Genomic DNA, 106,006 nt, shown 5'->3' with positions numbered 1-106,006 from the left:
AACTTCTGATACGCCATATTCGCCGCTTAATTCTTTGACCGAATTACCCGAGTGATAAAGATCTACAATAGTCTTCTTGAATTCATTATTATATTTTTTACCTGTATTTTTACGTTCCAAGACGGACACATCCTCTCAAAAATCATTGTAAGGACTTAACTAAAATGTGTCCATGAAACTATACTAACTCCAATACAAATATAGTCAATAATCAAGGTTCGAATAAGTTAGCTTCTTAAACTATCCTGCCCCGTTAGTTAATTAAGGATATTTTTTTATATTCAAAACGCCATCAAATGATGGCCTTTTTCAGGAGCTAACATAGTTATTAGTGTTATAAGAATGATAACTTTTTTAAGACTTTTGTGACATTATTTCTAATGTGCTATGGAAATGAGGTTGACCGTGCGAAATGTCCATAGCATAAGACTGAGATAAGCTTATCGTTTTATAATCAGTAAAAAAGCCTTCTAATTCACTTCTTGTAAAATAATGAAGAAACATATTTGAACTTTCATTATAAAATGTATGCTCTGCTAACTGCTTATACTTCTCTGGAGCTTTCTTTCTACCTGGTTCTTTATCATCAAAGGCGTTAATATATACCAACCCATTTTTAATCAGCCCATTTTTCACCTTTTCGATAATAATTTTAATATCCTTATCAGGAAAAAAATTAAGTACATTAGAAAGTATAATTAACGAATATTTATTTGGTTCAATCTCAAAAGAAGTAATATCTTGAACTTTAGCGTTAATATTCAAATTGTGCTCTTTCGAAAGTTCCAAACATCGTTTTACTGCTGTTTCCGAAATATCGATACCCTCAACAGCATATCCCTGTTTAGCAAAAAAAAGGGCATTTCTTCCTTCTCCAATACCAATGTCTAAAACCTCTCCGTTTTCAGGAAGCATTTCAACATATTGAGATAAGGTACTATTAGGATTGAATCCCCATAAACTATGAACATTTTTATATTCTTTCTCCCATATATTTTGTTTCATTTTTGTCACCCCCGATTGTTAAAGTATTGTTTTCTACAAATTTTTCAAATATCCTTCCAACTAATAATTCAGGGCTATTTCAAAATACACTATCCAGATGTTTAGTTATGAGTGTTTTTTTACTTTCAAAAGGCCCCCAATTGGCGGCCTTCTTGTGGAACTAACGCACCCGTTAGTTTAAGTACAAACCTTCACAATCTTGCTATCCTGGCCCGTTTGTGCCATAAGAAAAAGGCTGCCTCAGCAACCTTCCTTATTAAAGTAAAGCACCTGTTAGAAGCTAAATTATTATTTTTGATTTTTTAATTTCCAAACCTCTTCTTCGAGATTACCTATTCTTTGTTGAAGTGCTTTCTTCGGTTCTGAAATCCTTCGAGCTAATATAACGAAGAAACCTATAATAGCAATAATTCCTCCAGCAAAAGCAATAATAAATAACAATGCAACATCAAACATATAAACAACTCCTAAATTATCTAGGGATTTCAGGTTGAAATAAATTGTCCTCGGTATGTCACCAGAATCAGCAAAAATAAACAGTTAAAAGACTTTAAAAAGAACGGAGTTTGCCCAGTATGCCACTAGAATAATAATAATTGTAGTAATAATAACAAGCATTTTTTTACTGTGATTCCCAACTTCTTTCTTTTCCCCTATTTCCTCTCTGTATTTCATTTGTACCTTTTTCTTTTTATCATCTAATTTCATTGCAAGTAGACCCCTTAATGAAAATAATTTAAGTTTATTTTACCATAAAAAACCATATTAGTTCTTCAATTAACCTGCCCCTTTAGCTCCATAAGAAAAAGCTGCCTTAAAGACAGCTCTGATCTTCAGCTAACGCACCCGTTAGTTCTTTTAACTATTTCATTGATCTTGCAACTTCCAACATTTTATTCCTTGATACCCGTGAGCTCTCCATTTCTACATAAGTTCCTTCTTGAATCCAACGAAGTAAACCACCAGTAACAATTTCCCCCTTTTTATCTAACTCACCACTATTACCCCATTCTACAAAAAAGCCCTTATGACCGTTTATATCTACCTGCTCTGCATTTATGTTCATTTCTTTATTAGAAGATCCCTTACTTTGCTCAATACCAATTAGCAAATATTTATCGTCGCTATCCATATAGTGCAATCTAAAATTAGTTATTTTGTCTTTCTCATCCCAGGGGTATGTTTTTATTTCTAACGTCCAATCATTAGGAATATTTTGAGGAACAACTACATTAAAATCAACTTTCCTCTTGATTTCAGAAAGAGTTATACTTTCGTGATTATATTTGATTTCTTTAGCTTGAACTATTAGTGGAATGTTTTGAATTAGAATAAATACAACTAATAAACGTATAAAAAGTAATTTCAATTTACTACCTCTTCCTGTTTGGTTTTTACATAGGTAGTTTTACCAATTTGATATTTCTTATTAAACTAACCTGCCCCTTTAGTTGCATAAAGAAAAAACTGCCTTAAAGACAGCTCCGATCTTCAGCTACGCACCTGTTAGTTGATTAAGGATGGTCTTTACACCATTAGATTATCGAATAAAATTCCTGAAAAAATTAACACCATCCCAATAATGATATGGACTTTTTTTTCATTCACTTTTGAATTTTCTAAAATAGTAAAGATGATTCCAATTAGGCCAATATATACAACACTTCTTATAAAATAAGATGTATTTACAAGAAAAAGGTTAGGAAACTTTTGATAAAGACCAGATGTAACACCCATAACAAACAAAAAAAGAGGAATTCTTAATTTCCAATACATTTCTTCACCCCATTTAATCAAGGAAATTATTCCATTATTTTATCATTAATCAATTCATAAATGAGTTATTAATGAACTAAACTGCCCCTTTAGTTGCATAAAGGAAAAGCTACCTAAAAGACAGCTCCGATAGTTTGGGATTTCGTCAACCAATATAAGAACCTATCAAACAAATATGCTATAATTCCCCAATAGAAAGATTGGAGAGAGAAACAATGGACTGGGTAGACATTATGGCACTTACTGGTATACTTTTTTATTTGATTCCAATAGCATTTATTGTTTGGTTTTTAATCAGCTTTATCAAAACTCAAAAGGAAAGAAACATTATACTTAGAGACATTTCATTAAGACTAGATAAGTATAAAATAGACAGAAAGGAAGAGTAATATGATACTCTTTCTTTTTCACTTTTATTTCACAGTTTGTGTCTTATACGACACAAAAGACATTCTTACTTAATGAACTATCCTGCCCCGATAGTTCCATAAGAAAAAAAGAGCTGCCAAAGCAACTCTCTTATTGACGTAAAGCACCCGTTAGTTGAAGAACTAGCTCTTAGTAAAATAAGAACTGTAAATATATTATCCCATTACATCTTTAAGACGTTTATTTTGTCTCATTAAGAATATCCAAAATATCAAAAGAACACTAAATAAAGTAAATAATAATATCGGTGCCTGAAAAATACTCCACGTGCTTGGTCCGTAATAGGTTAATTGGTGATGTCTCTCAATAGTCTGTTCATACGAACTTTTATATTCATATTGAATGACCCACCGATTTTTCGCCATCACAACAGTTCCTAAGTCGTAACCACTAGGGGTAATAGGCTCATCCTTCCTAACCATCCCTTTATTTCCAATGATGATGGCAGCTTCATTGTACTCAATAGGATAGATCGTTGTAGGTTTCTGTTTTACAGAAGCATTTTCCTGTAACCAATCTTCTATATCTGCTGCTGGAAAAACAGCTAACAAATTAAGTTTTTTATTATACTTATTAAATATGGTAAGAAGTTGTTTTTCTTCTTTTTCAGTCACTTCTGTTGAGGCTCCAAGAATATGAAATACATCATCCATAATGGCTTCTTTTTCGTGTTCTACTACTTCTAGCTTAGTTACTTCTTCTCTATGTTCACTAAACTTTATAATCGAATGGATTAGAAAAATGAATCCAAACAGCAAGGAGAAAAGTGTTGCTAGAAGTAAATAATTCGTCAGTTTCTTTTGACCGTTGAAGAATCTGGATACTTTTTGGAATGGTCTCTTTACTTCCACTTTATAAACTTCATCTATCTCATCGTTAAAATCAACATCATTTTTCATACTTTCTAATACTTCTCTACATTTTTTACACGATTTCATATGTTCCTCAATAAAATGAATACTATCTTGGCTGCACAAATGATCGATATAAGATGGAAGTAAATCTCTCACTATATTGCATTTATTGTCCATTGTTACCCTTACCCCTTTCCCTTAATTTCATCTTAGCCCTATAAAAAGTAACTCTCGCCCAGTTTTCATTTTTCAGCTGAATTTCTCCTATTTCTTTGAAACTAAGACCACCTAAGATTCTCAAAAGTAAAACCTCTTTATATGGTTCTTCAAGTAAGTGTATTATTCGGTATAGGGCAATTTTGTCTTCCGAATGAATAAATTCAGCTTCAGGAGAAGTATGTAAAGTGTCATCTTGAAACATATGCCTTTGTTGTTTCTTATTACGTTCAAGATGCTTATAATAGGAGTGCTTCGCTATTTGACAAAGCCAAACTGACATCTTACATTCACCATTATATCTATCAATGGATTTTACAGCTTGATAGAAGGTTTCTTGTGTTAGTTCTTCTGATAAATCTGCGTTGTGACAAAGACACATTAGATATTTGAATACTTCTTCAGCATAATTGCAATAAATTTCATCTAGTTCTCCCAAGCCTTTTCCTCCTTTCTCTATATATCCGATTCAAGGTAATTTCGTTACAAAGTATATTATATTTTTTATTAATTTTTTATTGGCAATAGAAAACCGCCAAACAAAATGGCGGCTAAAGTAGTTAAATTCAACATAATAATTAATATAACCTCTATTGAACTAACCTGCCCCGTTCGTATTATAAGGTCAGCCAGAAAATATTTCTGGTTGACCATTTTTTATATGGTTTTATTATAACGGTAGCCGGGGCAAAACGTACCTGCTCGTGGGGATAGACCCCGTCAACTAAACAGTTTGCCCCCTACTTGTAGAAACATGATTAGGCTGGTTGGGACGTAGATCTCGTATAACAAGCGAAGCTGTGACACTGCAAGGGGAAATAGGGGTACCGGTAATCCACTAGAACAGGAGGAGATTTAGAATGAATCCAGTCGTTGGTCTGGATATATCAAAAGGGGAAAGTCAGGTTCAAGCATTTTTGGATAAGGGTAAACCTTATCAAAAGAGTTTTAAAATAACTCATACTGTTGAGGGGCTTAATTTACTTGTAGCGTTTCTTGAGGATGTAAAGGAAGAGTCTGGTCAGAAGCCTTCAGTCGTTTTAGAAGCCACTGGACATTATCAAACTCCAGTCGTTCATTACTTGGAAGAACGAGGATATTTATTGATTATCATTAATCCATTGATTTCATATAAGGCAAGAGGATCAAGCTTAAGAAAGGTAAAAACAGATGCCATTGATGCCTATCTTCTCTGTGAGTTGTTTTATAAAGAAGAATTAGAGCCATATAAAAAGCGTGGAGTCCAGTTATTGAACCTTCGTAATCTCACAAGACAACACGAGAACATAACTGGCGTTATGATTCAAACAAAGCTTCAATTTCAGGCAGTGCTTGAACAAGTGTTTCCTGAATATAAAGGAGTTTTTGGAGATTTATATTCTGTGGTGTCACTCTTAACTCTTTCAGAGTTCCCCTCTTCAGAGGACATTTTGAAGGCAAGTGAAGAAGCAATGACAGCAAGGATATTTGAGTTATGCAAGAGTAGGTCAATTAAATGGGCAAATGAAAAAGCGATACAGCTTAAAGCTGCGGCAGCTCGTAACCCTTTTGAAAAGACAGTCTATCAGAGTCATATTTTAAGCCTTGGTATGTATATAAATATTCTTCTTCAGTACAAAGAGCATCTATCAAAGTTAGAGGCAGAGATAGACGCCCTCGCTAAAGAAATTGAAGAATATAAGATCCTCAAATCTATCCCAGGTATCGGAGAAAAGATCGCGGCAACGATTATTTCTGAAATTGGTGAGATAGATCGATTTAATAATCCTAAAAAACTTGTAGCTTTCTCTGGAGTTGATCCTAGTGTATTCGAATCCGGTAAGTTTACAGCTACCAAAAATAGAATCACTAAAAGAGGTTCTAGCAGACTTCGACATGCCTTATATATGGCGGTTCGTTGTGCTATTCGTGATTGCCGGAAGTCTAAGACAACTGATGAAATTATCCCTCGAAATAAGAAGCTACGCGTTTTTTATGACAAGAAACGCGAAGAAGGAAAGCCATATAAGGTAGCTGTCATAGCCTGTGTAAATAAGCTCTTACACTGGATTTTTGCTCTATTAAAGAACAAAATGACTTTCCAAGATATTGTTTAAAATTTATATTTAACTAAATAGAACAAAACCTTCCAAATAAGAGTCTGAAGGAAGGTTATTTGGTATGCCTATTTTTAGTATATCACGTATGTTTTTATCTTTTTATTGAAAAATGTTGACAAACTATTAGCTGGTTTAGTTGCATAAAGAAAGAGCTGCCTTAAAGACAGCTCTGATCCTCAGCTAACGCACCTGTTAGTTCATTAAGAAATCCTGTATGGAAGCAAAGAAAACAAATAAAGAGATAGCAATATTCATATACCCCCAAACTTTTCTGTCTTTTTGAAGTTCGGCTAATCCTATCACCAATATTAGTGCCCCAAGGAAAAACATATAATACGGCATTAACTCCAAGGTTTGAGTTATTAGACTATAACCCGATAGAACAATAACCACTATTGCTAAGATAATTCTAACTATTTTCAAGAATATATTTCCCCCTAAAAATCAAGCTCGGTACAATTTTTTATTTAATCATACCATTTAACACCTTTTCATTTGTGTGTAAAATGGAAATTCCTTCTAGAACTAACCTGCCCCGTTAGTTCCATAACAAAAAGGTTGCGTCAGCAACCTCCCTTATTGAAGTAAGTAAAGTACCTGTTAGTTCAAGAATTATAAGCTCTTTTTATCGTGCCTTTGATGGCTTTTTTGCCATAATGAACGATAAAATTGCAAAACAAATTAAAAAGACAGAGAGAATCCCATAAGCCGCCCCTTCAAACCCTCTTATGTTTACGGAACCAATGTAAAATAGAATAATAGCAGCTATAACTGTTAGGACTCCTGGTACAATTCGCACAAATAGGGGAAGGTTTATTTTTTTAAACCACCACGTAACTAACAATATAATTACTCCAATCACAATAGCTACAAGAAATGGTACAAAAATCATCATTTGCCTCACCACCTTTTCATTATTGAATTAATGATTATGTCTATTTAACTTTAGCATAACCACTGACAAATTGGGTGATGTTTCCATTTTGTTATTGAATAATCCTGCCCCGATAGTTCCATAAAAAAATGCTGCCTTAAAGACATCTCTGATCTTCAGCTAACGCACCTGTTAGTTTATTAAGATAAAAAAATAGCTATTATACCGAAAATGGAACCAATAATAAGTAAAATAGCTTCTTTTGAGTATTTTCTATCCCATTTATGTACAAATCTCTTTGATATACTCCTATCATCATTGATGGCCTTTTTAAATTCCTTACTAAACCTTGATGTTTGAAAAATTAAATACAAATATATACTAATTCCAATTAAAGCACATATTATTCTTAACCAATTCATAATCGATTCACCCTCAAAATCAAAGTGTTCCTTTTATACATTTAATATTACTTCTCCATAAAGACATCTTACCAAAAACCCTACATTATACCTCAGGAAAGGTATTCCATCTCTTGTTGAACTAACCTGCCCCTTTAGTTGCACAAGTAAAATTCCACAATAGATTCATTCAGTGGTTAACACAATGTTACAATAACACAAATTTAAAATGTAAATTTTGAGTACACTCATAGTAGACAATTAAAAATGCTATTTTAAGTGGATTTTGTTTATAAAATTTAAGTTGTATAATTCCAACCCTTTTTTAAATTTCAGATGTACATTATCTTTTGGACATAAAAACACCCCTTTAGAGGATATTATCCAAAGGGGAAGACGGTGCAACTTTATTATAAACATCGTGACTTTATTTTAAAGCCACATCATTTCCCCTTTAATTCAGCTAAATAGTGCCTTACGGCACTTTCAACTAGTTCATAAACCGTCCTATCATGAATGATTGCTTGTATTTTTAGTTCCTTCATAAGTTCAACATCCATATCGAATGAAGAACGTTTTCTTATAACGTTGGTTCGTTCTATGGTTGATGCTGATGGTTCGTTCGCTTGTTTGACCTGTTCTTTACCACGTTTTATGCCAACGTTAGAACGTTGGTTGGTATCGTTAGTAGGTTCTTTATTTGTATTGGTTGAAACGTTCGCCTTTGCTTTTCCTGCTGTTGCAAAGTCATAAATAAGCTGCTCTTGTACCGTTTCCTCGTCACCTTCACCAACGAAATACCAGCCTTTTACGCCTGAATTTCTATACTCATAACCAGCTTTATTCAATGCTTTTCTTAGTAATTTTTCTGAAAGATGAACATCAGCCCTTTTGGCAATATTCGCTGGTGTATCAGTTTTAATTAACTCCAAGATTTTACCGATTTTCATTTAGTACGCTCACGGGAAAACCAATACTTTGTTTTGATATTTCGATAAGTCCCAATGTCTTTGATCAGCTCAGCAATAAGATCATAACCGCAATATGTGTGCCTCAGTGTGCTAAATTCATCCAATGTGACATAATCATCACTCTTTAATTCAACGTGACACTCTCCACAACAAATCCCCATATCCAACACCTCCAAAAAGTATATTGATATATTCGTCGAAACTTGGTGGCCATCCTTCTTTCGTACAAAAAACAGGTCTATTGACGGTCCTTTAATGTTTGTTAGTTTTTCAAAATTATCTAGACCTAATTTATAAGACTTATCGCAAAGTTGAAACAAACTGTCCAGCACAACAACCCGAATAAAACCCAACTACTTTATTAAGAGATTATCTGGGTTTTTACATTTTTACTGTTTTTCTAAATACCGATAAATTGTTGTTCGAGATACACCCCATTTGTCTGCGACGTCTTTAATCGGTGTACCATTTTCAATTAGTGACTTCATCATTTCTATATCTTTCGATCCAAACTTTTCAGGCCGTCCTCCAAGACGACCACGTGCTCTAGCTGCAGCTCGTCCGGCAGCCGAACGTTCCTCAATTAAATTACGTTCAAATTCCGCAAATGCCGCAAATAGATGAAACATCAATTGGCCTGTGGCATTGCTTTTGTCCATTGTTAAATTTTCTTGTAGACTGTGGAAGCCCACACCACGTTCATTTAAGTTATTCACAATTTGAATTAAATCCTGCATATTGCGTCCTAATCGATCCAATCGCCAAACAACAATCGTATCGCCTTCACGTGCATACTGAAGTGCTTCCTCTAAACCAGGGCGCTGTCTTTTTGCCCCACTCATTTTATCGTGAAAAATTTTGGGTAAGAGCGTCCATCTGTAAATCTAAATTTTGTAATCCCGTCGACACACGTGCATATCCAATTAACACTCAAATCACTCTTTCTTATTTTTCTATTATATTTATTGTAACATAAGATAAAAATAGATAAGTTATTGAACATAGAATAATGAACAGAGTTTTGTTGCAATAAATGCAATAAAAAACGTCCTTTTCTAATCGAACAGTGATGTGTTCAGAAAAGGACGAGTTTTGGAACAAATAATAAAATGTGTTTTTTAACTTTGTTCAGCAATAGGGCTAGTTTGTGGGATTTTTTTCCGGTTTTAAGTAAAAAAATGGGCTACAAATACAGTAGCCCATGGTATATTTCCTAAAAAAGAAAACGGATATTTATGAAAAGGTGTACTTAAGCTAACGGTGGAGTTTAAGTACATGTTTTCACAAAGTAATACAAAAAGGCTAGTAGATGAATATCTAGCATTTTAAGATACCTATTGTTTACACTGATTAGGTATTTAATCCAAAGTGATTTTATCAGATTTTCACCATTTACGGTTATGACTTCTTCATGTGGTCGTATCCAATGATTCTCTAAACGGTCAAATAACGAGTTAACTTTTCACAACGGAACACCCATACTTTGTTTTTTCTTAGGCTAAGATTGTCTCGGCTCCTCTTTGTTGAGAGGACACTTTAAACTCGTTTGATCCAGATTATCTAATTGTAATGCGTCTTTTCTAGGCCACCAATGAAACTCAAAAGGTTCATTTAAATTTTTGGGTATGATAATTAAATAAAATGGCAAATGCTCAAAATTAAAAGGAACGGTGAGAAACTTCATACCTTTATGTGCGTTCAAAGATGCTATTTTTAACCAATTTTTTAGATGATTGAGAGTTAAGTGGATAATAACACGGTTGAGTATCCATTTTATTGCAGCAAGATTATCAATTTGACAGTGCGTTCGTATTCTAAAAAGGAGATTATTTAAATAGTTATGGTCCTGCTTTGTAGCAAAATGGCACTCTAGTGAATTGAAAAAGGGAATCTCCTTCCTTCTCCATAAGACCAGCCACTTCCTAAAGGGTATTCAGAATCGTGATCATATCCTGATAAACAAGGTCTTAGATCGTCGATATACTGAATACCAGTAAACTCATATTCATGAACCATAAATCTTCCAATAATTTGCGCTTTTTTTGCCTGTATGAAAGCCGAGCGTTGATAAAGTAATTCATTTTGACCAACAAGAATTATGGTGAGTTGAATACCAACTCGGTCTAATTCATTATACACATCAATCAACCAACCATTCCAAATTCACCAGAATACCACTTCTTAACACCAATAACATCCTTAAGCCCATTGATACTTGCAATCGTTTCTACTCTGGCGGCGAAAAATAGGATATTTAATTTTAAAAACTCGGATTCAAATATTTAATTCTTCTTTCCGAACTCTTTTGCTGCTGATTTTTGATCCTTTATTTTAAAAGAAATGAGGAAGCTAATTAACGCAAGTACAGCGATGACAATAAATGAGATTTGCGCACCATACATATCAGGATGTACGATCTCGGGACGCTGCTGAGCATTTTCGGTAGCTGTTGTCATCACAGTAACAAGTATTGCTGTACCTACAGATGCGGCAATCATTTTCATCGTATTATCCATTGCTGCACCATGGGCGATTAAACGTTTAGGCAGCTGGTTTAAGGCGGCCGTTGAAACAGGCATCATAACCATGGCTAATCCGAACATCCGAATACTGTACATGACCATTATAAATGTAAAACTTGTCGAAGGACCAACATTCATAAAAGTAAAGGAGGAAGCGGTTATGAGGAGTAATCCGCCAATAACCAGCCACCTGGCCCCAATCCGGTCAAAAATACGTCCAATGAACGGTGACATTATTCCGGTTATAAGTGCTCCAGGAAGTATGGCTAATCCAGCTTCAAACGCAGTAAATCCTCGCATGTTTTGCATAAATAGCGGGATGAGCGTTTCGGCACCTATCAGACCCATAAAGGTAATGGCTCCAATAATGATAGCAATCGGGAATAATGAATACGTGAACACACGGAACTCCAGCATTGGATGCTTCAATCGCAATTGCCTGTTGATGAACCAAACAAGTGAAATTGTCCCAATGGCTAGGGATATGATGGTACTCTCGTCTGTCCAGCCATAATTACCAGCAGCTGTAAAACCATACAATAATCCACCAAAACCTACGGAAGATAAAACAATCGAAAGCACATCCACTTTTGGCCGTGTAACTTCTGTTACATTTTTTAAAGCGAAGAACGCAACTATGATATCAATAATAGCAATTGGAAGAATGATAAAGAATAACACCCTCCATGAGTAGGTCTCCGTAACCCAGCCCGACAAAGCGGGCCCAATAGCCGGCGCGAAGGAAATGACCAGCCCGACCAATCCCATTGCTGCACCCCGTTTATGAACAGGGAAAATCATTAGGAAGACTGTTTGCATTAACGGGAGCATGATTCCGGCTCCGCTCGACTGAATCATCCTTCCTAGCAGCAGCATTCCAAAATTAGGAGCTAGCCCCGCAACCAATGTACCAATAGCAAAAATCCCCATCGCGGAAAGAAAGAGCTGTCTGGTGGTAAAGCGCTCCAGTAAAAACGCGCTAACAGGGATCATGATCCCATTAACAAGCATAAAAACGGTAGTTAGCCACTGTGCACTATTTGCCGTAACATTCATCTCCTCCATTACTGGAGGAATGGCGGTAATCATTAATGTTTGATTCAAGATCGCAATAAATGTACCCGCAAGCAAAAGAGCAACAATTGTTGTCTGTTTACGATTTGTTGAACTCAATTATGGTCCCCCTTTACGATTTGGATATGGTCCCCCTTTACGATTTGGAAAAAAACATACTTTTGTAGATTACACGAATTTACATCAGATTTCCAGTAATTTGCTGTTAAAAATAAAAGCAATAAAGTCGGCATCAAATCATTACTTCCCCTATAACTAAAAGGGGTTTTCGTTTGAAGAACAGGTTGCAATTGATGCGTATTAGCCTAGTCAAAGGGGTGCTGTTGAGCCAAACACGGAAGCACCTTCAAAAGTCACTCCCCTATAAGAGGGGATCAAATAGCCGCAGCAGAAATAAAAACATTCTTATAAAGTGATCGACTTTTTATTGTATAAAAACTTAACTGGCTTATAACTACTATCACCATTGCAATTATGTTTTCGAATTTTGACTTTAAACCATTTATGGGTCTATTAAGAGAGCGCCATTAATAGAGTCCAAAATTCAGCAAAAACCCCTCTGAAACTGACGACTTTCTGCTATAGCTATTTATAAAAAACGATGAATATGGCGGAAAAACATACTGTAGATAATGGCCCTTTTACTGAACAAAATTAAAAAATTACCATTAGTTTTTAGTTCATAAAGGGATTAGATTAAAGATATGAAAAATCGTCCAGATATATTTCCAAACATACATCTAATGCATGTTGTTTACCTAACATCTTCTTTTTATATAGAAAAAGTTCAAAATAGGGAGAACTAGTCACCTGGATGATTTGGTTTCCCCAAAACCTATACTAGTGAATATAATTGAGAAATCCCCCCCCCTTGTGGATGGCGATAACCCTAGAAATTTCCGGTTAATTTAACTCTTCTATTTACTTCTTTAAAAAGCTCAATATTTTCTTTATCCCTCCTGCAAATAAAAAGCACCCAATTTAATGGATGCTTAGATTTCCTTTCTTTCGTAATCTTATTTCAAATTTATCACTGAAAAATTCATTTGCATTAAAAATAGTACTAATGTCTGAAATATCACCTATGTTCACAATTAAGGCTTCATCAACTTCTTGATCTGTGAGAACTATGCGATATTCATATTGATTTTCAAAGTATTTATCTTTCCAAAAATAAATATCAGTCTCTTGATTTTTATAAGAGCTCATCCTAGCTGAGGAATTGATGTTATAATCATCATATTTTACCAAGCCCCCTCTGTAAGCAAAACCTTTTTCATTGAGTGTTCTAGTAATTCTGTCAATAAATTGCGATGGGGTAACAAAAATTAAGCTATCTCCGAACTCCCTGATCATTTTATCGATTTGTTCATTAGGTAAATCAAATTTGGTATAGTAATATTTTTCATCCTCCTTAACCACTTTTAACATATCGCCAACAATTGCAAACATACAATATAAGGGTCTTTTTTTATTTATATTTTTTCTGAAATTCATTTTTTTAGTTCGCCCCGACATTATTAATTCATTGGTATCTTGAGTAAAGAAATTCATGGTTAATTCCGTAAAAACATGAGCTGCTTTAAATTTGTCTCCTACACCTTTTTCTCCTGAAGCACTTTCTATATCAATATACTTTTTGAAATTATTCATATATAAATCTCCAGACAAAAAACTTTCCACAAAAGGTGTGAACTTTATAAATCCAAAAACTTGACCTTTAAATCCAACGTCTGATATTTTCATACGCTACATTCCCTCCTATTTGACTACTAAATTCGACAAAAGGGACTATTCACCGATATTTATTCCAAGACTATTAAGGAACGTTTACTGTTAGTGAACATGTAAGAATGTATGCCTAGTTTACAAAGAATATACTTCATTAAAAACCGCTTATCCAAAGGATAGACAGTCTTTCTTCTTTATAGTCTTCTTTTTAACCTCTCCTGATTTCATAATCTCTCCCCAATAAAAAAAGCACCCAATTTAACGGATGTCCCCAATTTATCTAATTCATTTTATCAATAAAATCCTTATATAAACGACTCAAAATGTAATGTTCATTATACCCGGGTTTTTATTTCATTATTATTTCTAGTTGGGCTAAAAACATTTCTCCTGCTTCCAAATTAAAATCACGGTTAACCGTTTAAAAAAGTTATGTTAAAAAACGTTCACAAGTGAGGATTCACTAGCATCTAAATAATTTATAGATGAATTTTTTGAATTTAATCCCACTTAATTAGTATACTTTCCCTGGCTGTTAATGCCGCCTCTGAAGTAGGATCTTCCTTTTACATCAATTAAAAAACCTTCGAATATAGATCGCCAAAAACCTTCCAGTATTCTGGAAACAATTGACCTTTATCATTACCCGTCAAGCCTTTCGGTGAAGTGAAATTTAATGGGAGTGCCAACGGATTTTAAGTCTTCTCGCTAGGTCAAATCTTTTAAAATCTATGATTACTCCCTTCACTGCGATTTGGAACATTTTATCGGCCGTTATCATTCTGCATATATGCCGCGAAAAAATACGAAATAAACACTATCCGCTTTTATTGTAGGGTCCAATATCCTTTTTCAAATTTAATTAAAGCAGAAATCGTGAATTACCGAATATCACTAGGACAGCGGTACTGTATAATGGAAGTATAAGTTTACCTCTTTTTAATTAATTGGCGTTTAGCTTATTCAAACTAAAACTTAACTAATCTATCGGCAGAAAGGTTGGTAACTATTTTGAGTATAAATCCAAATATGGTGGAGATAGCCTCCCTCCTTGGGGAAACGTCACGTGCAACAATACTTGCAAGTCTGCTGGATGGGCGTTTTCATACGGCAGGTGAATTAGCATTGATGGCTGCAATAACACCTCAAACCGCCAGCTTTCACCTTTCTAAATTAGTGGAAGGAAACCTTGTTATAGTTGAAAAACACGGACGACATCGCTATTATCAGCTAGCAAATGGAGAAATTGCGCGCATTTTAGAATCGTTTCTTGCCATTTCCCCACCTCCTGAAGTTCGGTCGTTAAAACAATCAAGTCAAGTCAAAATGCTTCAGGAAGCCAGAACTTGCTATGATCATTTGGCAGGAAAACTAGGCGTCCAATTAACTGAATCGATGTTGAAAGCCGGATATTTGAAAAAAGAAGAGAGAGAGTTTACAGTTACACCCAAAGGAGATCATTTTTTTTCAGAATTCGGCATCGATTTACTTGATTTAAGAAGAAAACGCCGTTCATTTTCCCACTCATGTTTAGACTGGAGTGAACGTCACCATCATCTTGGCGGAGCTTTAGGAAATGGGCTTCTTACACATTTTTTTGATTTAGGCTGGATAGTCCGTGTTCAATCTATTCGCGCAGTAAAAGTCACACCTAAAGGGAAAGAAGGATTTAAAGAAGTTTTTTGTATAGAGGTATAATTAATAATCCCTCATGGTAAGACTCTTTTCTTTTTCACCATGAGGGGCTTTCTGTCTTTAACGGCTTAAAACAATCCATGCGATTACTATAAAGCTCTTTTAACGAATTTATTTTCCTTTTGGAAATTGCTATTTACAAGATAGATGCCAATGATGATAAACAGTCCGCCAATTAAGAGTGAAGTGTATATCTGTTCACCTAATAGTGCCCACCCTGATAATACACCGAAGAAAGGTGCCAAAAATAAAAAGGCACTTGTTTTTCCGGGATCACTCTTTTGTAAAAGGTAATACCAAACAGCAAATTGCACGATTGATGACATGATACTTAACCATAATAAAATAAACAACGAATTACCATTAAGTATGAAAAATGGTTTTTCTAGAATAAAGCTGCCAAGTAAAAGCAGTAAACCGCCAAAAAGCATCTGATAGGCAGATAATACCCATGTATCGGAAATCGCACCCCATTTTTTCGCCAATAAAGTGGAAATCGCCCAGAAAACAGCAGAAAGAATGCCGAAAAGAATACCAACCTTAAATTCAAGTTGCGCTCCCATCGTTATAATTACACCAACTAATCCTAATAAAACTCCAATCCATTGATATAGTTTATAGCGTGTTTGTGAAAAGATCGTACCGAATACAACAACAAGCAACGGGTTCGTGAATGTAAGAATGGAGGATTCACTTGCTGTAATCGTGCGTAAACTCAGGAAAATGCACCCCATTACTCCGGCAGTTTGAAAAGTGCCGATAATGAGCATTCTAATCCAATCCCCACTAGAGTTTGGATGCGGTCTTTTTAAAAAGATTACGATCATCGCCATTATGAATCCTGCAAGTGTGAAGCGTAATGCTGCTAATAATAATGGGGATGAATAAGGTAGACCAATTTTTACTACTGCAAAAGAAGAACCCATCAAAAATGTCGTTAAAAGTATCAACACTGTAAATTTGTAAACATTCATTTTTTATCTCCTGACATATTTAAATGACCGATCTACAGATATTATAGCCGGTGATTATTTCAGCTCTCATCGAAATATGGAATACAAGTGGATCAAACTTAATGGTATCGACATATCATAGGGAATCTTCATAGTTTAATTGATATAAGTAACCTCTTTAATCATCGTATTCATCTTTGAAATCAACTTTAAAAATAGAGGTAACCTCAAGTTTTACCTCTCCTCTAAAACTTCATGCTTTAAAGCCCTCTAAGCTTGTAATTCCTATTTTTCATATATTTCAAGAGGCAAATCATCCGGATCACAAAAAAAAGTAAACCTTTTTCCTGTTAACTCATCAACACGGATTGGTTCGACTGGAATGTTTTCTTTTTCTAAATCTTCAATCGCTTGATTAATATCTTCCACTTCAAAAGCAAGATGTCTAAGCCCCCTAGCTTCAGGATAACTAGGACGATGCGGGGGATCAGGAAATGAGAACAATTCCAGCTGATATTCTCCTCCGACGATTAAGTCCAATTTATACGATTTCCTTTCTGACCGATATGTTTCCTTCTCGATATCGCACCCTAAAATATTCACATAGAAGTTTTTTGATTTTTCATAATCGGAACAAATTATTGCTACATGATGTATTTTATTAATCTTCATTTGCTTCCTCCCTAAAAGATGTTGGTTAGTTTTAAAATCTAATTTTACCAAAGTTATACATTAATAAAAACTTAGATTTCAGTGCTTCCTTCGGACTCCACTGCACGAAACTGCTGCATCCATTTTCCCTTTCATCTGAATATAAAATGCTTTATTTTTTAAATAAATGCTAATTAACCTAAAGACCGGAATCCAGTCTTTTAATGTTAAGCTTATTGATTAGAACTTCCACAAAATTGGATATCTCTATTTTTTTATTTCACCTATATATATATTTAGTTGGAAAAGGCTCTTTTCATCTTAAACATGATGATTCCAGATATCATGATTATGATCCCGATCAATTTATTTATCGTAAATGGTGTTTTTTCAAATCCGAACCACCCAAAGGTGTCAATCAGAACTGCCATGGTTAGTTGTGCGACAAGGACGATTGATATGGCATAGGCTGGTCCTAGGAGGCGGATTGCCTGCATGATGCAATAGACGAGCAGGACTCCCAAGAAACCACTTAATAGATACAGCTTATTTATATGCCCAATCGCTAACAGGTTCTTATCATCCATAATAATGAAGATCGATAGTGATGAAATAAAACCAAGCCCGAGAACAATTGTTGTGGTCGCCCAAGCTCCCACTTTCTCACTAACTCTAGTGTTAAGGACCGTTTGCAGACTGATGAAGACACCAGCCACCACGGCAAACAGAATTCCTTTCATAATTTACAGCCCCCTGAATCATTCATAAATATTTCCCTCTGCCCTTTCCCGAAGCCGAGATAAATCTTTAATATTAATAACTCCTTTTTTTCTTTGAATGATACCTTCTCCACAGAGTTTATGAATGACTCGATTTAAATGCCGATAACTTGTTCCTATGAGATCTGCTATTTCCATCAGATTCAATTTGTCCATTTCTTTGTGAAACATGGAGCCGCTTCCTTCTGATGAAAGAGACAACAGGTAGCTTGCAAGACGTACCTCGACTGGATAGAGCCTGTTCAAACTTGCAGCATGGGATTCTGTGAAAAATTTTTGTGTAACAATCTCCAATAAAAAATGCAGAAACTCGAATCGGTTCGTTTCCATCGTTCGTAAGTCATTAAAATGAATACCGATAACAATTCCTTCACTGACTGCCTCAACTGTATTGAGTGCTTGCATCCCTTTTATATACTCCACATCTCCAATAAGGGCCAATGGCGTTTTAAACCGAACAATTAACGATTTTCCTTCAGGTGAAGTTGTAAAAATCTTTAACTTTCCCTTTACTAGAAAATACATATAATGAATATCCTCACCCTTTGAACATAAAATTTCTCCATTATGGAATTGGTAGAGGGAGATTTTCCCCTTCAATTCCTTGGAAAAAATCATATTCAGCTCAAATTTTTCGAGATATTCATCGAGACCTGAACTATTTTTTAATTTTTTCAATGTTCTATCACCTTTTTACAATTTAAATATGACTACACCCGTTAACATCATAGCCATTCCGATAACTTGTTGAAACGACACCTTCGTCTTAAACATTCCGAAAAGTCCCCTTGAATCTATTATGAAGGCACATATGAGCTGTGCAATTAAAATGGTTGCTATTGCAAAAGACATGCCTAGCAGATTGATCGCCGTCATTTCCCCAAACACAATCACGATGCCTAGCACTCCTCCAAGCAGATATAAAATGGGAACCTCCCGAAACCCCTCCGCTCTTCCATCACGGACAAATATATAAATGATGATGGAAAAAATAAATCCGACTAGATGGACAATCGCGGTAGTATGCCACGCACTTAGCTCCTCACTCATTCTTGAATTAAACACACCTTGCAACGATATAAACACGCCTGCAATAATGGAAAATATGATCCCTTTCACTCTGATTCCTCCTCCATGGATTTCTTCTATTATTAAATACGGAAAAGGAGTATAGAGAAAGGACATATGTCCCATTTTTCATTTTTAATTTTACGAAAAATTGATTTCAACTTAAAATTCATGAAATAAAACCGCTGATATCGTTTGAAATTTTATTAGTATTTACGGGAATTTTTCGTTATATGTAAAAAAGAGCCCTTCAGTATGATTTGGGTGTACGAACACCACTCATCTTACAGAAGAAGCTCTATTAATTGGCACCTCAAACCTAATTTGACTGATTGAGAGACCGAGCGAATAATCCTTAAAACTTATACTGCCGTATAACCGCCGTCTACAATAAGGCTTGTGCCTGTAACAAATGATGCATCGTCACTTGCAAGGAAGAGAACGGCTTTCGCCACTTCTTCCGCTCTGCCTAAACGGCCGATTGGATGTAAATCGATCAAGCCTTGTCTTATTTCACCTTGTGCTTCGGCAATAAGGGGCGTATCGATATATCCAGGGCAAACTGCATTGACACGAATGCCATCTTTCGCATAGGTGGAACCTAACGTTTGTGTTAACAATTTGACCCCGCCTTTCGCAGCAGAATAGGCTGTTACCCCCGGTTTCCCTGCATGGCTATGGATGGAGCCTGTGTTGACAATGGCGCCGCCAGTAGACTGTTTTTGCATTTGCTCTATCGCATATTTATCGGATAGGAAGACACCGGATAAATTAATATCAATTGTTTTTTGCCATTGCTCATAGCTTAACTCATGGATGTTTCCGTCTCTTGCAATCCCTGCGTTTGCGAACATGATATCCAGTTTTCCAAATTTGTTAACCGTCTCTTCGATCATATTCTTTATGTCATTTTCATTCGTCACGTCGGTTTTAACAAAAAGAGTATCATACCCTTTTCCATTTAACTCTTCAGACACAGCTTGTCCATGATCAGCAAAATCGGCAATGACCACCTTTGCTCCTTCTTCTGCAAATAATTGAGCCGTACTTGCTCCAATCCCGCTTGCTCCCCCTGTTACGATTGCCACTTTGTTTTCCAATCTCATATTAAAACACTCCTTAGTTTTGGTTTCTAAAATCCGTAAGAAAGGTCGGCATTTTAGCGAGCAGTCGCTCCGCCATCTATCACAAATTCGGTACCCGCTCCGCCGTATAGGAAGATTCGTACGAGGCAATGAAAAGCACTGTATTCGCCACATTGTTGACCTGCCTAGATTTCTGTAATGATTGCCACTTTGTTTTCAAGTCTCATCATATAACCAGATCTCCTTTTCTTAATTTCTATGCAACATACCCCTTTAGCACCATAAATCCCCATCCCTAGAGGTTCTCCCTAGACGGCCATTCCTATACAAGCAAAAAGCTGACTGCAAATAAAAGACTGCAGCTACTGGACCAATTAGATGAACTTTTAATTAACTCAGCGGGATTTTAGGAATTTGCTTTTATCCTAAAAAAATGTGAAGAGTTCTTTAACTATAAAAGATGTGTTTTTTATGCTTGTATTCCTTGGTCCAATCAATTCTACGGCACAATTGGATTGGAGCTGCCAAAAGTTCAAAGCATGAGGGACAGCTCACTTCCAGGCAATCCATGGTGTTCAATTCAAAAAAACCGGTATTTTTAAAGAATCCCCATAATTACATTAAAGAGGAACATATTAAGTTATTTAATCTTTCATCTGTCATTTTTGTAGCTATTGTTCATGACGAGCAAGCGTTCGGCTGGCTGACTTTTGATCAATTAGGGGAGGAATTCGATTATTCAATGGATGAACTGACTTTACTTGAACAGGTCGGAAAGCGGCTCGGTTTATATTTATCAAGAAAGGATGATGAGGTATCCATACGTACCGGACATACAATTGACGGAAAGGGAATCGATGATTTTAAATTTGCTGGCGGAGGGCTATAACAATAAAAAAATGGCCGAATTGCTGCAATTAAGCGAGCATACCGTTAGAGATTATGTAAGCAGTTTAATCACAAAGTTTAAAGCTAAAAATCGCACACAGGTAGTCGTTTATGGTTTTAAGCTAGGTTTATTAAAGTAAAATTGAATCAATCAACAGCTTTACCGATTTTTTATGACGAGTTGTGATACTTTCAACATTATCGAATCTATATAGAAGGTCATTGTATATTAACCAAAAAAGACCGAAAAAATTTTTTCGGCCTTTGATCTTCTTTAAATTTTCATTTATTACAAAAGAATATACTTTATTTACCTTCACCTTTTTTTTCTGTTTTTCCCGATAAAAACCATCCGCCTATAGCAATAAGAAGCATGACTGACCAAAAGATTATATTCCAAATCGGTCCTTCAACAAAATCGTGAGAGATAATGTGCACGGCTGGATGCGCAAGAGTATGCATTAATAACTTAACCCCTACCCAACCAACGATTAACATGGCTGCCGTTTCGAGGCTAGGTCGCTCCGTCAGTATTTTAACGAAGTATCCTGCCGCAAACCGGATGACGATTAACCCTGCAATTGCTCCTAACAAAATAACAATGAATTTAGCCCCATCCATGCCTCCAATATCACCCATTGGTGTATCTGGCAAGGCAATGACAAGAGCGACTGCAGCTAAAATGGAATCAATAGCAAAAGCAATATCAGCTAATGCAATTTGCGCAACGGTCATACGGTAGCTTTTCCCTTTTTCCTCTTTTTCCCCGTGGTCCTTTTTTAATAAATGCTTTAATGCGATGAAAATCAAATATGCAGCCCCAATTGCTTGAACTTGCCAAACATGGAAAAGGTACGAAATAATGAAGATTGCACCAATCCTAAATATAAAAGCCAAAAGCAACCCAATATTGATCGCTTTTTTTTGCTGTTCTTTTGGTAAATGCTTTGACATGATGGCTAAAACCAATGCATTATCAGCAGATAATAAACCTTCTAAAAAAATTAGAATAATTAACACCCAGCCATATTCCAATAATAACGATAGTTCCATGATATCCCCCTAAAAGCATGTATAAGAATGTGTATAAACTTCAACACTTCCTCATCCAATATTGTCCCATTGTATCGACTTCCTTATTCAACCCTTTCGTCCCATTAGCTCCATTTGATTAGGAGTACCAAACAACTCCCCTATTATAAGTAATGATTCCATTAGTTCTATAATATATTCTTTTTTGTTTAGACTTAGTATCGATTGAGACTGTATAAAAATTTTCCATAAAATCCACTTGTTCAATAGGAGAAATTTTGAGTGAGCTGCTTAGCCAAAACTGATCAATCCCTCCACTAATATCTTGGTTGCCATATGAAATCTTATGAATCCATTCCTCCATTCGACTCTCTCCATATCACGGGCCATTGGCTGCCAGAAGCCTGCGTTTTTTCAAATTCATCACCTCAAAAAAATCATTTACAATCCTATCCATTCTAGCAGATAAACTCAATATTTTTAAGATTAAGAATTCTCATCTTTACATAAGTTTAATAAAAAATATTCACGACGGATAACATGGAAGGATAAACATCATTGCGCCTTATATGATTTAGTTGCAATATTAATCAAATGAATAATATTTAGGCTTTTCCCAAATAATAGGTAGACTAATTAGCAGGGAGGGATTTATATGGATGCTAAGCGTGTAAAACAGATTCTTTCTTCTTCATCTGACATTGAAGTGAGATATAACGGCACTTCAGTATGGATTGATAATTTAAATGAAGATGGAACAACGGCTACAGTACATCTAAGAGGCCCATTAGAGGAAAGATCAGAAGTAGCAATTGACGAACTTAAAGAAATCTAAGGAATATCCATTAAAAACTGAGCTCCTCTCGTAATGAGAAGAGCCTTTACTTATTTCACCCTTAATTTTTGACCGATATAAATTTTGTCGGGGTCTTTAATTCCATTAAGACTAACAAGAGTTTTTACCGTTGTTTTGTGTTTTTTTGCAATGAAGCTAAGTGTGTCGCCCTTTTTTACAGTATAAGTCGTGGTTGTTTCAGTTTTCAATGCACGGGAGTTATGGGCCCTATTAGTAAAATCCCTATAAGCTATATTCAAATCCACCTTTGTGCTGATCCCACTTACCTTCCCTGAATCAGAATGCTGCCAAATATCTGTGCTGCGTCCCAACGTGCTGTTGTATCTGGCAATCCACAAAGCGTATTTCGTCAACCTTGATTCATCTAAAGTATTTTCGAGAAAGTATTTACCACTATACAGCATTGCCGTGTATCCAGCTTCTTCAATAGCATCCAAAAAAGCTATTGCTGCATCTGTCAGCATTTTTTTCTTTGCCTTTTTTTTATTTTCTTCAAGATCAAGAACTACAGGATAATTTAAAGCAATAGAGCTGATAGAATTTAAAAAATAAGCAGCCTCAGCCTTCGCTTCTGCAACTGTTGCAAACTTTGCATAGTGATAGGCCCCGACTTTCAATCCCGCTGCCAATGCCTGTGGTGCATTTTCTTTGAAATAGGAAAGCTTCGTATAACTCGTTCCCTCTGTTGCCTTAATGAACACGAACTTCACGCCTGCCTTTGCAACTTCCTCCCAATTAATAGCACCTTGCCAATGTGAAACATCGATTCCCTTTATATATTCCATATTAATGACCTCCTCAAGGAAACAACCCTATGGTGTAAATGTTTTATGATTTTATCATAGCAGTTATAAACACATGATAAAGGAATCATACAGACTTATTACCCACCTAATAATAAGGTATATGATTGAGTAAAAATATTAAAAAATCGTTAAAATTTAATTGAAAGCTGCTTCCTTTTGTTTTCAAATATTATTTTATGCTATACTGACCTTATTAATATCAGAAGGGATGATGGGTGGCCGATGATTAACTAATCTTATTTTTAAAATTTGAAATCACATATTTCAAATCATACAAAATAGGATTAGTCTGCCCATTTTCTATAAATTGTAGAGCTATACTCAAAATAGCTCTTATTTGATAATGCACAGGTCGACTAATCCTTCCATATGAACTGGGAGGATTTTTTTTATTCTCCCTTTAAAGAGAGGGATGGAATATATGAAAGAACTATTGAAATTAACTAATATTAGCTATGAGGTATTGGACCATAATATTTTTGAAAATGTTAATGCTAGTGTTCAACAAGGGGAGATCATCGGTATCATTGGCAAAAATGGTGCCGGTAAATCTACGTTGTTGCAATTAATTAACAATGATTTAGAGCCTGTACATGGACAAATCCAATGGCTGCAGCAAGACTTGAAAGTTTTTATGGTTGAACAAGAAGTCGAGTCGCATTCTTCAGAAGTCAAGACGCCTTCCGAAGTTAAATTACTAGATAAAATGCATGTACCAAGCCATGACTTCCTACAATTAAGCGGGGGAGAAAAACTGAAAGCCCGCTTAGCAAAAGGACTTTCTAAAGATGCAGACCTTTTACTATTAGATGAACCGACGAACCATCTTGATGAGGACAGTTTAGGGTTCCTCAATGAACAAATTAAAAATTATCGAGGTACCATCGTTTTTGTTTCGCACGATCGTTATTTTTTGGATGCTGTTGCAACGAAAATTTGGTCGATTGAAGATAAAAAGCTAATTGAGCACAGAGGGAATTATTCTAGTTATATGGAGGTTCGTAAACAGAAAAGACTTACACAACAACGTGAATATGAAAAACAGCAAAAAATGGTTGAACGTATCGAGGGACAAATGAATGAAATCACTTCTTGGTCAAAAAAAGCCCATTCCCAATCGACGAAAAAGGAAGGATTCAAGGAATACTATCGCGTGAAAGCAAAGCGAATGGATGCACAGGTAAAATCTAAACAAAAGCGTCTTGAAAAAGAGCTTGAAAAAGCAAAAGCCGAACCTGTTGAATCAGAATATACTGTACGCTTTTCAATTAAAACAAAAAACAAGATGGGAAAACGGTTTTTGGAAGTCAAGAATTTAACTAAGACTTTTAACGGACGAACACTGTTTAAAAGCGTCAATTTCACGATTCAGCATGGTGAGAAGGTTTCCATTAAAGGTCCCAACGGCAGCGGAAAAACGACATTATTAAAAATAATTCTTGGACATGAAACTTTTGCGGGCGATGTATGGATTTCACCATCTGCAAAAATAGGCTATTTGACGCAAGAAGTGTTTGATTTACCACTTGAACTAACACCCGCCCAGCTATTTCATAAAGAAACATTCGAGTCGAGAGGGAACGTTCAAACTTTAATGAAGCATTTAGGCTTCACGGCGTCTCATTGGACAGAACCCATTAAGAATATGAGTATGGGTGAACGGGTTAAATGTAAGTTAATGGAATATATATTAGAAGAAAAAGATGTTCTCATTTTGGATGAGCCGACAAATCACCTTGACTTAGCTTCACGGGAACAACTTGAAGAAACCTTAGCACAGTATACTGGAACGCTAATCGTCGTTTCGCATGATCGATATTTTCTCGAAAAAACGACAAGCAGCAAACTTGTCATTTCGAATAATCGCATACAAAAGCAATTGCATGAATCCTCCCCAAAAAGAGATAATCTCGAAGAACTACGATTAACACTTGAAACAGAAAGACAAGAAGTTTTGGGTAAGCTTAGCTTTATGACTCCAAACGATAAAGCGTACACAGAACTCGACAAGAAGTTTAATGAGCTTACGAAAAAAATAAACGAACTTCGTGACAAATGACTATCAACAGTAACTTAATGTGCTGGATGACAACCCTTAGAATGAATTAGTTCTAAGGGTTTTTTTAGATACTTACCTGGAGTCCTGCCAAAGTATTATAGAATATCTAAGAAAGTACAGTCTCCGATCGTTCAGGATTTTTGCCTCCCTTGGTTTCCTTTACTTATACCGTCTTGCTTCTCTCCAAGAATGTTGGATGAATCATGGTATTTCCCCCTTCAAGAGATTACAATAAAAACTCCAATTGGTTTGAAGTGCTAAAAGAATATTAGTAATTGATTAGATCAATATGCAAATTGAGCAGAATACTAATGTCCCCTTGTTAATAAAATTTTAATGATGGTTGTTTTAAAGGAGGGGGGATTTAGTCATGAGTGAGAACACACAGGAAGCTAACATGAGGAATAACTCTGGTATGTTTGTTGCACGCTCTTTAGATGAGATTCGTTTTTGGTCAAGAATAATGAAGGAACACTCGTTATTTCTAAGACTAGGTTTTAGATGTGAAGATACACAGCTAATTGAGGAAGCTAATCAGTTTTATCATTTATTTGAACGGATAGAACAGCAATCACATTTATTAACAAATCAAGCTGATCCCGAACAGATCAGGAGATTTAATGCGGAAGTGCAACAAGCAGCTACAGGCATATTTTTATTTAAAAGAAAAGTATTGGGATTAATACTCACCTGTAAATTGCCTGGTGCGAACAATTTCCCGTTATTAGTCGACCATACAAGCAGGGAAGCCAATTATTTTAGAAAACGATTAATAGAACTAAATGAGGGTAAATTGAAACCACTTGCAGATGCCATAATCAAAGAAAATGTTTTCTTTTTAAGGATCATGGCGGATCATGCAAAATTCATCGGACATCTCCTTGATCCATCGGAAAGAAAGCTGGTGGATATGGCGCGAAATTTCAGCAATGATTTTGATCAATTAGTCTTTCAAGCTGTGGACTTAGAGTCCATGAAACCACAATCTCAAACCGCTCCTCTTTTGGATCAATTTCTAGATCAGAACCGAGTTTCCGTCGTATCACTTCGGGACTTTAAGAAAACTGCCAGAGATTTAATCGAAGAATGCAAAATCAAGAGCATTATCCATCCTCTATTGGCAGACCACGTTTTCCGTGAAGCTGAACGTTTCCTTGAAATCATCGATATGTTCGAATCCCACCTTACAGGTGAAACATACAATTAATTGAGTATGAATGATATAGAAAAATAATGGTTTTTATAAAATTGCTAATATGGATTAATAAATTCAAATAAAAATGGGCCCCTCTCGATTAAGAGAAGGGCTTTTATATGTAAAAAGTGGAGACTGGGAGTTCACCGATTGTATCTTTTCTTCTTGAATACCACCGATTTTACATACTCAGGAAGATTTAAGAGATTCCTTACTTAAGCTTGATCAAAGTGCAGCGTACGTTACTTGATTACCATACCCTTGAACTGAAAGTATTAGAAATCCAGACTCAATTCAAGAAATAATGTCGAGAAATTAGACACTTCTCTTACCTGTTTATCAGCACTAAATCTGGAATGTACAGTCACCGCAAAATATTTGTAACATCAACGGAGGAGCAGATGTCACTTGTTTTATACTCGACTGACTCAAAATTAAATTTATAAAGAACTCTAATTTTCCCTTAGTGAAAAACATCCTTGGTAAAAATATAATCCACATATGCTTTTGCACTTTCTTTAATCTCTTCGTCATTTGCTGTATATGTTCCATTGAAGATAAATGCCGGTAAAAATTTTGCACCTATTAAATTACTGGTTGCCTGGAATGGCTTTAAAAGTTCACTCATAGAGTAATTATTACGCCCACCCGCTTGATACCTTTCTTTTGCACTTCCAGTCGATAATGCTAAAATGAGGTCTTTATTATGTAATTTATTCCCGTTTGAACCATAAGCCCATCCATGTGTGAGTACCTCATCCTGCCATTTTTTAAGAAGTGGCGGAGAGCTATACCAATAAAACGGGAACTGCCAAACAATCCGATCATGTTCTTCACATAGCCTTTGCTCTCTTTCAATATCAATTTTTTCATCTGGATATTCCTTATATAGTTCATGAACAGTTACAGCGGGATGCTGCTTCAATTCTCCTATCCACGTTCTGTTCACAATCGACTCTTCAATATTTGGATGAGCTACAATGACTAAAACCTTCATTTATTTATCCTCCGTGCATAGATTTTGACAAACCTTAACCTAACGAAACCGAATCAGGAATACAATTTTCTGATAAGTCAACTAAATACGCCCGCATTAGACCTTTTTCTAATACGGGAGGTTGAATTCTCTTAGCATAGTCACAAGATATTCTTGTATTCAGTAAAACGACTAACAGTCCCTAATATCCGTTATCAGACCAAGATTCTTTTCCCACGCTCTTCATAAAATTTATGATGAAGTTCCGTACGTGCTTCTTCAATTCCTGGCTGGAATTGAATTAGCGCTTTGCGTCGTGTTTCAATGACCTCTGCAATAGCTGCTTTAATTTTTGCCTCAGCACGTCCCGCTAAAGCATTAAGTTCACCTGCAATCGTAAGTCCAGCCACTGTTCCTTGAGCCCTGGCCACCTTGGCACTTTCAACTCCTGTAATATTGCCGGCTACATATAAACCATTCAGATTGGTCTGCATAAATTCATTGTGCAACGGAACATGTCCTCCCAATTCAGGAACATAGCTGAAAGAGCACCCAGCAACAGCCGCAAGTTCGGACATTGGTGTAAGACCGCCCGCAATACAGACAAAATCAGCTGATACTGTTTTTTCCGTTCCAGGCACAACTTCTCCGTTAACAGAAACTTCCGCAATTCGGACACCCTCGACTTGATTTTCCCCATATATTTCAAGAGCACTTTTTCGTAGCTGAATAGGAATACCCCACATTTTAAATCCATTTTTCGGAAAAAAACGCGCACCCATTTTTGGACTTACCCATTTTCCTCCAAACCGTATTAAAGGTGAAGGAGCTAAATGTGACAGTCTTAGAAGCGATTCCATCATTTTTTCTGGCTGAGCAGCATTTCCAGCTAAAATACCCGGTTGTGGAAGTAAAATACTTTCAACATGAACTCCACATAATTGCAATTCTCTTGCAATTGCTACAGAGAGTACATTAATACCAATTATAATCCCTTTTTCTCCCGGCTTCACGCGATGCACGTTTCCCATCACCTGAGCGGCTCCGATCGACATTACACCTGGAAGAGTCCAACCCGGGATAGGAACAGGAGTTTCTGATGCTCCTGTAGCAAGTAAAAGACATCTTGACTCCATTATTTTATCAGTGGTATATGCACACCAGCCATTTTCTAGTTTTTTTAAATCATACACGGATATTCCGCAAAGGATATCCACACCCAGCTGAACGGCTTGGTTATAAAGTTTATGGGCTTCCTCGATACCATTCACCCATTTACCATCAGGCTCTTCATGCAATTGGCCTAATAAACGGCCTCCAGGCTTTAGAAACTCATCCACCACGCATACTTGTAGCCCATGTTCTGCAGCTGCAATAGCTGCGCTTAGTCCAGCGGGTCCTGCGCCTACAACAACTACGTCAATCATAATGTACCTCCTTTTAATGAAGAGGCAGGAGTGCCTGATTCAATATGCATCTCGTTTTCTACTGGCGTTAAACAAGCACGAACTGTATTTTTCCCATTCACCCTTACTCGACATTCAAAACAGTGGCCAATATTGCAGTAAATCCCGCGCGGCGTTGCTTTGTCTTCATGAAGGCGAAGCGTTCGAATTCCAGATGCGAGCAAGGCAGAAGCAATTGTATCACCTTCGCGTGCCATATATTGGTGCCCATCAAAGTAAATCTTAATTTCCTTTTGATTGTTAAGATCCCCTAGAATAGGATGATGTTCCACTCTCATAGAATTCATTCTTTTTCTCCTCCTAAAACCCCAAATGAAACAGGCCGAACAGGTGGACGGTAGCTAAGCGGCACTTCATTAGAAATAGCCGTTCCTCCCAGCTGTTCCACTAATCGATCAATTACGGTGCGGCAAGTACGCCCTCCACAAGAGCCCATTCCTGCACGTGTTCGCAATTTCACTTCACGCGAAGAACAATGAAACTGTTCAATGGTTTCTTTTATTTCATTCATAGTGATTTCTTCGCATCTACATACTATCGTTTGTTTTTCATTCATTGAACACACCTCCACTACTTTCAAAATAGCTGGTTTATTTTTTTAGGTTTTTTTGAATTGTGTGCTAAAAACTGCAATTTTCATCAAAGGATTCTAGCAATGTCCAATTATTTAGAAGAAAAGACATCAACATTCTTCTTGTGTAAAAATAGATGCGCAACCAACTATTTTTACACAGAAGAGAACGTTAGATGTCTCATACGCACAGTATAGGGCAGCACATCAGAAGATATGTTGAAAAGCCTGGATGTTTTTATGTTTACATGCTACGTTTTTCTAGCTTATTTTTTCAGATAAAACCATTATATGGTTTTTGGCTGGTAGCAAAATGAGCCCATTTGATCATCGTAATGAAATCAAATACCGGAAGCTTGACGGCTCTTTGAATATCAGCTGCATATGGCGGTAAATCACTGCATTCAAGCAGAATGGCCCCAATATCCGGGTTTTCATTTACCATCTTAACAGCAGCTTCCACTACTTCTCTTCTTACTTTTTCGTTATCAAAAGATCCTCTGCTTTCAATAATGGCTGAAAATTCCGGCAATCTCCCTAAATCTTTCACTACACAAATGTTAGGATCATCTATTCCACAGCTTTTAAATAAATTGGGCGTAATTCCATGCGCATCCGCTGTCAACATACCTATTTTTTGACTTGGTTTTAATCCTGTTTTTATCCAAGGTACTTGAACAACACTTGAAAGATAAACTGGGATATCAACAGCTGCTGCTACTTTGTCTTGAAAGTTTCCGAAAAACCCACATGCTGCACATATGGCACGAGCGCCTTCTGCTTCAAATTCTTTTGCTGCTTTTATAATGTCATCCAGCAGTGTAGGATCACCTGCATGGATTCTTTCTTGGTTACAATCGGGCACTACTTTTAGCCGTACAGGAAAGTCGTAGGTAGAGAGGTTTGCAACATTTCCAGGTAAAACTGGATACCAGCATTCATCTAAATAAAGTATGCCAACAGAATATCCCGCTACATATTGCCCTTTTTTCATGGTGATAATCTGGCTTTCCTTTTCCAAGTAGCCATACTCCCGTTCATTGTTCAATGATTTGGTAGTCAATTACGGTCCCTCCTTATAGTTTCAGAGAATACAAATGTATTCTCTGAAGCTCTTAATCTTATTCTATTCACATTACGCTTCTGTCAGTGCTTTAACTTCATATCCTAACTTGACCAGTTCCTCTTTAAGCATTATTTTCATCTCTTCAGTTGGTTGTGTTAAAGGCTTTCTCACATTTCCACCTTTAATTCCGATCAAGTCCATGCCTGCTTTTACCGGACCTGGATAAGGATTACCATCCGCCTCCATTAACCCATAAATACCTGATAATTTCCGATTCAAATCACGTGCAGCATTTATATCGCTCTTCTCAACGACCAGTTCGTATAACTCTACAAGTTCCTTAGGAAGCAAGTTGACGAGGATTCCAAAAGCACCCTGTCCTCCTACAGAGAAGGTAGGAAGTATAAAGTGTTCCTCACCGGTAAATACGGTAAAGTTTTCGACATCCTTCGTCAAAGCCACAACATTACACAAGTGACCAAAATCTGCAGATTCTTTGACACTTACAATGTTTTCTTCCTGACTCAATTCATAAATCATTTCAGGCGAAATGGTAACGCTGGTAGCTCCTGGATAATTGTAAATGACGATTCCGACATTTGATTTTGCAGCCACTTCCTTGAAAAATTCACGAATTCCTTCTTCACTTGTTTTATGGTAATAAGGAGGCAAAGCCAATCCCCATGTAGCGCCGCATTCTGCAGCATAATTGGCAAGCTCGATTGTTTCCTTGGCAGTTGAGCATCCAACACCTGCCATCACAGGTACTCTTCCTGCGGCATATTCACAGCCAGCCTTGATTAAACTTTTGCGTTCCTCTAATGACATAACATGGTATTCTCCTGTTGTGCCTCCAACCAGAAGACCATGGACTCCGCTTTCGACTTGAAAGTCAATTACTTTCTTATAAGACTGAAAATCAATCGTTTCATCTTCATTGAACGGGGTAATTAATGGTACAAAAATTCCTTTTGGCGCAATACTCATAATTTATTCCTCCTGTTTTCTTATATGCAGAACTTTTATTTACCTTTTGTCATTAAAATGCGTTGGCTTTCTTATATCTAGAAAAATTCAGTTTATCAATGTTAAAGTCTGTTTGCTCACCTGCAATCAACTGCGTTACCATTCTTCCTGTAATAGGAGCCATGCTGATACCGTCTCCTTCATGTCCGCTGGCAATAAAGAACCCTGGTACTTCTTCTACTTCAGATACAATAGGAAGGTGATCTTCAACCCAAGGTCTGACTCCTGCATAAGCCCTTATACAGTTAATTTCCTTTAGTTTCGGCAAAAATCGGATAGCCCTTTCTGCTATTGCGTGCATAACTTCGATTTCGGAACTGATGTTATAACCTTTAAAGGCCCTGTGGCCCCCAACCAAGAAGTTATTGGCGTCAGTCGGTTCAATGGTAAAAGCCACATTATGTTTTTCAACTAATTCACTTACGTTTCTTTTAAACTGGATATCTTCGAATTTAGATAACATATATCCGAATTCATGCACTTTCTGGCTGGCTACTTTGAAGGGCGTTTTCTCAGAGATCAACACCATTCCTTTTCTTGGCCTAATCGGTATGTGAACCCCTACCATTTCTGCTATCTTAGGGGACCATACACCGGCACAGTTTACAATCCTGTTTGTTTTAAATGTGCCCCGGTCTGTCACTACGCTTTCAACTCGTCCTTTGACATCTAGTGTAATGTTCTGAACAGAGTGATAGTCATAAACTTCCAATCCTAGCTTTCTTCCTTCTTCTACAAACGCATAACATAGTTTGTACGGATTCATAGAGGAATCAACTTCTGTCCATATCCCTCCTGCCAAGTCGTCGGCTAAATAGGGCTCAATTTGCTGCAATTCATTTCTATCGACCATGCGCATATCATAACCATCTTTTGCTTGTTGAGAAACATATCCTTTAGCAATTTCGAGCTCTTGCTCTGTTTCACAAACATATAGACTTCCTCGTGAAGCAAATTCAAAATCCACTGAAAACTCTTTCGCCAATTGTTTGAAAAGCTGGATACTTGCATACCCTATTTCGGTATCAATACCTGGTTTTTTATCACAAATTAGCGCCACTGCGTCACATCTACTGGAAGTACCTGAGGCAACGCCGCCTTTTTCAATTAATGCAACCTCAAGACCCTTTTTTGCCAAATGATATGCTACGCTAGATCCGATTACTCCTGCTCCAATGACAATGGCGTCATAACTTTTCATATATGTGCCTCCTTTCCAAGTAGAATTACTCTCCCTCCTTTTATTGCCCCTCAAAGAATCCCGATGGTTCCACTTTAAAATTTATGTTGATTTGCTTTGTTTCAAGGTATTCTTCAAAACCATATGTGCCCAAGTCTCTTCCAATTCCGCTTTGTTTATACCCGCCCCAAGGCGCTTCGTTAAAAGTTGGGTGATACGTATTGATCCATGTAATTCCTGCACGTAATTGGCGAATGACCCGCTGCGCTTTGGCACCGTCATTTGTGAATGCAGCACCTGCTAATCCAAAAACTGTACCATTTGCTAATTCAATCGCTTCTTTTTCGGTTTTAAACGTTTGAATGGCTAACACAGGGCCAAAAATCTCTTCCTGAACAATACGCATATCAGGGGTCGTATCTCCAAAGATAGTCGGTTCAACAAAATAACCTTTTCCAAAGTCACCTTCGATAATTCGATTGCCCCCACAAAGCAGAGTCGCTCCTTCATTTTTTCCAATTTCAATGTAATTAAGTACGGTGTTCATATGGGCTTCTGATACTAAAGGTCCCATTTCAATACCGTCTTTCCAACCTGGACCTATTTTAATCATCTTGGCACGTCTAACTAGTTCAGGTACAAATTTTTCATATAGACTCTCTTCTAATAGTAACCGTGATCCCGCCGAACACACCTGGCCCTGATTTGCAAAAATAGCGTATAATGCATAATCAACAGCTGTATCAAAATCTGCATCAGCAAAGACGATATTAGGAGATTTTCCTCCTAATTCCAAACTAATCTTTTTCACTGTATCTGCTGCCGATTTCATCAGTTTAATTCCTGTATCAGTACCGCCAGTAAAAGAGATTTTATCTACATTTGGATTAGAAACTAATTCTGCGCCTACTTTGCTTCCAGAACCTAAAACTAGATTAACAACACCAGGAGGAAAGCCAATCTCATCAATAATTTCAAACAAGCGGATGAGAGAAAGTGGTGTTATCTCTGCTGGTTTCACCACTATTGAGCAGCCTGCAGCGATTGCTGCGGCAATTTTTTGGTTTGCCATTACTAATGGATAGTTCCAGGGAACAATTATTCCCACCACGCCGATTGGTTCACGAACAACCATTGCCTGAATGTCATCCGGCACATCATAAGTTTGTCCATGTGGTTTTGTCGCTAATCCCGCATAGTAACGTAATTGGTTTACTGCGTCTTCAACATCGCCCAGTGACTCCCTTAATGTTTTTCCATTATTCAGTGTTTCTAAATAAGCAAATTCTTCTTTTCTTTCTTCCAGCTTATTTGAAATTTGGAGAAGAAGTTCTGCACGATCTCTAGCTCTGCTATTCATCCATCCATTTTCATAAAATGCATTTCGTGCAGCCTCAATTGCTTTTTTAGCATCTTCTTCTGATCCAACAGTAACTGTTCCAATTAACTCTCCATTTGCAGGGTTAACGATTTTACTTGTTTGATTTGATTCACTTAGAACCCATTCACCGTTAATATACATTTTCTGAGTAGTGTTGCTGCTAGTTAAAACGGATTCAATGTCTGCTGTTTCCAAAATCATCAAGATTCACCTCTTCTATGAAATTAAATGTTTTATTACTTTTGTATAAGTTAAAGATAAATTAGATTGTCATATTCTTCATTGGACAGTGTGTAAAATATCTTTCTCAAATTCTTGGACGCATCTGGAATTAACTCAGCTTTCTTTGATCAGATCTGCTAACCGGGTCCTGAGTTTCTTTATATTTTTCCTCCCAAAATTCGGCACCTTTGATTCCCAGCTTTGCCGGGTTAAAAACGGGGTCTTTCCCTGCTTTTTTCTGCACCTCATAATCTCTTAACACCCGTAATGCCGGCTTGGTCAGAAGAAAGATCGCAACAAGGTTTACCCAGGCCATGGCACCCATCCCCAAATCACCCATTGCCCACACAACAGCTGCTGTTTTCACACTTCCGTAAAATGAAGTGATCAATAGGACAACTTTTAAGACATGGTTTGGCCAACTAGACTTTGTGCTTTGTGTCAGAAAAGCAAGGTTTGTTTCTGCTTTGTAATAATAAGACAGCAGCGTTGTAAAACAGAAAAAGAATAAGGAAACCGCCAGGAAGCCCGCACCAAATTGCGGCAGGACAGAATCAACAGCGAGCTGTGTATACACTGATGGCTCCACGTTTCCAATCTTATTCACAATAGGGGCCGCCCCTTCCGGTTCCACATTGTACATCCCTGTGATCAGAATCATGAATGCGGTTGCAGAACAGATAAATAACGTATTAATATAAACAGAGAATACTTGAACCAGACCTTGTTTAGCTGGGTGGGATACTTCCGCTGCTCCTGATTCAAACGTTTCACTGCCTATTCCAGCTCCACTCGAATAAACACCTCTTTGTACGCCCCATGCTATCGCAGAACCCATCAATCCGCCGAAAGTGGAGTTTAAATTAAAAGCACTTGTGAAAATCAACGAAAGCACATTGGGAATGTGAGAAAAGTTCAGACTTAACACGATTATACAAACTAGAATATAGCCAAGCGCCATAAACGGAACCATGATTTCTGCGGTTTTCGCAATCCGCTTAACTCCGCCAAAAATGATAAACCCCAGCAGCACAATGATACTGATGCCAGTAAACATAGGAGGCATTCCAAAAGCGCTGTTCATTGATAACGCCACTGTATTAGCCTGGACACCCGGCCATAAACAGCTCATCACAATTAAAGTGAGAATGGCCGATAAAATGGCAAGCTTCCTGAGCTTCAGTCCCTTTTCTATGTAATAAGGTGTTCCGCCCCGGTACTGCCCATCGATCTTCCTTTTGTAAATCTGAGTTAGCGTAATCTCGATGAACGAAGTGGCGCTGCCCAAAAAGGCGGTAACCCACATCCAAAAAACCGCTCCGGGCCCTCCCAAGGCGATGGCAGTAGCCACCCCTGCTATATTCCCGGTGCCAACCCGGCTGCCCAATGACATAGCCAGTGCCTGAAAAGACGTAACGCCGGCTTTTGAATCTCCTCCTTCGAAGGACAGCTTAATCATGTCTTTCACAAACCTTAACTGAACAAATCGTGTAAAAATAGAAAAAAGCAGCCCCAGCCCTAAAAACCCATACACAAGCAATGGACTCCACACATATCCATTGAGCCAATTTACTAAATTCTCCACAAACAAGCACCTCTTCACTTATTTTTTTGCTCCATCATCCTCCACATAAATTTAAAATTAATGAAACATTTATTTAAAAATAAAATATTCACAAAACTTTAACATTAGACACTGTGTCAAGATTTTTAGTTTATTCATCTAACACTCACCATTTCATTCTAAATGACCTTACTTTTTATAATAAAAAGAGAGAAAAACGAACCGTTCATATTCTTCAATTGGAATAAACATCTTTTAGAAGTTATTTTTCGCTTCTTTCCTTAATTCTCAGCTTATATAGATAAAACGATGGGCCTAGTCCCATCGTTTTATCTGGTATCAGCTTACCCTTAATTAAAGTTGAAAGATGCTTTCTCTTAACGTATTAACTATAAATGTAAAATCGTCTTCCGTAATGCTCAATGGAGGAGAAAGCTGCAAAACATTGTTATACCCTGCAACAGTGTCGCCATTTTTCCCTACCAGCAAGCCTTTTTCCTTACAAAGATTTACCACTTTATTCAATTTTTCGACTCCAGCCGGCTCTTTTGTTTCCTTATTTTCAACCAGTTCAACTCCTAGTAGAAGACCTTTCCCGCGTACATCACCCACATTCGGATGCTTTTTTAATACTTCCAGCTCCTTTAACAGCCTTTCGCCTAACTCTCTGGAACGTTCAATGAGTTTTTCATTCTCCATGATTTCCAGGTTTTTTAAAGCTAAGGCACAGGCAGCTGGATTTCCTCCAAACGTGTTTACATGGCGGAAGCGGTCATAATCATCTGTGCCTGTATAAGCTTCATAAATCTCTCTTTTTACAGCTGTTGCCGATAAAGGAAGATACGCACTGGTTATGCCTTTTGCCATTGTGATAATATCTGGTTTGACGTCATAGTTCATAAACCCAAATGCTTTCCCTGTCCGTCCAAATCCGCAAATGACTTCATCACAAATAAGCAGCGCACCATGCTTCTCACAGATTTCTTTTACTTTTTTCATGTATCCATCTGGAGGCATTAAAATTCCACCTCCAGTGATGATCGGTTCCATAATCACACCAGCAACTGTTTCGCTTAGCTCCCATGTCATAACACGGTCGATGTCATCAGCACTTGCCAGTGTATGAGCATCTTCTGGATTACGATATGTATCAGGCGGTGCCACATGCAAGAAACCTTGCCCTAATGGCTCATATTTATACTTTCGCTGCGCCTGACCTGTTGCCGCGAGAGCACCCATAGAATTTCCATGATAAGCGCGATAGCGTGAGATAAACTTATAACGCCCCTGCTCCCCTTTTTGCTGGTGATATTGACGGGCAATTTTAAACGCCGTTTCGTTCGCTTCCGATCCGCTATTGGAAAAGAAAATAACGTAATCATCACCAAGCCATTCATTCAATTTCTCTGCTAATTTAATAGCCGGAACATGACTTTGCGTTAAAGGAAAATAGGGCATTTCCTGAAGTTGTTCAAAAGCCGCTTCGGCAAGTTCTTTCCGGCCGTATCCGACATTTACACACCACAGGCCGGACATACCGTCTAAATAACGGTTGCCGTCAATATCCGTCACCCAAGCTCCTTCTGCACTGGTGGCAATTATATTTGCCGGATTAGAAGCCGCTCCCTTCATCGCATGCCAAAGGTATTTTTCATCTGTTTTTTGCAGGTTTTGTGTTTGTTCTGTCACTTGCATCATTATCAGCTCTCCGTTCCATTCTTTTATGATTTTAAATCAGTTTTTAGTAACGGGCAGTAAGCATTTTCTTGCGAGTGTAGAATTCTACTCCGTCTTTTCCATTTGCATGAAGATCGCCGTAGAAGGATTTTTTATATCCTGAGAACGGGAAGAACGCCATAGGAGCCGGAACCCCAAGATTAACGCCCAGCATGCCTGCATCAATTTCTTCACGGAATTCACGAATGGCTTTTGCACTGTCTGTATATAAACATGCGCCATTTGCGAACTCAGACTTGTTTGTCAGTTCAATGGCTTCTTCTAAACTGTCCACTCGGACAATCGAAAGTACCGGAGCAAAAATTTCGTCCTGCCAGATTTTCATTCCTGTTCGCACATTGTCAAAAATCGTAGGTCCAACAAAGTATCCCTGCTCATTCCCTTCATCGTTTCTCCCATCACGAATTAAGGAAGCACCTTCCGCCTTGCCACTTTCTATGTAACTGAGCGTACGTTCTTTATGGGATTCACGAATAACAGGGCCAAGAAACACACCTTCATCCATCCCGTTTCCTATTTTAATTTCATCAGCTGCTTTTTTAAGCCGATCGATTAATTCGTCCGCAACATCTCCAACTGCAACTACGACTGAAGCCGCCATACAACGCTCGCCTGCAGATCCAAAAGCAGCACCGGTAATATTCGTTACAGCGTTGTCCAGATTTGCATCAGGCATGACGATTGAGTGGTTTTTTGCTCCTGCCAGAGCTTGTACACGTTTACCGTTAGCTGCTGCAGTTTTGTATATATACTCAGCCACAGGCTGGGAACCTACAAAAGATACTGCTTTTATATCCTCATTATCCAAAATGCCATTAACCACTTCATGTGCCCCATGGACAATATTTAATACCCCATCTGGGAGTCCTGCTTCTTTAAATAATTCAGCTAAACGATTAGCCAACAATGGTGTTCTTTCAGATGGCTTCAATACAAAAGTGTTTCCACATGCAATGGCAAGTGGGAACATCCAGCACGGAACCATCATCGGAAAATTAAAAGGTGTGATTCCACCAATAACACCAATTGGATAGCGATACATGCCTGACTCAACACCAGTAGCAATATCGGGAAGTTGATCTCCCATCATTAAAGTAGGGGCACCTGCGGCAAATTCCACGCATTCAATCCCCCGTTGTACTTCTCCGTAAGCTTCGGCATAACTTTTTCCGTTTTCCAGGGTAATAATTTTTGCTAACTCTTCCCAATTCTCTACTAATAATTGTTGATAACGGAACAAAATTCGAGCACGTCGAGGCACAGCAACTTTTCTCCATTTTTTAAAAGCTTCCTTAGCAGCTAAAACCGCTTGGTTTAATTCTTCACGAGTAGAAATTGGAATGCGGGCAATGATTTCTCCAGTTGCTGGATTTGGTACTTCCTCAACTTGCTCACTTGCCGATTCCACCCATTGTCCACCAATATAGTTCTTTAGCATTTGAACTTCAATCGTTAATTCCACTATAAAAACCTCCTATTTTATGAAAACTTAGCAATACCTTGAGTTCATTATATTGGTTATATAAATACAGACCATTAGACAAGGTGTAACATATTCTGTCATTTTTTTCTGCATCATGAATACGAGTAGATAAAATTATTTACAAGTTGTCATAAAAAAAGAAACCCTTTTAAGGATTTCAGTAAGCGTTTTGGCCATTTAGAAGGCATAAAATATTTATCTACTGGTCTAATTCAGAGATGTATTCGTATATAAAATTACAGCTATGAAATGCCAGCCCTATCAACCTCTTACCTAAATCAAAGATTTTGATAGAGCATCCCTTATCTTGATACGGTACAACATCAGCTAGTTAAGCTTGCTTCGCAAGCTCGAATGCATGATGGAGACTAATAGATTCGAGATATCCTTATTGCCAGCTCAGGAGCTTTTGCCTGAAGAGAAAACCATTTCGTTTTCGAAGCGAATTTTTGAAAAGCCCGAATGAAATACCGGGCTACGATTCATTGGAAGCGGATAAATCGGCTTGATAGACTTTAATTAAATCAGCTTCTACTGTAGGTTTACACCACAATAATATCTTTTGTTTTAACCCTATCAATATTAAAATGATGCCTCTCCAACCAAGTTTCTTCTATATACTGTTTTTAACCGCACTAATTGTTAAAAGCATAATAATTAACAAATACTCCTAATACCAGACAAACGAATGGCGTAGACCTGTTGGTTTTCATCTTTTAAAGAAACGGTTTGTTCGTATGGATCAAGATTGTAAACACGACCCTTACGTGTTTGTAACACACCGTCCTCATAATAGTTAATGGTGATTAAATGACTTTTTGTGAATTCTTTTAAAAACATACACTTATCCCTTTCCGATTAGTATTCTATAAAATGAAGATACTTCATTTGCTTATAAAGAGAGGTCCTTTTTATCTTTTAACCGTTAAACACAAAACAATCCTCTCCCTAAAAATTTCACTTTTGGAGAGGATTGAAGATAAATGCAATAGGTCTGTCTGTATAGCGCTTAAATTAAACTGTTAAACCATAATCTCTTCATTAAAAGCTTTTACTGCCGTTCACTTTTCAGATAGATAGAGTTTCCCTTTCCACTGGCTTATTTCCTTGCGTTTCTTTATACTTTTCTTCCCAAAATTCGGCGTCTTTGATTCCTAACTCTGCCGGGTTAAAAACAGGATCTTTTCCTGCTTTTTTCTGCATTTCATAATCTTTTAACACCCGTAATGCCGGCTTGATTAGAAGAAAAATAACACTAAGGTTTACCCAGGCCATGGCCCCCATCCCTAGATCACCCATTGCCCACACAACAGCTGCTGTTTTCACACTTCCGTAAAATGAAGTGATCAATAGGACAACTTTTAAGACATGGTTTGGCCAACTAGACTTTAGTTTTTGGCTTCGTGTCAGAAAAGCAAGGTTTGTTTCTGCTTTGTAATAATAAGACAGCAGCGTGGTAAAACAGAAAAAGAATAAGGAAACTGCCAGGAAACCCGCGCCGAATTGCGGCAAAACAGAATCAACAGCGAGCTGTGTATAAACAGATGGCTCCACGTCTCCAACCTTATTCACAATAGGGGCCATCCCTTCCGGTGCCACATTGTACATTCCTGTGATTATAATCATGAATGCTGTCGCAGAACAGATAAGTAAGGTATCAATGTAAACAGAGAAGGCTTGAACCAAACCTTGTTTTGCTGGATGGGATACTTCTGCTGCACCTGATTCAAACGTTTCACTACCTAGACCAGCTCCACTCGAATAAACGCCCCTTTGTACCCCCCATGCAATTGCAGAACCCATCAATCCGCCAAAAGTGGAATTTAAATTAAAAGCACTGGTGAAAATCAGCGAAATCACATTAGGAATTTGCGAATAGTTTAAGCTTAAAACGATGATACAAACGATGATATAGCCAAGAGCCATAATCGGAACCATGAATTGTGCGGTTTTGGCAATCCGCTTAACGCCGCCAAAAATGATAAACCCTAGCATCAAAATGATACCGATCCCAGTTACCACAGGGGGTATTCCAAAAGCACTGTTCATCGTGAGCGCTACTGTATTAGCCTGAACACCTGGCCATAAACAGCTCATCACAATTAAGGTGAGAACGGCAGAGAAAATGGCAAACTTCCTGAGCTTCAGCCCTTTTTCAATGTAATAAGGTGTCCCGCCCCGGTACTGTCCATCGATCTTCCTTTTGTAGATCTGAGTAAGCGTGATTTCGATAAACGAAGTAGCACTGCCCAAGAATGCAGTAACCCACATCCAAAAAACCGCCCCGGGTCCTCCCAAGGCAATGGCGGTAGCCACACCTGCTATATTCCCGGTGCCAACCCGGCTGCCCAATGACATCGCCAGTGCTTGAAAAGACGAAACGCCGGCTTTTGAATCTCCTCCTTCAAAGGACAGCTTTATCATGTCTTTTATAAACCTTATTTGGACAAAACGGGTGGAGATAGAAAAAAGCAGCCCCATTCCTAAAAACCCATATACAAGTAATGGACTCCATACATATCCATTCAGCCAATTTACTAAATTCTCCAAAAACGCACACCCCTTTTACCTAGATTCTTAATTTACAGATTGGTAAACTGTATATGTTCTCGCAATCCTTCTTTTTTAAAAAGATACAAAAACTAAACAGTCTGTCTTTGCTGCTATTAGAACTCATTCTTTTAGAGGTATCATTCACTTAGTTGTTTAAACATCTATAATTTGTATCTAAATGATGAAATAGATTCTTAGCGTTTTATATCCTCTTCAGCATTGCTCAAAAAAATATAAGGGTAAAGAGTGCTACCATGTTATAGGTTTTCTTGCTTCCAAATAATACAAAAGACCTTAGTTTAATACAATCGGTTAACCACCCGCGGAAACGTAGTATTTTCATATTCAGACTTAGACTGAGAAGCAGAAATATATTCATAAGCTGAAATGGCAACTTCTATGGCTTGACGTTTATATGGATCCATGAAATTTCTTCCAATTAAATCATATAGTTTTTCGAGTCGATGATACAGGGTTTGACGAACAATGTGAAGCTGTTCGGCGGTTTCTTTTTTTGCACCTTTACATTGTAAGTATGTTTTTAATGTTTTTAGTAATTCTCCACTATTCTGCTGATCTTGTGATAAAACTGGACCTATATAATCTGCGATGAATTCGTTAAGGATTCCTTGATCATGAGCAGCTAATACCATCCGAAAAATATATAAATCCTCATAAAAAATACTGTTTAATTCATTGGGTATTTTTTCTCGAATATTCATAGTCTCTTTTGCTGAAGTATAACTGTTTCTTACTTCGTTTAGATTAGTAACAAATTTACCGACGCTAAAACCGAAATCGGAAAATTTATATTTTTTTAAAAAATCCGAATCCTTTAAACCTTCTATTCCTTCTTGTATTCTGCGCTTGAAATCTTCATTCTTCCATTTGTTTATAAGGATAAAAATAATTTGATTTTTCCCTATATCAGTCAATAAAAATATACCTTTTTGCTGAAACATTGAACGACAGTAGATTTTTATATAGTTAAATTCTGAACTTACTTTTTCTATGTTATCTGCTTTACAAAGTAAAACCGTGTAAGTATTGGATTTGAGATTAGGTTCAAGCTCTGAAAGATATTTTTGAATCTGTTCAGCGCTATTTTCCCCTTCAAGCCAACGCCGTACCCATTCCGCTTCTTTAGTTTTTCTCTGTTCTTCAATATATAATTCACGCAAAAGGCTTTGTGCTAATGCTATAGCACTGCGATCTAGAATGAGGGATTCAAATTCTGTTATGGAACCCGATTCCGAAAAAACAAAGAGATCAGCAAAAGTTTGGTTTAAAGCCTGTACAGATTGATGTGCAACACTCATATGTTTTGATATGTTGTTACTTTTAAACAATTGTATTATTTTCTCTTCCTCTGCTCTTTCCTTCTTAGAAATAATTTCAATTTTACCTTGAGTGGTAATGTATAAAACTGTTAATTTTAAATGTTCATGTATTAACTGGAGAATTCTTTGTTGTGGGTTTGACGAAAGAAGAAGCTGGTTTAACCTATTGGAGTAATCTTCTAAATCAGTCAAAATTCTATAATGCTTTTTAATCAAGAGGCTATGTAATTCCTGTGTAATGTCAATAAAGCGAACTTTTTTCTGAAAAACGATTAAGGGAAAGTCATATGTATTGGCTAGTTGTAAAGCGGCTTCTGGTATCTCGGAGATGTACGTTCCTAACTCAATACAAAGACCAGCTGCGTTAGCATCAATGGATTGTTGAATTAATGAAGTAAAAGTATATTCACCTCCTTTCCATCCAACCCCTGTAGAAAGAATCAATTCATTCCCATTCAAGAGGCTTTCAATTGAATCGACCTCCATAACATGGACCCATCGAACAAGCCGATCAAGTCCTCCTTTTCCAGCCAAAACCTTAGCACTTGCAAAGTGTTTATTTTGTAAAATTTCCTTTACTGATAATTTAACTTCAAAGTTCATTGACAACTTCCCCCTTTAGTTTTAAACCAGCAATAACCATTCTTTTCCCCTCACTGAAGTTGTCTAAAAAAACCTTTCAGTATTCCTCCGACACTTTGAATAATTAGCATAAAAAGTTGGATGAAACGTAACACAATATTATCTCTTCTTAACCTTAAAAACATTATATTCTGAAAATTAAACTTCCATCAATATTCTTGTCAGATTTTCTGACACTATTTTTTCAAAAATCTAATTGAGCAATCATAGAAGAGGCATAAACCCTTATTAATCAATATTTATATATTTTCGAAAGGAGAGCATCCATCAAATCAGTATAAAAAACAAAATATTATTCTCTGATATAGACCTAAATTTAAAGCGCTTACAATTATTTTAAAATTATTTTAACGAAATAGGTCTTTTATATTTTACCTTACATAGTAGAATTTTCATCCAAGTAAAATTGATTACCTTTAGTATAAGAAATCCATATGAATTAGTAAAATGAATGTTTATAATAGTAAACATGAATTAATTCGATAGATGAAGGAGAATTAAATGACACTTAATCGGTTTGAAGCCTTTAATGCTGTTGTGGAATCGGGAAGTCTGACAGGAGCTGCAAAACTTTTAAATTTAACACAATCGAGTATCAGCCATGCGATTTCTAGTTTGGAAAACGAATTAGGTTTTTCTTTACTTACCCGAGGGAAAGCGGGGATTTTTTTAACAAGCAATGGTGAACGGATGCTTGAATATATTCGGGATATTCTAATCCTAAACGATAAAATGAAACAAGAAGCTGCAGAAATAAATGGTATAGAAACAGGGGTAGTCAGGATAGGTACATTTACAAGTGTTGCTACACAATGGCTGCCTTTTATTATTAAAAAGTTTCAAGATGCCCATCCTGGAATCATCGTAAAGTTATTTGAGGGTGATTACCTTACCATAGAAAATGAGGTTTCAACCGGAGGAATAGATTGTGGGTTTCTCACCTCACCTATCACAAAATCGTTGGAATTTCTTCCTTTAAAAAAGGATAAAATGCTTTGTATCCTGTCAGATCAGCATCCTCTTCATACATCAAATACTATTTCTTTTGAACAAATTGAAACTGAGCCTTTGATTATGCCAAAAAAAAGCTGGGGAAATGAGATAGAGCAAATTTTTAAAAAGAATAATATAAAGCCTAACGTAATATTTGAGGTATCAGATGATCAGGCGATCTTTGCAATGGTACAAAATAATTTAGGCATTAGTATTAGACCTGAAATGACTTTGTCGGGCATTCCTGCCAATATTGGTATTCTTAATTTAGAAATTGAATCTTTTCGCTTTATAGGCCTTGCTGTAAAACCAAACATGTCACCTGCCACTAAAAAGTTTGTGGATTGTGTCCAATCATGGTTAAGTGACCGCAATTTACTGGATTTTTAACATTAAGCGTTCTTTCGCGGTATAAATTGCTGACAAAATTAGAGTGACTCAAAAAGGGTTTTTCCTTTTCGAGTCACTTACTTTTTTTAGAATCTAAAATCCTTTACAATTGTTCCTATTCCAGGTGCTCGGAACTGAATGGGCGTTCAAGAAAAACCATTTATATTCTTACAGGAACGCTGCCCTTTAGTTGAAGAGGACAATCAATAGCATTGTTTATTTCACGAATGATAAAGTCAAAATTTTCAAAGGAAATACTTACTTTTCATTTTAGATATGTTTTAAGTTTCTCTTTATCAGCAACATGAATCCATGGTAAATCCAGATTATCATCATTAATACCAGGTTGGATAACGCGGCTATATAAAAGGTCACAAATACAATCATTTAATAACTGTATATCCTGGTCTGATATTTTCCGGTTAAATGTTAAAGAAGCGGCTCCTGTTTGTTTGGTCATCCCCCCTATCAAGCCTCTTTGATTTAATGAACTTCTGATCACTTCTCTGATTGCCTCTAGACTAGTCAATGGAAATACATCAAGGTGCTTAACAATCATTCTAAAAATATCCTCTTTAGTTAAATCCTGTTCAATATCTTGTCGCAATTAATCCACCCCCATTCGTCAAAACATTCTTCAAATGAAACGTAAAGTCCTCCTTTATCCTTAAAAAGGACGACGCATACTGCTTATTTGAGCGGGCATGCCCTTTCAACTCTTAAAAAACCAGATTCACTGACAACTATCCGCCACGAATACAGCGCCTGAATCCATCTTTCCAAAGGATTGAGGCGCTGCATAATAACACATATTGTATTCCAAATTATCCATGGTAAATATTTGAATTGTGATAAAATAAAGATAAATATTAATGAATATTTAACGAGGGGAAAGTTGCTTATCTTTAAAATCATTCTGTTCATTCATATTTTCGCTGGAGCAATATGTCTTATTAGTGGAATAGGTGCTATGTCTTCAAAGAAAAAAAGAGGTAAGCATACAATTTGCGGTGAAATTTATCACAGTTCATATGTTGTAGTCTTTGTCACATCCCTGACAATGGCAATATTGAATTGGGAAAGCAGCGCATATTTATTTTTCATTGGGATATTTTCATATTCTTTCGCATTCATAGGCTATCTTGCTGGTAAGAAGAAATGGAAAAACTGGATTGTATCTCATATTAGCGGGATGCTCGGTTCCTATATCGCTATTTGTACTGCAATTCTTGTAGTAAATGTATCCAATATAACTATCTTGAATGAATGGCACCCATTAATTTTTTGGTTTCTTCCAAGCATTATAGGTTCCCCGCTGATATTTTTGGTTGGACAGAAATATAAAAAATTCAAATCCATCTAAATGCAGTCCATATACCTCCTGTAAATAAGTCATTTAACAAATCCCCCCAACACAAAAAAAGCCCCTCGATTAAAAGAGGGGCTTTTAACAATGGAGGAGTACCACTTAGGGGGTAGTACAATAATATAATTATCGCCAAACGAATACATTTATATTCACCCTCTTTGGCAAGTTAGTGAAAGCTGCTTTACCTGACTTCTAGACATTGAAGGTCGACATCTTAGTCGTTCTCCATCTGCCTTCCATTACTAATTTTTTATTGAATGGTTTTTTTTCATTTTTTTAAGCTTTTGGTCTCTGACCATTACATTAAATCCTTTTACAAAAAGACCTGCTATTGTAACGGCTCTTTAACCTTTTATGAATGGAAACTGGAGTTCTTTCCCCTTTAATCGGACTGCCGTAATTGCGACATACTTAAGGATTCAAAAGATTTAGCGGATGGTTGGTCCTCTCTTTGGAAATAATAGATGCCTCTTGCTCTATTCAATTTTCACCATGTTTCTGATATGCTTTTATCAATAAAAAAGAAAGGTGTAGTTATGATGATAAAGGAATTCAGGGAGTTTATAACTAAAGGAAACGTTCTCGATCTTGCAATAGCCGTAGTGATGGGTGCTGCTTTTGGGAAGATCGTTTCATCACTAGTCAATAATATTATCACACCGCTAGTAGGAATTTTATTAGGGGGGATCAATCTTTCTTCGTTAAAGATTACAGTTGGAAACGCAGTAGTTCAATACGGTGAATTTGTCCAAGCTGTGATCGATTTCTTGATCATTTCGTTTGCGATTTTCATGTTTATGAAGGTAGCGAATTCGCTTATTAGAAAAAAACAAAGTAACGAGGAATTGGAAGTGGAAGTGGAAGTGGTACCGGCATCCGAGCAATATTTAAAGGAAATCCGTGATCTTTTACAAAAAAATTCACGGCAGGACGAAACATCATAAATTCAATTCTTATATTCAGCACACGGTCTTTAATAACTAACGCTTTAACCAGCCACTCTCGATTAAGAGAGGGGCTTTATCTTATTCCACAGGTGATTTTTGTCCAATTCTAATTGTGTATCAGTGCATCATATTTATTCCAGTACTTGCTTAATAAATAGTCCCTATTAACAGCCAATGGAATTTTCTTGTTTATTAAAATAACGTTGTAAGTTCAAATATTCCAGATTCATCTCTCCTACCCCAAATAAAAAGCATCCCCGAAAGGATGCACTTACATTGTTTCATAGTTTTTTATTTCAAATTCATTTACAGGCCGATTAATCGACTTACTCAATTTTTTAATAAGCTCTTGGTAATCCTTAGTATCATTTGGATCTATACCTTCTCTGACGTTTAGTATCTCGTATCGGTCATACTGTTCTGGAATTAGTTTTCCGTCTACATGGATATAAAGCCTATATTTGATCCTTAGATTCATATTACCATCTCCTTTACTATCATTTCGATATAAGGAGCTATTTTCCTGCAAGAAAAAATGCCATTATGTGGTACTCCACTAACAATTCATTTTTTTAATCAGAATGTTAAGTAGTTCGTATTATCTCAAAACCTCTAATTTTATATATTGTACATTCGCGATTACACACATACCGAAGAATCATTAGGAGGAATTGTTATATAAATAAGAGAACAACATATTAATAAATATACTTTTTTGACAACACCTGAATTTTTTTGTTCTTACTGCATAAATTGTTCAATACGGAAAAACTAGTATACATGGAGGTTTTTTAAATGAATCATCCCGAGCCAGTATTAGAAATGTATAACTATCACGCGTGGGCAAATGGAGTCATCATCGATCGGCTAAATGAACTTCCACAGCACATTTACCATAAGGAAATTCAGACTGGTTTTTCGTCGGTATCAAAAGTGCTGTCTCATATTTATCTTACAGATTATGCGTGGTTTGACATTATCTCAGGTAAAAGTATGAATGAAGCAATGGAATCTTCTAATCAATTAAGAGAAGTGGTGGAAAAGAAAAGTATTGAGGACATGAAAAAAAAATTTATAGACCTATACGAACGAAACAAAGCACTTCTGAGTACAGAGGATATGGAAAAGGTAATTGTCGTGGATAACCCATATGCCGGGTTGCTTGAAACTTCCATTTCCGAATCGGTATTACACGTTGTCACTCACGGATCATATCACCGTGGCAATATAGCTACCATGCTGCGGCAAATGGGGTACACATCCGTTATGCAAGATTTCGGCCTTTACCTTTATTCAAAATAGAACACCAAACTGTATCCGATTCCTGAATAAGGAGATTGATCGATGGAAGAACTAGTTGGCCCTTGTGTTCGTTGTGCACGTGATGTATATTGTACGGCTGGTTTCCTGAACGGTATTCTGTTAGATAACAAGCAAATCTTATGTTTTAATTGTAAGGATATTTTATATGCAATGACCGAAGAAGAAAGATTGGAGGAGGAAAGTTGAAGGAGCATTACACAAAAATCAAAACTAGATGTTTAAATAGGTCATGCCAAAATATTGGCATGACCTATTTTGCCCGATGAACAGTCAGATTGACCTTGTTGGTTTCACACATGAACGTTGAGAGATGCACAGGTTGGTCGTTTGCATCGAAAGCAATCTTTAATATTCTAAATAAATTGGCGCCAATATCACATTCTAAAAATTTAGCATAGTTTTTTGTAGCACCAATCACGTCAATAATTTTATCGTTACTGACTATTTCTGTATGGTAATCTTCCAAAAGGATTTTATAAGTTGATTCATCCCTTGCAATCTTCTTTTCTAAATCCGGAAAACGAATCAACGAATAATGAGCGGTATCATAGAAAAGCGGACGATCATTTACATACATGAGTCGCTCAAGTTCGAGAACGGGGCTTCCTTCTTTGATGAGGAGATGACCTGCTACATCTTTTGGTGCGGGTATGACCTCACTTCTTAAAATCCGGGAATTAGGTATCATCCCAAGCTGATGACTAAACTCTGAGAATCCACTTATGGATAACAACTCATTATGGAACTTATTAGATGCAACAAAGGTACCCCTACGCGGAATACGTGTCAGTGTTCCTTCCTTCACCAATTCCTCTATTGCTTTTCGTATGGTAATGCGACTAACGTTATAAGTTTCACAAAGCTCTGCTTCGGTTGGGATCTGTTCATCTGGTTTGTATTTACCGTTCTGAATATCATTCTTCAACATTTGCCTTATTTGCATATATAATGGCTGGGGGGTTGAAGGATTTAAATTCATATTAGATTCATCCTTATCCGTCAAAATTTATTATTTACTATCTATTATACATTATTTCCAGTCCCAGTCACCACGCACCGAAATATCTAATTGTTTTCGCAGCAGTCTCTGTGCCCAATTCTAAACAACTGCCGATAGATTGGCCTTTCAATATCCCATAAATAAAACCGGAAATGAAGGAATCCCCCGCACCCATCGTATCCACCACATTCGCTTCAACGACACCGCATTGATAAAATTGAATGCCATCATAGGCAAGTGAACCATTTTCACCTAAAGTGGCGACCGCAATTTTAGATCCTTGATTTTTTACATCCTTTAAAAATTGGCGGATAAAAGCATCATCCTTCGTATAAGAGAATAAAGGATAATCAACAAACTGCGGTAAAGTCTTCACAAGATCATGATCTAGCTGATCTGAGAAATCAAAGGACGTGAGCATTCCTTTTTCTTTAAAAAAGGAATAGTACTTATCCGCATGTCCCCAAATCCCTGAATGAATAAGTTGATATGTTTGAATGTAATCGAGTTCTTCCGTCGTCAAACAGAAATGTTCCATGACACCTTCATCGTATTCTCCAAACCTGCGGTCATTTCCTACCATTTCAACAAAAGTAACCGCTGTTTTTCCTTCTTTCCGCGAAAGATGAGAAATATCAACATCTTTTTCCTGAATCGCTTTAACCATTTTTTCACTGTATTGATCTGAACCCACCCAGCCAATATAAGCAGATTCAACACCTAACCCTTTTAAATAGACAGCGACATTTAAAGAATTACCGCCAGGATAGACCTCCCCATTCTTATGATATACATCCATACAGTTATCTCCGACTGAAACCGTTCTCATCACTTTCCCCCGCTTTCTTTGAACTTAAGAAATGAGCACTACTAAGTAGTGCTCCATATAACTTAATATTCCATTTGTCGATAGTATCTTCTAAGCGTTAGAGGATGATTTCTTTCACGCTCAAGGTAAACGCTGATTCGACTTAATACAGACCAGTTGATACTAACAGAAAAGTGCTTTCTGAATTCTTCGCTGATGCCTTCCATTTCAAAGCTTTTGGTATCAATAACCGTTAAATTTTTCGAGATTTTTTCTACAAATCTCTCTACACGGTCCATCAGCGGTCTTGTTTCATCTTCACCTTTTAGTAAAATAACACTTGTATCTTCAACAACAAGTTCAAGCGTACCATGGAAAAATTCTGCCGCGTGGATGGATTTCGCTTGGATCCATTGCATTTCCTCTAAAATGCACATGGCATATGAATAAGTGTTTCCCCAGAGGTTACCAGAACCGACCATCATGTGGTAATCCGTGTCTTTATGTGTAATGGCAAATTCCTCTGCTTTTTTGTCAAAAGATTTAACGGCATCTAGAATTGCACGCGGAAGCAGGGAAACCTCCTTCGTGAATTGTTCATATTGCGGGAATTCATTGTTGTTATACATGAAACGGAAGACGACCATGTACAAAAGCATAAAGAAAGTATCAAAAGAGTGCGTTTCGGAACCTGTCGTTATACAGTAATCCGCAATTTGTGTTAACGGAGTATTTGGTTCTGCAACTAAAGCAATTGTAGTGGCCCCTTTTTCTTTACAATATTCAGCCGCTGCAACTGTTTCTTGAGTAGTCCCGGATACAGATGTAAAAATACAGACTGAATCTTTGCTGAAATGCTTGTGATTCATCACCATGAACTCAGCAGCAATTTCTGCATGGACATCAATGGTAGAATTTGACTTTAAAATGTATTCATATGGATACATCATGGCTATGGTGCCACCAGCACCTACCAGGAAAATATTGCTGTAGCCCCTTTTTGTGATTCCATCTACGATTTCTTCAATCTGGCCTCTAAAAGCAAGGCCCTCTTTTTCTACAAGATTAAGAAATAACTCTTCATCAAACTTTAGCATCAACATCTTCCTCCCTGTGTCTCTGTTTATTTGTTATGTCTTGTATTATATCTAAACATTACAATTTGTACAATTGTTTTATTTTAAGTTAAGAATGTCATTCTGCTAAGCCACGATATCGCTGTCATTATTACTCTTTGATCCATATTTTCTTTCCCAATAATAGTAAACCGGCAGGCCTGTTGCGATGACGATCAATGCCGCAATCACTCCTTGGATAGGCGCCCAAGTAAATGTTCCCCAAGCCAGCCATGATGCTCCAAGAATAGCTAAAACCGTCGTTAATCTCCACATTGGCATACGATAGATTGGGTTATAATCATCCCTTTTACGACATTTATAAACAGCGGCAAAGTCCATAATGTTAATAACCAATTGAATCAGTGTGAAATAGCCAAGTAACACTGTTAAATTACTAAAGCACACAAGGATACATGCATACGTAACCTGAACGATGATGGAGAAACTTGGAGTTTCATATTTAGGATGGACTTTCGCAAAGCGTTTAAAGAATAGTCCGTCCTTAGCCATTGCATACTCAAGGCGAGGCTGAAACATTATGCAAGAACTCAGCGAACCCAAGATAACAATAATAGCCGTAATGGCCACAAATGATGATGCAATATCAGATAATCCCGGAATATATTTTACAGCTTCGGAAACTGCCGCATTGGAGTTCATTAATTCCTCAAATGGCATCAAGCCGATGACACAAACGGCCAGCAGTGTATATAAAGCCAACACGATGAATACCGAACTAATAAGAGCCCGGGGAAGTATTTTCCCTGGATTTTTGAACTCCCCAGCCATGAAACAAATCGCTGCCATCCCCGTATATGCCCATGTGGTTGCAGATACACCACCTATTAAACTTGACTTTTGGGCACCAGGTCCAGGGGTATAAGCAAAGTTATCAGGGTTCATATACATTATTCCCAGGACAATGACAATCAGGAAAGGAATGATTTTGATAGCCGTGATGATGACTTGGAAAAGACCTCCTTCTTTCACACTTCGATAATGAATCGCTGTGATGAGCAGGATGATCGCAATACCCAATAATTTCCCGGCCACTCCTGAGAAAAATGGGAAAAAGGTTGCTAAATAAGAAACAATCGCTAAAGCCATAATCGATATGGACGGAGGATCCAACGCCCAGAAAGTGGCCCATCCATATAAAAATGCTAAAGGCCTCCACCCAGCTTTATTCAAATAAACGTAACCGCTTCCATTTTGGGGGTATGCTGTCGATAACTCCGCCAGCACCATTACTTGCGGTATGGCAATCACACCGCCTATTATCCAGGCTAGAATGGAAATAGAAGGAGTACCCGCAGCCCTTGCAACATCACCAGATGAGACAAAAATACCCGATCCTATAGTAGTTCCAACAGCAATAGCTAGAGCAGACCAAAAACCCAGTTTTCGTGTAAGTGTGCCATTACTCATAAAGAGTTCCTCCAAATTAGATGATTAAATTCCCAATTCCCTTACTTTTTCAATAGATTTCATGATTGCATCACATGGATTTTGATAATAATTTGATCCCATAATCTCTAGGGTACAACTTCCTTTGTAACGATGGCTTTTAAGGCTTGTTAAGTATTCTCTCCAATTTAAAACACCATCATCTAGTGCCAAATGCGCATCTGATTGACCATCTCCATCCATTAGGTGAAAATGGCTTAATTCGGGAAGGAAGGAAAAGTACTCATCAGGTGTTTCACCTGCCAGCTGCATTGAAACTGTATCTATCATTCCTTTTAGCGAAGGAGATTGGATTTCCTCTAACATTTTCTTTAGCCCCTTAGAGTCAATTACCAGATTGGATTCATATTTTGTTAATGGCTCTAAAGCAAGAATCAAACCTTCCATCTCAGCTACTTTGGTTAATTGAAAGATTGAGTCACTTGCATACTTCCATGATTCCTCTTGTGAGGCAGAAAAGTCCCCTATTCCAGAAGTGATAAGCATCATGTTTGTGTCTAACTCCAGCGCGGCGTAGAGATTCTCCATAAAATATTCAATGCTTTTTTTTCGCCAATGAGCATCCGAGGATGCAATGTTATAAGGATAGATGCATTGTTCTGGAGTATAGCAGATGATTTTCATATTTCTAGACTTAATTTCCCTTCTCACACTCCTTATATTTCCTAGTATGTTGCGATAAACATACAGATGTGGTTCCCCACCCCATAATTCAATACTTTTAATCTCAAGGTTGTCCATGCAATCCAAAAAATAATGTAAAGGGAAATGCCTAAAAGTGATATTCATCCCTGCAATATTCAATTATTTCACCCCCTGATAATACTTTTTATTTGTTATGCTTTGTATTATAATTAACTAATACATTGATTGCAATAATATTTTTGAATATTTAAATAATAATAATTTCAAAATACGGAAAAGGCGTGATTTTATTGTCCATCACACCTTATTATCAATTAACTATTTTTTAGTGAATACGAATGATAGAATGTTAAAGAATTTATACTTAAGTGAAACTATTCTTCTGATAAGTGATACTCAACTTCAACGTGCCTCCGGCGGCAGATCCGATTTTTTCATTTCCTGAACATAAAGTGAGTATTATATTGGTGATTATTGTTTGAAATATGATATACCTGTAGAATGGATGTAAACCTGGGGGATTTCATAAACAAAAGATATATCCTGAAATATTGTCAAGTGAGTGGTTAATAAAGAATAAACACCTCAAAAAAGCCGTAAATTGAGGTTAATCTCCTTAAGATGGTGCATGTTATTGGGAAAATAGGTTGTTTTACACGAAACTTAGTGAAGACGCATTAGTTTCTATAACTTGAAAAAATAGCAGGCAGTACAATTTGTACTGCCCTAGCGGAAAGGACGTGCCATAAAAATGAATCACGACAAAACAGCAATCACTAAAATTCGTACAGGCCCCATGTTTGCGGTGATGCTGGCTGGTGCTCTAGTCGCTTTCTTAAATCAGACTTTGATTAATATCGCATTGCCTCAATTAATGACTCATTTTGACATATCAGCTGCAACAGCTAATTGGCTTACTACTATCTTCTTATTGGTCAATGGGATTGTCATCCCGATTACCGCTTTCTTAATGGAACGATTTAATACAAGGCAATTATATCTTGCTTCGATGGGACTCTTTGCTTTAGGAACTTTTTTATGTGGAATTGCACCCAGCTTCTCCGTCTTGTTGATCGGACGTGTGGTTCAAGCTGCAGGTGCGGGGATTTTATTCCCGTTGATCACAAATGTGATTTTCACTTTATTTCCGCCTAACAGACGCGGTTTCGCAATGGGCATATTTGGTATCGCGATGAATTTTGCCCCAGCTGTAGGACCGACGTTATCAGGATGGATTATCCAAAACTATTCTTGGCGGGTTCTGTTTTTTATCATTTTCCCATTTGCCCTGCTTGACTTCATCTTTGCCATTTTCATCATTAAAAAAGTAGGGAAAACGAGTCGGCCTAAACTCGATAAACTGGGTGTAATTCTATCCACTATCGGATTCGGCGGGGTTCTATATGGATTTGCCACGGGCGGTACCAAGGGATGGAGCAGTCCCGAAGTACTGACGATGTTCCTTGTTGGAGGAATCAGTTTAGTTTTATTTGTCTGGAGGCAATTTACTGTATCTCATCCTATTTTGGAATTTAGAATTTTTCGGTATCGGATGTTCACTTTAACGACAATCATCAACATCATCGCCACTATGGGTATGTTCTCCGGAATGATCATCATGCCGATCTATATGCAGAATATCCGTGGGTTTACTCCAATGGAATCCGGTCTCATGCTATTGCCAGGCGGTATTTTAATGGGGATCATGTCTCCTATAACAGGTAAGCTGTTTGATCGATTTGGTGCGAGATGGCTTGCGGTGAGCGGACTTGCCATCACTATCATTACAACCTATCTTTTAACGCGGCTTCAAACAGATACGTCCTATTCTTATGTGGTGTGGGTATATACCATTAGAATGTTCGGAATGTCGATACTGATGATGCCTATCTTCACAGCCGGATTAAATGAATTGGCACTTAGCCTAAATAAATATGGCACAGCAATGGTCAATACATTGAGAATGGTGGCAGGCGCTGTTGGCATGGCATTCTTTGTGTCCATCATGACAAACCAAGGAACGAAACATGTTCAGGAAATCTTATCTCAAAGGAACATATCACCGGATAATACATCACAAATGGCGATGGCCATTAAACAAGGCAGCGTAATGGGAGTGGATGATGCATTCATGATAGCAACAGGTTTGACCATAGTTGCATTCATACTGGCCTTTTATATACGGCAAACTTCACCACAAGAAGATACCATTACAAATCGCCTATCAAAAAAAACATCTTGAATTAACTAGGCTAAATCCAACCTATTTTCCAAGGCTTGCCCTATGAAAACATGCAAAAAAAGAGACACTTTTTATGAGTGTCTCTTTTTTTGCCCTAATTAACTTAATGGCCTCAGGTCTATATTTTGACCCTGCTGCTTACTCGAATGCGGCTAAATTTCAGAACATCATTTGAAGAACAAAGCAATAATTCACAAATATTAATAGTAACTTTCAATCAGCTGAGTATAAATTTGCATTCCTCTCATATATTTTAAGATAATGTTTTGGACAAGGGGAATGTTTTTATGAAAAAGTTTGTTACTCTAATTTTTTCAAGTTTTTGCATTGGAATTGGTCTTAACTTGTTTATAATCCCCCTTCATCTAATAAATGGAGGGATATTTGGAATAAGTTTGTTAATCAAATATGTTTGGGGAATCCAGGTTGGACATACCATGATCATGATCAATATTCCCATATACCTTCTATCTCTTCTAGCCGATAAATCTTATTTCTTTAATGCCATCCTTGGGTTAGCTTTTACTTCAACCATTATTGATTGGCTAACACCACTAAACGGTTTGGTTCATCTACCGATCATAATGAGTGCAATTATTGGTGGAATGACGATTGGGATTGGTGTTGGTTTTATGCTGAAACAACATATTAGCCCCGGTGGAGTGGATTTACTAGCACTGTTAATCTCAAAATCCACGGCAATTAATCCTGGAATTGTTATTTTTATGATTGATTCACTCATAGTAATTGCCGGAATTATTATACTGAAAGACTTAAAGTTACTGTATTCCCTCATCACGATTTCCTGTGTCGGGATATGCGTCATTTTAATCAATTCTTTTAAGTCAATAAACTTTTTAAGATAAAGTTGTACCTACAAGTGCTGAACAAGGAAGGCTCTCCCTTACGATATACATTTTGCTCGTACTGTACTCGGGATTTCGTACGTTTCCCCATGATTTCACACCGTTTACTCGTGAATTTTGGATGTTTACTCGTAAGTTATGGCCATTTACTCGTGAATTCGGCTTATTTACTCGTGAATTCAGCACGTTTACTCGTGAATTCGTGCTGTACCCATGATTTCGCACCGTTTACTATAGCACTTGCCAGTTCTCTTGCATCTCTGGTTTTAAGTTGATAACCTTTTTTAGATATAAAATAACCTTTATAGGAAATTCCATATATGTCCGTAACCAAACCGAAAAGCTTAAACAAGTTCGTCTTATTGATCGATTTATATCCTTTTCACACCCTACTCTTAACCCTGGATGTAGATATTGCACATCACTTGTGGTCATATAATCACCTTTAATTTATTCGCTATCTTACCGAAATTTCCTTCTATCAAACCTGCCCCGTTAGTACCATAAGAAAAAAAGGCTGCCTCAGCAACCTTCCTTTTTAGAGTAAGAGACCCATTAGTTGAAGAGCAAAGTATTATTATACAAAGCATTTTAATCCAGAAATACCCAAATGGAATTACAGCTATGAGACCTGAGATTAATGCTATTTTCGTCCTAAAGATTCGACTTTTTGTTTTTTCTGAATGAAAATTTGCTCTTTGTTGTTGTCCACCTGTCCATGCTCCGATAAAAACCCTGAAATAACAATACTTACTATCCCAACAATAAGAATCCTTTTATATAATATTTTGTGTCCAGTTTAAGTGAATTTTACTATTTAAATAATTTGACTATCTTCTGAACTATTAACATTTCTTCTCCATATATTCTCCATCTGTTCAAGAGTCTTACCTTTGGTTTCAGGAACCATTTTCCAAACAAATAAGGCAGAAAGCACGCTCATTGAACCATAGAAACCGTATGTTAGTCCCCCACTATATTCCATCATCATAGGATATGTAGAAGAAATAAAATAGTTAGCCGCCCATTGGGCAGCTACAGCAATAGCTACAGCCCGACCTCGAATTTTATTAGGGAAAATCTCTGAAATTAGCACCCAGCAGATTGGACCCCACGACATCATAAATGAAGCTGTATAAATAATGATAAATACAAGCGTCCCTATTCCAATTATATTAGAAAAGGCCATGCTTGCTACACCAAACATACCAATTGCCATTCCAATAGAACCTACTATTAATAATGGTTTTCTTCCCCATCGATCAACTGTTAAAATTGCGATAACTGTAAAGATAACATTTACTAATCCCATAATTATGGTTTGCAGCATAGAAGAATCTTTAGCTGCTCCCATGCTTTCAAAGATACGCGGTGCGTAGTATAAGGCTACATTTATACCTACAAATTGTTGAAATACAGAAAGCAGTACACCTACAATAATAACTAATTTTCCATAAGCGAATAATTTTTCGGATGAAATATTGATAGTGGTCGTTTGTTTAATATCACTTAGAATCGCTTTCGCTTCTGAAGATCCATTGATTTTTGTAAGTATAGCTAAAGCTTTTTGATCTTGATTCTGTATTGCCAAATAGCGAGGTGTTTCTGGAACTAATAACAAAAGTACAGCAAAGATTAAAGCTGGTATCGCTCCTGAAGCAAACATGTATCTCCATCCTACATCATTTATCCATTCTAACGTTTCACCATTTGCAATCCCCCAGTTTACAAAGTAAACAACTAACATACCAAAAATAATCATAAACTGATTAAATGATACCAATCTGCCGCGAATATCAGCCGGAGCAATTTCTCCTATATAGATTGGACAAATGGCAGACGCTAATCCAACACCAATCCCCCCTATAATTCGATAAAAGTTAAAAGCTAGTAATAAAGAAAGTGTTGGTTCACCTTTTGTAAAAAATAAAAATTCAGGATAAGAAGCACCTAATGCTGATACTATAAAAAGAATCGCTGCAAGTATAAGTGATTTTTTACGTCCTAGTCTTGATCCAAAATAGCCGGAAATTAATCCTCCGATAATACATCCTATTAAAGCACTTGATACGGTGACGCCATGTGCCAAAGGGCCTAAGCCTAAGCTATCGATTAAATAAACCTTTAAAGATTCTTCAGCTCCAGAAATTACAGCTGTATCATATCCAAACAGTAATCCTCCAATTGCGGCGACTAATGTAATCGAAAAGATATATAATGAGTTTCGTTTTTGCTTCATGTTTTACTAAAAACAGTTATGAATGAAGTCTATTTAATATTAAAGCGCATACTTTTGGTTGCGCTTTCAAAATTAATGAACAAGAAGGACCTCTCTTCCCTCACCCATTCTACTAACTGCTTTTATCCTCCCTTCCATTGTAGATTTTCATTTCACTAAAACAACATTAGACCATTGAATACCAAAGGTTTTTACTCGACGGTAAACGTAAAACGAGTTTTAGAATGATACTCTTTATTTTTTTCTAATAAAATAGGAGGTAATTGCTGATTATGAATGGCATTTGGCGGATGTTGAGTTTCGAGACATAAGCCAAGGTGTTTTTGACAAGGAATTCCTCTAATTAGAAAAGTATCTTCTAACATATTTCCCGTATATAAAACAACATATGGCTCATCTGTTTCCACTATCATTTTCCGTCCGTTAGAAGGATTAACCAAACAAATTTCTTTTTGATGATTTTCACTTAATAAGAATGGATGGTCATACCCATTTCCAACTATTTCATTTTGTTGATGTTTGGATTTTACTCCTTCAATAATTCGCTTTCCCGCTCTAAAATCAAAAGGTGTATGTTCAACGTCTATTAAATTGCCTGTAGGCAGTAAGGACTGATCAAGCTCTAAAAACTTATCACTTTTCATAGTTATTTCATGCTGTAAGATATCTTCTTTTAAATTGCCACTCAGATTAAAGTAAGTATGATTGGTTAAATTTAATAACGTATTTTTATCTGAAATACCATGATAGGTTATTATAAGATCATTATTATCAGTGAGAGTGTAAACGACGCTTACCTCAAGATTTCCAGGATAACCAGCTTCTCCATCAGGACTCATATAAGTAAATGTCACACTAGCCTCATCTACACTCTCACTAGTAGAGGATTTCCAGATTACGTTATGGAATCCCTCGGGTCCACCGTGTAAATGAGTTCTCCCTTCATTCTCAGCGAGGAGGTATGTAAACCCTTCCATATCAACGCTTGGTGGATTAACTCTCCCTGCCACTCGACCGATTACTGCACCAAAATAAGGGGAAAAATGTAAATAATCTTCTGCAGAATCAAATCCTAACACGATATTTTCTATATTCCCTTCTTTGTCTGGTACATCAATTCTAGTAATCGTACATCCATAATCAATACAGGTTACTTTTATGTTTTGATTGTTCATGATTGTATAAGACTTTACCAATTCTCTATTTATTTCACCGAAAATTCCCTCTTCTATTTTCATATTAATCTCCTGTTCGAAGAAAGGGATGCATGATTCAAATGCAACCAGTTACTTTCTGCTAAATTGATTCAGCTTTTTGCTTAAGTCTTTTGTTTGGTAATATACCTCTTTATATAAAGCATAAAGTTGTTTATACACTGGAACATTTTCTAATTTAGGTTGATATGTTTTTGAAGAAGATATGAATAAATCTGCGCATTCTTCTAACGAGTTGTACCACCCACAACCATAAGCGGCTAACATGGCTGCCCCTAGCGCCGGTCCTTGCTCAGTAGATAGTTTTATAATTTTTGTGTTAAAAACGTCTGCTTGAATCTGAAGCCAACTATCGTTTTTTGCTCCCCCGCCAATTGATACAATAGACGTAATTTCTTTTCCATTTTCTCGAATAATTTCTATTGATTCATTTAATGAGAAGGTAATTCCTTCAATGACTGCCCTTGTAAAATCCCTCTTTTTATGAGAAGCATCCATTCCTATAAAGCTTCCACGTATAGCAGCATCTGCATGTGGTGTTCGTTCCCCAACTAAGTATGGAGTAAATAGAAGCCCATTTGAACCAATTGGAACATTGTTTATATCAGCCAGTAGTTCTTCAAATGACTCATTTTCAGCAAAATTATCTCTAAACCAACTTAAACTGTGGCCAGCAGATAATGTAACTCCCATCGTATAAAAAGCATTTTCTTTTCCATGATTGAAATAATGCACTTTCCCAGCAAAGTCCCTATCATTTCGCTCCTCATAAGAAAGTACGACACCAGATGTCCCGATGCTGCATAACGTTTCTCCTGATGATAGAATACCAGCTCCAATTGCTCCACAAGCATTATCAGCTCCACCCGCAAATACCTTAGTCGATAATGTTAGCCCTGTTTTTTGAGAGAATTCTTCATTAATTGTTCCGACACATTCACTGGATTCCACTAGCGATGGGCAAATGCTGATATCAATGCCCACTAATTGACAAAGCTCTTCGCTCCATTTTTTCTCACTCACGTTCAACAATAATGTACCGGCAGCATCTGAATATTCACTATGAATTAAGCCAGTCATTTTGAAGCGTAAATAGTCTTTAGGCAGCATAAATACAGCTGCTTGATCATATATCTCCGGTTCATACTCTTTAACCCATAGCAGCTTAGGTAGTGTAAACCCTTCCAAAGCTTGATTTTTTGTTATTTCTAAAAGACGTTTCTCTCCAATCATTTCATATAGCTGATGACACTGTGCTGTCGTCCTTGTATCGTTCCATAAAATAGCATAACGTAAGAGATTATGATTCTTATCCAACAGTACTAGACCGTGCATTTGTCCAGAATAACTTATTCCTTCTATATCTTCTGGTCTTACATCGGATTTGGAGATTAGCTCATTTAAAGCACTAGCAGTCTGCTGAATCCACTCCTCTGGATTTTGTTCACTATATCCTGTTTTTTCATGCAGAAGAGGGTAATTTTTAGAAGCTTCTGCACAGATCTCACCTTTTGTATTAACTAAAACAGTTTTGACAGCGCTCGTTCCTAGATCAATTCCTATAATATATTTCATCTTGATTCCTCCACTTTTATAAAAGAGAGCAGAATTTGTTTCTACTCTCTTTTATCCGTTAAACTTCTAAAATATATTGATTTAAGGTGGCTTTTAATCGTTCCTGTCTTCCTGAATTATTCGTAATGTTTGGATTTTGTAATGCATACTGCTCTAGTGTTTGGAAGTTGGCTCTTCCTTCAACAATCTCAAGACCAATTCCTTTTTTGAAACTGCTGTAGCGTTCATCAATGATGTTTTCAAAAACACGATCTTCCAATAATTTATGAGCCACTTTTAAACCTCTAGCGAACGCATCCATCCCAGCCACATGGGCATATACTAAATCTTCTTGTTCAAAGGAACCTCTGCGCACTTTAGCATCAAAATTTAACCCTCCACTACCTAATCCTCCATTTTGTAGGATCTCATACATTGCTAAAGTTGTAGAATATAGATCTGTTGGGAACTCATCGGTATCCCATCCTAAAAGAGGATCACCTTGGTTTGCATCCACTGATCCCAAGAAGCCTTGAACTCTGGCTACGCGTAATTCATGTTCAAACGTATGCCCAGCTAAAGTAGCATGGTTAGCTTCAAGATTTAATTTAAAATGGTTATCTAATCCGTATTGTCTTAGGAACGAAATGGTCGTAGCTGCATCGGTGTCATACTGATGCGTTGTTGGTTCCTTTGGTTTTGGCTCAATTAAGAATTGACCTTTAAATCCAATCTCCTTAGCATAATCTACAGCCATATGCATAAATCTAGCCAAGTTATCTAACTCTAACTTTAAATTTGTATTGAGCAGTGTTTCATAGCCTTCACGGCCGCCCCAGAACACATAGTTTTCTGCTCCTAACTCTTTTGCCGTTTCGAGTCCTTTCTTTACTTGGGCTGCTGCATAAGCAAATACATCTGCATTACAAGAAGTTGCTGCACCGTGAACGAAGCGAGGATTTGTAAACATATTAGCTGTGTTCCACAATAACTTTACGTTACTTGTTTTCATATATTCTTTAATCATGCTAACGATTACATCAAGATTTTCATTTGTTTCTTTCAATGTGTTTCCTTCAGGTGCGATGTCTCGGTCATGAAACGCAAAGAAAGGAACCCCTAATTTTTCGAAAAGTTGAAAAGCTGCCTCTACTCTAGCTTTTGCTAAGTCCATTCCATCATATTTGTTCCATGATCTTTGCATCGTAGCTGCACCAAAAGGATCTGTCCCATCTGCTGTAAATGTATGCCAGTAAGCAACTGAGAAACGTAGTTGTTCCTTCATTGTTTTACCGCCTACTACTTCTTCTGGGTTATAGTATTTAAAAGCTAAAGGATTTTTAGAATCTTTTCCCTCATATAAGACTTTGTTTACGCTTTCAAAATAATTAATTTTATTAGTTTCAGTTTGAATCATGTGTTACTTCCCCCTTTAATTAAAGTGAAAAACTACCTTCAGAAATATCAATCGAGAAAGTTTGTTGCCTCAATAAACTAACTTTATTTCATGATATACAAAATAATTAGTTATTTCAATGTTTTTTTAAGAAAATTAACGTTATAATATGAAATATACTATGTCCATACTAAATTTTAATTAAAAAATAAAAAACACTTAGTTCAATGGTAAAACAAAGGAGCGATTATCATTCCGATAGCAGATCAAGCTTTAGTAAAGAAAATGAATCAAAAGTTGATATTAAATGAAATTTTAAAAAACTCTCCAATCTCAAGGGCTACCCTTTCTGAGATTACAGGCTTAAATAAATCCACTGTTTCTTCCCAAGTAAATGAATTAATTGAAAAAGATGTTATTTTTGAAATTGGAGCAGGACAATCTAGAGGTGGCAGAAGACCTGTGATGCTTGTTTTTAATAAAAATGCAGGCTATTCAATAGGTATCGATATAGGTGTTGATTACCTTAATGGAATTCTAACTGATTTAGAAGGCAACATTATCCTTGAGAAGGCTTCTGACTTGTCTAGCCCTTCAGCTGATGAAGTGAAAGAAATTCTGTTTGCGCTTATACATGATTTTATCATTCATATGCCCGACTCTCCTTACGGTTTGGTGGGAATAGGTATTTGTGTACCAGGTCTTGTGGATAGCAATCAAAAAGTTATTTTTATGCCCAACTTGGAATGGTATATTGAAGATTTGCAATTCTTAATTGAAAGCGAGTTTAATGTACCTGTTTTTGTTGAAAATGAGGCTAATGCAGGCGCATGCGGTGAAAAAGTGTTTGGGGTTACTAAAAACTATGAAAACATTATTTACATCAGTATTAACGTTGGAATTGGAGTCGGGATTATAATTAATAATGAATTATATAAAGGAGTAAATGGATTTTCTGGAGAAATGGGTCATATGACGATAGATTTTAACGGTCCCAAATGCAGCTGCGGGAACCGAGGATGCTGGGAATTATATGCATCAGAAAAAGCATTACTGGATTCTTTTTCCATTGTCGAAAAGAATATGTTACGAAAAGAAATTGTTGAACGTGCAAATAAAAATGATGTAGCCGTCTTAAATGCACTCCAGAACTTTGGCTTTTACGTCAGTATTGGCTTAACAAATATTCTCAATACATTTGACGCACAGGCTATTATTTTGAGAAATAACATTATCGAATCTCACCCGATTGTGTTAAATACCATTAAGAATGAGGTTTCTTCTAGGGTATATTCTCATTTGGAAAGTATGTGTGAACTATTGCCCTCATCATTAGGAAGAAATGCACCTGCATTAGGGGCTGTTTCAATTGTGATTGAACATTTTTTAAATGTTACTACAAGCTAATCTATTTCAGAGTATAGATGATAGATGTCTGAATATCTTTCCTAAATTAACAAGAGAGGTCTTTCTCTACCTAGAGTAAGACCTCTCTTGTTTGTTTTCGTCCCCACATCTATGCAAGGATAATTGTGTTAAAAATGAGTTAGGTTCTAGATAAAACAATTTTTTGTAGTCCATCATTTGGAAATAACTTTCTTTCATCATAATGAGAGATTTTTCTTTTGGTTTGGCTCCATACACAGTTCCTCCGTTCTCTATATCCGTCTTAAAACCTAAGGAGGAATATAATTTCTTTCATTCTTCAACGGAGAATAAGAAGTACCACCACTGTTATTGGCATTGGAAAGGGAGCGGATTTCTGAAATCAAATGAATATTTTTCAAGAAATAACTGCAGGCAAACTCGCTTTTCTTCAAGTTATCCTACAGTCAAGCGCGATTCCTAAAGGATTGCGCCACACCTGTTTAAGATTAAGATTTTTTTAGAGTGCATAAAAAAAGGAAAGTGGAATATGATTAAATGTCTATCTAAGGGAGGGAATGAGAATAAATGAAAAAAATAAAAATTATATATTGGATATTCACAGGGCTTTTGGTGGCATTAATGGTTTTGGGTTCTATTCCGGATATAATGTCTGTTCCCGATGCAGTCGCTTTATTTAATCATTTAGGTTATCCTACCTACCTCCTACCCTTTATTGGAGTTGCCAAATTATTAGGTGTCGTGGCAATACTTATTCCAGGCTTTCCGAGAATCAAGGAATGGGCTTATGCCGGTTTTGTATTTGATTTGACGGGGGCTATGTATTCAAGCATTTCAGTGGGCGACCCTGCCAGTGGATGGCTGATTTTCATTATCGGGTATATATTGATAGCCGGCTCTTATATTTACCATCATAAAATATTAAAATCCGCTTCATATGGCACTTCGAGCAATAAGAATAGTTTAACATTATAAATAGATTGGCAATGAAAAAACACCGTGATCGGTGTTTTTTCTAATTGTTTAAAAGTGGAGGGAGTTATACCACCTTCGCTTTCCTTTCTAAATAGAAATAAAATTAAAAGAGTCCCAATAGGGTTTCCTTATTGGGACTCTTGTTTTAGAACATTAAATTAACTTACTGTTTTTGAAGACAAATAAGCGACAAGTATATAGCGTTCAGGTGCTGACCCGATATAATCAAAGGGGTAACAGGTACTGACGGTTAGCGTTGCCCGTGGCTTCGGTACGATTACGGTTCGATCATCCTCATCAACAATTCGAACTTTGTTGACTTTGTATGTGAACTCTCCTGCCGATGTTCTTACTATCAACAAATCTCCTTCGCCAACTTGCCCGAGTTTACGGAATACCGTATCTCTATGACCGGAAAGAACGGAATTGTCATTTTCACCAGGCAGCACGCTTCCTGCAAAGTGACCAACGCCTTTTTCCAATTCATCCTCGTCTGTGCCATGGAAAATAGGGAGTTTTGTTTTTAGTTTGGGTATATACAGTTCCCCGATTTCTTCACCCGTTTTAGGGTGGACAGGATATAGCTCTTTCTTTGTTGTTTTATTACTTAGTGGTTTATCACTTGGTGGTTTCTGTTCAGTTTCATTTACTTGACTACTTGGAGCATGAGTCTTGTAAAGAAAGTAGCCTTTTGCAAACTTATACATATTGGATGTGGAAAACCAAACCCCAAACAAAATGATGGCAATTGTACAAGAAAGCAGTAGCAAACGCATTTTCTTTAATTGTTTCATATTAAGCTTTCCTAATTTTTCGATACATCAAGCTTCCGAATAAGACAATGAATAGTCCTAAAAGGGCACTAGGCAAATAATCGGAAGCCGTATTTGGCAGTTTCGCCCCTTTTACGGTTTGATGTTCTGAATTAGTATGAGTGATGATCTTTTGTTTTACTGGTTTAGCAACTGGTGCCTTTTCAATGGTCTTTTGCACTTCTTTTGCAGATTCCTTTATTTGCCCGCCTGCATTAGTAAGAGTATCCGAATCAACCATTTCACCCGTTATTAAAAGATCTGCCAAGAACTTCCCATCAGTAGTGTATATCAATATTTTCAGGTTAGCACCCTTCAGTTCTTCCAATTTCATTAGATCCAAAAGTGATACAGGTGATTCCGAGCCACTTTTTACAAGGGAATAGGATACATTAAGCTTAAAGATGGAAAGTAATTCTTCATAGATTGATGCCATTTCAGCTAACTGTTCAGCTGTAAGCTCTGTTGCTACATCAAATTCCTCGAAAGCCATCATGCGGTTGCCCAATTCTTCAAGTCGCTTGACTGTTTCCGGATTTGAAAGATGCTCTTCCAAAGACATTAAATGGTCTTCAAGCCGCTGTAGTTCCTCTTCCGTTAAACCGAGTTCTTCCTCGAAAATGGGAAGAAGATCATCGGCAACTTCACCATCCATCCCCCCACCAGTAAGGTTCCAAACAGTTTCTTCAAGATTATCTATGTATATATAATCGTTAATATCTTCACCATTTTCTTCCAACATTTGAAGCAAGGCTTGTTTATCCAATCCATAATTCTCATTAAAATAATCTAAGTTGCTTAGATCTGCCTTTATGACGTCACCTAAGAATTCGCTAAGCTCTTTTACAGATTCAAATTCTTCCGTGTTAAAATCATAGAGCTTCAATGACGCTTCGATATCTTCTTTTGTAACTTCGAAGCCTCTTTCCTTGCTAACCTTGGCTAAATAATTGACTAATTCTTTATCAAAGTTTGGGTCACGTTCAAAATCGCCCTCTTCTGCATAGAAATAAACAGCTTCATCCAGGTCCCAGATAAAGATATAATCGTCTAGTTCTTCGCCATTTTCGTGCAATAGTTGAATTAGGCTCTCATTAGTTAGATTATAATCTTCATAAATGGTATCTAAATTACTTGAATCTGCCTTAATAACTTCACCCAAGGCTTCTTTAAGATCATCAATAGATTCAAAGTTTTTAATACTTTCATCGTAAAAAGAAAGAGATGTTTCAATATCATCCTTCGTCACTTCAAAACCCCTGACAAGGCTTACCTCTTTTAAATACTTTGTAAGTTCCTGCTCAAAATTCTTACTTGGTGCTGCCGATGCTAATTGCGGGAATAAGCTAATTAACAAGGTAAATGAAACTAAAATAATCCACAGTTTTTTCATACTTTTCTCCTATTCATAACATTTCATATGTTTCTAGAAAATTATAAGGTAATAACAATAATTTAACAATGAAGTTATTTTTTCCAATTAAGGAAAATTGCTATTTCACTTACTTTGCTAACAAACTTTTTAACAGCATATACCACTGTTTGCTTGTAAACAAGACGTATTTCTTCCTATTAATATACCGATTACAAAAAGAGGGGATTAAAACAATCCCGCTTCTATACCTCCAGATAAAAAAATTATTAATTTCGTATGCCGACTATACTTAACTAAAGCAGATAATCCTAAAATTTTTTTCTTGAAAATTAAATTACATACTTCATAAGATTGATCTCAAGTGTATAGTCCCTTCACCCTAATGGTTACATTAATTCCAGATAAAAAAACGCAAATCCTTACGCTTCAAGGGTTTGCGTTTTGATTAATTTCATTCAATCCAGATAGCGTTCATCTATTAACTGCTTCCTTCACTAATCATAACTTCAACATCTATCTCCATCAGCATTTCCGACATCGCAAAACCACTTACGATCAAGCCGGTACTGCAAGGATAAACATCTTTAAAATGTTCTGCTATTAGGATTCTTTAACAAACCATTAGAAATCCCTGAAAGTTACTAAAAAAACTACAGTAATAACTGTAATATAAGACTTTAAAAACAAAGAATTAATCTTCGTTATGCTTTTTTAACCTTCTTGACTAAAGAAAAAAACACCAAATGGCAACCATCAATCTCAACTAACCATCTAAATAGGCTGTCAATTCCCTTACTCAGTACTTAAATGGCCATGCCAAATAACCCTCCCAAAACTCTCTTTTGGAAGGGTTTTTCTCTGTATCTCAAAACCGTTATTTAGGAAATTCAGGATCGACTTTATATTTTTACAAACGCGTAGGAGTTAACAGAGGCAACGAGCAACTCTTTTTCCGCTGTTCCTGGAAATTTTCATAGATTAACTAAATCGATTTAACCAATTTAAAAGATAATCACGGCTGATTTTTTCTCCTGTCCCGGGAATAGATTGGATCACTTATATTCTTCTTCAATACCAAAGTAACTTAAAGTTTATCCACCCGTTTTCTTTCCCTTAAAAAATATATTGATAGTTATTCAACCTTAACTTTAATTTTATCAATGGCATTATACCCATAACCTTTTTTATTCCAAAAAGGAAAATTCGGTTGTATTTGACCAAATGAATCTGTTGCCCTCGATTTAATCGTATACTCACCTTTTTCTAGTATAGTCCATTCGAATGACCAGCTAACCCATCCATAACCAATGTTCTGACGAGGTAATATATCAGCATTTCTCCATGTATAGCCACCATCAAGACTAATTTCCATCTTTGTAATTACTCCTTTTCCTGTCCATGCAATCCCTTTTATCAAATGCTTACCTGTATTTATAATTTCCATATCCAGCGGTTTTTGGATAGTTGAATTGATATTTATTGTAGTGACTGGAAATGCACCTTGATCATTGTCTTTATTTGGATAATACATGTAATCAATTGTTTGAAAAGGCCCATTGAACTTAGAATTAATAACACTTATCCGCTTTATCCACTTAACGGATGCCATTGCATACCACTGCGGAACTATTAACCTCAGTGGATAACCATGTTTAAAAGGAATTGGCTGGTTATTATATTCATATGCAATGATGGTATCCGGATGCAGTGCTTTCTCGATAGGCAAACTCCTGGTATAAGTGTAAACCTCATCTAGATCGTTCCTATTTCCATAATCATAACCCTCCACGACAACTTCTTTTGCCCCTTCCCCTATTCCAGATAGTTCAAGTAAGGTCCGTAATGGTACACCTTTCCACCTGCCTTGGCTAATAGCTCCCTTTCCCCATTGTTCTCCAAATATTTTAGGTTCGAAGAAATTCCGCTTGTCACCCGAGCATTCAAGGACAACTTCCACCGTTTTTGATGGGTATTGAAGAATGTCTTGCATGGACAGTAGTAAAGGAGCGGATACTAACCCATTTATAGGGAGCCAATAATTTGAATAAGAAAGAGTCGGATAAGAAAAGTGGTTCCTTCTATAAAATAATTGGTTTTCCATGCTATCATTATTGATGAAATGAATCGGTGTCTCCTGATTTTCCGGCTGCAAACTACGTGTCAATAAATAGGGTTTCACTTTATGTGGATTTGTCATAATTTCCTCCTAATTAAAATGAATCATTATAGATGTATACGTTCGTTACAGCCTAATTAGGTTATTGAATTAATATCCCTTAAAAGATTATTTTCAGCTTCAAATATTTCACCAGGCAAGCTTTATGCAGCTATTTAACAAATGGCCCGCTTCTCGAGAAAGTCATTGTAAGTATATTTTGTATTTGAAAAAATTATAAATGGACTAACTGGCTATTCGGGACAAACGACAGCAATGAGAGGCTGCCTATCATATTTAAGAAGGAGTGTTCAAATGGATAGTGCCATACAATCGTCTTTTGAAAATTTACTTTCTCTAGATAAGGACTTACAATACGAAGCCTACAATCATATCCTTGCTTCTACCAAAGAAGAGGTGGACTGGGCTTATGATGTATGGGAACAATTGAAGGAGGATTTAACTCATTCTGATAACCACCGAAGATCAAGAGCGGCACAATTTCTTTGCAGTTTGGCGAAAAGTGATCCTGAAAAAAGAATGCTAAAGGATTTCCCACTGGTTTGGGAAGTGACAAAAGATAAAAAATTCGTCACCACAAGACATAGCCTACAATCTATATGGAAAATAGGTCTAGCTGGCACTGAGCAAAAAGAAATGGTAATAAGAAGTCTTGTTGATCGGTATTTAAATTGCGTTCATGAAAAAAACTACACTTTAATTCGTTTTGATATTATTCAAGGACTTAGGAATTTGTTTAATGAAATAAAAGATGAGGAAATAAAGCAAATCGCACTGGATTTAGTTGAAAAAGAAGAGGATGTAAAATATCAAAAGAAGTATGCAACTGTATGGAAAAATACGTAGAGAACGCCAACGTTGTATCATTTTTTCTTTGCTGAACAACCGGGTGCTTTTATTGAATAAAAAGGAGAATACATATCATTAGACGTTTATAATATGTATTCTCTTCTTGTTAAACAACGCTCCATTTTGTGGAACGCATTAGCCTTTAGGATATTAATCCAATTGCATTTTTTAAAACTTTCGGAGCCTTTTTAATTCCTTCTGTTCCAACAAAACTGCTCGCACTCGCTATTAATACGCTTGAAGAAATAAATTTGACTACATAAAAAATTCCTGATCCAATAATTAGATCTAGGATTAAAAACCTTTTAATTGTTGAGCCTTTTATTATATAAAAGACGATTTGGTTGTTTTTCTTCCTACTCAGCATTGTCACACCCTTATCTTTTTTTAAAATGGTATGACAAGGATGGGTTGTCATATTCTTCGGTATCATGTTATGCCTATTTAATAAAACTGCTTTCTGTGAAATGGAACTGAATGAGTTTTCCAGATGTAACCCTCTTCTTCAACACCATATAAATTCACTTAAAATTGTTCGGAATTATGTGTTTAGCTGAATATCTATGAGAAACTCTTCTACAACCTTGGATGATACCTCAACTCCCCTTCAATCCTAAAAGAAAGAGCACCCAATGAATGGGTGCTCCGAAACTATTTAAAATAGGGTTTAACCCTTAATGGGGTTAACAGTTGTTTCTTGTTTTACTGAATCACAACATCATTTTTTATCCTCTTTTTTCTCGCTACAATTTTTATCTTCTTTTTTCTTGCTGCTATTTTTATCTTTACTTTTACAACACTTATTATCCTCTTTATTACTGGATTTCTCTAGCTTAAAACTATATTCCATTTTAAAACTGCATTTTTCTTCTTTAGACTTATTGTCTTTCTTACTATTATTTTTATCTTTCTTACTATTATTTTTATTCTCTTTTTCTTTTCCCATGTAATCACCTCCATATCATGCTTTGCTTTAGATTATGAAATTTACTAAATTACGCTTGTGCTTGTCCCCAAAACAAATAATTAAATTATCATGTGAAAAAGCACACAGACAATGACAATGAGTGCCTTTCGATGAGATGGTTTTTCTTTATGTATTTTCTTTAAAGATTATTTTAGGAATTTCGCTCCAATGAAGGAAAAAATGTTAGACAAAAGTGTTTAGGCAGCACACTTATTAGATGCCCATTTTACATGTAACATAAAAAACCCCCTCCCCAATCGATAGACGGTTTCGATATATTCAACGAATGATGGTTTAACAAAGAATCACTTTGTTTATGCCAACCGCCATCCATCTCCCCTTTCAGTTGGGGTCTCGCTCTTCAGGAATGAAAAAAATTTGCCCCTATCAGGTACTAATCTCTTTTTCTCCTAATAAACTTAATAAACAAACTATTTAGGAGGGATGCAATGTTTAATCAAAAACTGGATAGTAATAGTCCACTTATATGTAAAATTAATGACGTCACTTACCAAAAGTACAATCTATATAAGAAATCATATGAGCGGGAAGTATTCGTCATAAAAGATTACGGTGAAGACCGCGGTTTTACCAATAAAAGTATTGCGCTATTCGAAGCGGTTAAAGATCATTTTGACCGTTTTAAGATTGCAAAAATTGTTAAAGGAATTAGTAAAGACCATATTTTGCTTGATAGCGATCTCATCCTTATAGACAAAAAAGGAAATGAGCTACACCTATCTGGTTGTAGTTGCGGGTATGCTGGCACTGGTTCGCATGGAACAGTTGAAATTTTGAATAAGGCTGGATTCGATATAGATAGAAGGTTTGTGTTTTGTGCAAAAGGATTCACTCTTTTTCATCCAATTGAAGAAAAAGAACTTTATGGCGGACGTTTATAAATTATCTACAAAACTATGTAATTATCACTACCTATTCTCATACACATGCAGTTTTGCAGATAGACGCCGGTAAAGAATGAAATATATATAAGAGCGCTTGGGACACGGTAGTATGCCTATTACATCAGTTGTCTATTTTTCACGTGTTAATAGTTCACGAAGAAAAAAGTGAAATGGTTGATTATGCTAGATATAATATGAAAATTGATGAAATACGGTCAGCCAGTTGGCTCCCTTTCATTATTTAATAAATAAAGAAAGCCTTGGTAACTGAGAAATCAGTAATACCAAGGCTTTAAAGTGATTAATACATTGACATTAAATGAAAAACTTCCTTCTCTGAAAAGTTTATTTCCTGCAATTCAATATAATATTAAATTCGGATAAAAACCATAGAGGTTACCCTCATTAAATTTTAAAGCAAGATGGAGAACTTTATATCGACGAAAATCGGGATATAAAACATCTATTCGGATAAAAGGGAAATCAGACTTTTGCCATAAGAAAAGTCCATGCGACTAGGAATTGCAGCATGGACTGGTTTGTTTCTATAATTGCTCACTACACCGAGAAAGTTTCTGCATAAATCCGGAATAAAATTCCATAGAATCGCCCCACTTTCAAAACCAACAGAGCTTGAATTCCATGTCTCTTAAGGATTCACATGGTTCCCTAGCTAAAAAAACAGCTATCATGTATTACATTCACTGCGAGACCTATTATTTACAGAAGCTGTTACTCCTCAAGCATTCCCTGCACTCGCTTTACTTTGTCTTCCATCTTGCGTTCTTTATCACGGCGGTCATCGATTCGGATATTCGTGCAAACTCTAGCAAGACCTTTTTCAAAAGGTACTTCGTGCATCGCTTGGATCACTTCAAACAATTTAGGCAGGTCGCCTTCAATGATTGTATTCATGGGAGTCAGTTGAAAACGAATTTCTCCCTTTTCTTCATATTGCTTTAATACTCTTTGAATATCTGCCACATAACTGCTAACACTTGGAGTTTGTGTACCGACAGGAATAACCGTTACATCAACAATTGCCATTCTTATTCACCAATCCTTTTTATGTATTTCAAGAAGCTTACTGACATCTAACCTATATAGACGGATGTTTTTTACTATAATGATGAGTAAAGCTAAATACACTAATATGAGAATGTAATCATACATAAAAGCTTTGAAGCCAAGTAGTAAAGTAGCGTTCATTTTATGAACCTCCTTCATCAACCATTTCTAATACACTTAATTATACTTCTTTGTACTTTTAAATAAAAATCCCTTGTACTTTTCCGTCAATTTCACATTATTTTCTGTTTCAAACTGCTTTATCACTTTAGAGAAAATTTATTAGGCGAGTTTTCAATTCTACTGCATAACGATCAAAACTTTTGGAATTATCGTTACTAGCATAGTATTCAATATAGCAGAAATAACAAGTAATAAACCAAAAGCAATAGTTGCTCCATACGTATATTCCATTGCCTTCTTTGTCCCCATATTATGCACTGTGGATAATATCACGAGATTAGTAGGTCCTGGTGTAAAAGTTACAATAAAACAGTAAATTAAAAAAGATGTAATATTCATGAGGAAAACTCCTTTCAAGTACCTCGTATATTACATCTTAAAATCAATTGGTATATAGTATATTATTGCAGGATTATTAGGGTACCTCAAAGACTTCACACAAGTTTTAACCCTTTATCTTGCCTTTTGCGGTATGGGAGTACATAAAGGTTTTATTATTATTTTTGTAGTTTTTGGAAGTAAGTAAATAAATCTGTCTCAAATGAAATCCGTATAATCCTCTGATGCTGCCCTCTATATAAACTCACCTATACTAAATGAGTAAAAAATTATTTGGAGTAATGTGATTTTTTCTACTATCAATTAAAGCAATACAGTGAGCCAATCGCTCTACCCCTGGTTTAATTTGATTCTCGTTCACTTGAGAGATGCATAATCGAACGAGATTTTCCTTTTTATATTCTGCTAAAAACATTCTAGAGGCATCATCAACATATATGTGCTGCTCGTTTAGCATTTGAACCACCTGTTTTGCTTTCACATTCTCGGGCAAGCTGATGGAAAGATAGAATCCGGAATTCGGTTTAGAAAATGAAGTATTAGCAGGCAGTAATAATTCACATGCTTCTTGAAGGAGTTGCATTTTAGTACGGTATACCTCTTTTACTTTTTTGAGATGACTATTAAACATACCGCTTTTTAAATAGATTTCCAGCGCACCTTGGGAAAGTGCTGAACTATTAAAATCGGAACTAAATTTATATCGCAAGAAATTATTAATCATTAATGGAGGAAGAACGACAGTACCAATCCTTAACCCTGGGAGAAAAATTTTCGAAAGGCTTTTAATATAGATCACTCTGCCAGAAGGATCAAAAGAAAATAAAGGATCTGATTTTGAATTTGGATCAAGGTCGCCTAAAATATCATCCTCCACTATATATACATCGTATCTTTCAGCTAACTCAACGATTTTTTTCTTTTCGCTATTCGTGTAACTATGTCCAAGTGGATTGTGAAATCTCGGGATAATATAGAAAAATTTTATATCATTATTTCGAAAAATGTATTCCAGTCGATCAAGATCAATCCCTTCCATTGATAATTCAATTCCAAAAGTAGTAGCTTGATGCAGATTGATCGACTCAATGATTCCGAAATAAGTAGGCTGTTCAATTAGAATATTGTTTTTTCCATTTGGAAATGGCATAGAAACTAATAAATTAAGGGCTTGCTGCGAGCCAGATACAACGGCTAATCTTTCTGGTTGAGTGAAAACCTGTAAATTTTGCAAATATTTCACCAACTGTACTCGCAGTGAGTAAAGCCCTTGTTGATCAGAGTATGTAAAAAGCTCTTCTTTATAATGGTCAATTGCTTGATTCATACAATGTTGAAATTCCACATAGGGCATAACATTTTTATCAGGACCGGCAGATAAAAAATCAATCACCTCATTTTCTTCCATCGCTTTTTGATATTCATTCACAACATAGTAACCGCTTTTAGGAACAGAATAAATTAAATGCTCTTTTTCAAGTTCTACGTATGCTTTAATGACCGTATTTTTGCTACATGAAAAATACTCTGATAACTGACGAACGGAAGGAAGTTTACTGCCTGCAATTAGCGAACCATCTTCAAGTCGAAGCTTAATGTATTCCATTATCTTTATATATTTTGGATTCATATATTGATCCCCCTTCAACTGTACCAGGACAGATAGTTAAAAAAATGGTTTATTTTTATTAAATGTACTCATAGTATGTTAATTATATCAAAACTATTTTTAAGTTAAGCAAAAAATGGTACAGATGTGGTACAAAGTATAAAGATTGGGGTTGGAAAAGATGCGGGGAGAAACAAGAGAAAAATTCGGATTATTTTTGGGATTGGTGGGTGTCATTTGTTTTAGCTTAACGCTCCCTTCTACAAGTATTGCAGTAGAATACTTTGGGCCTACGATCGTTGGTTTAGGAAGAACAGTTGTAGCCGCAATTTTAGTAGCCGTGGTACTAATTGTTCGAAAAGAAAAGCTACCTTCTCTTCGCCAATTCAAACGTCTACTTATTGTTGCTTTTGGTGCAGTTTTAGGATTTCCTCTCCTCACTTCTTGGGCAATGGAATCCTTGCCTGTTTCTCATGGAGCTGTGGAATTAGCTCTGTTGCCGTTAGCAACAGCAGGATTTGCTATATTTAGGGCAGGTGAAATCCCATCTCTCAAATTCTGGATTTCAAGTATAATCAGCTCTTTAGCGGTAATTATGTATGCACTTCATCTTGGATTCGGCCAATTGCAATTTGCCGATTTAGCTTTACTGGCAGCAGTGATCATACTGGGACTTAGTTACGCAGAAGGGGGTGAGTTAGCGAAAGAATTAGGCAGCTGGCAAGTGATTGCTTGGGCAATTATGATTGGTGCTCCATTTTTCATTATTCCAGTTGGTCTAAATGTTACGACTGAAATGCTTCATGCCCCTTTACAAGCTTGGATTAGTTTTATTTATCTCGCAGTGGTTAGTCAATTTCTAGCATATGTTGCTTGGTATAGCGGAATGGCTATGGGCGGGATAGCAAGAGTTAGTCAGATTCAATACTTACAACCATTTTTGATGATACTATTTGCAACAGTATTTCTAGATGAATCCATCACATTTTTCACTATTGTAATAGCAGTGATTGTTGTCTTTTCGGTTATATTAGGCAAAAATGCTCCCGTATCAAAAAACGGAGCTGTATCAGAGAAAAACTAACTGCATGTTCAATTAAGATTTCAATTAAATAAGAAGATTGTCATGAATATAGACTTATTTTATAGAGAAATGATTAATTTAATGTTAAGAAAAGATTCTGAGAGGAGAAAAAATGTATATTCTGCAAAAAAGCTGCCCTTAAGGCAGCTTCGATCTTCAGCTATTCCCTTTTCCAATTAGGTCATCCCAAGGTCGTTAGCTACGGATTTGTTGTGGTGTCCATTAAAACAATTTTTACTGATTCTAATTATTTTACAACTTCTATAAATCTATAGACTTGATTTATTGGAAATAATTTCACTTTTATTATTATCTGGATTTCACATTTTAATGTTGGTCATAGGCAAATCCGCAGGAGCAACGATTTTTCCCGAATAACAAGTGATAAGATGCGGGGAATTCATGATTCACTCGTTGAACTTCATGTGCAAATTCCTTACTATCCTTTGGTACCGTGGAAAGTGCATCCGCTTTTTCTTGAGAATCAATATTAGCTCCAGGTGGTACAAACCTATCAGGTGGTATTCGAACGCCATTTGTTACTACTGCATTATAAGAAATAAAAGCGCCTCTTCCTACAATTGCGGTATAAACAATGGAATTAAAACCAACAAATACATTGTCCGCAATATAACAAGGACCATGGACAATGACTCCATGAGCAATGGTCACTTCATTTCCAATGAATATGGAATACATTTTTGTTCCAACTATAATCCTATTATTTAATAAACCATGTAAAATTACTCCGTCCTGTATATTAGAATTGGAACCTATATAAAAAGGAGTTCCTTCATCCGCACGTATGCTTACATTAGGAGCTATATAGACATTGTTACTAATGGTAACATCACCTATGACACTGGAAAACTGACTTACAAATGCTGTTTTATCAATTTTAGGAAAGATTTGAACAGGATTAAATGAAGTAATAGGGTTGGGACTTATGAATGGTTCAAAACAGTTAGAATGATTATTTGAAGAGGTGTTTGATCCTTGTTTTTCTCCCAAGTAATTACCTCCTTCTGATATTGCTTATAATTATTTTATGCAATAAGATTGGGTGAGGAATAGGCTATCATTCAAACAGTAATAATATCGGGTACCTATCCATTTCAACGCAGCAGACAGATTTAGAGTATTTAAGCAAAGATGAAGATTTTCAGATGCTGCGGCAGAAGTAAATTGGAACTATTTATTTAAAACACTAATCGATAATAGTTTAAGAAAAGGCAAAGCTTAAGCTCTCCAGGCTCTTTGACTTCGAAAATAAAATTAACGTATACAAAACTTTAAAATATGATGTATTGGATATTGAAATATGTTCGCACCACCTAAAACTGAAACTCGTATAGAAAAATATTAATCGACGCAAAGCCAAGCATCACTTTTAACCAAAGTATGGACGGATATTTAAAATACATGGATTATCCCAATTAAATAAGCAGTAAAAAAAGCCTTGGCAACTGAGAAACTCAGTAATACCAAGGCTTACATTGTAAATCTGTAACAATTATTTCACGATCAAGTATAGTTCCATCCGGAATATTGAACTGGAGCAATTCAGGAAATTTTATTGTGACCCATTTTTATCAATACCTAAATTGTAAAAAGTCATAAAAAATAAAGAGTGGTACATATTTGTATGTATAATATGTACCACTCTTTTACTTCTTGTTCCACAATCGCGCCTTTTTAATTTATTTGAACAAGAAAAGCTTTACTCTCATATTCCGATTACTTCTATTTCGTCAAAAAGTTACTGCTGCATGATCTGAATTAGGTTGCCGCATGTATCGTTTAAGACAGCTATTGTGACTTCTCCCATTTTTGTCGGCTCCATTGTAAACTTCACGCCGTTTTCCAATAATCGTTTGTACTCTTTATGAATATCTGCAACGCCAAACATTGTTGCTGGGATGCCCTCGGCAAATATCTTCTTTTGATACTCCTTTGCGGCAGGATGCTCATTCGGTTCGAGTAAAAGCTCGGTACCGTCATGAGCTTCGGGAGAAACAAGCGTAATCCACCTGAATTTCCCCATGGGAACGTCATGCTTTTTTATAAATCCCAGCTTTTCTGAATAAAATTCCAGTGCCTTGTCTTGGTCTTGTACGAATATACTGGTAACAATGATTTTCATAATGTTTTGCCTCCTTTGACATTTGTGACGTATGGTGGATCTGTTTAACGATTTGGCTGCAAGCAAAACAACCCACACATTCGTCAGAAGTACTGTCCGAAAAGATTACTCTATCCATCCTTTCAGCAGGTTTTTAAGTGGTTCGTTGTTGAACATAAGTACTCGATATTTTCCCCTTCGTTTTGATTTTACGAGCCCTGCATCTTCCAATGCAGAAAGATGTTTAGCTATCGCCTGACGCGTAATCGAAAGGTCGTGCTTCATAATGAGGCGTACCGTAAGTTCATACAACGTCTGTTCGTTGCGTTCGGAAAGTTCGTCTAATATAAGGCGTCGAGTCGAGTCGCCAAGTGCTTTGAATATAGCGTCTTTATCCCAATTCATATATCGAGTATAAGCAACTCTACGGTTGCTTGTCAAGCATAAGCAACTGTATGGTTGCGTGAGAATAGCTGGCGTTTTTTAAATGTAGTATAGTTTTTTTAAATAGAAAAAAATCCCTGATTTCAATCAAAAAGCAGGGATTTTTGGCATTTTAATGGACTTAGAGAAATGAATACACTCTTGTTGCTTATACAAGCGGTAAGGTATTCAGCAATTACAATATTTCGATATACCCTTCTGTCCCATGCACTCGAATTCGTTGCCCGTCTCTTATCAGTTTGGTCGCATGTTCTACCCCGACAACTGCTGGTAAGCCATATTCACGTGCGATAACTGCTCCATGGGTCATCAGTCCACCAACTTCGGTGACTAAGCCTTTTATGGATACAAACAGTGGTGTCCAGCTAGGGTCAGTAAAGGTGGTGACTAATATATCTCCATCTTCTAGATCAGCTTCTTCCATGTTTAAGATGACACGCGCCCGTCCCTCAATAACACCGGAAGAAACAGGTAGACCTACAATAGCTTCGGCTGGGAGATTTTCTCGTTTGTACTCACCTACAATGATTTCACCATCAGACGTGAAAACGCGTGGGGGAGTTAGTTTTTCATATAATTTGTACTCGTCTTTTCGTTTGCTGATGATCTGGTAATCCAGTTTTTTTGCGAGCACGACTTCGTGAAGTTCTTCAAAAGTGAGATAGTATATATCTTCTTTTTCATGAATGACGTTGGCTTGTACGAGTTGTTCGGCTTCTTTCAATAAAGCCTGCTTATAAACGAAGTAGCGATTCACCATGCCGTATTTGGGATATTCCCGATAACCGATGAAATTCCGGATTAGGTCGATCATTCGTTTTGTTTCTTTGGCCTTTTGTTCACCATCCGGTAATTGCTTCAATCGATCTAATAACTCTTGTTCTTTTATCAAAGCTTCCTGTCGCCCTTGCTCAAATTTCCGATTGCTTGCGTTAGGCTCAAAGTTTTTGATGTTACCCAGAATCAACGGGACAAGTGTAATTGGTTTTTCACTCCAACGAGTTCTAGTAATATCGATTTCTCCGGCACATCGCATTCCGTATTTGCCGAGATAATCATAGATAGCGTCTTGCGTTTCCTGTCCACCATCAAACTTAACCAGTTCATCCAAAAAGTTATCATCTTTTACATGTTGTAAATAATCAATTACTTCCGGATAAGGACGAATCACATCTGCGACCTCCAGTAGCGCCAGACCCATTTCCGAAGTAATATTGTTTGATACAGATTGAGAAAGGGTGTCGGCTGCGTTTTTTTCACCTAACCATTCGTTCATATTTTCATTGATCCATTCTGAAGCATCTATAGCAGCCATAAACACAGCTGAACTTTGTGGGTCAAATAAAATCTTCTTTAATATCTGGATATCTTCCAGAATAAAATCAAATAAATCCGATCCTGATTTCGTTTGGATGTTTTGTTTTAACTCTTCTATCGATGTTTGACTACGCTTAATCAAATCAGAAACGATTGTCGGGTCATTTTCGATTTGTGCCCTAGAATCCGCAGACGACACACTTTTATTGCTTTTACCGGAACTCTGTTCTTGCTTATCATTTGGTAAAGATTTTATGAAATCTCCTCGCTCTATTATGGTAATGAGTGCGTCTTTCATGAGCGGATCGTGTTGTCCCATGGCATCTAATAACATTTTTCTGCTGTCAAGTGAAGCCAGCATATGTGTGACATCAACAAACAGCCTTCCGCCAACTTTACGCATAGGTGCAGGAGTCGTTAACAGGAAAAAAGACAATCCCAATGGTTTCATGGAGTCGGTCATCATTTGTTGATGACCAACAGATACATAAACGTGATTTTCTTGATCATTCGCTTCAGGGATGGGGTATAAAGTAGTGATTGGACGACTCTGGACGATATAAAATGTATCATCAACTAAACACCATTCTATATCTTGTGGGCAACCAAAATAAGCTTCGATCTGTCTTCCGATGCGTGCTAGTTGTAAAATCTGTTGATCAGTAAGTGTTTGTGTCTTTTGCTGATCCGGATCGATCTGTTGTTTCACTGTTCCGCCTTCTTTTCGTCCATAGATAGCCAATTTCTTGGTTGCTATCATCTTATCGACGATTTCCTCTTCCTGTACTTGATAACAATCGGCAGATACCAAGCCAGAAACCAGTGCTTCTCCAAGTCCATAACTGGCATCGATTGATAGCAGCTTTCGGTTAGAAGTAATCGGATCAGCTGTAAATAAAATCCCTGAAGCCTGTGGGAAAACCATCCTTTGAACGATAACAGATAAATAAACTTGGCTGTGGTCAAATCCGTTTTGCATTCGGTAGATTACTGCACGGTCCGTAAATAGGGAGGCCCAACATTTCCTGATATGCTGCATGATTGCTTCTTTTCCGATGATATTTAAATAGGTATCATGTTGACCAGCAAAAGAGGCATGTGGTAAATCTTCCGCAGTCGCACTGGAACGCACTGCATATGCATGTTCATCACCAAACTGGGAGAGAAAGTGAGTAACTGCTTTTACAACATCGGAAGGAATTTCTACATCCATAATGATTTGTCGAATCTTCCTGCTGATTTCACCAATTTGTTCACGATCTTCTACTTTTAGCATTGTCAGTCGATCCAACAAAGCTTGGTACGTTTCGTTTTGTTCGATGGCTTTTTGATATCCCACTGTTGTAACACAAAATCCTTCTGGTACTTGTATTCCTTCAATTTTTGATAATTCCCCTAAATTTAATCCTTTTCCGCCAACGAGCAATAGCTGTGTTTTTTCCATTTCCTGAAAACCGAGAACCAATGAACCCATTCTATATCCCTCCCACAAATCTCAATAAAGGTCTATTGTATTTTAGCAGTAGCAATTAAGAATAAATAGTCTATATTTACCATTTTTTATATGCTATAATTAAATTAGGAAGAGTAAGAGTTCAACTATCATACAGTAACCAAATGCCCCGGTTCAACCCTAGTTCATATACCTCGTATGATTTACAGTTCCATAAAAAATGCCAGAATCAAAATAAATTTGCCTTGGCAGAACTGTAACATCATGATTTAATTTAGTACTTTAAAAGAAATGACGGTAATTTCATGCCATAATCATCATTTTTAATATCTTTTCTCGGATACTAAAACGCTTCGTTATTCCGGAAATTTCGATGCATTGTTTACGTCATGCCCATGCAATTCTTTTTATGTTTAGAAACCGATTTTTCCCTCTCTGTAGCTGACCTCTGGTAATTTTATATTTTCTTTCACGTTCTTCATACCCGCTTTTTATACGCCCTCATTGCAAAAGGTATAAGCCACTATCATAATCCCATAGCACCACCCAAGAGCAATCCATATATCATTACCCAACTGGCTGACTTGACAACAACGCACGAATGGATTCCACTATCGAGGTTACCGGTTGATTTTCGGTAAAGGCGCGAACTGCCGAAGGCATCGACTCGGTTGGTACAAACGCTGAGCTGATAAACGGCAGGAAGATTAACTGATAGGAAAAGGCGCTTGCACCGTCCACTGATTTTGCGGACAGTCTGGCAATCGCCGCGAGCCAAGTAAGGGTGAGGGTAAACATCGCGAGAATACCGGCTACGGCGAGCCATGACAGCACCCCGCCGATGATCGAAAGCCCATAATGAGGATTACGACAACCGAAAAGGCATTGGATACCAGCGAGGTTAGCACATGCCCCCACAGCACGGTGGAACGCGAAATCGGCATGGAGTGAAACCTCTCAAATATGTCCCTTTAAAAACAGGCTGTAAGCCGTATAAGAAATACCACTCGCAATCGCTATCAGCAATATGCTGGGCATCAGGTAGTTCACATAGTTATCCGTACCGGTTTCGATTGCCACATAGACGAACAGTATCATAAACGCAATCGGCATGATAAAAAAAGCACCCAAATTAATGGATGCCCTCTCCTTTTATTCACTACTCTTGACGTCTTTTATTAAGTCAGCTCTAAATGACTTTGCATCTCTTTCAAACACTTTTTCAAACCTTTTTTCATACTCTTCGTAGGTTATCTGACCTTTTTCAGTTAGTAATTCTACTATAGCTTTAACCCTTACTCTACTCGACACTAATTCGTTCGTCATATTGGACAATAAAATACCGATTTTCTCATAATCATCATTCACTTTGTCATCCCCTTCGTTTAATCAATACGACAAAAGGAGACGTTTTCCTGCATATACCCAAATGTATGGGTGCTCAAATTCAATAAAATTCATAGCGATTATCATATGTTCTTTCTAATTTGCTCAAAACGCAGTATTCCTTTTTTAATGTTTGCAACTGATTCTCCAACTCTGAATTTATGCCGTTTCGCATTTTCTCTATAATTTCTTTTTGTGCTTTTTTATTGTCAAACAACTTTTTTAGCACTTTCGCATGTTCATCAAATATATCCACCTTTTCTCCCCCTTAGTTTTCATACTATTTATATTCAACTAAAAGGCAAGAATTCCCAATTGTTTATTCACTCTAAACTAAGCACAGACATTACAATCACTTTATTTGTTGTAGATCATGTATTTCTGTATGCCTAGTTTACAAGGAAGATAAAAAACGCCTACCAAATGGATAGACGGTTATGATATATATTCAACAAAAGAGGGAATACGTAGCAAACCATTCTTTGTATGGTTTCTGAACTTAACCCTGCATTTAATCTTGGGATCCAAGTATATGAATTTCTTGTTTCCCTCTACAATTAAATCATAATACAGGTTATAGAACTGTTTCCTTGCTGCAGGAGTGATAAGCTCCATTATCCCGGCTGGCTTTTTTCGGCCATTTTCTTCAATACTTAGCAGCAATCCAAATTCATCTTTTCGCAATCCGGTTATGACTGCATCCGTGTATTGATAATTAATAACCATAAATCCATTCAAACAACAGGAATTGTATATGCTCATGTGTCAAAGAAGCTCGATGAAAAAAGTGTGGACGGATATTCAAATTACATGGATTATGCCCAGTTGAATATGAAATAGTTTGAAATGTGGTCAAAATGTGGTCAGCCAGCCAGTTCCCTTTCATTTTATAAAAATAAAAAAAGCCTTGGTAACTGAGAAACTCAGTAATACCAAGGCTTTAAGGCTATTAATACATTGACATATATTGTTCGCGTTCCCATGGGTGAACTTGTGTTCTAAACATACTTCTTAGCATTACTAGACATCATAAAACATTACAAATGCCTGTTTAATAGCATTTCCAAAAATACATTTCGCATTAGTAAGAGTAAAATATCATGAGTTGGTGGGCAAATTGGTGGGCAAAATAAACCACTTTATTATGAGCAACTTGATATACACTATATATATAAATTAATAAAATACACCGAAAAGAGTAAAATGAATGAACATAAATATAAAGGTATACTTACATGCAAAAGAAACTAATTTCATGAGAGTGGATGCTTCTCAGTCTAAGCCGCTGACTTAAAGAAAGACCCAGATTGGACAGCTGCTATTGCAGCATATAACTGGATTCAGAAGATTAAGTCAGATTTTGCTGCTAGTAAGGATTTTCGAATTGATTAGGTGTTTAATAACGATGATATTGATATTACGGAGTTAGGAAAGAAAGCTAAATCAATTATTTAAAAATAAAAAAAGCCCCTACTCAATGATGAACTATGCCCCATTTTTCGGACAGTTTAAAAAAGTGCCTAAGCGGCTAATAAGTGGTCCCGGTATTGCACCGGGGCCATTTTCTTTAACCCCCATTGATAACGATGATTATTATATTCTTCAATAACTCGATCAACTTCTTCCTTCACATCCGTTAAATTAGTGCACGACTTATATTCTGCCAAATCCTTAAAGTGGCCAAAGAAACTTTCCATCGGCGCATTGTCCCAACAGTTACCCTTACGGGACATGGATTGGGTTAGCCCAAGTTCCTTCACTTTGTTTTGAAATAGCGGATGGGTGTAATGGAACCCCTGGTCAGAATGAAGGATTGCATTCGGATGAAACTTGTGACTCACAGCCTGCTTTAGCTTATTTAAAGTCTCGTAAACGATATCCATTTCTAATGAAGTGGATAAAAGGTACGTAACAATTTCTTTTGTGGCGGCATCTTTTACGCAGGATAAATACGCTTTTTGGCCTTTCCCATAATAAAGATAGGTAATGTCAGTAAGCAGGACCTTCCCTGGCTCCTCCTGATTGAATTCACGATTAAGGAGGTTCGGACAAGTACGGTGCTCCTTGGTTGCCTTGGCCATCTTCCGATACGGGTTGGCCCTTCTGATTTTCGCTAGAAGATTATACTTTGACATCAACCGTCTGATTTTCTTATGATTCATGACGGCCGAGTAGTCATTCTCCATAATCATTTTGATTTGGAGGGCGCCTACTTTTTCATTTTTAATGATGAAAATATTTCTGATCAATTCTATGTCCAATTCATCCTGTTCTTCACGAAGCTCACGGGTTGGAGCTGCTTTTAACCAATCATAGTAGCCACTTCGACTTACACCAGCCAATTTACATAGATAGGAAACAGCCTTCTTTAATTGATGTATTCTGATCGTTCTTTCAATGAGATAGAACTTCTCCGCAGCAGTTAGAGTTATTTCTTTTTCAAAGCCTGCCTTTCTAGCTCTTCCAGCTTTTTTAGGAAATCATTTTCTGCTTCAAGGAATTTGATTCTCGCCTCGGCCTTCCTAAGTTGGTCCTCTAAAGACTGTGGCTTGGAGGTGGGACGTCCTGTACTTCCTTTTCCACGGCGTTCCGTAAGGAAGCCTTCCTCACCAAACCTTTTAAAGGTACTACGCCAGCGCTGTAGACAACGCTTTGGTTGTTTCTTGCCAATTATTTCGAGATTAAATCCCTGGTCAATGAAAATTTGAGAGGGGGCTTTCCCCTTTTTATATTCCTTAACTGCTCTTGTCTTAAATTCCGGACTATAGGAAATAGATCGCTCGGAAGCACTGATGATATTTGGATTCTTTTCAAGTTCTTTAATCTGAAATTCAGTATATATATTCTTACTCATAGAAACCCACCGTCCATTCTCATTACACCTATTGAAACATAAAAAACCCCGGATAAGGGACACTTTTTTATGTGTGTCCGTTATCCGGGGTATAGTTCATGATTAAGGGCTTCACTAATGATAAAGGTCAGTATTACGGCTGTCTCAAAGACCGCTTATGTGTTTTAAAAGTCACACGTTATAAAGGGCATACTTCATCATCTACTACAGTATAAAAAAACAGACTTTTTATACCTAGTCTGTAAATAGTTTAAGCAAAATGAGTGATAAAAGCGCAAAACCACAAAACCAATAAAGCGACTGCTACACAGGCAGTTTATGTTGAAGATGTGACAGGCGTTTAAGAAATTTGACATGAAGGTGAAGAGCGGAGTAAATATGATAAAGTACCATTTGCATACTTCAATGGAATTGGGAATTGTGAAAAAGTTATTGGACAAGTTATATTTTGATGTGGGATTTATGACTAATTAAATAACCATAAAAACTAACATTTTAGGATAATATATGATATTTTAACCTTGATATGTTTACATATAAAAAGGAGGGTGAATCTATGAAAAAAATAATTAGTATAGTAACACTTATAGTTTTATACTCGATTGTTTTATTAACGCATAGCGATAACTTAGAATATGATTCAATATTTTATTTAGCAAGTTCCTTATTCATTTTAATTGCTCTTTTAAATATCTCGGCAATTTATTTAACTGTTAATTTTCTTATAGGCATAATAATTTTTTTAGCTTTCATCATGATTTTATGTTTTTCTATTTATTCATATATAAGTAAATAGTAACATGATAATAGAAAAAAAGTAGGAATATCATGAGTAATCATTCCTGTTTTCCTTTTTTTTATGGTAGGTTTATATATGTACATGTACATATATTTAAAAGGAAGGAATGAAGGCGATGAATTTTAAAAAAGGAACTGCATTTTTCATGAGTTTTATATTATTACTTGGTACAGTATTAGTCGTCCTACCAAGTAAAACTTCAGCCAATTCTGAAATACCTGTATTAGATGAATCTTTAACAATAATTAAAGAAACCGATGAGAAGTTCGAGTATATTTTATCAATCGATGGCAACCAAATCCGGTATATTGAAATAACAGAGGTTATGGATGATGGATCTAAAGTTATCCATACAAAATCTTATAACGAAGAGACCAATGAATTATTACAAGATTTTGAAACAATTAATTAAAGATGAAGAAATAACTGATCAAGAAATCTATAAAAATGAAGAAATGCCTGAGCCTAATATTGAGAATACCGGCCCAGGTTTTATGCCCTTTGCTTCTACAGCAAGTAACAAATCATTAGTTTCTGTTTTAAACATGAGCTATAAAAAGAACTATTCTACAAACAAAGGTACTGCAACCTATGCGAAATCCGGCACTAAAACAGCTAAACTTAGTTCTAAAACATTTGATACTCATGCAAGAGCGATTGATTCTATAAGAGGTGTAGAAAATGGAACTTTAGCTGGTTGGCTAATCGCTGCTTTCACAGGTGGTGGTTTAACTGCAGGCAAAATAATTTCTTTACAAACCCTTAAGACAGTCATTAAAAACGTTGCAGGTCCTGTTGCTGTTGTAGCTAATGCTTGGGCATTGGGACAATGGATGTATTACTATAATACAATTTCCTCCAACTTCTCTAAAATTAAGTAAATTTCTACTGTAAAAAAAGCATTAGGTTAATAAAAATATAAAGGTTTTTACCTTTATATTTTTATCCTAATGCTTTTTTTAAGCAATATGAAATATCAGTACTTATAACATTAGATGAAAAGTTAAAATTTGCTTTATCCAGCAAACAATTCAGTGAAAGTAGTTTTCCCCGCCTTCCTATCAACTGAAATATCACCTGGACCGTGCCGTAGACCGTAATCACGTCTTCTTCCACCTCTTCAGTAGTTGCTTCCGTCCCTATATCCGTAAACATGACGGCTATGATAAATAGGATCAATGATACAAGCATAAGTCCCAACATAATAAGAGCTTTCTTGAATTTCCTCTCCACCAAGAAAACAATCGCCGTCACAAGAAGAGCGCCTGCTCCAAAAAAAAATAAAAATGCTAATATATCTGCCATTCTCTCTTTTCCCCCTAGATGTTCTATGTATCCAAAACAATTTATTTTATCACCATAGTGAAGGGGTGGGAAGGGGTTAACCCTTCGAACGGAGATATTGATATTACGGAGTTGGTTAAGAAGGTTAGGCCTCAATATTAATTAGTTTAAAATAAATATAAGCCTCTGCTCAAAAAGAGTAAGGGCTTTTCATTATTGGAATTTTAATCTATTATCAAATAGTTCTTGCCTTATTTCCTGATAATTTTTACCTAATAGCAGTAATGAGGAAATCGTTTTTTCTACTTTTACCACTTTTCTTAAATCTTTTAGTAGTAAATGAATCTCTTAAGGCTTCATTCTTTTCAAGCTCGTACATAACCTTCAAGTCATTGGCAGTCATATCGAATAATGTACTATACACTAAATTGGTTAAAGCAGCATATTGGACACCATTTTTTAGTGTCCCATCATAGAATTCCTGAATTGCATCAGTAAGTTGTCTCCTATCACGCTTGCTAATTTCACGTTCGATTGCCCATCGTTTTTGCTCAGGGTCAGATACTTCTTCAACATTGAGTAAATAGTTGCGAACTGCTCTTGCCACTTCTGAATCAGTTAGTAACATTCCCAGTCGCAACAACCCTCGTCTATTTAGAAGGGTTAGAGAATTTACTCCATTAAAGAGAAGTTCATCCTGAACTGCTGCCTTAAAATCCTTTAAAGCTTTACCTTTTAGTATCCTCATCTCACCATAATCATTAAATTCCTCACGGTTTCTTTTAATTATAGTTCTAATGGTTTCGACTGGTATTTCGTAATATGTTGCAGCCATTTCTGTAGTAATTTCAACAGTATTGGGCAATGTCGGTATTGGTGGGCCTTTAAGAACTGCTGTGACCCATTTTTTGTTGTAAGGGTCTCTCCCTCTTTATTAATGATTTTGTTTATTTTTCTGAAGGATTTAACCAAGTCTATATACCTTTCTACTTTATCAACTTGTACGAAATCCTTCTTATCAATCTTTGACATTAATTGTTTCTTTAGCTCCGTCACACTCACCGGCATATTACCACCCCCCTAACGTGAAAAAAATTGATCATAAATCTCGGAAATCGAGCCCCCTCCCCGGTTCCCCGGGAAAAAATAATAATTGGCGAAATATTTTGGCGGGGGGTATTACCACATCTCATCATCCCATCTTTTCTTTTTCTGTTCTCCAAACACTCTGTCGTGGAGCTTATTGTGGCAGTTCAAGCAAACCGTTTCGAGGTTGTCCAATACCAAAGCAAGCTTCGGATAATGTTCGATTTCAAATTTATGATGGACATTCAGTTCAATAGTCTTGCGTTCTCCTTCAACCTTCTGAGAGTCCACATGAACCTTCCCCCCTTGCTTACACTGTTGACATTCATGGTTTTCGCGATAAAGAGCTTGCTGCCTAAGCTTCTTCCAGGCGCCTGACTTATAGAAGGTTCGCTTCTGTTCTTCTGACTTATACTCTGTCACTTCCCCTCTACCTCCCTTAATAAATATCTGATATCATATTAAAGTTAAATCCATTATTGAAGGTGATCAGCATTGACTGAAGAAAAATACAACGGCTATGATACATCCATTGTTTACGACTATAAAGACCACCCTGATATTAAGAGTGGTCGATGTGATATTTGTGATAAAGTCCAGTTTAAAAGTTCTGTGAGTGTCGAATTGTGTCAAGTATTTTCTCTAGGGTAAAACTACATTCCTCTTTCTTACAATGATTTTTATCTTCCTTACAATGATCTTTATCTTCCTTACAATGATCTTTATCTTTCTTAGGTTTTTTATCTTTCTTAGGTTTTTTATCTTTCTTAGGTTTTTTATCTTTCTTAGGTTTTTTATCTTTCTTATTATTTTTATCTTCCTTACAATTATTTTTATCTTCCTTACAATTATTTTTATCTTCCTTACAATTATTTTTATCTTCCTTACAATTATTTTTATCTTCCTTACAATTATTTTTATCTTCCTTACAATTATTTTTATCTTCCTTACAATTATTTTTATCTTCCTTACAATTATTTTTATCTTCCTTTTGTTTTCCCATTGTAATTACCTCCATATCATACTTTGTTTTATAATATGGAAATAAATAAATTATGATTGTGCTTGTCCCCAAATAAAATAATTATATTACAGCATTTTTTATAGAAAAGGGAAAAAGCCAATTGAATGGATGATCAAACACACTTTAAAATCAATTCAGAGGGTTTTCTTTATATATTTTCTTTAAAGCTTTTCTTTAGGAATTTCGCTCTAATGAAGGAAAAAAATTTAGAGTACTGCAACTGGAGTACTCTAAGCCCGTACTGCAATTGGAGTATGGTACATTCAATTACATAATTTTAAAGTAACAAAAAAAGGTGAAGCAGCCGCCTTACAGTGGAAAGACATTGACCTAAAAGAAAAAACAATTAATATTAATAAATCTCTTGATTTTCAAGAAGCAAGTAAGGATCAAAGTAAAATCTTTGGCGATGTTAAAACTTATCATTCAAAACGTATTATCACAATTAGTCAGTCCCTTACAAATGATTTACTTTTTCACAAAAAGTATCAAAACCAAAACAAATTGGCATTACAAGAAGATTACTATCATGAACTTAATTTAGTATTATGCAGAAATGATGGTAACTACATGCCAAAATCAAGCCTTTTTAATTCATTTGCTCGTATCCTAAAAAAAAGCAGAGCTTCCCTCTTTGCCTATTCACTCTACTCGACATACACATGCAGTATTACAGTTAGAGGCTGGCGCAAGCATGAAATACATTCAAGAGCGTTTAGGTCATGGCAGTATGCAAATCACAGCAGATGTATACTCACATATTAGTAAAAAAATTGAACATGACACAATGGATAAATTCGAGGAGCATATGAAAAATGTCCTTGAATAATTTTTTTAAGTTTTTTCGGGCATTTATCGGGCAGTTGATAACTTCCTAAGATTTTATGAAAGAATGCCCGAAATAAAAAACCCCTGACACCAAAGGTGCCAAGGGTTTGAGATATTAATACATTGACATATATTGTTCGCGTTCCCATGGGTGAACTTGTGTTCTAAACATATCCCACTCGATTTCTTTAGCTTCGACGAAGTGTTCAAGTAAATGTTCACCTAATGCTTCTTTGATGACTTCATCAGATTTTAATGTTTCCAATGCAGCATATAAAGTGGCTGGTAGATCAACGATACCTACTTCTTCACGTTCTTCTTTATTCATAACATAGATGTTGCGGTCAACTGGAGCTGGAGGAGTCAAGTCGTTCTTGATTCCATCAAGACCAGCTTTTAGCAGTACTGCAAGTGCCAAGTATGGGTTTGCTGCTGGATCGACACTACGTACCTCTACGCGAGTACTCACTCCGCGTGATGCTGGGATACGGATTAATGGGCTACGGTTTTTAGCGGACCATGCAACATAACAAGGAGCTTCGTAACCAGGAACTAGACGTTTGTATGAGTTAACAGTTGGGTTTGTTACCGCAGTGAAGCTTGGAGCATGCTTAATGATACCTGCGATAAATTGCTCAGCTGTTTTACTTAATTCCAATTTACCTTCTTTATCATAAAATGCGTTTTCGTTGCCTTTGAATAAAGAAACGTTACAGTGCATTCCAGATCCGTTAACACCGAACAATGGTTTTGGCATGAATGTCGCGTGTAAACCATGTTTACGGGCAATCGTTTTAACAACCAATTTAAATGTTTGGATGTTATCACAAGCTGAGATTGCATCTGCATATTTGAAGTCAATTTCATGTTGTCCTGGAGCTACTTCATGGTGGGATGCTTCGATTTCAAATCCCATTTCTTCAAGCTCAAGAACGATATCACGACGGCAGTTTTCTCCTAGGTCAGTAGGTGCAAGGTCAAAGTATCCGCCTTTATCGTTCAATTCTAGAGTCGGCTCGCCTGCTGCATCCAGTTTGAATAGGAAGAATTCAGGTTCAGGTCCAAGATTGAAATCTGTGAAGCCCATTTCTCTTGCTTCTGCAAGAACACGTTTTAAATTAGCACGTGGATCTCCATCAAAAGGAGTTCCATCCGTATTGTAAATGTCACAGATCAAACGTGCGACTTTACCTTTTTCGGAAGTCCAAGGGAAGATAACCCATGTATTTAAATCAGGATATAGGTACATATCAGACTCTTCGATACGAACGAAGCCTTCAATGGAAGATCCGTCAAACATCATTTTGTTATCAAGTGCTTTTTCTAATTGACTGACTGGGATTTCAACGTTTTTAATTGTCCCTAAAATGTCAGTAAACTGTAAACGAATGTACTTAACATTTTCTTCTTTCGCTAAACGAGTGATGTCTTCACGTGTGAACTTTGCCAATTTCTATTCCCCCTAATAATCATTCATAAATCATATTTTTATTGGAAAAAACGGGACATATCCCCTTGTCGAAGAGATGTTCGATGCTTGCTACCTTGTAAAAGCTCGGCACGCAGAAGCTTGCGAAGCTCCTCGTCACTAAGGTCATGTCTTATCTTTTCCGCTTGTTCTAATTCTTGAGTTTTAGGTAAATTCTGTTCCTTTACAGTGAAAATCTTTTTTATGCCGGCCAGATTGACTCCTTGTTCGATTAAGTCTTTAATCTCAAGCAGTCGATCGATATCGTTTAAGGAAAAAACCCGACGATTTCCATCTGTTCTCATAGGAGTAATAAGTTGATGCTCTTCGTAATACCGAATTTGGCGTGCAGACAACTCAGTTAGCTGCATGACGATTCCGATGGAAAAAAGAGGCATCGAACGCCGAATGTTGTTGCCGCTCATTCTTAGCATCCTCCTTTTGTTTATCTTAAAATAATCATATATCATGTTATTAAACTTGTCAATATGATGTTACATTTTATAACGCGTTTTTTTCAGAAAAATTAAATGATTTGTTACTACTCAAATATTATGACTATTGTTTTTATAGGAATCCAATTGTATCTGGATTCCCATTACATGCTCAATTACAATTGAATCAGCTTTTTGTCGATTAGCGCATTCACGGCAGTCAATACAGCTACTTTAACATGGGCGTATGTCAATCCGCCTTGAACGTAGGCAACATATGGTGCCCTTGTCGGACCATCTGCCGTCAGTTCAATGCTGGCCCCCTGTATAAAGGTGCCCGCAGCCATGATTACATCGTCCTCATATCCTGGCATATAGGCAGGATATGGTGTCACATGTGAATTGATTGGTGATGCATATTGGATGGCCTGACAGAAGGCAACCATCTTATCCCGGTCATCAAATTGGACGGATTGAATCAAGTCAGTTCGCTTCGCATCCCATTTTGGAGATGTATTCATACCGAGCTTTTCTAAAAAGGCAGCTGTGAACATGGCTCCCTTAACAGCTTGGCCCACGACATGCGGTGCAAGGAAGAACCCTTGGTACATTTCCTGCAGACTATAGAGCGACGCACCTGCTTCAGCCCCTATTCCTGGTGATGTTAACCGATAAGAGCAAGCTTCAACCAGGTCCTTTTTACCAACAATGTATCCACCGGTTTTCACTATCCCGCCGCCAGGATTTTTAATGAGTGAACCAGCCATTAAATCCGCTCCGACATGACATGGTTCTTGTGTCTCAACAAACTCTCCATAACAGTTGTCCACGAACACGACGATTTCCGGGTTAATGTCTTTAACAAAGGAAATCATTTCCTTTATTTTATCGATCGTAAAGGAAGGACGTGTAGCATACCCTTTTGACCGTTGGATACCGATCATCTTCGTGTTTGGTTGTATGGCTTGTTTGACGGCTTTGAAATCAACGGTTCCAGTTTCGGCTAACGGAACGGCTTTATAGCTGATCTGAAAATCACGTAAAGACCCGATGCCCGTTCCCCGGATACCGACAATTTCTTCCAAAGTATCATACGGCTTTCCAGTTATGTATAACAATTCATCCCCTGGACGCAATATGCCGAAAAGAGCGGTGGAGATGGCGTGTGTGCCTGAAATAATTTGGGGGCGCACCAATCCAGCTTCCGCTCCAAAAACATCTGCATATATCAATTCCAGCGTATCGCGGCCCATATCATCGTATCCATACCCTGTAGTCGGGATGAAATGGGAATCACTCACTTTATGTGCTTGATAACTTTGTAATACGCGAAATTGATTTTCTTCGATTCGTTCGTCCACTTGCTTATGTAACGGAGAAATCATTGCTTCCACTTCCTGGGCAATGTTTTTCAACACTTCTCCATTTGTTAACTGCTGATACATCAAAATTCCCCTTTATAATGAATATTTCTCCAGCTGCCCGGTTATTGGATGATCAGCTAGACAAAAACCTTTGCATTCATATCTTTCCAATTCTTCATTAAAGGAGAGAGTGCGCAATATGGTTTCATTTTTCAGCTGTGATAGTAGTTTACCCTCACTCGATGGCAGGAAAACATGATACGGGACCATTTCTTCAATCACGTACTTTTCAATTTCTTCCATGATTTCATTCAGGTCCGATTGTTCATAGGCACTGATCATTAATGATGCACGACTGGCTGACCTGACAAAATCAGCGTGAACCTTATCTTTCTTATTATACAACGTTAGCTGTGGAATGGAAGGGACATCTAAGTCATTTAGCAAATCCTGAACCGTTTTCTGATGATTAAAGTAATCTGTACTTGAGGAATCCACCACATGGAGCAATAAATCCGCTTCTTTCACTTCTTCCAGGGTCGAGCGGAATGCTGCAATTAAAGATGTCGGCAAATCTTGAATGAATCCAACCGTATCCGTCAGCAGCACGGTAAATCCGCTAGGAAGAATGGCCTTTCGTGTCATGGGATCTAGTGTAGCGAATAATTGGTTCTCTTCGTAAGAATCCGCTTCCGTCAAACGGTTGAACAGTGTTGATTTACCTGCATTCGTGTATCCCACAAGGGCTATTTGAAAGGTCTTATTACGTTTCCTTCTATCACGATAACGTTCACGATGTTTCACTATGCCACTTAATTGTTGCTTGATTTCATCTATTTTCCCACGAATGTGGCGGCGGTCGCTTTCCAGCTTCGTCTCACCTGGTCCCCTGGTGCCGATTCCGCCTCCCAGCCTGGACATTGCCGTCCCCTGTCCGACCAAACGCGGCAATAAATATTGGAGCTGAGCAAGTTCGACCTGCAGCTTCCCTTCCCTGGAACGCGCCCGCTGAGCGAATATATCCAATATTAGCTGTGTCCGGTCAATGATCCTTGCCTCCAGTTGCTTCGAAAGGTTCCGAATCTGGCTCGGGGAAAGTTCATCATTAAAGATAAATAAATCCGGCTCCAGCTCCTCTTCCAGATTCCTAAGTTCCTCCACTTTTCCTTTTCCTATATATGTAGCCGGATCGACGCTTTCCCTTTTCTGGGTGATGGTCATTAAAACCTCACCATTCGCCGTCTTCGCCAAAGAAGCCAGTTCATCGAGTGAATATTCAAAACGTTCATTAGTCTCAGTTGTTTGACATCCAATCAAAACGGCCGTTTCCTTTTTTGCTTCTTCCAAATCACATGCACCACCTTCGGGTAGATTTCAGTTAATCATAACAAAAAAATTGAATATATAAAAATTTCCTGAAAACGTAGCTTTTAACCGTTTTAAAAATTCCGATAACATGCTAAAATCAAATTTGGCTTTACCATCAAAATCAAAAAGACATAGAGGGACATTCATATGACATGGGAAGTATTAAGCTTCATAGGTACGATTGCATTCGCTATTAGCGGGACCATCATCGCCATGGAAGAAGAGTATGATATTTTAGGAGTTTATATTTTAGGAATCATAACCGCCTTTGGCGGAGGGGCAATCCGCAATCTGCTGATCGGTGTCCCCGTTTCAGCGTTATGGGATCAAAGTTTCTATTTTGTCATCGCTTTAGTATCCATCACCATCGTTTTTGTTTTTCCTACAAACCTTTCAAAGCACTGGGACAGATGGGGAAACTTCAGTGATGCCATTGGCCTTTCAGCCTTTGCCATCCAAGGGGCGATGTATGCCGTGGAACTTAATCATCCAATAAGCGCCATCATTGTATCAGCTGCATTAACAGGATGCGGCGGCGGAATACTCCGTGACGTACTGGCCGGAAGAAAGCCATTGGTCTTCAGAAAAGAAATCTACGCAGTATGGGCCATCATTGCAGGCTTGGCCTTAGGCAGTGGTGTATTATCCCAGTCATGGCAGCTTTATTCGCTCTTTGCCGTCATCACGATATTGCGAGTCCTTTCCTACACAAACAATTGGCATCTTCCCAATAAAAAATGGGTGCCTAAAACATAAATTTGAAAAGCCCGCCATCTTGGTGGGCTTTTCCATGTCATTCTTTCTCATCATCCTCGAAAACCAAATCTTGGCTGGTAAGCGTCAGTAAATCGGATTTTTCAAATGAATCCTCCAATAAAAGCCGCATTGCCTGGGCCCTAATTGACTTTTCAAGTACATTGCGGATATAACGTCCGTTAGAAAATGAAATAGGTCCCCGAAATGAACGCAATATGATTAAATGTTCTTTTAATTTCCTTTCGGCATCCCGATTCATTAGATATTCCTTTTCCTGCAGCATCCGATCGGCTATCTCCATTAACTGTTCTATCGAATAATCCGGAAAATCAATAACAAGCGGGAATCTGGAATGAAGTCCAGGATTAAGGCTGAGGAAATAATCCATTTCCCTCGAATATCCAGCAAGGATCAAAATGAATTCGTGCTGCCGATCCTCCATATGCTTGACAAGGGTATCTATGGCTTCTTTGCCAAAATCCTTTTCACCGCCTCTTCCCAAGGAATAGGCTTCATCAATAAATAAGATCCCGCCAATGGCCTTTTTAATTAAATCCCTTGTTTTTTGGGCAGTATGACCAATGTATTCCCCGACCAAATCTGCCCTCTCCGCTTCAATTAAATGCCCTTTCGATAGTACATTCATTTTTTGAAACAACTTACCGATTAAACGTGCAACCGTCGTTTTCCCTGTTCCGGGATTTCCTTTAAACATCATATGCAAAGCTTGCCTGCCAGTCTTCAGCCCTTTTGCCTCACGTTGTTTATTGATGTAAATCCAGGCATATATCTCTTTTATCATCCGTTTCATTTCTTCCATTCCGACCAGCGATTTCAGTTCATCTTCAATCTCTTTCAATGCCACATGCTGGTGGGGGATTTCCTGCACTATAACTTCTTTTATCGGCAGTTCCTTTTGTAGCGCTTTTCTGCTTCCCTCATTAAACACAATATTGATTTGCCCGTTATTTTTCATACGGATCGGTTGTTCCAATGCATTCACCTCTCCATCTTGGACCCTTACTCTAATTCCACAAATTTTCATTCGATTTATGATGGTCATTGCTAACCCATCGGAAAATTCGATTATTTAAGCCGTATCCCTTCCTGAAAAGCGACTTATTCTGACAGGATTCTTCCCTTGGAGGATATGTTGCGACAATCTCCATTCCCGTTCACCAATTTATATGGGGGAATGTCATTTCCTGCGGTTTCCCGGAAAATAATCCGTCCCTTGATATATATTCAAAACAAGTACGTAAAATTATCGATTCTTTGAAAAAGAACAGAGAAGTGCATGCAAAAAAAAACAGGTCGCTATAAGCTAAACCTGTTTTTTACATTCATATATATGATTATTCCTTCACTTCATAATCAATCTGAACATTACGTTGTGGAGCAAATGTAGAAATCGCATGTTTATAGACTAATTGCTGTTTGCCCTCCGATTCAAATAAAACGGTAAAATTATCGAACCCTTTCACTTGTCCTCTAATCTGGAACCCGTTTAATAAAAATACCGTCACATACGTACCATCTTTCCGTAATTGATTTAGAAACTGATCTTGAATATTTACTGATTGTTTCATGAATTAGTCCTCCTCTTTTCTCTCTAAATTTATGTATTCGCCTTCACTGAAAAGCTTTCCTGCTATAAATCCAGATATTTCATGTATTTTTTTCGGAAAACCCTCAAGATCGGTCATATCAAACCAAATTACATCCATTTTATTCCGAAACCAGGTCAATTGCCTTTTTGCATAACGACGGGAGTTTTGCTTCAATGTCTCAACCGCTTCATCCAAAGAAGCCCTTCCATCAAAATAATCATAGATTTCTTTATAGCCTATAGCCTGGATCGATTGGCAATCCCTCAAACCTTTTTCATGAAATGACTCCACCTCTTGAATCAGCCCTTCATCTACCATGACATCAACACGTTGATCGATGCGTTCGTATAACTTTTCACGTTCCATTGTCAATCCAATGATGCACGTATCATATTTCAATTCTGTAGGCTGTTCATTCAGCTGCTCACTCATCGTTTTACCGGTACAATGAAAAATCTCAAGTGCCCTGATCACCCTTCTTACATTATTAGGATGAATCCGATTCGCACTTTCCGGGTCAACGCTGCGTAATTGTTCAAATACAGGATCGATTCCTAACTCCCTTACCTGCTTTTCGAGTCCCTCCCTATAAACAGGGTCGGATGGCGCCTCCGAAAATTGATAATCATAAATGACCGATTGTATGTATAATCCTGTTCCACCGACAATAATGGGGAGTTTACCTCTGCTTTGGATATCCTCGATACAAGCATTAGCTCGCTCCTGGAACTCTGCCGCACTAAATGGTTCATCCGGGTCTTTAATATCAAGTAAATAGTGAGGAATTCCTTCTGTTTCTTCCCTCTTGATTTTTGCAGTCCCAATATCCATCCCTTTATAAACCTGCATGGAGTCTCCGCTAATAATTTCACCATTAAATAACTTTGCCATCTCAATGCTCATCTTTGTCTTCCCAACAGCAGTCGGTCCAATGATCACGAGAAGTTTTCCTTTTTGTTGTTTCACAATCTCACTGCCTTAAATGATTTTTTCCCTATCTTATCATAATCTCGATGAAAGCAGCTAAACATCTACCCATTATGTCCAATTCAGGTACTTTTATTCAATTTCCCCCCGGTAATCGTCATCTTCATATCTCTTAGATTGTCAGGGTGTAAATACCGAAATTCATTTGAAGCCCATAGCCCCATTTGCGGCACTGGAGAAAAACGGGATTTTCAATCCCCCTTCTCCCGATAGAAGGGGGATTATGATTATGATCCCGATAATAGAATCATAAAAAAGGCATGATTCCTTCTGAATTGAGGAATCATGCCTTTTTATCAATTTGTGCTTCCTTTGGATTTTCAATTTAGCCCATTTTTCCATTTACGGGTATGATCATCGTAACCGTCGTTTCTTTTTCAGAGGATTGTACATGAATCTCTCCATCATATCTGTTCACTAAGTCTTTAACGATGAACAATCCTTGTCCGCGAACTTTGCCCTTTTGTGCCTTTTTGGTTGAAAATCCGCTGGCGAATATATTCTCCAGATCTAATTCCGAAATCATTGGTCCGGTGTTCGTTACCATAAACGTATACTTTTCATCTTCAGCTTTGCAGGCAATATTCATTCGGCGTTCTTGCTCTGGCAATTCAATTGTTGCCTCAATAGCATTATCGATAACATTTGATAATAATTTAATCAAATCGACTGTTTTGATTCGATTGAAGGATTCGGGTGAAACATCAACCTCAATATCGATGTTATAATTCTGGGCCGAGAGCCTTTTTGTCTCTAACAGAACAGATAAGCCCGGGTGAGTCACATCCAATTTCATCGATTCAATTGAATGCACTTCTTTTGAAAGACCGGTTAAGTATTCGAGCGCTTTTGCGTTCTCCTCTAATTTAAGCAGTCCATGTATCACCTGAATATGATTGGAAAAATCATGCCTTAATGAGCGGACCGAAGCAATGAGAGATTGAAATTCCGATTGATACGTATCTTCCGTATCCCCCACTTCACGTGTCAGTTCCTTTTGATACCATTTTTGAATGACAAAAAAGGTAACCAGCAGCATGATAACAAATCCACCATTATAAACAAGAATGGCAATGCTGCTTTTCAATACCTTGCCGTTAATGGCATTAATATCTTCTGCGCTCACATCAATGCCCAAAAAACCAATTATGTCGCCATCTTGATTTTTCATTGGCACTCCCACAGTCAAATACTCACCATACTCTGGATCTTCTAGAATCCCGGTAATGAAGCTTTTGCCTTCATACCCCTGTTTGACCTGCTCTGGCGGAACAGTACATGCACCACCGATAGGAAAATCCCCTTTATGATCTTTAGAAAACCCAGTAATCATGCACTTGGACACTCTCGGATTATCAATCATGATGGTATAAACATATAATGCTCCTATTTTTTCACGGGCATCCTCTAAGTAAGCTTTTATATCCTCATAATCCCGGCTCTTTACTTGGTTATTGAGAAATCGCTGATAGGCCTCTATATCCATCGAGTCGGCAATAGATCTAGCAGCTACCAAGTTTTGATTAGCAACGGATTTTTGCACAGAATTTTTAATGCTTAAATATGTTGAAAACATATTTAGAAGAATGAAAACAATCAATAAAAGAATGGTCAAATAAAGAAATGCCCTTAACTTTTTATTTTTCATAGGATTAAACTTACCTCATCTCTAGCAGCTAAAAGTTAACGAACCTATTCTGAGTTTACTATATAAAGTGACAAAGAAATAGAGAAAAAATCTAATATTCTCTATAACTCCAGGCATATACTACTATAATTAATCAAGTAATTAACAGATCACCCACTATTTTTTGATCATATAACTTTTAATATTTTAATCTACCCCACTTCAACTATTAATCATTTCTAATAAATCATATTATTTCCAGATAATCAATTATATCAATATAATTACGTATGAGAAAATGGAAAAAATGAATGATGTAGAGTTCGATATTTTCGCTTCAAATAAATAATTTTACCCTTTATATGAAAATATTACAAGAATCTAGAGGATTCATCTGTAAAATTACACCATAATTCATATAATCTGTGCAAAATAGTGGATCACTCCTCTTTCAATAGTACATATTAACTAATTTCTGATTAATGAAAACGCCATTACAATGAGAAGATCTCCTGAATAAAAAAATGGAATCAGAGCCTGATCCCCTGATTCCATTAATATATATACTTTCATTTAATCGAATTGATGACTGGCCGCTCATACATCTTTTTAGTTACTTGATAATATAGCAGCTGAAAAAGAAAATACGTTGCGATGACCATGGCCGAATAGACAAACAAATTGGATCCCAATAAATTGCTTAATGCCATGTAGGCGACTATGGCATTAATCATTCCTATCAGAGAAGGAGCGAAAAAGAGGATGCGTATTTCCGCACTTAAAATTTGCCGTATTTCTTTTTTTGTCAGGCCCAATCGATGAAGGGCGTGAATTTGGATTTTTTTATCTTCTAAATTCGTAAAAACTCTCAGATACATCATGCTTCCTTGGACGATAAAGAATAATAAACTGACAAACAAGCCGATAAAAAGTATCAAAATGCTTCCCTGTTTCATTTCTTGATAAATCGGAGCTCTTGTTTGCAATTGATTATGGTCAGGATCATTAGACATTTTTTCAATTTCACCAGATGTTTCCATTGATTCTTCCCAATCTTTAACTTCATACCCTCGTACTCTTACCATCTCTTTCAAAGGCACATCAGCAGTTATTTCATGATACAGCTGATCATCGACCACCATCAGGGTCGTTGCTGATTTTATGGGAGCGACTATGGATTGATCGCGCTGACCGGCCATTGTTACCTGTATGGTTTGTTTACCATAATGAAGCTCTTTTTGTTCTCCCTTTTGGACGAATTGATAATCCAGTCCCCCATAAGGAAAAATGTATAACGCTTCTTTTCCGGATAACTTTACTGGGTCAATTTTTCGCAATGCAGCCACATTGTTATAATCACTTTCCGAGATTAATAATGACTAATTTTCATTGGATTCTCCCGTTCTCATATGGGGTAACATGTGGGAAATGGGCACACCTGTCATATTTACTTCGTAAAGGATCTTGAATCCATCCTCCTTTAATGTTTTCTCTACTGCGGATGGTTCAATAACGGAATAAACGGAAGCGTCATTTTCAACCCAGTCAATGGATTGCGGAATGTTATCCATCCCTTGCTTTTTTAAATCTGCACTAAACATGAAAAGTGTTCCTGCAGCGGTCAAAATCACGGCTGTGATGATCGAGGTCAAAAAGAATAACCTGGAATAGTCCTTAATATTAAATATTAGGTTTGTAGTACTGCCTTATATAATCGCCCGCTAAAAATAGAAGCATCATAAACAACGCAAGAATAATTAAATAGATGATATTTGCAATCGATATGTGATTCCCCGCTTCCAGAACGGCTAATGCATAAGCAATAATAAGCAGGCTTACCAATAGAACGGTATAAAAAATAAAATAAAGACGGTCTTTCATAAAGGACTTTAGCTTCCTCTTCACCTTGCACTACTTTTAGTCGATATCCTTTTCCCCTGCTGGTTGTTATGGCATGCTTGACGCCAATATCCTCGAGTTTTTTCCGAACCCTTGTGACATTGACGGTCAATGTATTGTCATCAACAAATGAATCATCATTCCATAATGCTTCAAGCAAATCTTCACGCGAGACAATGGTGTCATATTGTCGTAGTAAACAATTCAATAATTTCAACTCATTTTGAGTTAACGTTACCTGATTGTTCTGATATTCAATCATCGCTTTTTCCGTATAAAGTGTTAGTCCATCCATTTCCTTTATTTGTTGGTGGAATGAAGATATTTCCGCATATTCACCGTAAACCCTACGCAGGACACTCTTTATTTTCGCCAGTACCACTTCCAAATTAAACGGTTTTGTTAAATAATCATCTCCGCCATATTCAATGGCCATGACATGGTTCATTTCATCTGTCCTTGCAGAGGTGAATATGTTGGGAATCTTTGAAACCGTCCTTATTAGCCGGCACCTATGGAAACCATCATAATAGGGAAGATTAATATCCAACAAGACCAAATCTGGCTTTATCTGTTGGAACTCCGCAAAGACTTGGTCCAGCTGCTTCACTTCAAAAACCTCATACCCACCTTTTTAAATAATTGACCAAGATTCCAGCTATTTTGGAATCGTCTTTAACCAATAATATTTTATACATCTTTTTCTCTTCATTAAAATGACAATAAAAAACCTTGAATGGTATGAGCCAATCAAGGGGATTACAATAAAATTAGATTTCCTCCGGGATTTTCAATCCCTCAATGAAAGATTTAAAACTCGATGCAACTTTATAAATATTTTCATCCTGGCTTGATGGATCCGAATACCAACCCTGATCCCAGAAGTAAACTCCCTGTTCCTCTTCGTTATTTATCAGTAAGATTTTACCTGCACATGTATCATTACCTATTATAATGCAATTCTTATGTAAGTCATCTCTGTTTTCTTCATGCCATTTCTGTAAATCCAGTTCTTTATCTTGAAGCTCTAATCCATAAAGTACATTTAAGCAAACGAGTGTGTCTAATCCATCTACATAAAACTTACAGTTTTGAACCGCAGTTGTGCCGCCATTATGCTTAAGGAGAAATTGTTGATAATCTGCAGGGATTTCAAAACCCACAAATTCCTGAAACTTATTCACTGCTTCTTGTGTCGCTTTGCCATATCCAGTAATATTAACCATTGTATCGACTCCATTTCGTTTTATTGTAGTAAACTCAATTGATAATCTTATTCTATAAGGCTATTTCACTTGCTAAAACGGCCAGGTCCTACACTCCATTTATGGAGATCCTTTAAAAATAAATTATTCAAGATTACTTAAAAAATAATACTTTTTTTAAATATATTAACATAATTTTACTTTCCCTTTCAGTATTTTCTGATATTTTTTTGACAATTTCGTTGCATTTTATTAAGAAAATGCTTTTTTAAAAAAGAATTTTTGTCGAAAAATCGATAAATTGTATAATTCGTAGATAAATCAGGAGTTTTCGAAGATATATTCCCGATTTCGCAGATAAAATATTTTTCTATAAAAAAGGCGCCCAACCTTAATCTTCGAGGTTGGGCGCCTTTTACATCTCAGACAATTTTATAGTCATCATAAGTAATTAATAACCTGCTCATAGAAACTGTCTCAGCACGAAGCTTATTCTTATCACGACAATAAGCAATGATGGAACTATTGGGAATTTTAGCTGTACAATTCCATTTACTATATTTTTCATTATATCTAGAGCATATTTCGATATTCTCACCATGGACCTTTAACATCCTGCGTTCTACCAAGGGCATCATCTCCAATTCCGATAATATTATTTACCCTAAATCAGATAAAATATTCTTGGGCCTCATTCAAGCATGGCATATTCAAAGATTATGGACATTATAGCAAATAGGCTTTAAGTGTTCTATTATTATAGGAAATGACAAGGGCATTCCTTCTCTTATGAAAAAAGGTATTATAACTAGAATAATCTTTTTGTTTTTTCGAAATATTAAGATAAATCATCAAACCCACCTAATAACTCTTAATCATTACTATAAAAATTATATTTGTATCACAAAAGAAATATTTGAAATTAAGAGGTTAGAGTCGTATGATTAGTAGTATCGGCGGAAAACACATAAATCAAAATAATTAAGTTTAAAGGGGAATTAGATATGGTAGATGTAGTCTCAAAACCTGAACATGAAACACTTAATATTTCTGCAAACCAAGAACAATTGGATATCCTTGATCAGCTTTTAAAGCCCGAGGTGCAGGAATCATTGAACACTTTGGTTGAGCAGTTACCAAAACTGACTGAGTTAGTGAATATTTTA

At 36.8% G+C, this 106,006-nt stretch carries 103 protein-coding genes and 8 pseudogenes; 26 read left to right on the top strand and 85 right to left on the bottom strand.

From position 1 onward, the window contains the following. The 6 genes from J7E52_RS27600 to J7E52_RS09905 all read right to left on the bottom strand — a co-directional run. Window positions 1-120, bottom strand: a 120-nt coding sequence (locus tag J7E52_RS27600; RefSeq protein ID WP_214745450.1) for a transposase, incomplete at its 3' end; no start/stop codon positions are given. A gap of 234 nt (window positions 121-354) precedes the next feature. Further along, window positions 355-1,005, bottom strand: coding sequence for a class I SAM-dependent methyltransferase (locus J7E52_RS09925; protein ID WP_214745423.1), 651 nt, complete (start codon window positions 1,003-1,005; stop codon window positions 355-357). 288 nt (window positions 1,006-1,293) lie between these two features. Next, on the bottom strand, window positions 1,294-1,461 hold the full coding sequence (locus J7E52_RS09920) for a hypothetical protein (RefSeq protein WP_156319620.1): 168 nt from the start codon (window positions 1,459-1,461) through the stop codon (window positions 1,294-1,296). An 84-nt stretch (window positions 1,462-1,545) separates the two neighbouring features. Beyond that, entirely contained in the window at window positions 1,546-1,713 is a 168-nt protein-coding gene (locus J7E52_RS09915) for a hypothetical protein (protein WP_156319619.1), read from the bottom strand. Between the two features lie 154 nt (window positions 1,714-1,867). After that, a complete protein-coding gene (locus J7E52_RS09910; protein WP_286197628.1) occupies window positions 1,868-2,374 on the bottom strand; it encodes a DUF4367 domain-containing protein in 507 nt (168 codons plus the stop codon). A 158-nt stretch (window positions 2,375-2,532) separates the two neighbouring features. After that, window positions 2,533-2,781, bottom strand: coding sequence for a hypothetical protein (locus tag J7E52_RS09905; RefSeq protein WP_187050130.1), 249 nt, complete (start codon window positions 2,779-2,781; stop codon window positions 2,533-2,535). A 215-nt stretch (window positions 2,782-2,996) separates the two neighbouring features. Here J7E52_RS09905 and J7E52_RS09900 point away from each other — a divergent pair, with 215 nt between their 5' ends. Then, complete coding sequence (locus tag J7E52_RS09900) at window positions 2,997-3,170, top strand: hypothetical protein (protein WP_214745420.1); 174 nt, start codon at window positions 2,997-2,999, stop codon at window positions 3,168-3,170. Between the two features lie 195 nt (window positions 3,171-3,365). Here the strand turns inward: J7E52_RS09900 and J7E52_RS09895 are convergent, their stop codons facing one another. Continuing rightward, window positions 3,366-4,241, bottom strand: a complete 876-nt coding sequence (locus J7E52_RS09895; protein WP_214745418.1) for a zf-HC2 domain-containing protein — start codon at window positions 4,239-4,241, stop codon at window positions 3,366-3,368. Continuing rightward, window positions 4,231-4,719, bottom strand: coding sequence for an RNA polymerase sigma factor (locus J7E52_RS09890; protein ID WP_214745416.1), 489 nt, complete (start codon window positions 4,717-4,719; stop codon window positions 4,231-4,233). The genes J7E52_RS09895 and J7E52_RS09890 overlap by 11 nt, the downstream gene beginning before the upstream one ends. A gap of 421 nt (window positions 4,720-5,140) precedes the next feature. Here J7E52_RS09890 and J7E52_RS09885 point away from each other — a divergent pair, with 421 nt between their 5' ends. After that, on the top strand, window positions 5,141-6,376 hold the full coding sequence (locus J7E52_RS09885) for an IS110 family RNA-guided transposase (protein ID WP_214745414.1): 1,236 nt from the start codon (window positions 5,141-5,143) through the stop codon (window positions 6,374-6,376). 195 nt (window positions 6,377-6,571) lie between these two features. Here the strand turns inward: J7E52_RS09885 and J7E52_RS09880 are convergent, their stop codons facing one another. The 9 genes and pseudogenes from J7E52_RS09880 to J7E52_RS09840 form a co-directional block, all read right to left on the bottom strand. Then, a complete protein-coding gene (locus J7E52_RS09880; RefSeq protein ID WP_214745411.1) occupies window positions 6,572-6,802 on the bottom strand; it encodes a DUF3953 domain-containing protein in 231 nt (76 codons plus the stop codon). A 202-nt stretch (window positions 6,803-7,004) separates the two neighbouring features. Then, window positions 7,005-7,274 (bottom strand): YesK family protein, encoded by a 270-nt coding sequence (locus tag J7E52_RS09875; RefSeq protein WP_214745409.1) that lies wholly within the window; start codon window positions 7,272-7,274, stop codon window positions 7,005-7,007. A gap of 179 nt (window positions 7,275-7,453) precedes the next feature. After that, window positions 7,454-7,675 carry a hypothetical protein gene (locus J7E52_RS09870; RefSeq protein WP_214745407.1) on the bottom strand — a complete coding sequence of 74 codons (222 nt, stop codon included), beginning with the start codon at window positions 7,673-7,675 and terminating at the stop codon, window positions 7,454-7,456. 422 nt (window positions 7,676-8,097) lie between these two features. Then, window positions 8,098-8,604, bottom strand: a complete 507-nt coding sequence (locus J7E52_RS09865) for a hypothetical protein (RefSeq protein ID WP_214745405.1) — start codon at window positions 8,602-8,604, stop codon at window positions 8,098-8,100. Beyond that, window positions 8,601-8,786 (bottom strand): hypothetical protein, encoded by a 186-nt coding sequence (locus J7E52_RS09860; protein ID WP_034306238.1) that lies wholly within the window; start codon window positions 8,784-8,786, stop codon window positions 8,601-8,603. Before J7E52_RS09860 ends, J7E52_RS09865 begins: the two co-directional genes overlap by 4 nt. A gap of 228 nt (window positions 8,787-9,014) precedes the next feature. After that, a pseudogene (locus tag J7E52_RS09855) lies at window positions 9,015-9,555 on the bottom strand (recombinase family protein). Between the two features lie 939 nt (window positions 9,556-10,494). Further along, on the bottom strand, window positions 10,495-10,764 hold the full coding sequence (locus tag J7E52_RS09850) for a hypothetical protein (protein ID WP_214745403.1): 270 nt from the start codon (window positions 10,762-10,764) through the stop codon (window positions 10,495-10,497). A gap of 143 nt (window positions 10,765-10,907) precedes the next feature. Continuing rightward, complete coding sequence (locus J7E52_RS09845; protein ID WP_214745402.1) at window positions 10,908-12,320, bottom strand: DHA2 family efflux MFS transporter permease subunit; 1,413 nt, start codon at window positions 12,318-12,320, stop codon at window positions 10,908-10,910. Window positions 12,321-13,202: 882 nt separating this feature from the next. Further along, complete coding sequence (locus tag J7E52_RS09840) at window positions 13,203-13,967, bottom strand: hypothetical protein (protein ID WP_214745400.1); 765 nt, start codon at window positions 13,965-13,967, stop codon at window positions 13,203-13,205. A 996-nt stretch (window positions 13,968-14,963) separates the two neighbouring features. On the opposite strand from J7E52_RS09840, the gene J7E52_RS09835 reads away from it, so the two are divergent. Then, window positions 14,964-15,650 (top strand): ArsR/SmtB family transcription factor, encoded by a 687-nt coding sequence (locus J7E52_RS09835; protein ID WP_214745399.1) that lies wholly within the window; start codon window positions 14,964-14,966, stop codon window positions 15,648-15,650. Window positions 15,651-15,736: 86 nt separating this feature from the next. Here J7E52_RS09835 and J7E52_RS09830 read toward each other — a convergent pair whose 3' ends face one another. The 6 genes from J7E52_RS09830 to J7E52_RS09805 all read right to left on the bottom strand — a co-directional run bounded on the left by J7E52_RS09830 (window position 15,737) and on the right by J7E52_RS09805 (window position 20,204). Beyond that, window positions 15,737-16,621 (bottom strand): DMT family transporter, encoded by an 885-nt coding sequence (locus tag J7E52_RS09830; protein WP_214745397.1) that lies wholly within the window; start codon window positions 16,619-16,621, stop codon window positions 15,737-15,739. Between the two features lie 264 nt (window positions 16,622-16,885). After that, window positions 16,886-17,272, bottom strand: coding sequence for an SMU1112c/YaeR family gloxylase I-like metalloprotein (gene gloA2 / locus J7E52_RS09825; protein ID WP_214745395.1), 387 nt, complete (start codon window positions 17,270-17,272; stop codon window positions 16,886-16,888). 275 nt (window positions 17,273-17,547) lie between these two features. Further along, window positions 17,548-17,991, bottom strand: a complete 444-nt coding sequence (locus tag J7E52_RS09820) for a DMT family transporter (protein WP_214745393.1) — start codon at window positions 17,989-17,991, stop codon at window positions 17,548-17,550. A gap of 18 nt (window positions 17,992-18,009) precedes the next feature. Then, a complete protein-coding gene (locus J7E52_RS09815) occupies window positions 18,010-18,708 on the bottom strand; it encodes a Crp/Fnr family transcriptional regulator (protein ID WP_214745392.1) in 699 nt (232 codons plus the stop codon). Between the two features lie 15 nt (window positions 18,709-18,723). Further along, a complete protein-coding gene (locus J7E52_RS09810) occupies window positions 18,724-19,149 on the bottom strand; it encodes a DMT family transporter (RefSeq protein WP_214745389.1) in 426 nt (141 codons plus the stop codon). 311 nt (window positions 19,150-19,460) lie between these two features. Then, complete coding sequence (locus J7E52_RS09805; protein ID WP_214745387.1) at window positions 19,461-20,204, bottom strand: SDR family NAD(P)-dependent oxidoreductase; 744 nt, start codon at window positions 20,202-20,204, stop codon at window positions 19,461-19,463. A gap of 454 nt (window positions 20,205-20,658) precedes the next feature. Here J7E52_RS09805 and J7E52_RS26895 point away from each other — a divergent pair, with 454 nt between their 5' ends. Further along, entirely contained in the window at window positions 20,659-21,072 is a 414-nt protein-coding gene (locus J7E52_RS26895) for a hypothetical protein (protein WP_286197626.1), read from the top strand. Next, window positions 20,990-21,211, top strand: coding sequence for a response regulator transcription factor (locus tag J7E52_RS26890; protein WP_309476875.1), 222 nt, complete (start codon window positions 20,990-20,992; stop codon window positions 21,209-21,211). Before J7E52_RS26895 ends, J7E52_RS26890 begins: the two co-directional genes overlap by 83 nt. Before the next feature lie 166 nt (window positions 21,212-21,377). Here the strand turns inward: J7E52_RS26890 and J7E52_RS09795 are convergent, their stop codons facing one another. Both J7E52_RS09795 and J7E52_RS09790 read right to left on the bottom strand, forming a co-directional pair. Further along, complete coding sequence (locus tag J7E52_RS09795; RefSeq protein WP_214745385.1) at window positions 21,378-22,124, bottom strand: TerC family protein; 747 nt, start codon at window positions 22,122-22,124, stop codon at window positions 21,378-21,380. Window positions 22,125-22,338: 214 nt separating this feature from the next. Then, a pseudogene (locus tag J7E52_RS09790) lies at window positions 22,339-22,505 on the bottom strand (penicillin-binding transpeptidase domain-containing protein); the annotation flags it as partial. Window positions 22,506-22,758: 253 nt separating this feature from the next. On the opposite strand from J7E52_RS09790, the gene J7E52_RS09785 reads away from it, so the two are divergent. After that, window positions 22,759-22,938: an H-type small acid-soluble spore protein gene (locus J7E52_RS09785; RefSeq protein WP_214745383.1), complete on the top strand. Its 180-nt coding sequence runs from the start codon at window positions 22,759-22,761 to the stop codon at window positions 22,936-22,938. Between the two features lie 50 nt (window positions 22,939-22,988). Here J7E52_RS09785 and J7E52_RS09780 read toward each other — a convergent pair whose 3' ends face one another. Beyond that, entirely contained in the window at window positions 22,989-23,744 is a 756-nt protein-coding gene (locus J7E52_RS09780; RefSeq protein ID WP_214745381.1) for a GH25 family lysozyme, read from the bottom strand. 442 nt (window positions 23,745-24,186) lie between these two features. Between J7E52_RS09780 and abc-f the strand changes: the two genes are divergently transcribed. Both abc-f and J7E52_RS09770 read left to right on the top strand, forming a co-directional pair. After that, the gene (gene abc-f / locus J7E52_RS09775; protein ID WP_214745379.1) at window positions 24,187-25,824 is read left to right on the top strand and encodes a ribosomal protection-like ABC-F family protein; all 1,638 of its coding nucleotides are present in this window, start codon (window positions 24,187-24,189) and stop codon (window positions 25,822-25,824) included. Between the two features lie 370 nt (window positions 25,825-26,194). Next, entirely contained in the window at window positions 26,195-27,031 is an 837-nt protein-coding gene (locus J7E52_RS09770) for a DUF2935 domain-containing protein (protein WP_214745377.1), read from the top strand. Window positions 27,032-27,482: 451 nt separating this feature from the next. On the opposite strand, the gene J7E52_RS09765 is transcribed toward J7E52_RS09770, so the two are convergent. The 14 genes from J7E52_RS09765 to J7E52_RS09700 form a co-directional block, all read right to left on the bottom strand. Next, window positions 27,483-28,016: an NAD(P)H-dependent oxidoreductase gene (locus J7E52_RS09765; RefSeq protein WP_214745375.1), complete on the bottom strand. Its 534-nt coding sequence runs from the start codon at window positions 28,014-28,016 to the stop codon at window positions 27,483-27,485. A 194-nt stretch (window positions 28,017-28,210) separates the two neighbouring features. Then, complete coding sequence (locus tag J7E52_RS09760) at window positions 28,211-29,422, bottom strand: NAD(P)/FAD-dependent oxidoreductase (RefSeq protein ID WP_214745373.1); 1,212 nt, start codon at window positions 29,420-29,422, stop codon at window positions 28,211-28,213. Continuing rightward, a complete protein-coding gene (locus J7E52_RS09755) occupies window positions 29,419-29,748 on the bottom strand; it encodes a (2Fe-2S)-binding protein (RefSeq protein ID WP_214745371.1) in 330 nt (109 codons plus the stop codon). Before J7E52_RS09755 ends, J7E52_RS09760 begins: the two co-directional genes overlap by 4 nt. Beyond that, window positions 29,745-30,017, bottom strand: coding sequence for a (2Fe-2S)-binding protein (locus J7E52_RS09750; protein WP_214745369.1), 273 nt, complete (start codon window positions 30,015-30,017; stop codon window positions 29,745-29,747). The genes J7E52_RS09755 and J7E52_RS09750 overlap by 4 nt, the downstream gene beginning before the upstream one ends. Window positions 30,018-30,306: 289 nt before the next feature. Further along, window positions 30,307-31,053: an aspartate/glutamate racemase family protein gene (locus J7E52_RS09745; RefSeq protein WP_286197622.1), complete on the bottom strand. Its 747-nt coding sequence runs from the start codon at window positions 31,051-31,053 to the stop codon at window positions 30,307-30,309. Between the two features lie 114 nt (window positions 31,054-31,167). Beyond that, the gene (gene dapA / locus J7E52_RS09740; protein WP_214745365.1) at window positions 31,168-32,085 is read right to left on the bottom strand and encodes a 4-hydroxy-tetrahydrodipicolinate synthase; all 918 of its coding nucleotides are present in this window, start codon (window positions 32,083-32,085) and stop codon (window positions 31,168-31,170) included. Window positions 32,086-32,137: 52 nt separating this feature from the next. Continuing rightward, window positions 32,138-33,325, bottom strand: a complete 1,188-nt coding sequence (locus J7E52_RS09735) for an NAD(P)/FAD-dependent oxidoreductase (protein WP_214745363.1) — start codon at window positions 33,323-33,325, stop codon at window positions 32,138-32,140. 40 nt (window positions 33,326-33,365) lie between these two features. Beyond that, complete coding sequence (locus J7E52_RS09730; protein ID WP_214745438.1) at window positions 33,366-34,886, bottom strand: aldehyde dehydrogenase family protein; 1,521 nt, start codon at window positions 34,884-34,886, stop codon at window positions 33,366-33,368. Between the two features lie 130 nt (window positions 34,887-35,016). Continuing rightward, window positions 35,017-36,492, bottom strand: coding sequence for an alanine/glycine:cation symporter family protein (locus J7E52_RS09725; protein ID WP_214745361.1), 1,476 nt, complete (start codon window positions 36,490-36,492; stop codon window positions 35,017-35,019). 333 nt (window positions 36,493-36,825) lie between these two features. Next, window positions 36,826-38,166 carry an aspartate aminotransferase family protein gene (locus J7E52_RS09720; RefSeq protein WP_214745436.1) on the bottom strand — a complete coding sequence of 447 codons (1,341 nt, stop codon included), beginning with the start codon at window positions 38,164-38,166 and terminating at the stop codon, window positions 36,826-36,828. 46 nt (window positions 38,167-38,212) lie between these two features. Beyond that, window positions 38,213-39,646: a CoA-acylating methylmalonate-semialdehyde dehydrogenase gene (locus J7E52_RS09715; RefSeq protein WP_214745434.1), complete on the bottom strand. Its 1,434-nt coding sequence runs from the start codon at window positions 39,644-39,646 to the stop codon at window positions 38,213-38,215. Between the two features lie 702 nt (window positions 39,647-40,348). Next, complete coding sequence (locus tag J7E52_RS09710) at window positions 40,349-40,531, bottom strand: YolD-like family protein (protein WP_214745359.1); 183 nt, start codon at window positions 40,529-40,531, stop codon at window positions 40,349-40,351. A gap of 228 nt (window positions 40,532-40,759) precedes the next feature. Next, window positions 40,760-42,241, bottom strand: a complete 1,482-nt coding sequence (locus J7E52_RS09705) for an alanine/glycine:cation symporter family protein (RefSeq protein WP_214745357.1) — start codon at window positions 42,239-42,241, stop codon at window positions 40,760-40,762. A 302-nt stretch (window positions 42,242-42,543) separates the two neighbouring features. Continuing rightward, a complete protein-coding gene (locus tag J7E52_RS09700; RefSeq protein WP_214745355.1) occupies window positions 42,544-44,187 on the bottom strand; it encodes a PucR family transcriptional regulator in 1,644 nt (547 codons plus the stop codon). A gap of 540 nt (window positions 44,188-44,727) precedes the next feature. Between J7E52_RS09700 and J7E52_RS09695 the strand changes: the two genes are divergently transcribed. Then, a complete protein-coding gene (locus J7E52_RS09695; RefSeq protein WP_214745353.1) occupies window positions 44,728-45,609 on the top strand; it encodes a LysR family transcriptional regulator in 882 nt (293 codons plus the stop codon). Window positions 45,610-45,874: 265 nt separating this feature from the next. Here the strand turns inward: J7E52_RS09695 and J7E52_RS09690 are convergent, their stop codons facing one another. Beyond that, a complete protein-coding gene (locus tag J7E52_RS09690; protein ID WP_214745351.1) occupies window positions 45,875-46,216 on the bottom strand; it encodes a hypothetical protein in 342 nt (113 codons plus the stop codon). Window positions 46,217-46,504: 288 nt separating this feature from the next. Between J7E52_RS09690 and J7E52_RS26885 the strand changes: the two genes are divergently transcribed. Continuing rightward, window positions 46,505-46,972, top strand: coding sequence for a DUF2306 domain-containing protein (locus tag J7E52_RS26885; protein ID WP_286197621.1), 468 nt, complete (start codon window positions 46,505-46,507; stop codon window positions 46,970-46,972). Between the two features lie 545 nt (window positions 46,973-47,517). Next, window positions 47,518-47,922 (top strand): large conductance mechanosensitive channel protein MscL, encoded by a 405-nt coding sequence (gene mscL / locus J7E52_RS09685; protein ID WP_214745432.1) that lies wholly within the window; start codon window positions 47,518-47,520, stop codon window positions 47,920-47,922. Between the two features lie 274 nt (window positions 47,923-48,196). Here mscL and J7E52_RS09680 read toward each other — a convergent pair whose 3' ends face one another. Beyond that, window positions 48,197-48,403 carry a hypothetical protein gene (locus J7E52_RS09680; protein ID WP_214745349.1) on the bottom strand — a complete coding sequence of 69 codons (207 nt, stop codon included), beginning with the start codon at window positions 48,401-48,403 and terminating at the stop codon, window positions 48,197-48,199. 317 nt (window positions 48,404-48,720) lie between these two features. Here J7E52_RS09680 and J7E52_RS09675 point away from each other — a divergent pair, with 317 nt between their 5' ends. Together J7E52_RS09675 and J7E52_RS09670 are read left to right on the top strand one after the other, a co-directional pair. Then, on the top strand, window positions 48,721-49,227 hold the full coding sequence (locus J7E52_RS09675) for a DinB family protein (RefSeq protein ID WP_214745347.1): 507 nt from the start codon (window positions 48,721-48,723) through the stop codon (window positions 49,225-49,227). Window positions 49,228-49,269: 42 nt separating this feature from the next. Then, window positions 49,270-49,434: a hypothetical protein gene (locus tag J7E52_RS09670; protein ID WP_214745345.1), complete on the top strand. Its 165-nt coding sequence runs from the start codon at window positions 49,270-49,272 to the stop codon at window positions 49,432-49,434. Window positions 49,435-49,498: 64 nt separating this feature from the next. Here the strand turns inward: J7E52_RS09670 and J7E52_RS09665 are convergent, their stop codons facing one another. The 5 genes from J7E52_RS09665 to J7E52_RS09645 form a co-directional block, all read right to left on the bottom strand. Beyond that, window positions 49,499-50,227 carry a GntR family transcriptional regulator gene (locus J7E52_RS09665; protein WP_214745343.1) on the bottom strand — a complete coding sequence of 243 codons (729 nt, stop codon included), beginning with the start codon at window positions 50,225-50,227 and terminating at the stop codon, window positions 49,499-49,501. A gap of 67 nt (window positions 50,228-50,294) precedes the next feature. Beyond that, window positions 50,295-51,077, bottom strand: coding sequence for a fructoselysine 6-kinase (gene frlD / locus J7E52_RS09660; protein WP_214745341.1), 783 nt, complete (start codon window positions 51,075-51,077; stop codon window positions 50,295-50,297). Between the two features lie 62 nt (window positions 51,078-51,139). After that, the gene (locus tag J7E52_RS09655; protein ID WP_214745339.1) at window positions 51,140-52,153 is read right to left on the bottom strand and encodes an SIS domain-containing protein; all 1,014 of its coding nucleotides are present in this window, start codon (window positions 52,151-52,153) and stop codon (window positions 51,140-51,142) included. Between the two features lie 105 nt (window positions 52,154-52,258). Continuing rightward, a complete protein-coding gene (locus tag J7E52_RS09650) occupies window positions 52,259-53,602 on the bottom strand; it encodes an amino acid permease (protein ID WP_214745336.1) in 1,344 nt (447 codons plus the stop codon). Window positions 53,603-53,626: 24 nt separating this feature from the next. Further along, on the bottom strand, window positions 53,627-54,445 hold the full coding sequence (locus tag J7E52_RS09645; protein ID WP_214745334.1) for a TIM barrel protein: 819 nt from the start codon (window positions 54,443-54,445) through the stop codon (window positions 53,627-53,629). Window positions 54,446-55,037: 592 nt separating this feature from the next. Here J7E52_RS09645 and J7E52_RS09640 point away from each other — a divergent pair. Together J7E52_RS09640 and J7E52_RS09635 are read left to right on the top strand one after the other, a co-directional pair. Beyond that, a complete protein-coding gene (locus tag J7E52_RS09640; RefSeq protein ID WP_214745332.1) occupies window positions 55,038-56,528 on the top strand; it encodes a DHA2 family efflux MFS transporter permease subunit in 1,491 nt (496 codons plus the stop codon). Between the two features lie 287 nt (window positions 56,529-56,815). After that, window positions 56,816-57,394 (top strand): YitT family protein, encoded by a 579-nt coding sequence (locus J7E52_RS09635; protein WP_214745330.1) that lies wholly within the window; start codon window positions 56,816-56,818, stop codon window positions 57,392-57,394. 817 nt (window positions 57,395-58,211) lie between these two features. Here the strand turns inward: J7E52_RS09635 and xylE are convergent. From xylE to xylA, 4 genes are all read right to left on the bottom strand, one after another. Next, a complete protein-coding gene (xylE, locus tag J7E52_RS09630) occupies window positions 58,212-59,633 on the bottom strand; it encodes a D-xylose transporter XylE (protein WP_214745328.1) in 1,422 nt (473 codons plus the stop codon). A 191-nt stretch (window positions 59,634-59,824) separates the two neighbouring features. After that, a complete protein-coding gene (locus J7E52_RS09625; RefSeq protein ID WP_214745326.1) occupies window positions 59,825-60,871 on the bottom strand; it encodes an aldose epimerase family protein in 1,047 nt (348 codons plus the stop codon). A 48-nt stretch (window positions 60,872-60,919) separates the two neighbouring features. Further along, window positions 60,920-62,422, bottom strand: coding sequence for a xylulokinase (xylB, locus tag J7E52_RS09620; RefSeq protein WP_214745324.1), 1,503 nt, complete (start codon window positions 62,420-62,422; stop codon window positions 60,920-60,922). Between the two features lie 58 nt (window positions 62,423-62,480). Beyond that, on the bottom strand, window positions 62,481-63,818 hold the full coding sequence (gene xylA, locus J7E52_RS09615) for a xylose isomerase (protein WP_214745322.1): 1,338 nt from the start codon (window positions 63,816-63,818) through the stop codon (window positions 62,481-62,483). 231 nt (window positions 63,819-64,049) lie between these two features. Between xylA and xylR the strand changes: the two genes are divergently transcribed. Together xylR and J7E52_RS09605 are read left to right on the top strand one after the other, a co-directional pair. Next, a complete protein-coding gene (gene xylR / locus J7E52_RS09610) occupies window positions 64,050-65,204 on the top strand; it encodes a transcriptional repressor XylR (RefSeq protein ID WP_309476874.1) in 1,155 nt (384 codons plus the stop codon). A 546-nt stretch (window positions 65,205-65,750) separates the two neighbouring features. After that, window positions 65,751-66,158: a DoxX family protein gene (locus J7E52_RS09605; RefSeq protein WP_214745318.1), complete on the top strand. Its 408-nt coding sequence runs from the start codon at window positions 65,751-65,753 to the stop codon at window positions 66,156-66,158. Between the two features lie 158 nt (window positions 66,159-66,316). Here J7E52_RS09605 and J7E52_RS09600 read toward each other — a convergent pair whose 3' ends face one another. The 3 genes from J7E52_RS09600 to J7E52_RS09590 all read right to left on the bottom strand — a co-directional run bounded on the left by J7E52_RS09600 (window position 66,317) and on the right by J7E52_RS09590 (window position 70,542). After that, a complete protein-coding gene (locus J7E52_RS09600; protein WP_286197620.1) occupies window positions 66,317-66,952 on the bottom strand; it encodes a class D sortase in 636 nt (211 codons plus the stop codon). A gap of 1 nt (window position 66,953) precedes the next feature. Next, a complete protein-coding gene (locus J7E52_RS09595) occupies window positions 66,954-68,363 on the bottom strand; it encodes a processed acidic surface protein (RefSeq protein WP_214745316.1) in 1,410 nt (469 codons plus the stop codon). 1,114 nt (window positions 68,364-69,477) lie between these two features. Continuing rightward, window positions 69,478-70,542 (bottom strand): sulfite oxidase, encoded by a 1,065-nt coding sequence (locus J7E52_RS09590; protein WP_214745314.1) that lies wholly within the window; start codon window positions 70,540-70,542, stop codon window positions 69,478-69,480. 273 nt (window positions 70,543-70,815) lie between these two features. Here J7E52_RS09590 and J7E52_RS09585 point away from each other — a divergent pair, with 273 nt between their 5' ends. Next, the gene (locus J7E52_RS09585) at window positions 70,816-71,367 is read left to right on the top strand and encodes a hypothetical protein (protein ID WP_214745312.1); all 552 of its coding nucleotides are present in this window, start codon (window positions 70,816-70,818) and stop codon (window positions 71,365-71,367) included. Window positions 71,368-71,512: 145 nt separating this feature from the next. Here the strand turns inward: J7E52_RS09585 and J7E52_RS09580 are convergent, their stop codons facing one another. Both J7E52_RS09580 and J7E52_RS09575 read right to left on the bottom strand, forming a co-directional pair. Then, entirely contained in the window at window positions 71,513-71,788 is a 276-nt protein-coding gene (locus J7E52_RS09580; protein WP_396020265.1) for a hypothetical protein, read from the bottom strand. Window positions 71,789-72,088: 300 nt separating this feature from the next. Beyond that, complete coding sequence (locus J7E52_RS09575; RefSeq protein ID WP_214745310.1) at window positions 72,089-72,316, bottom strand: hypothetical protein; 228 nt, start codon at window positions 72,314-72,316, stop codon at window positions 72,089-72,091. A gap of 470 nt (window positions 72,317-72,786) precedes the next feature. Between J7E52_RS09575 and J7E52_RS09570 the strand changes: the two genes are divergently transcribed. Beyond that, window positions 72,787-73,239, top strand: a complete 453-nt coding sequence (locus J7E52_RS09570) for a hypothetical protein (protein ID WP_214745308.1) — start codon at window positions 72,787-72,789, stop codon at window positions 73,237-73,239. A 735-nt stretch (window positions 73,240-73,974) separates the two neighbouring features. Here the strand turns inward: J7E52_RS09570 and J7E52_RS09565 are convergent. From J7E52_RS09565 to J7E52_RS09560, 3 genes and pseudogenes are all read right to left on the bottom strand, one after another. Further along, complete coding sequence (locus J7E52_RS09565; RefSeq protein ID WP_214745306.1) at window positions 73,975-74,289, bottom strand: MTH1187 family thiamine-binding protein; 315 nt, start codon at window positions 74,287-74,289, stop codon at window positions 73,975-73,977. Window positions 74,290-74,613: 324 nt separating this feature from the next. Then, window positions 74,614-74,832, bottom strand: a pseudogene (locus J7E52_RS26880) (LysE family translocator); the annotation flags it as partial. A gap of 253 nt (window positions 74,833-75,085) precedes the next feature. Continuing rightward, a complete protein-coding gene (locus tag J7E52_RS09560; protein WP_214745304.1) occupies window positions 75,086-76,462 on the bottom strand; it encodes an aminotransferase-like domain-containing protein in 1,377 nt (458 codons plus the stop codon). A 160-nt stretch (window positions 76,463-76,622) separates the two neighbouring features. Here J7E52_RS09560 and J7E52_RS09555 point away from each other — a divergent pair, with 160 nt between their 5' ends. Further along, window positions 76,623-77,525: a DMT family transporter gene (locus tag J7E52_RS09555; RefSeq protein WP_214745302.1), complete on the top strand. Its 903-nt coding sequence runs from the start codon at window positions 76,623-76,625 to the stop codon at window positions 77,523-77,525. A 327-nt stretch (window positions 77,526-77,852) separates the two neighbouring features. On the opposite strand, the gene J7E52_RS09550 is transcribed toward J7E52_RS09555, so the two are convergent. From J7E52_RS09550 to J7E52_RS09510, 9 genes and pseudogenes are all read right to left on the bottom strand, one after another. Next, window positions 77,853-78,536, bottom strand: a complete 684-nt coding sequence (locus J7E52_RS09550) for an LbetaH domain-containing protein (RefSeq protein ID WP_214745300.1) — start codon at window positions 78,534-78,536, stop codon at window positions 77,853-77,855. Window positions 78,537-79,284: 748 nt separating this feature from the next. Beyond that, window positions 79,285-79,668 (bottom strand): VOC family protein, encoded by a 384-nt coding sequence (locus J7E52_RS09545; protein WP_214745298.1) that lies wholly within the window; start codon window positions 79,666-79,668, stop codon window positions 79,285-79,287. Between the two features lie 105 nt (window positions 79,669-79,773). Next, on the bottom strand, window positions 79,774-80,052 hold the full coding sequence (locus J7E52_RS09540) for an ArsR/SmtB family transcription factor (RefSeq protein ID WP_214745296.1): 279 nt from the start codon (window positions 80,050-80,052) through the stop codon (window positions 79,774-79,776). A gap of 214 nt (window positions 80,053-80,266) precedes the next feature. After that, window positions 80,267-82,882, bottom strand: a complete 2,616-nt coding sequence (gene ppsA, locus J7E52_RS09535) for a phosphoenolpyruvate synthase (RefSeq protein WP_214745294.1) — start codon at window positions 82,880-82,882, stop codon at window positions 80,267-80,269. Between the two features lie 457 nt (window positions 82,883-83,339). Then, window positions 83,340-83,974 (bottom strand): annotated as a pseudogene (locus tag J7E52_RS09530) (ABC transporter permease). Window positions 83,975-84,013: 39 nt separating this feature from the next. Beyond that, the gene (locus J7E52_RS09525; protein ID WP_214745292.1) at window positions 84,014-84,229 is read right to left on the bottom strand and encodes a hypothetical protein; all 216 of its coding nucleotides are present in this window, start codon (window positions 84,227-84,229) and stop codon (window positions 84,014-84,016) included. 79 nt (window positions 84,230-84,308) lie between these two features. Then, entirely contained in the window at window positions 84,309-84,503 is a 195-nt protein-coding gene (locus J7E52_RS09520; RefSeq protein WP_214745290.1) for a hypothetical protein, read from the bottom strand. 179 nt (window positions 84,504-84,682) lie between these two features. After that, entirely contained in the window at window positions 84,683-84,973 is a 291-nt protein-coding gene (locus J7E52_RS09515) for a hypothetical protein (protein WP_214745288.1), read from the bottom strand. A gap of 794 nt (window positions 84,974-85,767) precedes the next feature. Next, window positions 85,768-87,101, bottom strand: a protein-coding gene (locus J7E52_RS09510; RefSeq protein ID WP_214745286.1) for an IS3 family transposase whose coding sequence is annotated in 2 segments (ribosomal slippage) — window positions 85,768-86,711 and window positions 86,711-87,101 — 1,335 coding nt in all. Because the reading frame shifts where the segments join, the coding sequence is not laid out codon by codon here. A gap of 914 nt (window positions 87,102-88,015) precedes the next feature. On the opposite strand from J7E52_RS09510, the gene J7E52_RS09505 reads away from it, so the two are divergent. Together J7E52_RS09505 and J7E52_RS09500 are read left to right on the top strand one after the other, a co-directional pair. After that, window positions 88,016-88,312: a hypothetical protein gene (locus tag J7E52_RS09505; RefSeq protein WP_214745285.1), complete on the top strand. Its 297-nt coding sequence runs from the start codon at window positions 88,016-88,018 to the stop codon at window positions 88,310-88,312. Further along, window positions 88,278-88,781 (top strand): hypothetical protein, encoded by a 504-nt coding sequence (locus J7E52_RS09500; protein WP_214745282.1) that lies wholly within the window; start codon window positions 88,278-88,280, stop codon window positions 88,779-88,781. The genes J7E52_RS09505 and J7E52_RS09500 overlap by 35 nt, the downstream gene beginning before the upstream one ends. A 61-nt stretch (window positions 88,782-88,842) precedes the next feature. Here J7E52_RS09500 and J7E52_RS09495 read toward each other — a convergent pair whose 3' ends face one another. The 4 genes from J7E52_RS09495 to J7E52_RS09480 all read right to left on the bottom strand — a co-directional run bounded on the left by J7E52_RS09495 (window position 88,843) and on the right by J7E52_RS09480 (window position 90,693). Next, window positions 88,843-89,205: a hypothetical protein gene (locus tag J7E52_RS09495; RefSeq protein ID WP_214745280.1), complete on the bottom strand. Its 363-nt coding sequence runs from the start codon at window positions 89,203-89,205 to the stop codon at window positions 88,843-88,845. Between the two features lie 247 nt (window positions 89,206-89,452). Then, window positions 89,453-90,019, bottom strand: a complete 567-nt coding sequence (locus tag J7E52_RS09490; protein ID WP_286197619.1) for a hypothetical protein — start codon at window positions 90,017-90,019, stop codon at window positions 89,453-89,455. Beyond that, window positions 89,971-90,252: a P27 family phage terminase small subunit gene (locus J7E52_RS09485; RefSeq protein ID WP_309476872.1), complete on the bottom strand. Its 282-nt coding sequence runs from the start codon at window positions 90,250-90,252 to the stop codon at window positions 89,971-89,973. Before J7E52_RS09485 ends, J7E52_RS09490 begins: the two co-directional genes overlap by 49 nt. 111 nt (window positions 90,253-90,363) lie before the next feature. Beyond that, on the bottom strand, window positions 90,364-90,693 hold the full coding sequence (locus J7E52_RS09480) for an HNH endonuclease (protein ID WP_214745278.1): 330 nt from the start codon (window positions 90,691-90,693) through the stop codon (window positions 90,364-90,366). Window positions 90,694-90,765: 72 nt separating this feature from the next. Here J7E52_RS09480 and J7E52_RS26875 point away from each other — a divergent pair. After that, window positions 90,766-90,885, top strand: a pseudogene (locus J7E52_RS26875) (DUF8096 family protein); the annotation flags it as partial. Here J7E52_RS26875 and J7E52_RS09475 read toward each other — a convergent pair. After that, window positions 90,872-91,273, bottom strand: coding sequence for a hypothetical protein (locus J7E52_RS09475; RefSeq protein WP_214745276.1), 402 nt, complete (start codon window positions 91,271-91,273; stop codon window positions 90,872-90,874). The pseudogene J7E52_RS26875 and the gene J7E52_RS09475 sit on opposite strands and share 14 nt — an antisense overlap. 309 nt (window positions 91,274-91,582) lie before the next feature. Between J7E52_RS09475 and J7E52_RS09470 the strand changes: the two are divergent. Continuing rightward, a pseudogene (locus J7E52_RS09470) lies at window positions 91,583-92,123 on the top strand (site-specific integrase); the annotation flags it as partial. A gap of 114 nt (window positions 92,124-92,237) precedes the next feature. Here the strand turns inward: J7E52_RS09470 and glnA are convergent. The 4 genes from glnA to hflX all read right to left on the bottom strand — a co-directional run bounded on the left by glnA (window position 92,238) and on the right by hflX (window position 96,735). Continuing rightward, window positions 92,238-93,572 carry a type I glutamate--ammonia ligase gene (gene glnA, locus J7E52_RS09465; protein ID WP_034313424.1) on the bottom strand — a complete coding sequence of 445 codons (1,335 nt, stop codon included), beginning with the start codon at window positions 93,570-93,572 and terminating at the stop codon, window positions 92,238-92,240. Between the two features lie 38 nt (window positions 93,573-93,610). Further along, window positions 93,611-94,015, bottom strand: coding sequence for a MerR family transcriptional regulator (locus J7E52_RS09460; protein WP_048680941.1), 405 nt, complete (start codon window positions 94,013-94,015; stop codon window positions 93,611-93,613). A gap of 185 nt (window positions 94,016-94,200) precedes the next feature. Further along, entirely contained in the window at window positions 94,201-95,469 is a 1,269-nt protein-coding gene (locus J7E52_RS09455) for a methionine gamma-lyase family protein (protein ID WP_214745274.1), read from the bottom strand. A 12-nt stretch (window positions 95,470-95,481) separates the two neighbouring features. Continuing rightward, the gene (gene hflX / locus J7E52_RS09450; RefSeq protein ID WP_214745272.1) at window positions 95,482-96,735 is read right to left on the bottom strand and encodes a GTPase HflX; all 1,254 of its coding nucleotides are present in this window, start codon (window positions 96,733-96,735) and stop codon (window positions 95,482-95,484) included. Window positions 96,736-96,903: 168 nt separating this feature from the next. Here hflX and J7E52_RS09445 point away from each other — a divergent pair, with 168 nt between their 5' ends. After that, window positions 96,904-97,512, top strand: a complete 609-nt coding sequence (locus J7E52_RS09445) for a trimeric intracellular cation channel family protein (RefSeq protein WP_133353081.1) — start codon at window positions 96,904-96,906, stop codon at window positions 97,510-97,512. A gap of 37 nt (window positions 97,513-97,549) precedes the next feature. On the opposite strand, the gene spoVK is transcribed toward J7E52_RS09445, so the two are convergent. The 8 genes and pseudogenes from spoVK to J7E52_RS09405 form a co-directional block, all read right to left on the bottom strand. After that, window positions 97,550-98,506: a stage V sporulation protein K gene (gene spoVK / locus J7E52_RS09440; RefSeq protein WP_214745426.1), complete on the bottom strand. Its 957-nt coding sequence runs from the start codon at window positions 98,504-98,506 to the stop codon at window positions 97,550-97,552. A 361-nt stretch (window positions 98,507-98,867) separates the two neighbouring features. Next, window positions 98,868-99,101 (bottom strand): RNA chaperone Hfq, encoded by a 234-nt coding sequence (gene hfq / locus J7E52_RS09435; protein ID WP_034313436.1) that lies wholly within the window; start codon window positions 99,099-99,101, stop codon window positions 98,868-98,870. Window positions 99,102-99,104: 3 nt separating this feature from the next. Continuing rightward, on the bottom strand, window positions 99,105-100,025 hold the full coding sequence (miaA, locus tag J7E52_RS09430; RefSeq protein ID WP_396020266.1) for a tRNA (adenosine(37)-N6)-dimethylallyltransferase MiaA: 921 nt from the start codon (window positions 100,023-100,025) through the stop codon (window positions 99,105-99,107). Window positions 100,026-100,434: 409 nt separating this feature from the next. Continuing rightward, window positions 100,435-101,757 (bottom strand): ATP-binding protein, encoded by a 1,323-nt coding sequence (locus J7E52_RS09425; RefSeq protein WP_214745270.1) that lies wholly within the window; start codon window positions 101,755-101,757, stop codon window positions 100,435-100,437. Between the two features lie 548 nt (window positions 101,758-102,305). Next, window positions 102,306-103,073 carry an ABC transporter permease family protein gene (locus tag J7E52_RS09420; protein WP_214745268.1) on the bottom strand — a complete coding sequence of 256 codons (768 nt, stop codon included), beginning with the start codon at window positions 103,071-103,073 and terminating at the stop codon, window positions 102,306-102,308. Window positions 103,074-103,115: 42 nt separating this feature from the next. After that, window positions 103,116-103,388: a hypothetical protein gene (locus J7E52_RS09415; RefSeq protein WP_214745266.1), complete on the bottom strand. Its 273-nt coding sequence runs from the start codon at window positions 103,386-103,388 to the stop codon at window positions 103,116-103,118. A gap of 248 nt (window positions 103,389-103,636) precedes the next feature. After that, a pseudogene (locus tag J7E52_RS09410) lies at window positions 103,637-104,333 on the bottom strand (response regulator transcription factor); the annotation flags it as partial. Window positions 104,334-104,405: 72 nt separating this feature from the next. Next, window positions 104,406-104,861 (bottom strand): SMI1/KNR4 family protein, encoded by a 456-nt coding sequence (locus J7E52_RS09405; protein WP_214745264.1) that lies wholly within the window; start codon window positions 104,859-104,861, stop codon window positions 104,406-104,408. Window positions 104,862-105,844: 983 nt separating this feature from the next. Between J7E52_RS09405 and J7E52_RS09400 the strand changes: the two are divergent. After that, window positions 105,845-106,006, top strand: a pseudogene (locus J7E52_RS09400) (DUF1641 domain-containing protein); the annotation flags it as partial.

This window comes from Bacillus sp. ISL-34 (assembly GCF_018613325.1).
In the GTDB taxonomy this organism is placed as follows: Bacteria; Bacillota; Bacilli; order Bacillales; family DSM-1321; genus Peribacillus.
This window is presented reverse-complemented; position numbering and strand designations above follow the sequence as displayed.

What these genes read in the sequence shown, in the direction of transcription:
- J7E52_RS09635 (WP_214745330.1), top strand. Translation starts at nt 56,816, where the DNA reads ATGAAAAAGTTTGTTACTCTAATTTTTTCAAGTTTTTGCATTGGAATT.
- J7E52_RS09710 (WP_214745359.1), bottom strand. Translation starts at nt 40,531, where the DNA reads ATGTTTTTAAAAGAATTCACAAAAAGTCATTTAATCACCATTAACTAT.
- J7E52_RS09875 (WP_214745409.1), bottom strand. Translation starts at nt 7,274, where the DNA reads ATGATGATTTTTGTACCATTTCTTGTAGCTATTGTGATTGGAGTAATT.
- J7E52_RS09920 (WP_156319620.1), bottom strand. Translation starts at nt 1,461, where the DNA reads ATGTTTGATGTTGCATTGTTATTTATTATTGCTTTTGCTGGAGGAATT.
- J7E52_RS09475 (WP_214745276.1), bottom strand. Translation starts at nt 91,273, where the DNA reads ATGGGAAAACAAAAGGAAGATAAAAATAATTGTAAGGAAGATAAAAAT.
- J7E52_RS09900 (WP_214745420.1), top strand. Translation starts at nt 2,997, where the DNA reads ATGGACTGGGTAGACATTATGGCACTTACTGGTATACTTTTTTATTTG.
- xylE (WP_214745328.1), bottom strand. Translation starts at nt 59,633, where the DNA reads ATGAAGCAAAAACGAAACTCATTATATATCTTTTCGATTACATTAGTC.
- J7E52_RS09925 (WP_214745423.1), bottom strand. Translation starts at nt 1,005, where the DNA reads ATGAAACAAAATATATGGGAGAAAGAATATAAAAATGTTCATAGTTTA.
- J7E52_RS09625 (WP_214745326.1), bottom strand. Translation starts at nt 60,871, where the DNA reads ATGAAAATAGAAGAGGGAATTTTCGGTGAAATAAATAGAGAATTGGTA.
- J7E52_RS09495 (WP_214745280.1), bottom strand. Translation starts at nt 89,205, where the DNA reads ATGGCAGATATATTAGCATTTTTATTTTTTTTTGGAGCAGGCGCTCTT.
- J7E52_RS09490 (WP_286197619.1), bottom strand. Translation starts at nt 90,019, where the DNA reads ATGGCTGCAACATATTACGAAATACCAGTCGAAACCATTAGAACTATA.
- J7E52_RS09545 (WP_214745298.1), bottom strand. Translation starts at nt 79,668, where the DNA reads ATGAAAATCATTGTTACCAGTATATTCGTACAAGACCAAGACAAGGCA.
- mscL (WP_214745432.1), top strand. Translation starts at nt 47,518, where the DNA reads ATGATAAAGGAATTCAGGGAGTTTATAACTAAAGGAAACGTTCTCGAT.
- J7E52_RS09570 (WP_214745308.1), top strand. Translation starts at nt 72,787, where the DNA reads ATGTTTAATCAAAAACTGGATAGTAATAGTCCACTTATATGTAAAATT.
- J7E52_RS09735 (WP_214745363.1), bottom strand. Translation starts at nt 33,325, where the DNA reads ATGAAAAGTTATGACGCCATTGTCATTGGAGCAGGAGTAATCGGATCT.
- J7E52_RS09515 (WP_214745288.1), bottom strand. Translation starts at nt 84,973, where the DNA reads ATGGTTATTAATTATCAATACACGGATGCAGTCATAACCGGATTGCGA.
- J7E52_RS09505 (WP_214745285.1), top strand. Translation starts at nt 88,016, where the DNA reads ATGAATTTTAAAAAAGGAACTGCATTTTTCATGAGTTTTATATTATTA.
- J7E52_RS09455 (WP_214745274.1), bottom strand. Translation starts at nt 95,469, where the DNA reads ATGTATCAGCAGTTAACAAATGGAGAAGTGTTGAAAAACATTGCCCAG.
- J7E52_RS09675 (WP_214745347.1), top strand. Translation starts at nt 48,721, where the DNA reads ATGAATCATCCCGAGCCAGTATTAGAAATGTATAACTATCACGCGTGG.
- J7E52_RS09730 (WP_214745438.1), bottom strand. Translation starts at nt 34,886, where the DNA reads ATGATTTTGGAAACAGCAGACATTGAATCCGTTTTAACTAGCAGCAAC.
- J7E52_RS09785 (WP_214745383.1), top strand. Translation starts at nt 22,759, where the DNA reads ATGGATGCTAAGCGTGTAAAACAGATTCTTTCTTCTTCATCTGACATT.
- ppsA (WP_214745294.1), bottom strand. Translation starts at nt 82,882, where the DNA reads ATGGGTTCATTGGTTCTCGGTTTTCAGGAAATGGAAAAAACACAGCTA.
- J7E52_RS09805 (WP_214745387.1), bottom strand. Translation starts at nt 20,204, where the DNA reads ATGAGATTGGAAAACAAAGTGGCAATCGTAACAGGGGGAGCAAGCGGG.
- J7E52_RS09860 (WP_034306238.1), bottom strand. Translation starts at nt 8,786, where the DNA reads ATGGGGATTTGTTGTGGAGAGTGTCACGTTGAATTAAAGAGTGATGAT.
- J7E52_RS09580 (WP_396020265.1), bottom strand. Translation starts at nt 71,788, where the DNA reads ATGACAACCCATCCTTGTCATACCATTTTAAAAAAAGATAAGGGTGTG.
- J7E52_RS09795 (WP_214745385.1), bottom strand. Translation starts at nt 22,124, where the DNA reads ATGGAACTATCGTTATTATTGGAATATGGCTGGGTGTTAATTATTCTA.
- J7E52_RS09460 (WP_048680941.1), bottom strand. Translation starts at nt 94,015, where the DNA reads ATGAGCGGCAACAACATTCGGCGTTCGATGCCTCTTTTTTCCATCGGA.
- J7E52_RS09605 (WP_214745318.1), top strand. Translation starts at nt 65,751, where the DNA reads ATGAAAAAAATAAAAATTATATATTGGATATTCACAGGGCTTTTGGTG.
- J7E52_RS09840 (WP_214745400.1), bottom strand. Translation starts at nt 13,967, where the DNA reads ATGAAAATATCAGACGTTGGATTTAAAGGTCAAGTTTTTGGATTTATA.
- J7E52_RS09865 (WP_214745405.1), bottom strand. Translation starts at nt 8,604, where the DNA reads ATGAAAATCGGTAAAATCTTGGAGTTAATTAAAACTGATACACCAGCG.
- J7E52_RS09715 (WP_214745434.1), bottom strand. Translation starts at nt 39,646, where the DNA reads ATGCTAAAGAACTATATTGGTGGACAATGGGTGGAATCGGCAAGTGAG.
- J7E52_RS09485 (WP_309476872.1), bottom strand. Translation starts at nt 90,252, where the DNA reads ATGCCGGTGAGTGTGACGGAGCTAAAGAAACAATTAATGTCAAAGATT.
- J7E52_RS09650 (WP_214745336.1), bottom strand. Translation starts at nt 53,602, where the DNA reads ATGAGTAATGGCACACTTACACGAAAACTGGGTTTTTGGTCTGCTCTA.
- xylA (WP_214745322.1), bottom strand. Translation starts at nt 63,818, where the DNA reads ATGATTCAAACTGAAACTAATAAAATTAATTATTTTGAAAGCGTAAAC.
- J7E52_RS09695 (WP_214745353.1), top strand. Translation starts at nt 44,728, where the DNA reads ATGACACTTAATCGGTTTGAAGCCTTTAATGCTGTTGTGGAATCGGGA.
- miaA (WP_396020266.1), bottom strand. Translation starts at nt 100,025, where the DNA reads ATGAGCATTGAGATGGCAAAGTTATTTAATGGTGAAATTATTAGCGGA.
- xylB (WP_214745324.1), bottom strand. Translation starts at nt 62,422, where the DNA reads ATGAAATATATTATAGGAATTGATCTAGGAACGAGCGCTGTCAAAACT.
- J7E52_RS09565 (WP_214745306.1), bottom strand. Translation starts at nt 74,289, where the DNA reads ATGGCAATTGTTGATGTAACGGTTATTCCTGTCGGTACACAAACTCCA.
- J7E52_RS09750 (WP_214745369.1), bottom strand. Translation starts at nt 30,017, where the DNA reads ATGAATGAAAAACAAACGATAGTATGTAGATGCGAAGAAATCACTATG.
- J7E52_RS09540 (WP_214745296.1), bottom strand. Translation starts at nt 80,052, where the DNA reads ATGAATTGGGATAAAGACGCTATATTCAAAGCACTTGGCGACTCGACT.
- dapA (WP_214745365.1), bottom strand. Translation starts at nt 32,085, where the DNA reads ATGAGTATTGCGCCAAAAGGAATTTTTGTACCATTAATTACCCCGTTC.
- J7E52_RS09555 (WP_214745302.1), top strand. Translation starts at nt 76,623, where the DNA reads ATGCGGGGAGAAACAAGAGAAAAATTCGGATTATTTTTGGGATTGGTG.
- J7E52_RS09655 (WP_214745339.1), bottom strand. Translation starts at nt 52,153, where the DNA reads ATGCTAAAGTTTGATGAAGAGTTATTTCTTAATCTTGTAGAAAAAGAG.
- J7E52_RS09760 (WP_214745373.1), bottom strand. Translation starts at nt 29,422, where the DNA reads ATGATTGACGTAGTTGTTGTAGGCGCAGGACCCGCTGGACTAAGCGCA.
- J7E52_RS09885 (WP_214745414.1), top strand. Translation starts at nt 5,141, where the DNA reads ATGAATCCAGTCGTTGGTCTGGATATATCAAAAGGGGAAAGTCAGGTT.
- J7E52_RS09905 (WP_187050130.1), bottom strand. Translation starts at nt 2,781, where the DNA reads ATGTATTGGAAATTAAGAATTCCTCTTTTTTTGTTTGTTATGGGTGTT.
- abc-f (WP_214745379.1), top strand. Translation starts at nt 24,187, where the DNA reads ATGAAAGAACTATTGAAATTAACTAATATTAGCTATGAGGTATTGGAC.
- J7E52_RS09665 (WP_214745343.1), bottom strand. Translation starts at nt 50,227, where the DNA reads ATGAATTTAAATCCTTCAACCCCCCAGCCATTATATATGCAAATAAGG.
- J7E52_RS09425 (WP_214745270.1), bottom strand. Translation starts at nt 101,757, where the DNA reads ATGAAAAATAAAAAGTTAAGGGCATTTCTTTATTTGACCATTCTTTTA.
- J7E52_RS26890 (WP_309476875.1), top strand. Translation starts at nt 20,990, where the DNA reads ATGATGAGGTATCCATACGTACCGGACATACAATTGACGGAAAGGGAA.
- J7E52_RS09640 (WP_214745332.1), top strand. Translation starts at nt 55,038, where the DNA reads ATGAATCACGACAAAACAGCAATCACTAAAATTCGTACAGGCCCCATG.
- J7E52_RS09560 (WP_214745304.1), bottom strand. Translation starts at nt 76,462, where the DNA reads ATGAATCCAAAATATATAAAGATAATGGAATACATTAAGCTTCGACTT.
- J7E52_RS09720 (WP_214745436.1), bottom strand. Translation starts at nt 38,166, where the DNA reads ATGCAAGTGACAGAACAAACACAAAACCTGCAAAAAACAGATGAAAAA.
- J7E52_RS09670 (WP_214745345.1), top strand. Translation starts at nt 49,270, where the DNA reads ATGGAAGAACTAGTTGGCCCTTGTGTTCGTTGTGCACGTGATGTATAT.
- J7E52_RS09590 (WP_214745314.1), bottom strand. Translation starts at nt 70,542, where the DNA reads ATGACAAATCCACATAAAGTGAAACCCTATTTATTGACACGTAGTTTG.
- J7E52_RS09700 (WP_214745355.1), bottom strand. Translation starts at nt 44,187, where the DNA reads ATGAACTTTGAAGTTAAATTATCAGTAAAGGAAATTTTACAAAATAAA.
- J7E52_RS09915 (WP_156319619.1), bottom strand. Translation starts at nt 1,713, where the DNA reads ATGAAATTAGATGATAAAAAGAAAAAGGTACAAATGAAATACAGAGAG.
- J7E52_RS09870 (WP_214745407.1), bottom strand. Translation starts at nt 7,675, where the DNA reads ATGAATTGGTTAAGAATAATATGTGCTTTAATTGGAATTAGTATATAT.
- J7E52_RS09755 (WP_214745371.1), bottom strand. Translation starts at nt 29,748, where the DNA reads ATGAATTCTATGAGAGTGGAACATCATCCTATTCTAGGGGATCTTAAC.
- J7E52_RS09595 (WP_214745316.1), bottom strand. Translation starts at nt 68,363, where the DNA reads ATGAAAAAACTGTGGATTATTTTAGTTTCATTTACCTTGTTAATTAGC.
- J7E52_RS09765 (WP_214745375.1), bottom strand. Translation starts at nt 28,016, where the DNA reads ATGAAGGTTTTAGTCATTGTAGCTCATCCAAATATTGAAGAGTCGATT.
- J7E52_RS09575 (WP_214745310.1), bottom strand. Translation starts at nt 72,316, where the DNA reads ATGGGAAAAGAAAAAGAGAATAAAAATAATAGTAAGAAAGATAAAAAT.
- J7E52_RS09770 (WP_214745377.1), top strand. Translation starts at nt 26,195, where the DNA reads ATGAGTGAGAACACACAGGAAGCTAACATGAGGAATAACTCTGGTATG.
- J7E52_RS09780 (WP_214745381.1), bottom strand. Translation starts at nt 23,744, where the DNA reads ATGGAATATATAAAGGGAATCGATGTTTCACATTGGCAAGGTGCTATT.
- J7E52_RS09600 (WP_286197620.1), bottom strand. Translation starts at nt 66,952, where the DNA reads ATGAAACAATTAAAGAAAATGCGTTTGCTACTGCTTTCTTGTACAATT.
- gloA2 (WP_214745395.1), bottom strand. Translation starts at nt 17,272, where the DNA reads ATGAAGATTAATAAAATACATCATGTAGCAATAATTTGTTCCGATTAT.
- J7E52_RS09820 (WP_214745393.1), bottom strand. Translation starts at nt 17,991, where the DNA reads ATGAAAGGAATTCTGTTTGCCGTGGTGGCTGGTGTCTTCATCAGTCTG.
- J7E52_RS09895 (WP_214745418.1), bottom strand. Translation starts at nt 4,241, where the DNA reads ATGGACAATAAATGCAATATAGTGAGAGATTTACTTCCATCTTATATC.
- J7E52_RS09445 (WP_133353081.1), top strand. Translation starts at nt 96,904, where the DNA reads ATGACATGGGAAGTATTAAGCTTCATAGGTACGATTGCATTCGCTATT.
- hfq (WP_034313436.1), bottom strand. Translation starts at nt 99,101, where the DNA reads ATGAAACAATCAGTAAATATTCAAGATCAGTTTCTAAATCAATTACGG.
- J7E52_RS09500 (WP_214745282.1), top strand. Translation starts at nt 88,278, where the DNA reads ATGAATTATTACAAGATTTTGAAACAATTAATTAAAGATGAAGAAATA.
- J7E52_RS09830 (WP_214745397.1), bottom strand. Translation starts at nt 16,621, where the DNA reads ATGAATGTTTACAAATTTACAGTGTTGATACTTTTAACGACATTTTTG.
- J7E52_RS09680 (WP_214745349.1), bottom strand. Translation starts at nt 48,403, where the DNA reads ATGAATCTAAGGATCAAATATAGGCTTTATATCCATGTAGACGGAAAA.
- frlD (WP_214745341.1), bottom strand. Translation starts at nt 51,077, where the DNA reads ATGAGAACGGTTTCAGTCGGAGATAACTGTATGGATGTATATCATAAG.
- J7E52_RS09405 (WP_214745264.1), bottom strand. Translation starts at nt 104,861, where the DNA reads ATGGTTAATATTACTGGATATGGCAAAGCGACACAAGAAGCAGTGAAT.
- J7E52_RS09585 (WP_214745312.1), top strand. Translation starts at nt 70,816, where the DNA reads ATGGATAGTGCCATACAATCGTCTTTTGAAAATTTACTTTCTCTAGAT.